At 40.0% G+C, this 113,038-nt stretch carries 132 protein-coding genes, 1 other RNA gene and 2 pseudogenes (2 of these 135 only partly in view); 37 read left to right on the top strand and 98 right to left on the bottom strand.

Features of this window, described 5'->3' with window-relative positions; translation table 11 throughout:
* The 6 genes from glnB to purL form a co-directional block, all read right to left on the bottom strand.
* On the bottom strand, positions 1-167 hold the 5' end (the start) of the coding sequence (glnB, locus tag AACQ49_RS09365) for a nitrogen regulatory protein P-II (protein WP_004243865.1). Its footprint begins 172 nt before the window's first position; 167 of the gene's 339 nt are visible here — the first part of the coding sequence; the start codon lies at positions 165-167; the stop codon falls past the left edge of the window.
* A 15-nt stretch (positions 168-182) separates the two neighbouring features.
* Positions 183-1,799: an NAD+ synthase gene (locus AACQ49_RS09370; protein ID WP_161779016.1), complete on the bottom strand. Its 1,617-nt coding sequence runs from the start codon at positions 1,797-1,799 to the stop codon at positions 183-185.
* A 74-nt stretch (positions 1,800-1,873) separates the two neighbouring features.
* Positions 1,874-3,211, bottom strand: a complete 1,338-nt coding sequence (gene glrR, locus AACQ49_RS09375) for a two-component system response regulator GlrR (protein ID WP_004243867.1) — start codon at positions 3,209-3,211, stop codon at positions 1,874-1,876.
* An 11-nt stretch (positions 3,212-3,222) separates the two neighbouring features.
* Positions 3,223-4,209, bottom strand: a complete 987-nt coding sequence (gene qseG, locus AACQ49_RS09380) for a two-component system QseEF-associated lipoprotein QseG (RefSeq protein ID WP_230629680.1) — start codon at positions 4,207-4,209, stop codon at positions 3,223-3,225.
* A 23-nt stretch (positions 4,210-4,232) separates the two neighbouring features.
* Entirely contained in the window at positions 4,233-5,681 is a 1,449-nt protein-coding gene (locus tag AACQ49_RS09385) for a sensor histidine kinase (RefSeq protein WP_004248446.1), read from the bottom strand.
* 687 nt (positions 5,682-6,368) lie between these two features.
* Positions 6,369-10,259 carry a phosphoribosylformylglycinamidine synthase gene (gene purL, locus AACQ49_RS09390; RefSeq protein ID WP_161779017.1) on the bottom strand — a complete coding sequence of 1,297 codons (3,891 nt, stop codon included), beginning with the start codon at positions 10,257-10,259 and terminating at the stop codon, positions 6,369-6,371.
* 264 nt (positions 10,260-10,523) lie between these two features.
* On the opposite strand from purL, the gene mltF reads away from it, so the two are divergent.
* The 6 genes and pseudogenes from mltF to AACQ49_RS09420 all read left to right on the top strand — a co-directional run bounded on the left by mltF (position 10,524) and on the right by AACQ49_RS09420 (position 18,480).
* Positions 10,524-11,993, top strand: coding sequence for a membrane-bound lytic murein transglycosylase MltF (gene mltF / locus AACQ49_RS09395; protein WP_161779018.1), 1,470 nt, complete (start codon positions 10,524-10,526; stop codon positions 11,991-11,993).
* Positions 11,994-12,825: 832 nt separating this feature from the next.
* Positions 12,826-13,380, top strand: a complete 555-nt coding sequence (locus AACQ49_RS09400) for a fimbrial protein (protein ID WP_004248449.1) — start codon at positions 12,826-12,828, stop codon at positions 13,378-13,380.
* Positions 13,381-13,554: 174 nt separating this feature from the next.
* Positions 13,555-16,036: pseudogene (locus AACQ49_RS09405) on the top strand (fimbria/pilus outer membrane usher protein).
* Positions 16,037-16,067: 31 nt separating this feature from the next.
* Entirely contained in the window at positions 16,068-16,832 is a 765-nt protein-coding gene (locus tag AACQ49_RS09410; protein WP_004243877.1) for a fimbrial biogenesis chaperone, read from the top strand.
* Positions 16,833-16,858: 26 nt separating this feature from the next.
* Positions 16,859-17,932, top strand: a complete 1,074-nt coding sequence (locus AACQ49_RS09415) for a fimbrial protein (protein ID WP_004248451.1) — start codon at positions 16,859-16,861, stop codon at positions 17,930-17,932.
* A complete protein-coding gene (locus AACQ49_RS09420; RefSeq protein ID WP_004243880.1) occupies positions 17,932-18,480 on the top strand; it encodes a fimbrial protein in 549 nt (182 codons plus the stop codon). Before AACQ49_RS09415 ends, AACQ49_RS09420 begins: the two co-directional genes overlap by 1 nt.
* A gap of 19 nt (positions 18,481-18,499) precedes the next feature.
* Here AACQ49_RS09420 and tadA read toward each other — a convergent pair whose 3' ends face one another.
* Positions 18,500-19,030, bottom strand: a complete 531-nt coding sequence (gene tadA / locus AACQ49_RS09425) for a tRNA adenosine(34) deaminase TadA (RefSeq protein ID WP_161735627.1) — start codon at positions 19,028-19,030, stop codon at positions 18,500-18,502.
* Between the two features lie 550 nt (positions 19,031-19,580).
* Between tadA and AACQ49_RS09430 the strand changes: the two genes are divergently transcribed.
* Genes AACQ49_RS09430 through AACQ49_RS09440 form a run of 3 tightly spaced genes read left to right on the top strand, consistent with a single transcriptional unit; the run spans position 19,581 to position 20,908 of the window.
* Positions 19,581-19,826, top strand: coding sequence for a DinI-like family protein (locus AACQ49_RS09430; protein WP_109828975.1), 246 nt, complete (start codon positions 19,581-19,583; stop codon positions 19,824-19,826).
* Positions 19,827-19,850: 24 nt separating this feature from the next.
* A complete protein-coding gene (locus tag AACQ49_RS09435; protein ID WP_161745433.1) occupies positions 19,851-20,099 on the top strand; it encodes a hypothetical protein in 249 nt (82 codons plus the stop codon).
* Between the two features lie 23 nt (positions 20,100-20,122).
* On the top strand, positions 20,123-20,908 hold the full coding sequence (locus AACQ49_RS09440; protein ID WP_237612814.1) for a glycosyltransferase family 32 protein: 786 nt from the start codon (positions 20,123-20,125) through the stop codon (positions 20,906-20,908).
* Positions 20,909-20,965: 57 nt separating this feature from the next.
* On the opposite strand, the gene AACQ49_RS09445 is transcribed toward AACQ49_RS09440, so the two are convergent.
* The 23 genes from AACQ49_RS09445 to AACQ49_RS09555 form a co-directional block, all read right to left on the bottom strand.
* Positions 20,966-22,342: a hypothetical protein gene (locus AACQ49_RS09445; protein WP_230506998.1), complete on the bottom strand. Its 1,377-nt coding sequence runs from the start codon at positions 22,340-22,342 to the stop codon at positions 20,966-20,968.
* Between the two features lie 5 nt (positions 22,343-22,347).
* Positions 22,348-23,004: a DUF2612 domain-containing protein gene (locus AACQ49_RS09450; protein ID WP_049213669.1), complete on the bottom strand. Its 657-nt coding sequence runs from the start codon at positions 23,002-23,004 to the stop codon at positions 22,348-22,350.
* The gene (locus tag AACQ49_RS09455; RefSeq protein WP_004250602.1) at positions 23,001-24,188 is read right to left on the bottom strand and encodes a baseplate J/gp47 family protein; all 1,188 of its coding nucleotides are present in this window, start codon (positions 24,186-24,188) and stop codon (positions 23,001-23,003) included. The genes AACQ49_RS09450 and AACQ49_RS09455 overlap by 4 nt, the downstream gene beginning before the upstream one ends.
* Positions 24,181-24,525, bottom strand: a complete 345-nt coding sequence (locus tag AACQ49_RS09460) for a hypothetical protein (RefSeq protein WP_004250600.1) — start codon at positions 24,523-24,525, stop codon at positions 24,181-24,183. The genes AACQ49_RS09455 and AACQ49_RS09460 overlap by 8 nt, the downstream gene beginning before the upstream one ends.
* Positions 24,522-25,214, bottom strand: a complete 693-nt coding sequence (locus tag AACQ49_RS09465; RefSeq protein WP_036895343.1) for a Gp138 family membrane-puncturing spike protein — start codon at positions 25,212-25,214, stop codon at positions 24,522-24,524. Before AACQ49_RS09465 ends, AACQ49_RS09460 begins: the two co-directional genes overlap by 4 nt.
* 2 nt (positions 25,215-25,216) lie before the next feature.
* On the bottom strand, positions 25,217-26,032 hold the full coding sequence (locus tag AACQ49_RS09470; protein WP_161745683.1) for a baseplate hub protein: 816 nt from the start codon (positions 26,030-26,032) through the stop codon (positions 25,217-25,219).
* A complete protein-coding gene (locus AACQ49_RS09475) occupies positions 25,998-26,315 on the bottom strand; it encodes a phage baseplate plug family protein (RefSeq protein WP_049197348.1) in 318 nt (105 codons plus the stop codon). Before AACQ49_RS09475 ends, AACQ49_RS09470 begins: the two co-directional genes overlap by 35 nt.
* Positions 26,315-26,842 carry a phage baseplate protein gene (locus tag AACQ49_RS09480; RefSeq protein WP_049197373.1) on the bottom strand — a complete coding sequence of 176 codons (528 nt, stop codon included), beginning with the start codon at positions 26,840-26,842 and terminating at the stop codon, positions 26,315-26,317. Before AACQ49_RS09480 ends, AACQ49_RS09475 begins: the two co-directional genes overlap by 1 nt.
* Before the next feature lies 1 nt (position 26,843).
* Positions 26,844-29,195 carry a hypothetical protein gene (locus tag AACQ49_RS09485; RefSeq protein ID WP_161745685.1) on the bottom strand — a complete coding sequence of 784 codons (2,352 nt, stop codon included), beginning with the start codon at positions 29,193-29,195 and terminating at the stop codon, positions 26,844-26,846.
* An 83-nt stretch (positions 29,196-29,278) separates the two neighbouring features.
* Positions 29,279-29,737 (bottom strand): hypothetical protein, encoded by a 459-nt coding sequence (locus AACQ49_RS09490; protein WP_004250588.1) that lies wholly within the window; start codon positions 29,735-29,737, stop codon positions 29,279-29,281.
* A 39-nt stretch (positions 29,738-29,776) separates the two neighbouring features.
* On the bottom strand, positions 29,777-30,229 hold the full coding sequence (locus tag AACQ49_RS09495) for a phage tail fiber protein (protein ID WP_161745687.1): 453 nt from the start codon (positions 30,227-30,229) through the stop codon (positions 29,777-29,779).
* A gap of 10 nt (positions 30,230-30,239) precedes the next feature.
* Entirely contained in the window at positions 30,240-31,727 is a 1,488-nt protein-coding gene (locus AACQ49_RS09500; RefSeq protein WP_161779019.1) for a DUF3383 domain-containing protein, read from the bottom strand.
* Positions 31,728-31,735: 8 nt separating this feature from the next.
* Positions 31,736-32,251 (bottom strand): phage gateway protein, encoded by a 516-nt coding sequence (locus AACQ49_RS09505; protein WP_161745691.1) that lies wholly within the window; start codon positions 32,249-32,251, stop codon positions 31,736-31,738.
* A complete protein-coding gene (locus AACQ49_RS09510) occupies positions 32,238-32,609 on the bottom strand; it encodes a phage collar protein (protein WP_020945484.1) in 372 nt (123 codons plus the stop codon). The genes AACQ49_RS09505 and AACQ49_RS09510 overlap by 14 nt, the downstream gene beginning before the upstream one ends.
* Positions 32,609-33,067 (bottom strand): hypothetical protein, encoded by a 459-nt coding sequence (locus AACQ49_RS09515; protein WP_046335218.1) that lies wholly within the window; start codon positions 33,065-33,067, stop codon positions 32,609-32,611. The genes AACQ49_RS09510 and AACQ49_RS09515 overlap by 1 nt, the downstream gene beginning before the upstream one ends.
* Complete coding sequence (locus AACQ49_RS09520) at positions 33,067-33,498, bottom strand: DUF4054 domain-containing protein (protein ID WP_004250580.1); 432 nt, start codon at positions 33,496-33,498, stop codon at positions 33,067-33,069. The genes AACQ49_RS09515 and AACQ49_RS09520 overlap by 1 nt, the downstream gene beginning before the upstream one ends.
* 2 nt (positions 33,499-33,500) lie before the next feature.
* Entirely contained in the window at positions 33,501-33,842 is a 342-nt protein-coding gene (locus AACQ49_RS09525) for a hypothetical protein (protein ID WP_004250579.1), read from the bottom strand.
* Between the two features lie 71 nt (positions 33,843-33,913).
* On the bottom strand, positions 33,914-34,981 hold the full coding sequence (locus AACQ49_RS09530) for a major capsid family protein (RefSeq protein ID WP_087740818.1): 1,068 nt from the start codon (positions 34,979-34,981) through the stop codon (positions 33,914-33,916).
* Positions 34,981-35,478: a structural cement protein Gp24 gene (locus tag AACQ49_RS09535; protein WP_049209851.1), complete on the bottom strand. Its 498-nt coding sequence runs from the start codon at positions 35,476-35,478 to the stop codon at positions 34,981-34,983. The genes AACQ49_RS09530 and AACQ49_RS09535 overlap by 1 nt, the downstream gene beginning before the upstream one ends.
* Complete coding sequence (locus AACQ49_RS09540; protein ID WP_161745693.1) at positions 35,478-36,737, bottom strand: DUF2213 domain-containing protein; 1,260 nt, start codon at positions 36,735-36,737, stop codon at positions 35,478-35,480. The genes AACQ49_RS09535 and AACQ49_RS09540 overlap by 1 nt, the downstream gene beginning before the upstream one ends.
* A complete protein-coding gene (locus tag AACQ49_RS09545; protein ID WP_161745701.1) occupies positions 36,734-37,447 on the bottom strand; it encodes a phage minor head protein in 714 nt (237 codons plus the stop codon). The genes AACQ49_RS09540 and AACQ49_RS09545 overlap by 4 nt, the downstream gene beginning before the upstream one ends.
* Before the next feature lie 37 nt (positions 37,448-37,484).
* Positions 37,485-38,987, bottom strand: a complete 1,503-nt coding sequence (locus AACQ49_RS09550; protein WP_161745695.1) for a phage portal protein — start codon at positions 38,985-38,987, stop codon at positions 37,485-37,487.
* 4 nt (positions 38,988-38,991) lie between these two features.
* Positions 38,992-40,596, bottom strand: a complete 1,605-nt coding sequence (locus AACQ49_RS09555; protein WP_074924317.1) for a TerL protein — start codon at positions 40,594-40,596, stop codon at positions 38,992-38,994.
* Positions 40,597-40,666: 70 nt separating this feature from the next.
* On the opposite strand from AACQ49_RS09555, the gene AACQ49_RS09560 reads away from it, so the two are divergent.
* Entirely contained in the window at positions 40,667-40,885 is a 219-nt protein-coding gene (locus AACQ49_RS09560; protein WP_049211469.1) for a HEAT repeat domain-containing protein, read from the top strand.
* 209 nt (positions 40,886-41,094) lie between these two features.
* Here the strand turns inward: AACQ49_RS09560 and AACQ49_RS09565 are convergent, their stop codons facing one another.
* On the bottom strand, positions 41,095-42,105 hold the full coding sequence (locus AACQ49_RS09565) for a terminase small subunit (RefSeq protein ID WP_161745697.1): 1,011 nt from the start codon (positions 42,103-42,105) through the stop codon (positions 41,095-41,097).
* A 123-nt stretch (positions 42,106-42,228) separates the two neighbouring features.
* Between AACQ49_RS09565 and AACQ49_RS09570 the strand changes: the two genes are divergently transcribed.
* A complete protein-coding gene (locus AACQ49_RS09570) occupies positions 42,229-42,669 on the top strand; it encodes a hypothetical protein (protein WP_161710368.1) in 441 nt (146 codons plus the stop codon).
* Positions 42,670-42,680: 11 nt separating this feature from the next.
* Here AACQ49_RS09570 and AACQ49_RS09575 read toward each other — a convergent pair whose 3' ends face one another.
* The 18 genes from AACQ49_RS09575 to AACQ49_RS09660 all read right to left on the bottom strand — a co-directional run bounded on the left by AACQ49_RS09575 (position 42,681) and on the right by AACQ49_RS09660 (position 52,495).
* Positions 42,681-43,133, bottom strand: coding sequence for a lysis system i-spanin subunit Rz (locus tag AACQ49_RS09575; protein ID WP_161745699.1), 453 nt, complete (start codon positions 43,131-43,133; stop codon positions 42,681-42,683).
* Positions 43,130-43,534: a structural protein gene (locus AACQ49_RS09580; protein WP_088206650.1), complete on the bottom strand. Its 405-nt coding sequence runs from the start codon at positions 43,532-43,534 to the stop codon at positions 43,130-43,132. The genes AACQ49_RS09575 and AACQ49_RS09580 overlap by 4 nt, the downstream gene beginning before the upstream one ends.
* Entirely contained in the window at positions 43,527-43,883 is a 357-nt protein-coding gene (locus tag AACQ49_RS09585) for a phage holin family protein (RefSeq protein WP_223878670.1), read from the bottom strand. Before AACQ49_RS09585 ends, AACQ49_RS09580 begins: the two co-directional genes overlap by 8 nt.
* A 196-nt stretch (positions 43,884-44,079) precedes the next feature.
* On the bottom strand, positions 44,080-45,129 hold the full coding sequence (locus AACQ49_RS09590; protein WP_202609146.1) for a DNA-methyltransferase: 1,050 nt from the start codon (positions 45,127-45,129) through the stop codon (positions 44,080-44,082).
* Between the two features lie 142 nt (positions 45,130-45,271).
* Positions 45,272-45,469: a hypothetical protein gene (locus AACQ49_RS09595; RefSeq protein ID WP_004250554.1), complete on the bottom strand. Its 198-nt coding sequence runs from the start codon at positions 45,467-45,469 to the stop codon at positions 45,272-45,274.
* Positions 45,470-45,631: 162 nt separating this feature from the next.
* Positions 45,632-46,165, bottom strand: a complete 534-nt coding sequence (locus tag AACQ49_RS09600; protein ID WP_049211165.1) for an antiterminator Q family protein — start codon at positions 46,163-46,165, stop codon at positions 45,632-45,634.
* Positions 46,153-46,464: a Ref family recombination enhancement nuclease gene (locus AACQ49_RS09605; RefSeq protein WP_123822001.1), complete on the bottom strand. Its 312-nt coding sequence runs from the start codon at positions 46,462-46,464 to the stop codon at positions 46,153-46,155. The genes AACQ49_RS09600 and AACQ49_RS09605 overlap by 13 nt, the downstream gene beginning before the upstream one ends.
* An 11-nt stretch (positions 46,465-46,475) precedes the next feature.
* Entirely contained in the window at positions 46,476-47,069 is a 594-nt protein-coding gene (locus AACQ49_RS09610; RefSeq protein ID WP_036895384.1) for a DUF1367 family protein, read from the bottom strand.
* 77 nt (positions 47,070-47,146) lie between these two features.
* Complete coding sequence (locus AACQ49_RS09615) at positions 47,147-47,485, bottom strand: hypothetical protein (RefSeq protein ID WP_046335186.1); 339 nt, start codon at positions 47,483-47,485, stop codon at positions 47,147-47,149.
* A gap of 10 nt (positions 47,486-47,495) precedes the next feature.
* Positions 47,496-48,299, bottom strand: coding sequence for a DNA adenine methylase (locus AACQ49_RS09620; RefSeq protein WP_049219165.1), 804 nt, complete (start codon positions 48,297-48,299; stop codon positions 47,496-47,498).
* Complete coding sequence (locus tag AACQ49_RS09625) at positions 48,296-48,529, bottom strand: hypothetical protein (RefSeq protein ID WP_036895390.1); 234 nt, start codon at positions 48,527-48,529, stop codon at positions 48,296-48,298. The genes AACQ49_RS09620 and AACQ49_RS09625 overlap by 4 nt, the downstream gene beginning before the upstream one ends.
* A 2-nt stretch (positions 48,530-48,531) precedes the next feature.
* Positions 48,532-48,708, bottom strand: a complete 177-nt coding sequence (locus AACQ49_RS09630; RefSeq protein WP_004250541.1) for a hypothetical protein — start codon at positions 48,706-48,708, stop codon at positions 48,532-48,534.
* 19 nt (positions 48,709-48,727) lie between these two features.
* Complete coding sequence (locus AACQ49_RS09635) at positions 48,728-50,101, bottom strand: replicative DNA helicase (RefSeq protein ID WP_004250539.1); 1,374 nt, start codon at positions 50,099-50,101, stop codon at positions 48,728-48,730.
* Positions 50,094-50,687: an ATP-binding protein gene (locus tag AACQ49_RS09640; protein WP_099659441.1), complete on the bottom strand. Its 594-nt coding sequence runs from the start codon at positions 50,685-50,687 to the stop codon at positions 50,094-50,096. The genes AACQ49_RS09635 and AACQ49_RS09640 overlap by 8 nt, the downstream gene beginning before the upstream one ends.
* Positions 50,680-51,531 (bottom strand): helix-turn-helix domain-containing protein, encoded by an 852-nt coding sequence (locus AACQ49_RS09645; RefSeq protein ID WP_109828990.1) that lies wholly within the window; start codon positions 51,529-51,531, stop codon positions 50,680-50,682. Before AACQ49_RS09645 ends, AACQ49_RS09640 begins: the two co-directional genes overlap by 8 nt.
* A 1-nt stretch (position 51,532) precedes the next feature.
* Positions 51,533-51,757: a hypothetical protein gene (locus tag AACQ49_RS09650; protein WP_099659439.1), complete on the bottom strand. Its 225-nt coding sequence runs from the start codon at positions 51,755-51,757 to the stop codon at positions 51,533-51,535.
* A gap of 17 nt (positions 51,758-51,774) precedes the next feature.
* Positions 51,775-52,230, bottom strand: coding sequence for a toxin YdaT family protein (locus AACQ49_RS09655; RefSeq protein ID WP_020945464.1), 456 nt, complete (start codon positions 52,228-52,230; stop codon positions 51,775-51,777).
* A gap of 79 nt (positions 52,231-52,309) precedes the next feature.
* Positions 52,310-52,495: a Cro/CI family transcriptional regulator gene (locus AACQ49_RS09660; protein ID WP_074924457.1), complete on the bottom strand. Its 186-nt coding sequence runs from the start codon at positions 52,493-52,495 to the stop codon at positions 52,310-52,312.
* 81 nt (positions 52,496-52,576) lie between these two features.
* Between AACQ49_RS09660 and AACQ49_RS09665 the strand changes: the two genes are divergently transcribed.
* The 11 genes from AACQ49_RS09665 (at position 52,577) to AACQ49_RS09715 (ending at position 59,619) form a co-directional block, all read left to right on the top strand.
* On the top strand, positions 52,577-53,230 hold the full coding sequence (locus tag AACQ49_RS09665) for a LexA family protein (protein WP_080047788.1): 654 nt from the start codon (positions 52,577-52,579) through the stop codon (positions 53,228-53,230).
* Between the two features lie 58 nt (positions 53,231-53,288).
* The gene (locus tag AACQ49_RS09670; RefSeq protein WP_080047787.1) at positions 53,289-54,071 is read left to right on the top strand and encodes a DUF4236 domain-containing protein; all 783 of its coding nucleotides are present in this window, start codon (positions 53,289-53,291) and stop codon (positions 54,069-54,071) included.
* A 426-nt stretch (positions 54,072-54,497) separates the two neighbouring features.
* The gene (locus AACQ49_RS09675) at positions 54,498-54,914 is read left to right on the top strand and encodes a hypothetical protein (protein WP_109828991.1); all 417 of its coding nucleotides are present in this window, start codon (positions 54,498-54,500) and stop codon (positions 54,912-54,914) included.
* The gene (locus tag AACQ49_RS09680; protein ID WP_109828992.1) at positions 54,901-55,188 is read left to right on the top strand and encodes a hypothetical protein; all 288 of its coding nucleotides are present in this window, start codon (positions 54,901-54,903) and stop codon (positions 55,186-55,188) included. The genes AACQ49_RS09675 and AACQ49_RS09680 overlap by 14 nt, the downstream gene beginning before the upstream one ends.
* 242 nt (positions 55,189-55,430) lie before the next feature.
* The gene (locus AACQ49_RS09685; protein WP_004250525.1) at positions 55,431-55,763 is read left to right on the top strand and encodes a hypothetical protein; all 333 of its coding nucleotides are present in this window, start codon (positions 55,431-55,433) and stop codon (positions 55,761-55,763) included.
* A gap of 11 nt (positions 55,764-55,774) precedes the next feature.
* Entirely contained in the window at positions 55,775-56,023 is a 249-nt protein-coding gene (locus AACQ49_RS09690) for a hypothetical protein (RefSeq protein WP_023843544.1), read from the top strand.
* A gap of 12 nt (positions 56,024-56,035) precedes the next feature.
* A complete protein-coding gene (locus AACQ49_RS09695; RefSeq protein ID WP_109828993.1) occupies positions 56,036-58,003 on the top strand; it encodes a hypothetical protein in 1,968 nt (655 codons plus the stop codon).
* The gene (locus AACQ49_RS09700; RefSeq protein WP_036908175.1) at positions 58,003-58,503 is read left to right on the top strand and encodes a siphovirus Gp157 family protein; all 501 of its coding nucleotides are present in this window, start codon (positions 58,003-58,005) and stop codon (positions 58,501-58,503) included. Before AACQ49_RS09695 ends, AACQ49_RS09700 begins: the two co-directional genes overlap by 1 nt.
* Before the next feature lie 47 nt (positions 58,504-58,550).
* Positions 58,551-58,730, top strand: coding sequence for a hypothetical protein (locus tag AACQ49_RS09705; protein ID WP_036895412.1), 180 nt, complete (start codon positions 58,551-58,553; stop codon positions 58,728-58,730).
* 28 nt (positions 58,731-58,758) lie between these two features.
* Positions 58,759-58,929 (top strand): hypothetical protein, encoded by a 171-nt coding sequence (locus AACQ49_RS09710; RefSeq protein WP_167767281.1) that lies wholly within the window; start codon positions 58,759-58,761, stop codon positions 58,927-58,929.
* A 414-nt stretch (positions 58,930-59,343) separates the two neighbouring features.
* The gene (locus AACQ49_RS09715; RefSeq protein WP_006533557.1) at positions 59,344-59,619 is read left to right on the top strand and encodes a hypothetical protein; all 276 of its coding nucleotides are present in this window, start codon (positions 59,344-59,346) and stop codon (positions 59,617-59,619) included.
* On the opposite strand, the gene AACQ49_RS09720 is transcribed toward AACQ49_RS09715, so the two are convergent.
* Positions 59,616-61,016, bottom strand: a complete 1,401-nt coding sequence (locus AACQ49_RS09720; protein ID WP_004250508.1) for a tyrosine-type recombinase/integrase — start codon at positions 61,014-61,016, stop codon at positions 59,616-59,618. The two genes, AACQ49_RS09715 and AACQ49_RS09720, sit on opposite strands and share 4 nt — an antisense overlap.
* 216 nt (positions 61,017-61,232) lie before the next feature.
* Between AACQ49_RS09720 and AACQ49_RS09725 the strand changes: the two genes are divergently transcribed.
* Positions 61,233-61,493 carry a YfhL family 4Fe-4S dicluster ferredoxin gene (locus AACQ49_RS09725; protein ID WP_004250506.1) on the top strand — a complete coding sequence of 87 codons (261 nt, stop codon included), beginning with the start codon at positions 61,233-61,235 and terminating at the stop codon, positions 61,491-61,493.
* A gap of 29 nt (positions 61,494-61,522) precedes the next feature.
* On the opposite strand, the gene acpS is transcribed toward AACQ49_RS09725, so the two are convergent.
* From acpS to trmN, 12 genes are all read right to left on the bottom strand, one after another.
* Complete coding sequence (acpS, locus tag AACQ49_RS09730) at positions 61,523-61,903, bottom strand: holo-ACP synthase (RefSeq protein WP_004243887.1); 381 nt, start codon at positions 61,901-61,903, stop codon at positions 61,523-61,525.
* The gene (pdxJ, locus tag AACQ49_RS09735) at positions 61,903-62,634 is read right to left on the bottom strand and encodes a pyridoxine 5'-phosphate synthase (RefSeq protein WP_004243888.1); all 732 of its coding nucleotides are present in this window, start codon (positions 62,632-62,634) and stop codon (positions 61,903-61,905) included. The genes acpS and pdxJ overlap by 1 nt, the downstream gene beginning before the upstream one ends.
* A 69-nt stretch (positions 62,635-62,703) precedes the next feature.
* Positions 62,704-63,444 (bottom strand): DNA repair protein RecO, encoded by a 741-nt coding sequence (gene recO / locus AACQ49_RS09740; protein WP_004248456.1) that lies wholly within the window; start codon positions 63,442-63,444, stop codon positions 62,704-62,706.
* A 12-nt stretch (positions 63,445-63,456) separates the two neighbouring features.
* Positions 63,457-64,365 carry a GTPase Era gene (gene era, locus AACQ49_RS09745; RefSeq protein ID WP_004243892.1) on the bottom strand — a complete coding sequence of 303 codons (909 nt, stop codon included), beginning with the start codon at positions 64,363-64,365 and terminating at the stop codon, positions 63,457-63,459.
* Positions 64,362-65,042: a ribonuclease III gene (gene rnc / locus AACQ49_RS09750; RefSeq protein ID WP_161779020.1), complete on the bottom strand. Its 681-nt coding sequence runs from the start codon at positions 65,040-65,042 to the stop codon at positions 64,362-64,364. The genes era and rnc overlap by 4 nt, the downstream gene beginning before the upstream one ends.
* Positions 65,043-65,237: 195 nt before the next feature.
* A complete protein-coding gene (gene lepB, locus AACQ49_RS09755; protein ID WP_004248458.1) occupies positions 65,238-66,209 on the bottom strand; it encodes a signal peptidase I in 972 nt (323 codons plus the stop codon).
* Positions 66,210-66,223: 14 nt separating this feature from the next.
* On the bottom strand, positions 66,224-68,020 hold the full coding sequence (lepA, locus tag AACQ49_RS09760) for a translation elongation factor 4 (protein WP_004243894.1): 1,797 nt from the start codon (positions 68,018-68,020) through the stop codon (positions 66,224-66,226).
* A 320-nt stretch (positions 68,021-68,340) separates the two neighbouring features.
* Entirely contained in the window at positions 68,341-68,805 is a 465-nt protein-coding gene (gene rseC, locus AACQ49_RS09765) for a SoxR-reducing system protein RseC (protein WP_004243895.1), read from the bottom strand.
* A gap of 12 nt (positions 68,806-68,817) precedes the next feature.
* A complete protein-coding gene (rseB, locus tag AACQ49_RS09770) occupies positions 68,818-69,789 on the bottom strand; it encodes a sigma-E factor regulatory protein RseB (RefSeq protein ID WP_004243896.1) in 972 nt (323 codons plus the stop codon).
* Between the two features lie 48 nt (positions 69,790-69,837).
* The gene (rseA, locus tag AACQ49_RS09775; protein ID WP_012368140.1) at positions 69,838-70,461 is read right to left on the bottom strand and encodes an anti-sigma-E factor RseA; all 624 of its coding nucleotides are present in this window, start codon (positions 70,459-70,461) and stop codon (positions 69,838-69,840) included.
* A gap of 37 nt (positions 70,462-70,498) precedes the next feature.
* Positions 70,499-71,077 (bottom strand): RNA polymerase sigma factor RpoE, encoded by a 579-nt coding sequence (gene rpoE, locus AACQ49_RS09780; RefSeq protein ID WP_004243899.1) that lies wholly within the window; start codon positions 71,075-71,077, stop codon positions 70,499-70,501.
* A 300-nt stretch (positions 71,078-71,377) separates the two neighbouring features.
* Positions 71,378-72,136: a tRNA(1)(Val) (adenine(37)-N(6))-methyltransferase TrmN gene (trmN, locus tag AACQ49_RS09785; protein ID WP_004243900.1), complete on the bottom strand. Its 759-nt coding sequence runs from the start codon at positions 72,134-72,136 to the stop codon at positions 71,378-71,380.
* A gap of 269 nt (positions 72,137-72,405) precedes the next feature.
* On the opposite strand from trmN, the gene srmB reads away from it, so the two are divergent.
* Positions 72,406-73,761: an ATP-dependent RNA helicase SrmB gene (gene srmB, locus AACQ49_RS09790; protein ID WP_004243902.1), complete on the top strand. Its 1,356-nt coding sequence runs from the start codon at positions 72,406-72,408 to the stop codon at positions 73,759-73,761.
* A gap of 150 nt (positions 73,762-73,911) precedes the next feature.
* On the opposite strand, the gene grcA is transcribed toward srmB, so the two are convergent.
* Complete coding sequence (grcA, locus tag AACQ49_RS09795) at positions 73,912-74,295, bottom strand: autonomous glycyl radical cofactor GrcA (RefSeq protein WP_004248459.1); 384 nt, start codon at positions 74,293-74,295, stop codon at positions 73,912-73,914.
* A gap of 334 nt (positions 74,296-74,629) precedes the next feature.
* On the opposite strand from grcA, the gene ung reads away from it, so the two are divergent.
* Positions 74,630-75,310 carry a uracil-DNA glycosylase gene (ung, locus tag AACQ49_RS09800; protein WP_004248460.1) on the top strand — a complete coding sequence of 227 codons (681 nt, stop codon included), beginning with the start codon at positions 74,630-74,632 and terminating at the stop codon, positions 75,308-75,310.
* A 91-nt stretch (positions 75,311-75,401) separates the two neighbouring features.
* Here the strand turns inward: ung and grpE are convergent, their stop codons facing one another.
* Positions 75,402-76,013, bottom strand: coding sequence for a nucleotide exchange factor GrpE (grpE, locus tag AACQ49_RS09805; protein ID WP_004243909.1), 612 nt, complete (start codon positions 76,011-76,013; stop codon positions 75,402-75,404).
* A 101-nt stretch (positions 76,014-76,114) separates the two neighbouring features.
* Here grpE and nadK point away from each other — a divergent pair, with 101 nt between their 5' ends.
* The 3 genes from nadK (at position 76,115) to bamE (ending at position 79,237) form a co-directional block, all read left to right on the top strand.
* The gene (nadK, locus tag AACQ49_RS09810) at positions 76,115-77,014 is read left to right on the top strand and encodes an NAD(+) kinase (protein WP_004243910.1); all 900 of its coding nucleotides are present in this window, start codon (positions 76,115-76,117) and stop codon (positions 77,012-77,014) included.
* 85 nt (positions 77,015-77,099) lie between these two features.
* Entirely contained in the window at positions 77,100-78,761 is a 1,662-nt protein-coding gene (gene recN, locus AACQ49_RS09815) for a DNA repair protein RecN (RefSeq protein ID WP_004248462.1), read from the top strand.
* Positions 78,762-78,874: 113 nt separating this feature from the next.
* On the top strand, positions 78,875-79,237 hold the full coding sequence (bamE, locus tag AACQ49_RS09820; RefSeq protein ID WP_004243912.1) for an outer membrane protein assembly factor BamE: 363 nt from the start codon (positions 78,875-78,877) through the stop codon (positions 79,235-79,237).
* Positions 79,238-79,369: 132 nt separating this feature from the next.
* Here bamE and AACQ49_RS09825 read toward each other — a convergent pair whose 3' ends face one another.
* Together AACQ49_RS09825 and AACQ49_RS09830 are read right to left on the bottom strand one after the other, a co-directional pair.
* The gene (locus AACQ49_RS09825) at positions 79,370-79,663 is read right to left on the bottom strand and encodes an RnfH family protein (RefSeq protein WP_004243913.1); all 294 of its coding nucleotides are present in this window, start codon (positions 79,661-79,663) and stop codon (positions 79,370-79,372) included.
* Positions 79,656-80,090, bottom strand: a complete 435-nt coding sequence (locus tag AACQ49_RS09830) for a type II toxin-antitoxin system RatA family toxin (RefSeq protein ID WP_004243914.1) — start codon at positions 80,088-80,090, stop codon at positions 79,656-79,658. Before AACQ49_RS09830 ends, AACQ49_RS09825 begins: the two co-directional genes overlap by 8 nt.
* A 156-nt stretch (positions 80,091-80,246) precedes the next feature.
* Here AACQ49_RS09830 and smpB point away from each other — a divergent pair, with 156 nt between their 5' ends.
* Entirely contained in the window at positions 80,247-80,729 is a 483-nt protein-coding gene (gene smpB, locus AACQ49_RS09835; protein WP_004243915.1) for an SsrA-binding protein SmpB, read from the top strand.
* A gap of 59 nt (positions 80,730-80,788) precedes the next feature.
* Positions 80,789-81,155: a transfer-messenger RNA gene (gene ssrA / locus AACQ49_RS09840) on the top strand.
* Positions 81,156-81,832: 677 nt separating this feature from the next.
* Here the strand turns inward: ssrA and AACQ49_RS09845 are convergent.
* The 23 genes from AACQ49_RS09845 to AACQ49_RS09955 form a co-directional block, all read right to left on the bottom strand.
* Positions 81,833-82,441: a BRO-N domain-containing protein gene (locus AACQ49_RS09845; protein ID WP_161779021.1), complete on the bottom strand. Its 609-nt coding sequence runs from the start codon at positions 82,439-82,441 to the stop codon at positions 81,833-81,835.
* 320 nt (positions 82,442-82,761) lie between these two features.
* Complete coding sequence (locus AACQ49_RS09850; protein WP_161779022.1) at positions 82,762-84,408, bottom strand: hypothetical protein; 1,647 nt, start codon at positions 84,406-84,408, stop codon at positions 82,762-82,764.
* Positions 84,395-84,955, bottom strand: a complete 561-nt coding sequence (locus AACQ49_RS09855; protein WP_161779045.1) for a baseplate complex protein — start codon at positions 84,953-84,955, stop codon at positions 84,395-84,397. The genes AACQ49_RS09850 and AACQ49_RS09855 overlap by 14 nt, the downstream gene beginning before the upstream one ends.
* A 10-nt stretch (positions 84,956-84,965) precedes the next feature.
* Entirely contained in the window at positions 84,966-85,688 is a 723-nt protein-coding gene (locus AACQ49_RS09860) for a hypothetical protein (RefSeq protein ID WP_161779023.1), read from the bottom strand.
* Between the two features lie 21 nt (positions 85,689-85,709).
* Positions 85,710-87,806 (bottom strand): phage tail-collar fiber domain-containing protein, encoded by a 2,097-nt coding sequence (locus tag AACQ49_RS09865; protein WP_161779024.1) that lies wholly within the window; start codon positions 87,804-87,806, stop codon positions 85,710-85,712.
* A gap of 3 nt (positions 87,807-87,809) precedes the next feature.
* Complete coding sequence (locus AACQ49_RS09870) at positions 87,810-88,367, bottom strand: phage tail protein (protein ID WP_049212312.1); 558 nt, start codon at positions 88,365-88,367, stop codon at positions 87,810-87,812.
* A complete protein-coding gene (locus AACQ49_RS09875; RefSeq protein WP_110229138.1) occupies positions 88,360-89,544 on the bottom strand; it encodes a baseplate J/gp47 family protein in 1,185 nt (394 codons plus the stop codon). The genes AACQ49_RS09870 and AACQ49_RS09875 overlap by 8 nt, the downstream gene beginning before the upstream one ends.
* Positions 89,534-89,869 (bottom strand): DUF2590 family protein, encoded by a 336-nt coding sequence (locus AACQ49_RS09880; protein WP_049219617.1) that lies wholly within the window; start codon positions 89,867-89,869, stop codon positions 89,534-89,536. The genes AACQ49_RS09875 and AACQ49_RS09880 overlap by 11 nt, the downstream gene beginning before the upstream one ends.
* Before the next feature lie 10 nt (positions 89,870-89,879).
* On the bottom strand, positions 89,880-92,267 hold the full coding sequence (locus tag AACQ49_RS09885; RefSeq protein WP_152118370.1) for a phage tail tape measure protein: 2,388 nt from the start codon (positions 92,265-92,267) through the stop codon (positions 89,880-89,882).
* On the bottom strand, positions 92,267-92,410 hold the full coding sequence (locus tag AACQ49_RS09890; protein ID WP_165544879.1) for a DUF6890 family protein: 144 nt from the start codon (positions 92,408-92,410) through the stop codon (positions 92,267-92,269). The genes AACQ49_RS09885 and AACQ49_RS09890 overlap by 1 nt, the downstream gene beginning before the upstream one ends.
* A 44-nt stretch (positions 92,411-92,454) precedes the next feature.
* Positions 92,455-92,724, bottom strand: coding sequence for a putative phage tail assembly chaperone (locus tag AACQ49_RS09895; protein WP_049220759.1), 270 nt, complete (start codon positions 92,722-92,724; stop codon positions 92,455-92,457).
* Positions 92,721-92,939: an Rz1-like lysis system protein LysC gene (gene lysC / locus AACQ49_RS09900; protein WP_075205690.1), complete on the bottom strand. Its 219-nt coding sequence runs from the start codon at positions 92,937-92,939 to the stop codon at positions 92,721-92,723. Before lysC ends, AACQ49_RS09895 begins: the two co-directional genes overlap by 4 nt.
* Entirely contained in the window at positions 92,833-93,207 is a 375-nt protein-coding gene (locus AACQ49_RS09905) for a hypothetical protein (protein WP_071233398.1), read from the bottom strand. The genes lysC and AACQ49_RS09905 overlap by 107 nt, the downstream gene beginning before the upstream one ends.
* Positions 93,204-93,629, bottom strand: a complete 426-nt coding sequence (locus tag AACQ49_RS09910) for a structural protein (protein ID WP_049212305.1) — start codon at positions 93,627-93,629, stop codon at positions 93,204-93,206. Before AACQ49_RS09910 ends, AACQ49_RS09905 begins: the two co-directional genes overlap by 4 nt.
* On the bottom strand, positions 93,626-93,919 hold the full coding sequence (locus tag AACQ49_RS09915; protein WP_036907276.1) for a phage holin family protein: 294 nt from the start codon (positions 93,917-93,919) through the stop codon (positions 93,626-93,628). Before AACQ49_RS09915 ends, AACQ49_RS09910 begins: the two co-directional genes overlap by 4 nt.
* 14 nt (positions 93,920-93,933) lie before the next feature.
* Positions 93,934-94,386: a phage protein gene (locus AACQ49_RS09920; protein ID WP_110229134.1), complete on the bottom strand. Its 453-nt coding sequence runs from the start codon at positions 94,384-94,386 to the stop codon at positions 93,934-93,936.
* A complete protein-coding gene (locus AACQ49_RS09925; RefSeq protein ID WP_109407769.1) occupies positions 94,386-95,504 on the bottom strand; it encodes a DUF2586 domain-containing protein in 1,119 nt (372 codons plus the stop codon). The genes AACQ49_RS09920 and AACQ49_RS09925 overlap by 1 nt, the downstream gene beginning before the upstream one ends.
* Positions 95,505-95,518: 14 nt before the next feature.
* A complete protein-coding gene (locus tag AACQ49_RS09930; RefSeq protein WP_071233401.1) occupies positions 95,519-96,217 on the bottom strand; it encodes a hypothetical protein in 699 nt (232 codons plus the stop codon).
* Positions 96,214-96,690 (bottom strand): phage tail protein, encoded by a 477-nt coding sequence (locus tag AACQ49_RS09935; RefSeq protein WP_071233402.1) that lies wholly within the window; start codon positions 96,688-96,690, stop codon positions 96,214-96,216. Before AACQ49_RS09935 ends, AACQ49_RS09930 begins: the two co-directional genes overlap by 4 nt.
* Positions 96,687-97,139 (bottom strand): head completion/stabilization protein, encoded by a 453-nt coding sequence (locus AACQ49_RS09940; protein WP_049220751.1) that lies wholly within the window; start codon positions 97,137-97,139, stop codon positions 96,687-96,689. The genes AACQ49_RS09935 and AACQ49_RS09940 overlap by 4 nt, the downstream gene beginning before the upstream one ends.
* A gap of 334 nt (positions 97,140-97,473) precedes the next feature.
* Positions 97,474-98,178 (bottom strand): phage terminase small subunit, encoded by a 705-nt coding sequence (gpM, locus tag AACQ49_RS09945; protein WP_152118368.1) that lies wholly within the window; start codon positions 98,176-98,178, stop codon positions 97,474-97,476.
* Between the two features lie 5 nt (positions 98,179-98,183).
* Positions 98,184-99,215: a phage major capsid protein, P2 family gene (locus AACQ49_RS09950; protein WP_036907256.1), complete on the bottom strand. Its 1,032-nt coding sequence runs from the start codon at positions 99,213-99,215 to the stop codon at positions 98,184-98,186.
* 10 nt (positions 99,216-99,225) lie between these two features.
* A complete protein-coding gene (locus AACQ49_RS09955) occupies positions 99,226-100,062 on the bottom strand; it encodes a GPO family capsid scaffolding protein (RefSeq protein ID WP_049212290.1) in 837 nt (278 codons plus the stop codon).
* 161 nt (positions 100,063-100,223) lie between these two features.
* Here AACQ49_RS09955 and AACQ49_RS09960 point away from each other — a divergent pair, with 161 nt between their 5' ends.
* The 3 genes from AACQ49_RS09960 to AACQ49_RS09970 are packed head-to-tail and all read left to right on the top strand — an operon-like array spanning position 100,224 to position 103,350.
* A complete protein-coding gene (locus AACQ49_RS09960) occupies positions 100,224-102,011 on the top strand; it encodes a terminase large subunit domain-containing protein (protein WP_152118367.1) in 1,788 nt (595 codons plus the stop codon).
* Positions 102,011-103,045, top strand: coding sequence for a phage portal protein (locus tag AACQ49_RS09965; RefSeq protein ID WP_049218872.1), 1,035 nt, complete (start codon positions 102,011-102,013; stop codon positions 103,043-103,045). The genes AACQ49_RS09960 and AACQ49_RS09965 overlap by 1 nt, the downstream gene beginning before the upstream one ends.
* Positions 103,042-103,350 (top strand): ogr/Delta-like zinc finger family protein, encoded by a 309-nt coding sequence (locus tag AACQ49_RS09970; protein ID WP_036907246.1) that lies wholly within the window; start codon positions 103,042-103,044, stop codon positions 103,348-103,350. Before AACQ49_RS09965 ends, AACQ49_RS09970 begins: the two co-directional genes overlap by 4 nt.
* 1 nt (position 103,351) lies before the next feature.
* Here AACQ49_RS09970 and AACQ49_RS09975 read toward each other — a convergent pair whose 3' ends face one another.
* The 6 genes from AACQ49_RS09975 to AACQ49_RS10000 all read right to left on the bottom strand — a co-directional run bounded on the left by AACQ49_RS09975 (position 103,352) and on the right by AACQ49_RS10000 (position 107,660).
* Positions 103,352-103,534: a hypothetical protein gene (locus AACQ49_RS09975; RefSeq protein WP_049220744.1), complete on the bottom strand. Its 183-nt coding sequence runs from the start codon at positions 103,532-103,534 to the stop codon at positions 103,352-103,354.
* Between the two features lie 318 nt (positions 103,535-103,852).
* Positions 103,853-105,970, bottom strand: coding sequence for a replication endonuclease (locus AACQ49_RS09980; RefSeq protein WP_152118366.1), 2,118 nt, complete (start codon positions 105,968-105,970; stop codon positions 103,853-103,855).
* A 1-nt stretch (position 105,971) separates the two neighbouring features.
* Positions 105,972-106,223 (bottom strand): DUF2732 family protein, encoded by a 252-nt coding sequence (locus AACQ49_RS09985; protein ID WP_071233406.1) that lies wholly within the window; start codon positions 106,221-106,223, stop codon positions 105,972-105,974.
* A gap of 76 nt (positions 106,224-106,299) precedes the next feature.
* Complete coding sequence (locus tag AACQ49_RS09990) at positions 106,300-106,647, bottom strand: DUF5347 domain-containing protein (RefSeq protein ID WP_049219058.1); 348 nt, start codon at positions 106,645-106,647, stop codon at positions 106,300-106,302.
* A gap of 11 nt (positions 106,648-106,658) precedes the next feature.
* Complete coding sequence (locus AACQ49_RS09995) at positions 106,659-106,991, bottom strand: hypothetical protein (RefSeq protein ID WP_161779025.1); 333 nt, start codon at positions 106,989-106,991, stop codon at positions 106,659-106,661.
* A 159-nt stretch (positions 106,992-107,150) separates the two neighbouring features.
* The gene (locus AACQ49_RS10000) at positions 107,151-107,660 is read right to left on the bottom strand and encodes a phage regulatory CII family protein (RefSeq protein ID WP_049212274.1); all 510 of its coding nucleotides are present in this window, start codon (positions 107,658-107,660) and stop codon (positions 107,151-107,153) included.
* A gap of 375 nt (positions 107,661-108,035) precedes the next feature.
* Here AACQ49_RS10000 and AACQ49_RS10005 point away from each other — a divergent pair, with 375 nt between their 5' ends.
* The 3 genes from AACQ49_RS10005 to AACQ49_RS10015 all read left to right on the top strand — a co-directional run bounded on the left by AACQ49_RS10005 (position 108,036) and on the right by AACQ49_RS10015 (position 110,380).
* Positions 108,036-108,620 carry a phage repressor protein CI gene (locus AACQ49_RS10005; protein WP_071233409.1) on the top strand — a complete coding sequence of 195 codons (585 nt, stop codon included), beginning with the start codon at positions 108,036-108,038 and terminating at the stop codon, positions 108,618-108,620.
* A 1-nt stretch (position 108,621) separates the two neighbouring features.
* Positions 108,622-109,638, top strand: coding sequence for a site-specific integrase (locus AACQ49_RS10010; protein ID WP_071233410.1), 1,017 nt, complete (start codon positions 108,622-108,624; stop codon positions 109,636-109,638).
* Between the two features lie 382 nt (positions 109,639-110,020).
* Entirely contained in the window at positions 110,021-110,380 is a 360-nt protein-coding gene (locus AACQ49_RS10015) for a hypothetical protein (protein WP_017627954.1), read from the top strand.
* Between the two features lie 83 nt (positions 110,381-110,463).
* Here AACQ49_RS10015 and AACQ49_RS10020 read toward each other — a convergent pair whose 3' ends face one another.
* Positions 110,464-110,877: a hypothetical protein gene (locus AACQ49_RS10020; protein ID WP_017627953.1), complete on the bottom strand. Its 414-nt coding sequence runs from the start codon at positions 110,875-110,877 to the stop codon at positions 110,464-110,466.
* Between the two features lie 101 nt (positions 110,878-110,978).
* Here AACQ49_RS10020 and AACQ49_RS10025 point away from each other — a divergent pair.
* Positions 110,979-111,173: pseudogene (locus tag AACQ49_RS10025) on the top strand (IS3 family transposase); the annotation flags it as partial.
* Positions 111,174-111,182: 9 nt separating this feature from the next.
* Here the strand turns inward: AACQ49_RS10025 and AACQ49_RS10030 are convergent.
* Together AACQ49_RS10030 and AACQ49_RS10035 are read right to left on the bottom strand one after the other, a co-directional pair.
* Positions 111,183-112,619, bottom strand: a complete 1,437-nt coding sequence (locus AACQ49_RS10030; RefSeq protein WP_161779026.1) for a DNA translocase FtsK — start codon at positions 112,617-112,619, stop codon at positions 111,183-111,185.
* A 68-nt stretch (positions 112,620-112,687) separates the two neighbouring features.
* Positions 112,688-113,038 carry the final stretch of a type I restriction endonuclease subunit R gene (locus tag AACQ49_RS10035; protein WP_129623469.1) on the bottom strand. The gene runs 2,928 nt beyond the window's last position, so the window shows 351 of its 3,279 coding nt (coding positions 2,929-3,279); the start codon falls outside the window, past its right edge; the stop codon is at positions 112,688-112,690.

Consider the following 113,038-nt stretch of genomic DNA (forward strand, 5'->3'; position numbering starts at 1 on the left):
AAAAAATCGACCATATACTCTGCACCACGATAAAGTTCGGTATGCCCTTTCTGACGACCAAAGCCTTTTACCTCTGTTACCGTCATACCCGTGATACCAACTTCGGCTAGTGCTTCTCTTACATCATCTAATTTAAACGGCTTAATTATCGCTTCAATTTTTTTCATCGGATTATCCTGCTATTACCAGTTATGGCGACCAAAACCGCTTGTGATCGGATAGCGACGATCTTTACCAAAATTACGACTGGTAATACGCGGTCCTACCGGTGCTTGACGACGCTTATATTCATTAATATCGACTAATTTTACCACTTTACGAACAATGGCTTCATCAAATCCAGCCGCAACCAAGTCAGAAACAGATTTATCTTGCTCAACATAGCCTTCAAGAAGGGCATCTAAAATATCATAAGGTGGCAGATTATCTTGATCTGTTTGTCCTGGTGCTAATTCTGCTGAAGGAGGCCTATCAATCACACGTTGTGGAATAGCGGGTGAAAGAGTATTACGATATTTAGCCAGTTCAAACACCAGTGTTTTAGGAACATCTTTTAAAACATCAAAGCCCCCCGCCATATCACCATATAAGGTCGAGTAGCCTACGGCAGATTCACTTTTATTACTCGTGGTGAGCACTAACCGACGACGTTTATTGGACATCGCCATTAAAATAATCGCACGACAACGCGCTTGTAGATTTTCTTCTGTGGTATCGACAGCGCTACCTTTAAACATAGGCGAAAGTTGATCCATAAAAGCATCAAACATCGGCTCAATAGAGACAGTATCAAACTCAACACCTAATAAATCAGCTTGCTCTTTCGCATCGTGAATACTCATTTCTGAGGTATAGCGAAATGGCATCATTACCGCTTGAACGCTCTCTTTACCTAACGCATCAACGGCAATTGCAACTGTTAAGCCTGAGTCGATGCCCCCTGATAATCCTAATATAGCGCCTTTAAAACCATTTTTTGTCACATAATCACGCGTTGCCAGCACTAGTGCTTGATAAACTTGCGCTAAAGGAGAAAGCTCTGGTGCCGCATCTTGCATCGGTACGATAGTTAACTCATCAAACTCCACCACAGCCACTTGCTCATCAAAAGCCGCTAAACGATGGGTGATTGTTCCTCGTTCATCAAAGACTTTAGAACATCCATCAAAAACCAATTCATCCTGACCACCAATTTGGTTGAGATATACCACAGGCAGATGCGTTCTTTGGCAATGTTCTTTAATTAATTGGGTACGAATATGCGGCTTTTCACGACTATAAGGTGAAGCATTAATAGAAAGAACCAGATCAGCACCCGCTTGTTTTAGTGCATCAATAGGCTCGTTGATCCAAATATCTTCACAAATTAATAATCCTAAATGATAGCCTTTAAAAGGCACAACACAACGTTCATTTCCTTGTTGGAAATAACGTTTTTCATCAAATACACCATAATTAGGTAGCTGTTGTTTGAAGTAACGCGCCTGTAACTCACCTTGATAGAAAAATGACAGTGCATTATAAATAGTGCCGTTTTGCCACCAAGGATGCCCAACCACAATGGCCGTTTTCTTACTTGCTTGTTCTAAACGAACCAGTTGCTCTTCACAACGTTGTTGGAAATCAGGGCGAAATAGTAGATCTTCAGGAGAGTAACCGCATAACGCAAGCTCAGAAAACAAAACCAGATCGGCATCTTCTTGCGCTTTTACAGTGGCTAACATGCGTTCACAGTTGCCTTCAATATCGCCAACAACCCAGTTTAACTGAGCAAGTGCGAGTTTTAATTTACGACTCATAAAAATTAGTCTCTCCAGCTATCTTTGCTATCTAAAGAAAGCAAGTTTAAAAAAATTTTTGTTATCTACAAAGATCATTCTTTGAAATCATTGGCATCAAGTCCATGACGTGACAACAATTTATAAAATTCTGTTCGATTTCGCCCTGCCATCCTTGCAGCCTGAGTGACATTGCCCTTTGTCATCTGCAATAACTTCCTTAAATAGGTCATCTCAAAATGGCCCCGTGCTTCAGCAAAAGTAGGTAATGCGGTATTTTCCCCTTGCAATGCTTGTGTGACAAGGGCTTCGCTAATCACAGGTGCGGTCGTTAAAGCGACACATTGCTCGATGACGTTAACTAACTGACGCACATTTCCCGGCCAACTTGCTGTCATTAGACATTTCATCGCATCCGTTGAGAAGCTACGCACAAAAGGTTTATGCCGTTTTGCTGATTCGCGCAATAAATGGTTAGCAAGAACAGGGATATCCTCGGCTCTTTCGCTCAACGTGGGGATACGTAAATTCACCACATTTAAACGATAGTATAAATCTTCTCGAAATTCATTACGCTCCATCGCTTTTGGCAAGTCACGATGGGTTGCAGAAAGAATACGCACATCAATATCAATATCACGATTACTGCCTAATGGCCGCACTTTACGCTCTTGTAATACACGCAGTAATTTCACTTGCAATGCCATTGGCATATCACCAATTTCATCCAGAAATAGAGTGCCCCCTTCTGCCGCTTGGAAAAGTCCTTCACGACTACTTACCGCGCCAGTAAAAGCACCTTTAGCATGTCCAAATAGTTCAGATTCTAATAATTGTTCAGGTAAAGCACCGCAGTTAATAGCAATAAAGGGTTTTTTAGCTCGTGGGCTGGCGCGGTGGATTGCTTGAGCAAGGACTTCTTTACCTGTACCGCTTTGCCCATTAATCAGTACGCTAACATCGGATTGTGCAACTAACTTGGCTTGCTCTAATAAGCGTAACATTTGGGGGCTACGGGTCACGATATCTTTTGACCACTCTTCATCAGATACCGTCGTCACTAATTCTAATGCTTCATCGATAGCTTTATAAAGCGCATCTCTATCAACAGGTTTAGTCAAGAAACTAAACACCCCCTGTTGAGTTGCCGCGACAGCATCAGGAATGGAGCCATGTGCAGTTAAAATAATCACAGGCATACCGGGTTGTTGGCGCTGTATTTCTGCAAATAGCGCCATACCATCCATTTCATCCATACGTAAATCGCTGATCACCAGATCGATTTTTTCTTTTAATAATAGTTTAAGTGCTTCTTGCCCACTTTCAGCGGTAACGATATGAAACCCTTCACTTGTTAATCGCATACCCAGTAGCTTTAATAATCCCGGATCATCATCGACAAGTAAAAGATTCGCTGATTTATGGCCAGCCATGCACATTCTCCTTATTTAGATCCTGTTTCAGTAGGTTTAACCGTTGCGCTATTCTCTTTTTCTGTCGAGGTATTTTTCGCATCAGGTTTTACTTGTTCTGCTTTTGGTGGTTCAGGTTTAACTGCTGATACCGAAGGTTGTGAAACCTCATTATTTTCTTTGGTTATCGATTGCTCACTTGCCGTTGACGTATTAGATTGCTCCGCTGTCGGTTTATCAGCTGGTTTTTCTGTATTACTCGCATCTGAAGATTGAACATCAGACAGCGCTTCTTCTTGAGAAATAGCATCCACAGAAGCCCCTTGTTTTCGGCTCGATAATTGACGTTCAATTTGTGTGAGGCTTTCGAGTTTTTTACGTGTGGTATTTAACTCATGCTCTAATGCATTATTTTGTTTTTTCAGTAAATCCATTTTATTTTCCGTTTCTGTAACAAAACGGCGATTACGATTTTTCTCATCAGCGAGAGCAAGCGTAAGCGTTTGATTCTCAATCCAAGTAGATAATAGAACACGCATAGAGCTTGGAAATTGCAATTGATAGCTTTCTAATAAAACCAGCTGAGCACGACGTTCAGCAACCGTCATTCCCGCTCGCTCTAATAAAATACTTTTATAAAAGGCGCCATCCCATCCGGCAACGATAACACTACTGGCTTGACGTTGTGCTTCTGTAGACATAATACGCTGTGTGCACTCAATGGTACGTAACCAAAATAGCGGATTATTGAGCCCTTCATGATAAAAAGCAGCTAAAGTTTTACATTCTGCCCAACGATAATCGATAGTTTTTTGTTTAACAACGGGGGTTTCAGGCTCAATATTAGCAGTTTCGGTCAGCGATTTTTGTGCACATCCAGCAAGAAACATAGGCAACATTATCCAACACAGATACTGTTTCCAGTGTGAAGCGATCCTCTTAATTGATGCAGGGGCCATAGATAATTGCTCATTAGCCAGTGTCTTTCGCTTTAATTTTTTATACTGATGAAAAGACACCTGTTTTTGTGACCTGATATGCATTATTTATTCTCAGAAAGTAGCGGTAGTTCAATACGAAAACAGACATCAGCATAGTCAGAATGAACAATATTTAACTCGCCATCCATTCTTTTGATACAGTCATGAGCAATACTTAACCCCAAACCACTCCCTTTGACAGCCCCTTTACGTAATAGAGAACCTTGAAAAAAGGGCTCAAAAATCATTTTTTGTTCTGATTCAGGGATCGGAGTGCCTTTATTGGCTATATCAATAACTATTTTCTGTTCAATTTGATAACTAGAGATCCAGATATTACCCGATTCAGCGCCATAGTGCACCGCATTCGAGTAGAGATTATCAATAACTCTTGATAATAACGTCGTTTCTGCTCGACATTTTTTCAGATCAAGTGAAATTATCGTCTTAATGCCTTTCGCTCGGGCGGGTAAACTATGCGCTAACACCACATCATTCACTAATGTGGTTAAATCAACTTCCTCAATTTGCTGAGGTACTTCGGAAAGTTTACGATTATAATCAAGTAATTGCTCAATTAATAATTGAAGTTGTTTACTACTATTATCAAGAATAGCTACGACTTCTTTTTGATCTAAGGTTAAAGGCCCTGCTACTTCATCCGCTAATAATTCTGTTCCTTCGCGCATACTGGCTAACGGTGTTTTTAACTCATGAGAAATATGACGTAAAAACTCATGGCGTTGCGATTCTAGCCATGCAAGACGTTCACTTAACCAAATAATACGTTGAGCTAAAGAGCGTAATTCACGTGGCCCCTGAAACGAATTCAAGTTATTATTTAATGTACGCCCTTCCCCCAATCGGTTAATCATTTTTTCTATACCTTTAACCGGACCGATGATCATACGGGTAAATAAGGCAATTAAAATCAGGCTAAAAACAAAAACAATTAAACTTTGCCAACCAAAATAACGCCCTTTTTCAGCAATAGCCATTTGTAGTTGCTCGCCACGACTAAAAATAATCTCTTTAGTTAACACGACAATGCGGTTATTGGCATAAGAAAATTGCTCTAATGCCTGTTGCATTTGAGAAGTGGGTTCACTATTTTTGCATTGAATTGATTTGAGCGTTTTCAAAGAAGTATTCAAGGCCTGTGCTTCTTTAGACTCAGAAAGAGGGATGATGGTCTGCTGCAAGGTAGAGAACATTTTGCTGTATTGTTGATAACGCTGTTGATACATTTCTTCATCAGTTTTATCACGCAATACACAATATCGTCGATAATTTCCTTCCATTTCAATAGCTAAATTACGCATCACCTCGCTACGCTCGGTATCCGCTAACGCATTTTTATTGGTAATAGCGGCTTGGTTACTAAGCTGATCCAAACTTTGATAAGCCTGATAGGCAAGGACGAGAAGCGGTAACAGCACCATCCAAAATGCCATGATAACCAATTGTCTTAAAGATCGGGGGAAAATACGCCACTTTTTCAATGAAATCATCTCAACACCTATTAGAGTAATGCGATGCTACATGACTTAATAACAAGAAAAAAGTCCGACATTGAAATTCAGATAGGAAAACGAACACAAGCGAGAACACGCAACAGGCTCTAGAAATGGGAGAGCGGAATATCTTACTGAGATATTCCGCTCGTCAATATTCATCTCTTTTCTCTCTAAAAGAGAATGAAGGTGGTGCCTCACTCCACGTGTCGCCCTGTGTTTGATAAGGCCCGAAGGCGAGTATCATGATGTTGGACGGTAGGCACCTTACTCTGGCGTCATTCTTGGCTTATGTGGTATGTTCCCACCCATATTGTGGACCGACATAAAAAGTTGAATGAGCAACTGATTAATATAATGCACAAGGCGTGCCAACTTTTCAATTAAAATCATAAATCATTAATTTTAAACGAAAAAGTATTTTTATCTTACTAAAATAAAAAACAGCCCCAATTTTTGATAGCGAAAAAATCAACAAGCTGTCTCCATTTCCAGACACCGTTAATTAAAAAATATTAAATTATTAAAATTCAACAAGTTAAATGTCACCTTTTGGCGACAATGAAAAAATGATGTGTCGTCGATTTTATACATTGATAATTTTTTCCTTTTATATCAACAAAATAAAGCCCCTCTAACTTGAGGGGCTTTGGGTTATAACACTGACTCTTTTTTATTACATCATTAGTCAAATTGCTTTCTGGCATTACGGAATAAGCGCATCCAAGGGCTATCTTCTCCCCAATTTTCTGGATGCCAAGAATGGCTCACTGTTCTAAAAACGCGCTCAGGGTGAGGCATCATGATTGTTGAGCGGCCATCTGTTGTGGTAACAGCGGTGATCCCTTTTACTGATCCATTAGGGTTTAATGGGTATTGCTCTGTTGGTTGACCATAGTGATCAACAAAACGCAATCCTACTAAATTTTGTGCTTCTAACTGCGCTAATTGTGCAGCGTCACGAAATTCAGCAAAACCTTCACCATGGGATACCGCAATTGGCATCTGTGAACCCGCCATACCTTGTAATAATAGCGACGGGCTATCAGTTACTTTTACTAAGCTAAAGCGGGCTTCAAAACGCTCTGAGCGATTGCGTACAAAGCGCGGCCATAAATCTGCCCCCGGAATAAGCTCGGCCAACGTTGACATCATTTGGCAACCATTACAAACCCCAAGTGATAACGTATCTTGACGTGCAAAGAATTGGGCAAACTCATCACGTAAACGATGATTAAATAAAATAGATTTAGCCCATCCCTCACCCGCACCGAGTACATCACCATAAGAGAAACCACCACAAGCAACCAATACATCAAAATCACTTAATGAGCGTTGTGCCGTATGTAAATCGCTCATATGAACATCAATAGCATCAAATCCAGCGCGATCAAAAGCTGCTGCCATTTCCACATGAGAGTTAACACCTTGCTCTCTTAATACCGCAATACGAGGACGACTGCCTGTAGCAATATAAGGCGCCGCAATATCCTCTGCGGGATCAAAGGTTAAGTGAACATTTAATCCCGGATCGTGACTATCTTGTTTGGCACGATGTTCTTCATCTGCACATTCAGGATTATCACGTAAACGTTGCATTTGCCATGTCGTTTCAGCCCACCAGACACGTAATGTACTACGTTTTTCGTGGTAAACTTCCGTTTCACGGCTTTGAATAATAATGTCATCACTTGGTGTTGCTTGCCCTAAGTAATGTAAACAATCCGCTAAACCATGTTCAGTAAACAGTGTTTCAACGCTTTCTTGATGCTCCCCTTTAATTTGGAACACCGCACCTAGCTCTTCATTAAATAGACCGGCTAAAATATCTTCGTCATAAGCACTGATATCAACATTAAGGCCACAATGTCCCGCAAACGCCATTTCGGCCAAAGTCACAAATAAGCCACCATCAGAGCGGTCATGATAAGCCAGTAATTTACCGTCGCTCACCAATTGTTGAATGACATTAAAAAACTGTTTTAACTGCTCTACATCACGTAAATCAGCCGCTTTTTGTCCTAGCTGACGATAAACCTGAGCTAATGCTGTTGCCCCTAATGCATTATGACCATTACCTAAATCGATTAGATATAAACGGTTTCCTTCTTGGGTAGAAAGCTCAGGGGTGACAGTTTTACGTACATCTTCAACACGGGAAAATGCGGTGATAACTAAAGAGAGAGGGGAAATAACTTCTTTCGTTTTTCCTTGTTCATCTTGCCAACGCGTTTTCATGGACATTGAGTCCTTACCCACCGGAATAGTAATACCTAATTGTGGGCATAGCTCTTCACCAATGGCTTTTACTGCATCATATAATCCCGCATCTTCACCAGGGTGACCCGCCGCAGCCATCCAGTTTGCGGAAAGTTTTATACGATTAAGTGACTGTACATCGCAACCCGCCATATTGGTTAAGGCTTCACCTACCGCCATTCGCGCTGATGCGGCAAAATCTAATAGTGCAATAGGGGCTCTTTCCCCTATTGACATCGCCTCACCGTAATAACTATCTAATGTGGCCGTTGTTACCGCACAGTTAGCCACCGGAATTTGCCAAGGTCCAACCATTTGGTCACGCGCAACCATTCCCGTAACACTACGATCACCAATAGTAATTAAGAACGTCTTCTCAGCAACGGCGGGTAAATGAAGTACGCGATAAACCGCTTCTTTTAAATCGATATCTTTACGATCGAGATATTCACCTGCTGTTTGATGTGATGTGACATCACGCAACATTTTCGGCGCTTTACCTAACAAGATATCTAAAGGCATATCTATTGGTTTATTATCAAAGTGTGTATCATTTAACACTAATTCACGCTCTTGTGTTGCCTCGCCAATGACCGCATAAGGGGCTCTTTCTCGTTGGCATAGCGCATCAAATAGTGGCATTTTTTCTGGGGATACAGCTAATACATAACGCTCTTGCGACTCATTACACCAGATCTCTAGAGGACTCATACCCGGTTCATCATTTAAAACGTTACGTAACTCAAAATGACCTCCACGCCCGCCATCATTGACAAGCTCAGGCATGGCATTAGAAAGCCCCCCCGCTCCGACATCATGAATAAATAAAATCGGGTTATCATCACCTAATTGCCAACAGCGATCGATAACCTCTTGGCAACGACGCTCCATTTCTGGGTTATCTCGTTGCACAGAGGCAAAATCTAAATCAGCATCTGACTGGCCGGAAGTCATAGAAGAAGCCGCACCACCTCCTAGGCCGATATTCATCGATGGACCACCAAGTACAATTAACTTAGCCCCCACGGAGATCTCACCTTTTTGCACGTGATCTTCGCGAATATTACCAATACCACCAGCCAACATAATAGGTTTATGGTAGCCTCGAATTTCAACACCATTATGACTATTAACCTGCTCTTCATAGGTTCTGAAATAACCTAATAAGGCGGGGCGACCAAATTCATTATTAAATGCGGCTCCACCTAAAGGGCCTTCTGTCATAATGTCCAGTGCACTGACAATACGTTCTGGTCTGCCAAAATCTTCTTCCCAAGGTTGTTCAAACCCCGGAATACGTAAGTTAGAAACGGAAAAACCGACTAAACCCGCTTTAGGTTTTGCCCCACGGCCTGTCGCCCCTTCATCACGAATTTCGCCGCCAGAGCCAGTTGCTGCACCAGGCCACGGGGAAATTGCCGTTGGGTGATTGTGCGTTTCCACTTTCATTAAGATATGGACAGGCTCTTGATGATAACGGTAATGCCCTTTTTCCGTATCGGGATAAAAACGCCCAGCAACGGAGCCTTCCATTACTGCGGCATTATCTTTATAAGCCGACAAGACATAATCAGGAGTTTGCTCAAAAGTATTTTTAATCATTTTAAATAATGATTTGTCTTGCGCTTTACCGTCGATTATCCAATCTGCATTAAAAATTTTATGACGGCAATGCTCTGAGTTTGCTTGAGCGAACATATAAAGTTCTACATCAGTTGGATTACGTTGCAAACGTTTAAAAGCATCTACTAGATAATCAACTTCATCATCAGCTAGCGCTAACCCCATTTCAATATTGGCAGCAACTAGCGCATCTTTACCGTGAGCAAGAACATCAATTGTTTTTAATGGGGTGGGTGTCTGTTCAGCAAATAGCGCATTAACTTGTTGATAATCGGTAAAAATTGTTTCCATCATACGATCATAAATAAAACCGTATAACAACTGCCACTGTGCTTCGGCCATCGTATCGCTATCTATATAATAAGCAATACCACGTTCAATTCTAACCACTTGTGCTAAACCACAATTATGGGCAATATCTGTCGCTTTAGTCGACCATGGCGAAATGGTTCCCGGTCGTGGTACAACAATACGCATCTCTCCAACAAGCTCATGCTCTGTTAATGAAGGGCCATAGTGCAGTAACTTGCTTAATTTAGCTTGTTCATCTTCAGATAGCTGTCCATCCACTTTTACAAAATGGATAAACTCCGCATAAATACCACGGACAGGAAGTTGGTTTTCCTGACATAAAGTTAATAGTTTATTAATACGAAAAGCGGATAAAGCGGGGGAGCCACGCAGGATTTCCATAATATTGAGTTCTCTCTTTTAGCAGCTAGCCTGATCAATCATTCAGGGGAAACGCGCCTAGTATAATAGAATAACTGCTCAGACGAAACCGTTTGCGTGAACAAAATAACAGCATTTAACTTAGCGTGTTTTCATCATTAATTGGTGTAATCAAGTTGCGTCTTAGCAAAATGTTGAGCAAAATGGTCGATTACTGGAAATTTATCCATGTTTAAATGACTACTTTACACACAATAAAAAACAACGTTAACGAGAACCAACCTATTGAACAATATAAGGATTAACTATTTCGTTATCGTTATCATAGCGCTATTTTCAGCCGCGATTATTGCACTGAATATTACTTGGCCTGACAGGCAAAAAGCGCAGATAAATAAGATTTTATCTCGTGGTGAGCTTAGAGTGAGTACTATCCCTTCACCACTGATAACGATAAATGATAAAAAGGACCCCGTAGGTTTCGATTATGAATTAGTGAAACGCTTTGCTGATTATCTTGGCGTGAAACTTGTCGTTAATATGCGGACGAATATCAACCAACTCTTTGATGATCTGGAGAATAATAAAGCAGACTTTATTGCCGCTGGATTAATTTATAATAAAGAAAGGCTAGATACGACACGAAGTGGGCCAGCCTATTTCTCAGTTTCTCAACAACTGATCTATCGTAAAGGCACATTGAGGCCTCGTCGTTTTGATGAGCTTAATGGGCGCCTTGTCGTCGCAGCCGGTTCAGCTCATGCCAGCTTATTAAAAACATTAAAAGAAATGCAATATCCTGAACTCGAATGGGAAGAGTCAGAAACTAAAACGACTTCACAGCTACTTGAAGAGTTATCTGAAGGTAAAATAACTTATGTACTGGCCGATTCAATCAGTGTCGCGGTACAACAACGCATTCACCCTAATGTTGCTGTCGCTTTTGAGGTGACGGAAAGTCGTCCATTAACGTGGTATTTACCAAATCAAGATGATAATAGTCTGTATGCAGCCATGTTGGATTACTTCAATCAACTTTCCCAAGACGATGTGCTCGCAAGACTAGAAGAGAAGTATTTTGGTCATGTTGGTTCATTTGACTACGTTGATACACTCTCTTTTATTACCGCCATTGACTCAATATTACCTAATTATCAACCTCTGTTTGAAAAATATGCCGAGACTTTTGATTGGCGTTTATTAGCAGCAATGGCTTGGCAAGAATCACATTGGGATCCCCATGCCACGTCACCGACAGGTGTAAGAGGCTTAATGATGCTAACACGTCCAACTGCATCAAGTATGGGTATAACAGATAGGTTAGATCCCGAAGAAAGTATCAAAGGAGGTGCACAATATTTAAAACATCTTCTTTCTCGCCTACCAGATACTATCCCTGATGATGAAAAAATCTGGTTTGCACTTGCCGCTTATAACATGGGATATGGTCATATGTTAGATGCAAGAAAGCTAACCGAACAGCAAGGCGCCAATCCTAATAGCTGGTTAGATGTAAAAGCGCGGTTACCTTTGCTCAGCCAAAAGAAATACTATTTAGATCTTCCCTATGGTTATGCGAGAGGACATGAAGCTTATCGTTATGTTGAAAATATTCGTCGCTATCAACTCAGTTTAGAGGGATACCTACAAGCAAAAGAGAGTAAAAATAAGATCCTATCGAAAGACGAAAAAGACGATTCAGCCAATACTGCTTTATTACCGCCTCGCTCCGTAGGAACCCCCTCTTCATCTTAGTTGTCAATTATATAGCCTCTTTTTAGGGGCTTACTACCCTCGTTTTTTATTCATCTAACCACAATTTTAGCAGCATAATCCTCTCTATACCGTGCCATAACTTGGTATCCTCCCCCTCTTGAAGGACGGGTTTTACTGCGAACTTGATAAAAAATGTTACTATTTTAATACTTTTTTTATTAAAAATAGTTAAATTACTCATGTTAAAAAAAATAACAAATTAATCTAAAACCACTCACAGAATGAGTAATTTGACTTAAAAACAACCAATAAGGCTATTTTTAGTACATTGGAATAGGTTATATATAAGAAAATATTAATATAAATACTTAATCATTATCTCACTATTTACTATTCATTTTGTTATTAATTTCTTACAAAAATCTTATTTATCTATGAAAATTAACTTTATAGTTACAAATAAAGCTTATAAATAACTGAAAAATATACTTTATTATATTTTATTATTAGTTTTATTAATTTTTTTAAAGTTATGTTAATAACAGCATAGTTTATAACGTTAATATAATGTTAATCATCATATCTATTAAATTTCTCTGCCATATAAACTTTTTTACCCGTATTAGGAGTAATAAAGAGAATATTTCTATATAAAAAACTATTAAAAAGGAATTTATAGATTAAAATATGAAAATTGCACAAACTAACAAAATCTTATATCACTGATAGTATTTTTACTGATATCATATAAACCAGTCATTATCCGACTTGATGAAAAATGTAATGTACATCAATTTTTACATTTGGACATCAATACTATTTTTATTTTTAGTCAATAATAATACGTACTACCTTCAAGGGATCATCTATAATGAAACTGAGTAAAATTGCTTTGGCTGCGGCTTTAGTATTTGGTATTAATTCTGTTGCTACAGCTGAAAATGAAACGCCTGCACCAAAAGTAAGTTCAACTAAAGGCGAAATTCAATTAAAAGGTGAAATTGTTAATTCAGCATGTGGATTAGCAGCATCTTCAAGCCCTGTAATTGTTGATTTCAGTGAAATTCCAACTTCTGCATTAGCAAATCAGCAAAAAGCAGGAAATATCAAAAAAGATATTGAATTACAAGACTGTGATACAACTGTAGCGAAAACTGCCACAGTTAGCTATACACCAAGTGTTGTTAACGCTGTAAATAAAGATTTAGCCTCTTTTGTTTCTGGTAACGCATCTGGCGCAGGTATTGGCTTAATGGATGCGGGTAGTAAAGCAGTTAAATGGAATACTGCAACTACACCAGTACAATTAATTAACGGTGTATCTAAAATCCCATTCGTTGCTTATGTTCAAGCTGAATCAGCTGACGCTAAAGTAACGCCAGGTGAATTCCAAGCCGTTATCAACTTCCAAGTTGATTATCAGTAATCATATTGATTTAAATATCTAAATTAATAAATAAGTAATTACTGCGAAAACGCAGAGGATTTCCTCTGCGTTAAATTCAATAAAACACTTCAATTTAATAAAAATGAAAAGTAATTAAATAAATATTTATTATTTAATTACTTTTTATTTAATATAATAATTAGGCGTTTATTCATGTTAATTCCTTATTCACCCCACACAATATGGAAGACCATTTGTGCGACTTTGCTATTAAGCTTGGCGTTTTTCTCACAAGCAGAGCAGGACGATTCTGTGGAATTTAACATTCATATGCTAGACGCGGAAGATCGCGATAATGTCGACCTTTCACGTTTTTCTACCTCAAATTATATCATTCCGGGTATGTACTATTTAGATATTCGTCTAAATGGTCGCGACTTTCCTCGCCAAAATATTAATTATATTGAAGTAGCAGATAATCATTCCGTAGCTTGTATCGACCCTACTCTTTTAAAAAAGTTAACAATCAACCAAGAAAACCAAAAATATATCAAACAAATATCACCAGATTGTTTTGATATTAGCCAATTACCCGGTATCTCGATTAAAAATGATGGTGGTGTACTTGATATCACGTTACCGCGCTCATTAATGAAATATGAAGAATCTGATTGGACTCCTCCGGAGCTTTGGGATAGCGGAGTCTCTGGGCTTATTTTTGATTATACATTAACAGGAACGTCAACTCGCCCTAATAAAGGCAATAATAACAATACGTTAACTGGTTATGGTCAAGCGGGATTAAACTTGGGTGAATGGCGTTTAAGAGCTGAATATCAAGGCAATTATTCTTCTGAATATTCATCTAACAATCGTTTTGATTGGAACCAAATTTATGCCTATAAGCCATTACCAGATCTCGCCGCCAAACTAACGGTTGGGGAAACTTATTTAAACTCTCAAATTTTTGATAGTTTCCGTTTTACAGGAGCCAATTTACAAAGCGATGAGAGAATGTTACCCCCTTCTCTCCAAGGCTATGCACCTGAAATTCATGGCATCGCCAATACCAATGCAAAAGTGACGGTAACCCAAAATGGACGTTTAATTTATGAGACAACCGTACCTGCTGGCCCTTTCGTGATTAACCATCTACAAAATACCGTACAGGGTCAACTCGATGTTAGAGTTGAAGAGCAAAATGGTAAGATTAACGAATTTCAAGTGCAAACCGCTAATTTGCCTTATATGACTCGCCCAGGATCTGTGCGTTTTAATACCTCACTGGGACAGTCATCCGTGAACAACCATAAAATGCAAGGCCCTCTTTTCTATCAAGGGGATTTTTCATGGGGGATGAATAATACATGGTCTCTCTATGGTGGTGCTTTACTTACCGCTAAAGATTATAACGCATGGTCTTTAGGTATCGGCCATGATATGGGGCGTTTTGGTACCCTTTCTGGTGATATTACACAGTCTTATAGCAAAACCTATGATAATGAAAAAATCAATGGGATGTCTTTTAAACTAAACTATGCAAAAACTTTTGATGAGTACCACAGTACCATTACTTTTGCAGGTTATCGTTTCTCAGAAAAAACATTTCGCTCTTTTTCTCAGTATATTGATGAGCGTTATAACGGCATCAATAATAATGGCTATGAAAAAGAAATGTACACCATTACCGGTAATAAAACTTTTTGGGCAGATGATGCAGAGAAATCGACCACCCTCTATCTCTCTTATCGCCACCAAAATTATTGGGATAAAAATACTCAAGAGCAGTATGGTGTCACAGTAAGTCGCAATTTTTCCATTATGGGGATTGAGCAAATCAATACCAACTTGTCAGCATTTCGTACCCAATATAAAGGGAATACTGACGATACGCTCTCTTTTAATATTTCACTACCATTAGGAAGTGGTCGCAATATTGGTTATAACTTGCAAGATAATAATGGCAAAGTGACACAAATGGCCTCTTATGCTGATAATCGCGATTATAATAATTTATGGCGCATAAGAGCAGGCTTAAGTTCAGATAAGAAAGCCAATACCGATGGTTATTATCAACATCCAGTATGCAGAAATCAATGCCAATGCAAGCTATCAACAAGATAATTACTTAGCCGTGGGCGCAACGATAAAAGGCGGTTTTACTGCTACTCGTTATGGCGCTGCATTACACAGTAGCAGTATGACCTCTAGCACCTCAAGAATAATGGTGGATACTGATGGTGTTGCAGGGGTGCCCTTTAATGGTCAAAGCACGACTACGAACCGCTTCGGCATTGGTGTACTAACCGACTTAACAAGTTATAACAATGTTGATGCACGTATTGACGTCGATAAGATGGATCAAGATATTGAAACACGTAAAGCCATTGCTTCAACAACCTTAACAGAAGGTGCCATTGGTTATTACCAATTTCCGGTTCGTCAAGGTGAACGCTTAATGGCTGTCTTACAGACAACTGATAATAAATACCCTCCTTTTGGTGCAGAAGTCACCAATCAAAAAGGGGAAAGTATTGGTATGGTGATGGAAGAAGGCCTTGTTTATATTGCGGGTGTTAACCTTAATGAATCATTAAATGTAATTTGGAACGGTAAAACACAATGTTCAATTACCATTCCCGCGGAAATAACAGATCCCTTAAAACATCAATCGCTCGTTTGTCAGGATCGTTAACAAATAAAATTAATAATGAGAGATAATTAACATGAACTCATTCAGCACACTAAAAACACTATTTTGTGGCTCTTTGCTGGCACTGAGTCTAGTGAATACAACACAAGCGGGTGTTTCACTGGATAGAACTCGTATTGTATTAACGGGTAATGAAAACTCAGCCAGTGTTAATTTAAAAAATACCAGCCCTGATATTCCTTTTTTAGCGCAATCTTGGGTTGAAAATGAAAATGGGCAGAAGATCTCTTCACCCTTAGTGGCACTTCCACCGTTACAACGCCTTGATGGTGCTCAAAAAGGCGTAGTTCGCATTACAAAAACAGCTGAAGTTGGGCTATTACCTCAAGATAGAGAATCACTGTTTTATTTAAATGTGCGTGAAATTCCACCCGCACCAAAACAAGCCAACGTATTACAGATGGCGATGCAGTCACGCATTAAATTATTCTATCGCCCTAGTGCCATAGTACCTGAAAAACCGGGAATGGTTTGGCAAGATCAACTGGTGTTTAAAAAACAAGGTAATAAATTTATTGTTAATAATCCAACCCCTTATTACATCACCATTATCTCACTTTCTAATAAATTAAATGGTGAGGATAGCGATAAATTAACCACCTTCCCCGGATTAATGGTTGCGCCAAAAGCTTCACTGGATATACCAGTAAAAACCAGTAACGTTAATCAGTTTTATATGATGTATGTAAATGATTACGGTGGACACCCAGAGCTCAAATTTGTATGTCAGCAAGATAGCTGCAAAGTAGCCCCTAAAGATCAACAACCTAAATATTAATGAACTCGGATGCCGGTAGGAATAAAATGATCCTCAATAAAAAAAACATTCATTCCAAATCAGTAATGCTATTTTGTGCCGGCATTGTTTCTTTAATGCCGTTGCACGCAATTGCTTATTTACAAGGTGAAGTGAGAACCAATGGTGGCCCTAATATTTTCTATGCAGTATTAGATCACACCACCTTTCCTAATAACAAAGCGGGAGAATTAGCAACAGTAAACTTTTCGTTGCCTGATCGCTATGATGGGACAGTATATTGTCCTAACTCACGTATCTATGATCGTGCATTAACCTATTTTAAAGCAACGACTGATTTACCCCCTGTTGGTAATAACTTTTATCAATTAAATGAGTATGTTGATATCAAAATTAATTTTGAAATTTGGGGGCCTAATCCTTTACCCACAGTGCCCTTTTCTGACATACCTAATAATAGAAATAACCAACAAGGTTGCAGAGTACCCTCTTCACCTAAACCGCATATTTCCTCAGGAAGTAGCGGTCAACTCACTTTCCGTTTAAGAAAACCCATTATTAATGGTGTCAGTCTTAATGGGCAATCTCTTGCACAAATGTATGCCATGGTAAGTCACAGCGGTGCGCCAAAAACCTATGGCTCAGAGCCCATTTCTAAATTAGTGATCACCTCGGGGATCATTACCACTAAAGATAAATGTATCTTTAATAATGGTTCACCAATTACCTTTGACTTTGGTAATGTGGGAAATACCTCTGATTATCTCAATGGGCAAAACTACAAAATTACTCGCAACATCCCCATCAAATGCGAAGGGGGAAGTTTTACCGATCCTAATAGCAGAATAATGTTTAAAGTTCAGACTGGTAGCTCAGGTATTGCGAGTTTTGATTCTAATTACCTTGGTACAACAGGCTCTGTAGATAGAAGTAACTTAGGTATCGTATTAAGAGATAAGTCAGGTACGATTATCCCACCTAACCAATATTTTTCAGTTGGCAAACTCAATAATTTCAACGGAAATTGGGAAGTAAGTGCAGCCCCCATCGCCAAAGCGGGCAGTAAAATTACTGAAGGTGAGTTTTCAGCTCATGCGACACTCATTGCGGAGTTTATGTAATGAAAAACAGCATAATAAAGTCAGCTATAACTTGCTTGTTATTGCTCTCTCCGAACACTTTTGCTGCCACTGATATTATTGGTGGAGAGATGGAATTTAAAGGTGTTGTTGTTGCACATGGCTGTACGATTGTTGCGGGAGATGAAAATAAAGTTATTGATTTCAAACAAATATCTGCAAAAGATCTCTATTCACTACAAAAAAGCAACCCCGTTGCTTTTAGTATCAGTTTAGAAAATTGTAGCCAAGATATTTATAAAAGTGTCACTATCACATTAGATGGTCAAGCGCATTCAACAATGCCCAATCATATAGCCGTTACTGGGAGTGGCTCAGAAGATCCGAAAAGTATTGGTATCGCTTTTACCGACAAGGCACATAATATTATTGAATTAAAAAAACCAAGTGCTCCTCAACAGCTTAATAATAAACGGGTACAATTTGATTTTATGGCCTATGTTGAAGCAACATCATCAGCTATTCAAAATCAAACGATACTCACAGGACCATTTCAAGCACAAGCAACCTATACACTCAATTACCAATAACAATTAAGCCAAATAGATGCTATTTGGCTTTCTCTTGTATGATTAAGCCTTGAGTAATTAAACGTTGCTGTTGTTTCAGTTGTTTTTTCTCTGCCCTTCTCATCTTAAAAAACTGGCTCAAGAGTTGTGCGCACTCCTCACCTAAAACACCCGATGTTATTTCAACTTTATGGTTCATTCCGGGATGTTGCAAAATATCAATAAATGAGCCTGCGGCACCTGTTTTTAGATCAGATGCACCATAGACCACTCTTTTTACACGGCTATGCACAATTGCTCCAGCGCACATAACGCAAGGCTCTAACGTGATATATAATGTGGCGTCAAGTAGGCGATAATTCTGTAGATGTTTCCCACCTTTACGCAATGCCATAATTTCCGCATGTGCAGTAGGATCATTATCAATAATGGAGTGATTCCAACCTTTAGCAATGATTTTATTATCAGCGACTAACACGGCTCCTACAGGAATTTCACCGAGTTGTTGTGCTTTATATGCCTGCTCAATCGCTTTATGCATCCAATAAATATCATCTTTAATTTTATTCACAAGAACATCTCTTCATTATTATACAGCGCGGTATTGTAGCCTGTTTTAGATTGATAACTAAAGATATTAGCGTGTGAAATGTTGTAAAAGATATTCCCCTCTGCAACATCAATATATTTAGAATCTTTCACGTATATGATAATCTCACACTCTTTTGTATATAATTGTGTATTTATTTTGTGTGGCAGTGCTCTATTATTTGTAGTAACACTGTCAATTTGCAGTAAAAATACAACCAATAAACTAAAAGTAACATATAAGTGCAAGATATAAGTTACTGTAATTTAATAATTTATATATTAAGTGACTGATATGGCTTTACTAATTACGAAGAAATGCATCAACTGCGATATGTGTATCAATCATATTAAATGCATTGTAAATCAATAAATTAATATCTTGTGTTGCGATTTGCTTTTCTGTTGTTTTTACGTGTAACACAAAAATCCCCCTTCCAGTAACACAAAAATTTTCCATCTGTGCTTGATAAAAAATCATTTTACTGGTTATATATACAGTAAAGGTAAACAGCACACATGGAGATTACATTATGCCTCGTATTGAAATTCTCTTTGATAAAGAATCTAGCAACAAACCCTCTGAAAAAGTACGCGATGCCCTTCGTGAGAGAATCATTCAAAAAGTCGGAAACAAATACGGGTTTTTAAACGTCAGAGTGGCCTTAAGTTCATCAACATCACTAATAGTAAGCGGTACCAAAAATGATGATGATGCTAAAGAAATAAACCAAATCATTGAAGAAATTTGGCTCGATGATTCATGGGTTCCTGCATAAAAACACAGTTAAATAGGTGATACCATGATTAATCTTGAAATCAATAATGCGGAATATATTGCTCAGTTAGAAGAAGCTCGTTTATCTGCAGATAACCCTCGTGGCTATCTGTTTATGGACATTATCTTTTCTGATCCAAGGTTTGATAAGAATACGTTTGAAATGAAGAATGTTCGTAGGGAACCGATGAGGACGTATATGACGGAAGCTGTGGCAAGGGATTTGTTTGAGAAGTTGGAAAAGTATTTTTATGATAATATGATTACAAATTAATTTTATATATCGAAAATAAAAAAATGATACCTAAAAAAATACACTATGTTTGGATTGGTGATAAGCCTAAACCTAAATTTGTTCTAGAGTGCATTGATACTTGGAAGAAATATCTTCCTGACTATCAGCTCATAGAATGGAATAACGAAAGTATAAAAAAGATTAAAAACAATTATATGGAAGAAGCGATAAAAAATAAAAAATGGGCTTTTGCTTCTGATTACATAAGACTTTATGCGCTTTATCATGAAGGTGGGTTATACTTGGATACAGATGTTGAGGTTACCCAAAATTTAGATCAATTCTTAGTTTTAGACTTTTTTAGCTGTTATGAAAAAGGAGATAGCTTTTATCCTATAACATCAGCCGTTATGGGCTCCATACAACAATCTGCTTTAATTAAGGAATTACTAGATAAATATAATATTCACTTCGAAACTGCAGAAGGTTTAAACCTAGAAACCAATATAATCAAGATAACAAATTATTTCCAAGAAAAATTCGATTTAAATCCACCTTATGATGGTTCCCAAAAGACAACATTAATGGAAAATGTTGTAATCTTTCCATCCAATTATTTTTGTACTCCTGAGTTAGGAGCTGAAAATTTTGCAATACACCACTTTAATGGTTCTTGGTTACCGTCTTACTCAAGAAAAGATAAAATAAATATTTTAAATAAATTTATTTTTTCAAGATTCATTAAAGTAAGAGACGATGAGGATTTACCAATAGCCAAGAATGAAAAAATACTATTATCAATACCACTATCAAACAATAAAAAATATTTATTAATCTTAAAAAAATAAAAATCTGGCGTGATTAGAATTTATTTGAAATAAACATCACGCCAATAATATTACTAATTAATCTAATAGCATAATTTTATATAACCCACAATCCATGGATGTTACTGTGATTCGCTTACCTCCATTAGTGATTTTTAATCGACAAAAAGCCGTAGAACCACGATGGACTTCAACCTCTACATTATCCATAGTGGGGAAATACGTTAATGCATAAATTTCAACATTAATATTTGTTGCAATAAGCGCAAACTTTCCACGAATATTTTCAGGTAAGTCAATAACGCCTCCACTGCCAACAAATTTACTCCATATTAATCGTAACTTAGAATTACTACCTTTAGCTTGATAGCGTCCGTCACTTTCTGCTTTTGTATAGCTACTTCCAGCTGTTGCATAATTTCCCTTAGGCTGATATTTACCATCTGACTCTGATTTTGAATAACTGTAACCAGAAGCTTGATAACTGCCTTTGGGTTGGTATTTACCGTCAGACTCTGCCTTAGTATACGATGCGCCTACTAGCGCATAATTGCCAGCTGGTTGGTAATTTCCCTTACCTTGATAACGTCCGTCACTTTCCGCTTTTGTGTAGCTACTTCCAGCTGTTGCATAACTTCCTTTAGCTTGATATCGGCCATCCGACTCAGTCTTCGTATATGAAGCACCCACTAACGCATAATTACCTTTAGGCTGATAATTTCCCTTAGGTTGAAAAGCATCTGTAGAAGCTTTCTGGCTCATCACATGAACCGTTGACGTTCCCGTACTTTGAGTTACATTACCTTTATCAAATTTATTATTCAGTCCACTATTGAGCGCTGAGTTAGTCGCATAATCACCTGATGGCTGGTAACTCCCTTTCGCTTGATAACGTCCGTCACTTTCCGTTTTAGTGTAACTATCCCCTTTATTGGCATAGTTCCCTGCTGGCGCATAATTACCCTTTGGCTGATATTTGGTGTCGGTTTCTGCCTTTGAGTAACTATAACCAGATGGTGTGTAATTACCTAATGGTTGAAAACGTTTATCAGCCTCGGCTTTGTTATAAGCACCCACTTCATTCGCGGTGATATCAGCTTTTAACTCTGCCCAAGCATTACCGGCAACCGGCTCAATATTGTTATTCTCAACTTTAGACTGCCAGACTTTATTTTTATGATACACAATAGTGCGTATCGCATACGGCTTACCGGCTTCATCCCATTTTGGAAAACCAAATCGCTGAATTTCGCCAATCGCTTCCGTGATATCGTGAAATATCCCGTTCATTTTTTCACGTTCAATATCTTTCGCAGCAGGATCTGTGACTTGGTCACGCTCATAGTCGTAACCATAACCTTGTGTATAAGACACTGAGCCGTCTGGTTGGATTTCTACGGGTATAGAAGCCTTATCCCCTTGTGTTGCAAAGGGGGTTTTAAAAATAGTTGTCATAGGAATTATGCTCCGAAGTTACTGCCTAAGAAGTTTTTACGATGTTGACCAACACCAAAGGCTTTTTTGGTCACAATGCGATATTTGACGCCAACACCCGAAGGGCGTGGCATTAAGTCAAAGTTTTCGAGAAGAACCCGTAGACGTTCGTCAGGGTTAAAGTTAAAGACGTAATACATATAAGTCATATCTAGCGGATCAAGGACAAAAACTTTGCTGTCATCACGCCAAAAGAAACGTTTTAAAAATTCATTAATATTGGTGACCGTAGGACTTTGTGTCAGATTAAAATAGCGCATTCGTACTAACATGCGTTTTTGATCAACAGTCAGTGACAAGGTGTAATCCGCATTACGTCGGAAGTTAGATTTAAAATTGGCTTTCTTTTTGCCAAAACCAAACCCAACTTTATTTTTATCGCTCGGTGGAATATCAATACCTAAGGGTACATCCAGAATGCGTGACCAAATCGACAACCCAAAGTCATTCGCCGTATCGATATTAAACACATCTCGGTACCAGTTTTGCCAAAATGACACCATCGATTTTTCAAAATGAGAGGCTTTAAAACTGGCTAATTTCTTTAAATTCTCTGCATCTTCATACTGCCAGAGGATCGCTTTTAATAGGTCTGAATGAAACTCAAATTGTTGAACGTTCATACAATCACCACTTGCACAGCACCCCGTTGCAAGCGTGCGATTTGATTAATGGCAATCGGAATTAATGCAACATTCCACACTTTCCCATCCAGTGACAATTCAACTTTAGTCACGAACAGACGAGGCTCAACAGTATTCACTGCAGAGGCTATCTCAAAAGGTGATACTTCACGCCCAACAATCAAACCGTTATCGCCATCCAACTCTCCGCGCGTCCATTGTTCTATGGCACTGGGGATAATAGTTTGCGCATCAACGGCTGATTTTTTAACTGTCACTCGACAAAAAACGGTGATCTCTTTAGGGCGTGAAAATTTCACTTTATATTCTTGTCCACTCACTGGCTCTACAACACCGATTTCAATCTCGCCATTAAACGCCGAACCAATGGTTTTGGTTCTCAGCAATGATTTAGCAATTTCGTTACTATCGCCCCCTTCAACACAAACGTAAATGCTGTGAGGCAATAGAGAAATTCCATCAATAGTGAGCACCGCATCGGTGTAGTTCTCTCGAAAAGACAGTGAATTAACGCCCTCTAATTCATACAGTGAAGAGGTGATCGCTTCCGCGACACTGACGGTATTTTTAGCCAAAGTTTGTTTACGTCGTCGCCTTGCTTTGATATCAGATTCAGCATAACGGCCAACAACCGCATGAGTGGGATTATTGACTTTCTCCCAACCTAATACTGAGCTAGCCACAGAATTAAGTTGGCCGGCCCCGCATTCAACAGGACCATATTCAACCGCCCTCATATCCCCTGTTGCTTTGCCGGTATTATCAATAATCAAGGGTGAAACTGTTTCGAACATGGCACCGGCAACACTAGACGCTAATGAGCCTTTAGGAATAATGGTGCCAGGTACGCCACTAAATTCAACGCTGGAAAGATAAGAGTGAGTGGCATTAATGCGTTGGCCACCCATTAGCGCCCATATTGCATCAAGAAAAACACCACCCGCAATATCGGGATTGATTTGATTTGCTAACTCGGCATTGTTTCTCACCATTGCATCACGGTTTTCAACTTCCATCGTCGCTAATGCCCCTTGCGGTGTTTCAGGGGCAAGGTTAATCGATTGACCAAACACCGCACGAAACTCGCTTTCGACTTCATCACGTATTGTGGCCGTGTCGGGAAGAATAACGCCTTTATTATTGATATAACGATAATCAGCCATTCAGTGTAAACCCTCCGTATATCGTGCGAATTGTTGCTTGATACTTCAATTCACCGTTTTCCACTGTGGCGCTAAAATGCGTCACTTCAACCACCTCTTCAATTTCGCTCATACGTTGTCTAAATGCTGTTTCAAACATCGGGATATCAGCTTGGCGACCAAAGGTTGTTGGCCAGAACGGAATACCTTTATCTTTTTTATGTAACATTTCACCACGCACAGCCTTGGCAAAATGCTGACAAAGGTTTTTAACCGCATCGTCTTTTTCGCTGAATTGGAGGTTTCCATCAGGGCCGATAAAGAGATCATTATTTTTATCGATTGAAAATGTTCTCATAGAGGCGCTCCTGTATTTCCATGACCGGTTTCAACACCACTGTGTTGATGCGTAGAACCGATATCTTTTCCATTGTGTTTCATCGTGCCACCGTTAGAGTCACTATTACCATTTACAGCGTAATTACCATTTACCGTGACATTGCCAGTAAATATGGTTTCAGGGGCGTTGATTTCATACTTAGGGGTTTCTAGCACCACTTTATCGCTATGTAGCGAGAAACAGACTGAGCCATCCATTGATTGGATCACCAAAGCATCAATGTTTTTTCCATCAATGACCCAACCTTTGATGGTGTCAGGAAAAAACATCGCATCACTGAATGAATGGAGGCGTGCGGTATTAGGTTGATCCTCCAATCCTCCACGCTGGAATATCAGGCTAATGTCTCTGTCATTGGCTTTTATCCAACCGAAATCACCCGGTTTAATCGGTGCGCGAATAAAGAAACCGCCTCCCCCAAATCTAAAAACGGGAATATTGGCCAACGGTGCTCTCCCGACAGTTCCCCCTTCCGTTGTTACCATCATCACCAGTGGTTTGATAACAGCGCGATTGGTTTTATCGTCATAACTCACCACTGTTGCTGGGAGCATGTCCTCTGTATTCATCATCAAGTTACGAAATGCAGACGATAGCGCACCTGCCAGCGAACCATCACTGGCAATATCTGTATTGGGTTTATTCATGATTATGCTCGTTTACAGGTAGCCTGATAAAAGAAAGGATCATCATGTGAAGCAACATCGAATTTCAGTTGTTCAATGATGTAGTCACCATTAAGTGCGGAATTAAATTTACTCTCGAGTCGTAGCATCCCACCTAGTTCTGAGGCACCATTAATTAAGTAGGTGACAGATAATCCTTTTTCGGTGGCTTTAGGTATGCCCACCATGCCTGATTTCATGCTAAGAATACGCAAGCGCCCTTTTAAGGCTTGGTTATCATCTTTTACAAACAACGTATCGTCATCAATAAAGGCTTTGACGTTTCCCGCTTCCTGCAGTCGTTGTACTTGCTGTAACGCTGAACCGCAAAAATACCAATTGGCAATATTTTTATCGGTGGCTTGAAAGTCCAATCTAACCTTGCAATCCTTCGCCACCGATGATGCGATCTCGCTCATTTTCTGCATGGCACCACCACTGGAAGAAACAATATCACCTGAACTGGCATTATTAGTTTTGGCTTTAATGGTTAACGTAACATCAGGAGGCGAGGCAATTTCTGCACTGACAATATCACCGGTAAAGATACGAAATAATCCGGTATTGACGCGTCCTACTTCAAGGTAAAGACGGCGAGTTTGTTTGCTTTTATGATAAGGGCTAGTTTCAGTGAGAAGATAATCTCGAGTGTGGGCGTTCAATCCATCAATGCTAACTGTGCATTCATTTTGTAAAGGGTTTGCGTACTTGGTGCCGTTAGCTTTAATCCGCAATCCTTCATACCACTGCAGTCGTCCTGCAACTTCAATCCCCACCCGTATTCGTCGTAAGTCCATCATCACTCCAAATAATTAATGATTGGGTTCTATCAAATGATTCATACCAGGGCAGATCATCATTTTCTGTTATAAACGCTAAATTTGTACCATCAGTCAGGTAGCGATAAGGAATAATAGGGCCGTTTGCCACCGCACGCATGCCTACGGCGATAACCTCACTTTCTCGTTCAATATCGAGATACATCGCATGGCGACCGGCTTTTATTGTCAACGTCCAATTAACACCTTCCAAATTGACGGATAAGCGTTGGTTTGGAATAGCTTTTAAGGGTATGACTTTCATTAGAAGCTCCAATCCCCATCTGCGATACGTGTTGCGACCGAACCTTTTTTCTTAGTCTCAGTATCCGCGTCTTTTGTTTGCACATTTCCCCGATTTACCGTTGATGACTGCGTTGGCTTTTGAGTGGCTCGAGGCGGTAGTTCTCCGTATTCAGGCTCAACAGTGCGCCACTCAACAAACCGTAGCGACAGTTTTATCGCATCTATCATGTCGGGTATTTCATCATGATTAAAACCCGTTAATAACATCGGTTGATAGGTTTTTACTCGGGTTTGAATACCCACCAGTTTATGCTCGTCAAAAGCTTGTTGCATCGATGAGAAGATGTTTTTCATCTCCCCTGTTAATAGCAAATCTATACCAATTTCAACGGGGTTAATAATCACATGGTCACTGCGAGTTTCACCGCTTTCAACTTGAAATTGAGTGGCCTTATGCTCATCTCTAATATTGACTTGAATAGGACTCACACTATCAAATAGTGTAGAAAACGATTCTAAATCAAAGATTTTGACTTCTGTAAGCAATTTAACCTCCCAATCCACTAGAATGTTGTTGATTGACATTAGCTATTTCATCTTGTAGCGCATTGCTAAGTCCACTTGCGACACCTTGTGCATCGGTTGCTTGAGTTTCAACCTTAATTTCTCCAATACTTACGTTACTTTCATTCTTCACATTGGATTGATTGCTAATAGCTTGGCTGGTAATAGGATTCATTGCATCATGGCTTGCCATCATTAAACGTTTATTCGCCTCCTCAACATCCGCTATAATTTTTGATGCGTCTAGTCCATTGTCTAATTGCTTCTTGAGTTCAATAATTTCCTTATCAATTTCTGATGTATCTATTCCTGCACTTGCTACCTGATTACGTTTTGCCGATAAGGCGCTTAAATAATTACTCGCATCATCAGAGGTAATTTTAATTTCAGCTTCATCACCTCCAAAACCAAAAAACTCTTTGGCAGATTTCCAACCATTTTTAACCGCATTAAGTCCTGTATTTACCCAACCAATAATTTTTTCGACTTGCTCCCACATCCATTCAAACGCGCTCACAACGGCATCACTGACTGTATTAAATACACCTGCAAAGGATTTACCCCAACCTGCAATGACTGAAATACAACTCAGCAAATACTTAACATAAGCTTTTAAGCCTGATGCCATTAGATCCCAACCGGCAACAACAATATCTGCCACAACACCAACGATAGCTTTTAGATATTCAAAGAGCTTTTTGAATGTTTCCCACAATGCAAGAATAACGACTTTTAATCGCGGGTATTTTTCAAGAATACGACCTATCATTGAATCGTTGCCGTCGATAAAGTTCATGATATCGTCATAAACAATTGCAAAAGCTGCCGCTAATAGGGCAATAACAGCGATAATGGCAATAATAGGAAAAAGCGTAGTCCATGTGCTAATACTGGCCAACTTCATAGCATAGATATATTTCCCCAGCAAAATAGTTGCAACAGCAGTAAAGAAACCGACTACAAGGTGCTTGTTTTCCTTACAAAAAGTGACTAATTTTGTTAACCACTCTAATCCTTTAGATAAAGCGGGGATCACCATTTCTAAAAAACTATTCTTCAACAACCCTGATGATTGTTGAAATTTTGCCATAGCACTATTAAATTTAATTGAGCTTTCAATACTCTCCTTGCTAATGCCTGAATACTCTTTTTGAATACCCATTGTGCGCTCTAATTCTTTGCGCCCTTTCATCATTAATTCAATGGTTTTTTCGTCCGATACCCCCATGCCTTCCAGTGTTTTCTTTGCTTTATCAAAGCTCATGCCTTGAACTTTATCCGCGGTTTGAAGTACCTTTTCCATTGAGTCTTTCGTATTACCGAACGATTTCGCCATTGCGGATAAATCGGCTTGTGCAGACTCTCTAGAACCACCTAACTCAGCGATCGCACCAGAAAACGCATCAACGTCTGCAGTCGCAACGCCGATTTGTTTACCCAGCTTGTCCAGCGTTTCAATTTCTTGAGAACGAGAAACAGATTCAGCAAAAATAGTGCCAATACTCATCACAATACCGACAGCGCCAAGTGCTTTTTTCGCAAATCCTGCAACAGAACTTCCGGCCTCTTGATATTTAGAGCCGGTTTCTGAAAGTTCTTTTTGTAGATGCTCTTGGGCCTTAGCTTCGTCAATCGCTGTCTTTATACCTTTTGTCCGCATCGTTTCAATAAATTGCGTATAATCGGCATTTAATGCGGTAACAATGGCATCAATGACCTCTTTACCTTCACGGTTCTTTTTCTCTGCATCAGTGAGCGACACCAATTCATTATTGAGAAGGGATAACTCATCTTGCATCTGTTGATATTGGGCATTGAGCGTTTCAGATGAAACACGGCTTTCATTTACGCCTTGTGACAGTTCATCACGTTGGATATCAAGCAAGTTTATTGATGACTTTAGTTCATCAATTTTAGCGGTGACTGAGGCTATTTTTTCTTGTGTATCACCTGCCTCAACCTCGATATTTATCGCCTTCCCTGCTGATAACTGTTCAATACTGGCAATCACACTTTGAATAAAGTCATTCACCGATTGCGAATTGTCCGTCGCACTTTCTTTAATGCGATCTATCTCCGCAATCAGGTTATCGGCAACTCCGGATGTGTCACTATTAACATGAATATCGACTGAGTTTGATGATAACTCTGTCAATTGTGCGGATAGATTTTGAATAAATTGCGTAAACCCATCAGCTCCCATCGTTGCCGATTGTTGCGCCTTTTTCATCTCAGCGATAATGTCATCGGTCGATTTACTCACCCGATTAAACGCATCATCGGCTTGGCGGGTATCAAATTCGAATACTTGAACAAAGGTATCTAGCAAAGCCATAAGCTATCCTTTCGATGAAGCCAGCGCTTCGTTATAACGATTGGTAATGGCGATTTCCCATAAATCAAACGCCTCTTCTAAATCTATTGACGTTTTGAGTTCGGTGAGCGTGGCGAAACCGGCTGAGATGATGACGGCAAAGAAGCCATCAGCGTTTTTATAATCGACGGGAGTGAACCGGTGATTTTGTTGAGCAGGAATTGGAGGAAACCTTGGCTCCCGTCTTTGCCGAAAAAACTGGTGTTATACTTCAACATTTCCAGTTCTAGACGAATAAGGGCTTCACCATCGGGCACATGGTTATCAATTAATGTGCTGGTCTTCAGATAAATCTCTTGCCCCTCTTTTTCGACAGCAACATACGCCATCATCTTTAACATAGCTTCTTTGCTGACTTCATAGTCGCCAATTTTAGGCGCATTCGATAAAGGGTATTTTGCCAGAATTTCACGCCCAATCGTTGCCGGTAATCGGCTAATAATAAAAGTGTGCTCTTCACGATCAGCATCGGTGATCGTGATTTCTTTCGGTTTAATTAACATGATTAATATCCATAAAAAAGGCGGAATAACCGCCTAGAATTAACGTGCGCGAGTGCGATCGAAGTCTTGAAATACGAAGGTATACGCTTTGGATTTGTGTCGCCCTGCACTGGCAACAGAGCTACCACGACTACCATTGGTAATTTTCCCGTTACGTGCCGTGGTTGTTGAACCATCACCATACGAAGCGACCATGGTGATAATATCCCCTGCATGCCGTTGTCCACGTCGTGCGGTGTTCGATTCCAGTAAGATAGCGAGGTTTTCATCTTCTTCACTACCGGCTAACACGTTAATGGTGACCGTTTGAGGTGTTGGCGTTGACCATGTCACCAAATTACCGTTGATATCCATTCCTGTTTGCGCAATGTCCACGGCAGGCAAATCTAACGGATCGGCATCATCTGCGAAGGAGGTAATTTGAATACCGGCGGGAAAGGTTTTATGAGCTTGAATAACAATACTCAAGCCGGTTGCTGATACATCATGCATATTGTGTTCCTTACACTAAGTTGTGAGAGCCTTCGACTTTACGAACCCAATCGCCCTTACCGTAAATCAATACATATTTCATCACGTACTCGGGTAAATCAGAGGGCCCTGTGTTTTCGACAATTTGAGCGTTGTACCAATAACCTTTGTTTTGTACATCGTGCCACGCTAAATCATCACCAGAAGCGTCAGTCACTGCGATTTTTTGCACATCGGTTAAGTTTTTTCCCGCTAGGATCGTGCCGTTATTAATCGCCTTGGTCACCGCCCCCGCAATCACCATCATCGCCCGTGCTTCACCGTCTTTATTGGCGGGTACTCCGCGTGTGGCCATAAGTAAACTAAACCACTGTTGCGCGATGTAGGCTTTTAACCATTGCTCATTAGCATGGACACTCATATCTAATGGGTTAGCAACCCCACCACATAAAAAGCCACGTTGATAAAAACTGATATGCGAACCCGATACCGCCGTTTCTCCGTAATAGTTCACCCGTAGTTTATCTAAGCGATCCGCATCGATATCGATCGTGATTTGCGATGGGAACGTGACACCAAATTGACGATACATATAGTTTGTTGTCGCATTGGTTCGGTCATAATCCGTGGCGGACATAATGGCCATAGGTAACGCTTGAACAAAGAAGTTATCTGCTGTTTTTAGGTTTAAGCCCGTTGAAGCCGTACCCACCAGCGCCCCGCTAAAATCTTCTGCATTTTGATTGGTCACAGACAAGTGCAATTGATACTTCACGTTTTCACCTGCCACGTACTGCGCCAACTCTACGGCATGCTCTAATGAGAGTTCCGTTAAAAACGTTGCGCTACCAAAAGAGTCAGAAACAGCCTCAGAAGCAATAAAGGCTTGTAACGGAGTTTGCGCTGGATTACCGGCTGATGATGTGCCGTGGCTAATATTCATTGCATCAGCAAGTACCGATTGACGCACACTAATATCTGCACGCTCTTGTACGCCACCGCTAATGACAAAGGCACTATCCAGTGAATTAAATGTGACATAAGCGCTAGCAAATTGAGGCTCGCTTTCTGCATTTAATTTCGCTTGCACAGCTGTTGCAACATCCGCGTATGACGTACTTTCAGAGAGATCAATTCCAGTGATTGTTTTGGTCACCTTGCCGATAGTGATATTGAGTTCACCCTCATTAATCAGTTTTAAATCAGCTAAATCGCCTGTCTTTTCGCCAAACAAGGTAGGCGCTCGACCAACAGGCTCATAAGAAGCAATTTGCAGTTCTTTCGGCTTACTTGCTGGTGCTGGACTGACATAGCTGAAATACTGACGCGCAAAATGTGCCTCGGGGGAGTCAGTACCCAATAAGTCATCCACTTGGCCATTGGCAAATTCAAGCACTTTACCTGCAGGGATTTTAGGGTTAGTTGAAAAAACACGAGCCGTGAGCTTACGCATCGGTACAGCAGACGCGCCAATCACCGCACTCGCGATATCAACATAGCGAGTTTGTTTGATAGACATAACGTTCCTTAAATACGATAAATATCAGGATACAACGCACTCACGGCGTCTGTATCAGGATGAAGTGTGCGATTAAATGTCACATTGAAATCAAATGAGGGGTTTTGTTCGTAGTTGCCCTGGTCATTCAGAAAATAAGGTGTTCGAATACCGCTTGCCCGCTGAACGCCAATGCCTTGTTTGCGGAGAGCTTCAACAAAGGGCAATGAATTGGCGATCATTCTGACAATAGCGGTAATATCACTCGCTGAATAATGGCCTAACTGGGTAACGAAAGCCTGAACTTGGTACGTTTTTTCAGATAACTGGTCTTCTTGGTGATTGGCTTTATTGCCTTGAACGTTATATTTACGCCCTTGCCAGCCATAGCCGTTTTCATTAATGGGAAAGAACATCACCATATTATCTTCACGGCCTTGCTTAGTAGATTGAAAACCAGCTTTAACGGAGATATCAATACCGACCACTTTTAACTGCAACAAGAGCTGTTTTCGAATGGCGACATCAACTTCATAATCCGTCATAAGTACCCGCCTCGATACAGATCACCGATTTCCAACCGTCTTGTTCGTACCAGTCTGCATCACCCACCACATCATATTTTCGACCATTGAATACAAGGAAATCAGGAGATGTTCCTCGTTGCACAGCTTTAATATCATGAGAGGTATATAAGCGTCGGTACACTTGGCTCGTATCTAATCCCATGGATTGAACATCTTGGGTATCGACCGCTTGCCAACTGCCACGAACTTCTATCGGATCATAATAATAATTTTGGTCATTCCCTCGTTCATCGGGTGCCCGTTCTTTAAATCGAAACCAAAGCACCTTTTGCTGGGGAATATAACGTGAAGCAATACGATTTAAGTTACCAAACATTATTTATCCTCCACGACAAATGACACGGCTTGAAGCATTTGGCCGGTATCAACTAACGGCTTATCCGTGGCTTTACCTTTGCTATGGCGACGTGCTCTTGCTTTGACCGTTGACTCTTCCAGCGCTGGGGTGGTGACTGCTTTAATTGCCATTTTCACATCTCCCGCTACCGTCGCACCAATTTGTGTCAGCCCATTATCCAGCGTGATGTTTCCCTTAATAGAGGCTTTCACAGCACGAAAAATTAACTGACTATAATCCTGCTTTTTGTCATTCATGGTCGGACGGAAAAATGGGCGAGGAGGAATGCCACCAGCCGGATAGCCCAACTCTTGAATAGCTGCAACATAAGCAATAGGTGTTCCATCGGGATATTTTGCGTGTTCAAAAAAACCAACACTTAATCGCTTTTTAGCCAATTCATCGTAAACCGCTTTTAATTGCGCTAATTTAGTCATTAACGTAATCGCCCTCCTCGCGTAAATCGCCCACCTACACCACGAAATGCTGAACGTTCGCCACCACCACCCAAATATTGAGGGACGCTACAACGTTTGATCAGTGCAAGAAACTGCTGGCCAAAGGTGGTCATTTTAAACCAGTGCGACCAATCCGAACCGGCAGGCGGTGCCGTAAATGACACGCTCACTTTATCGATAGTCACACTCGTCACCACACCGGTAGGCGACTCATCATCAGCAATCATTTTTCTAAGTGTTAGCATGTGTGCAACAACGAGCATCCACAGCTCGTTAGTGCAAACACCCTTACAGGCAGAGAAATAGTTCAACGCAGATTGAGCAATGATATCTATTTCATCATCACCCACACCGTTAAACTGCGGATAGAGCACACGGAATGACGTTAAAGGAAATGTGCTCGTCTCCATGATCACTTACCTTTTTTGTTGGTTTTAGGAACGTCTAACTTTTCAGCTTCTAATGATTCTGGTGTGTCAGGAGCTGATTGGTCGCTCGCTTCCATATTGGTAGCAACTTTTTCGGGATCTTCTTTGCGTTCTTCAACGGTAATATACCCATTGTCACAATGAAGATTGAAAACGTGATTTTCTTTGAGCTGTTTGTATTGCTCGTCAGAAATTTCCGTCACACGACCACGTGGTGTGTACATGTGTTTGGTCATCACGTTCGCTTGACCGGCAATAAACACTTTCCCGTCTTTCACGGTATAGTTCTGGTCATTTGATAAGGTGCAATATGCGTAAAGAGGCATGGAGTGCTCTCCTATTGTTTAGATATAAAAAAAAGCCCTCAAATGAGGGCGCAAAAAGAGAAGTGGTTAGGTTAGATGCCTGTTAAACGCGTCACCGCCCACGGACGAGTCACAAACACACCCGCTGTTGCATTGGTTGCATCTTCCAGATAGCCCTTAACTCGATTCTCTGAGCCTAATAACTGGTATTTCACAGGCACCACCTGAAGGATCACCGCACTGGTTGCCGTTGAACCATCATCAATACTATCTGCGAACATATAGGCCACATCAGCCCCACCATTTGCGCCGACAAATTCAGGAGAGAAAACCAGACGCATATTTGGATAGTTTTCATTTATCCATTGTTTGACTGTTTCACCACGTGCCACCGGATTAGCCACATTCAGTGCAGAACGAAAGCCCAACGGCAATGTTAAGGTGATTGGCGTATCATCTTTGATAATACCGCCAGAACTCGTTTCAATGCGCGAGAACATATCGGTAATATCAGCAGTAATATCCGCAAATGTTCCACCTTTCCATTTACCCTTTGCTGTTTCATAGGCAGGCAAGTTAGGCTCATTCATCAAACCAAAGACGCGCGTTTCAGGGCTATTAAATCCGTAGTACCCCACGCGTTCACGACCTTGCTCTAATGATTCAGTCACTGAATTGCGCTTTTCCTCCATCGCAACAAAGCCTGCAGACGATTGGCGCGCTTCTTCTAATTTCCCCACTTGGAAACCTAATTCGAAACGGACAAGACCACGGCGCTCTTGGTCTTGCGCATAAGACGCTAATGGCACATTGGTATGATCACCATAAAGTTCGGCTTTACCGGTTGGTGTCGCCACATTCAGAATGATCTCTTCATCATGCCATTCGCCCGCATTGACGATACCCGTGATTTCATCTAACACACGCACACGCGTTGCGGTACGAATGACACCCGGTAAAACGTGTTGCAACATTTCGCGTTGAATTAAGCCCCCCTGCATTGCACCACCGCTGATCGCGGAGTCCATCGCAGAAAAACCACCAAAGCCGATTTGCGCTAATTCCCCGTATGTCCATTTCTGATCAGGGTTAATATTTAGTTGGCCATGTTTTTTGACATCACGACCAGACATGTGAAACTTAATTTTACTGACTGGCATTATTCACCTTCCTTTGGAGATGCTGGATATGGGATTTCTGTTAAACGAATAATGCCCAAGTGAGCACTTTCTGTTGACTCAAGGTGTCGGCTGATAAAACCAATGACACGATCACCGGCACTAATGGTGGCTTTCGAAGATAGCGAACCGTCTGCTTCATCAAAAACAACCGGTGCGTTGATTTTTCCTGCCACTTCTTTTAGTTCAACGAAAACCTCCCCCATTGTCAGGAATTCACCTTGCGTACCGTTACGAGCGAATGCTTCTTCGATACGATAGGCTTTAGGGTTAATCATGATCCCCGCAAATGCCCCTTTTCCCCCGACTTGAACAGACTCCACGGAATCATCTTTGTAGGTATAGGCGCGACCGAAAATATTCAGCTTTTCATCTGCTGAACTGAGAATGGCGGAAACAGCGCGAATAGGACCTGCATGACTAATTTCACCGACAACGCCAGAAATTAAGCCGTTTGCAACTGATTTAGGAATTGCCATTATTTAGCTCCCCATTTATCCATAATTGATTTATTGCTCACTGCAGAGTCCATTGTTGAGCTGAGCTTTTGGGAGTCAGGCACACGCCCTTGCATCCAAGCATCAAGAGCAATGGCTTCTGTGCCTTTACTGCATTGAATACCCAGTTTTTCAACACCGTACTCTGCAACTTGTTGTTGAGTCATGGCTGAGTGGTCAAACACACCAATAAATGGCGTTAATTTATGCGCTAACGAATCACGAGCACCGATTTGTTTGAGTAACTCCCCCGTATCCATTGCGGGTTTGGCTTTTTCTAATCGCTTAATTTTACGTTTTAGCGATGCCATTTCGTCCATGGCGGTTATGCTACGATTTAAGCGTTTTAAACGACGATGAAGTCCATCGGTAGTGGCTTGGTCAAGATGCTCTTTGGCTTCTTCAATCGCTTCGACAGCTTCTTCAATGGCGACTTCGGCTTTCTCGACTGCTTCAGGTTCGCCAGATTCAGCCTCTTCTGTGGCAATTTCGGCTTTTTCCACTGCTTCTTCTGCTTTCTGCTCTTCGTCAGGATCAGAATCAGTTGAAGGTTTTTTCTCTTCTTCTGGATCATTATCTGTTGCAGGTTGAGTACTGGTGATGACTTCCTTGATAATGGCTTTTAACGCTTCCAATTGCTCGGGCGTAAAGGCACCCTCATCAGTGGTTTGCTTCTCTTTGTTTTCTTCTTCGTTCATGCGAATAAGTTCCTTTGTGTCTATGGTAATAACGGAATGGTCTTGCACAGCAACATCAGCGCCAGTGCGCCCTTCATCAACTAACGCAAGATGGTTGGCTCTAATATGCCGTTGTATGGCGTCATAACGTTCACCGTTAAATTCGCCTGGTGTGAAATCGTAAACACAGCGATAACCCGGAGATAATTCAATTTTTCCTCCTTCAATTTGGTTAAGCGCTGAATTAGACAGGATTTTGATATTGCCTCTGAGGTAGGGATATTCAAAATAGACTCGCTCCCCGATGACCCCTTGTATCCCCTTTGTCTCCGCGGGTGTACCGTCTTTCCCTAACATTTCATGCTCATCAACAAAGGGCATTAATTTGAAAGAATTAATTGTCTCTGTGCTGGCCAGTTCTTCTTGTGGGCGATACACCTTGTAAATTTTTTCGGGTATCGGTGCGCCAATTTCAAACCCTAAATAATCAAAAACCCCAACTTTAGAGATGGGGTTATCTTTCACTTCTAGCCAGCCATTTAAATCATATTGTCGCTTTGTCATGTCTCCTCACCGAAATCTATTACTGGTGTCCAGAAGCACTTACAACCCGGCTCCTCACCCGGCAAACCTCTCCTTCCTGTTTTTTTGTTAATTATAGGAAGATTGTCTAAATCAAACTCCTTACCATCTAACTCAAGATGTAGCTCCCTAGGTTCTGCACTACCGTTTGAATGATGCCAAACTGCTTTACGAATACCCGCAGATTTCATACGTGCGTAATTACATGCAGTTGTAATCTTTCGTGTTTGGTCAACAGCAATAAAGTTTGCTCTACTTTCTGTAACGCTACCCGTATCCCTAATTTCCTCTAATAGCGTCTTTGCGCCCTCACCACCTTGGCTAATAGAACGTAATGCAACACTTTCAATACGTTGATGAAATTGCAGTGGAATAGATTTAATTAACGATACGTTTTCAGCTGTAGAGGCAATAATTTTATCTTTCAGGGCTTCGGGCATGGCTGTGGTTTTGATGGTGATCCCCCCTGACAACTGTTTGAGAGAATCATCTAAATTACGCTTTGCGCCTATATCGACTTGGGAAACAAATTTATCCGCAATCTCTGTGGATTTTTGTTTAAAAATCTTATCCCATTTGCGTTTTAGCCGGTTAAGCCAGATGCGTGTTTGACTGGCAAAACTGGCATCCATCGTAAAACCGTCAAAGTCGTCATTTAATTCGCTAAACACTTTTTCATAGTCTTTAATCATTGCATTAATGAGTCGTGACATGTCACCTTGATAACGACTAGCTGGGGCGACTGAATACTGCAGAGGTTTCCCCTTCATGACCGCTTGACGCGAAATTGCCCATTGCGCTCGCTTCGTTCGTACTCGTATTCGCCTCGACATAATCTGCCTCGTTCACTTCAATGCCGTAATAGCTGGACTCTTTATTGCTGGCCAGTTTTTTACGGATATCTAACCCATCTATCGCACCAGTCGAAGCCAGTGCCACATCGGTCTGCGCTTCTTTCAGTTCAATATCCGCACTCTCAACAGCCGTCGGGCTATCAAGTGGCGCCCATGTGATAGAGATTTCTGTCACAGGTAAACCATCACTACGCATTAACATGTCGTAATGGCGCTGCAATAGCTCTTCAAGGTCGTTTGATTGGATACTTTCAAGCTCTTCGCGGTAATTGGCTTCTTCGTATTCCCCCGTTGAGTTAAAGCCTTTCGGTGTAGTGCCTAATAGCTTTGTTGCCGGTACATTGGACGCCGATGCCACCAGCTGATATTGCGTCATAATCGTGGCATCTAAATCCGCTAATGAGGTGTCGAACTGTTGAACTGTGTCACCACTGCCCGTCATTTGCACACCGTAGTTATCGCGCATCTCCATAAAATAGAGCATGTTTTCATTGATAATGCTCTTATCTGCCGATTCAAGGTCTGCGATCCCCATCGTAAGTAAACGCTTAGTCATCGCCAGTTGTGGCGCTTCATTAGCGGTACGCTCTGAAGCATAGACACGCTCATAAATGCGCTCAGGAACAGAAACACCAAAGTAGTTGTACATTGGCTTAAGCACGTTAGGCACAGGAAACGGTACAAACTTAATAAAGTGAGACTTGTGATATTTACGCCCACCAATCACATAATAGGTCGGCTCGTAGAAATCCATGCTAGCAGGATCTTGAACATTGGCGTCCGTTAAATCAGGTGTTACCCATTGTGGATCAATCTGTTTAATCCCCTTGTACATGCCTTTGGTCACACCATCGATATTAAACGGGTTTTCATACCACTCTTTCGGGTTTGATGTCTCCACAACGAATAATGCTAAACGACCACCGTATACACGCCCAAAGTGAACCAGCTCTTTAAGCTGATGTGTAATGCGGTATTTTTTATCTCGTTTGCGGAGCTTTTTACTGATAGCGCGATCATCATCGTTATCACAATCAATATCGTAGCCTTGGCGAATTGCATCACGCGCGGGCATATTGCAGGCTTTATCCACCAGCCAGTGTTTAGCGATAACCGCACACATATTGTTGCCGATAAACATTTGTGAGGCATACCATGAGGCCTGTGACTCTGGCACACCATAAACCTGCTCACCTTTAAACGAGGGCACGTAGCTATCAATGCTATCCATCGCAACACCTGCAATTGTGGGTTGGGGTAAATTAATCCCATCAAAGCCCTGTTCTCGCGCCAGCGCAGGATATAAGTCAGTTGTGAATGCTGACCGTTTAACCGGTGCGAGTGGTTCTGTTTTTCGCCTCTTAAACGGCCACCACATAGAATTACCTCTTAGTTGTGAAGAAACTACCGCTTCTTTTCTCAGGAGATTTAAGAATGACTAAGCCATCAGCACAGTTTGGAGACTTAGCACCGTTAGGTTTTTTATCAACGACGATTTTACCTGCTGAGTTTTTTGTGTACGTTGGCTGGCAGAGTTCGGAAGTTAATCTCGATAAAGATGACATCTTTGAAGATAACGAAATAATCTCATCAGGATCATATTTCATACCATTAACCGCTCTATGGGTATTTAAAAACAATGTCCGCAAATGCCACCAAGATTGAGATTTAAAGTTTTGGAAAAAGTCCTTATTCGTAATATTTCTACCGCTGGCATCTTTCATTAAAACCTTATCCGGATTTAGTACACCAGAACTTCCTTTGTAAGCAGAAAAGGTAACAGGATTTAAACCAGCTAACTTCCGTTCTTCATTGACTTGTCTTGAATCACCACGACAACCGGCACCAATACCATCAGCATCATATAGAACCTCACTACAACCATAATCACTGGCTAAATTGATTGCCTTAACCACGGTTTGGTAGATATCAGCACCTTTCCCACTCCACTCTTCACAAGCATCTACCAATATTCCTTTACCTGATACAAAGGCATTTTTATCTATACCTTCGTCAGCTACGTCAAGAGCACCAAGGCGCTTACCTGTTGGTTCAATTCCCAACTTGATATGTGCGTCTATTGCAGACTGTATCCATGCAGAAGGAATAATCACCCCTTCAACGGATGCGTTGTAATCTATATCTATTTCTTGAGCGACTGTAACGGGATCTAAAACTTCAACCTGCTTGTCGTACCATGCTTGGTCTTTCCTTGGGTCTTCTCTCCAGTGGAATGTAAATACTGGTATTTTTCCGCTATGCCTACGGATAGCGAAGCTATTAGCATTTCCATTTGGCGTTGAAATATCTTGTCTGCAGTTAGTTGTGGCTGATAAAGAAGCGTCAATAAGAGATGGCCGTTCGAGGAAAGCGGACTCATCAACAATATAAAAACTTACGCGATCCCCTCGCCCAATACCATCACCACACTCACCCGATATGATTGAGTCAGTATGAGGAAATTTTATTCTCATGTGTGGTGCGTCTTTGTTTCTATTCCAACCAAAACGAAATTCAGCCGGCAGATAAGACATGAAGATACGGGCTTTCTCTAACAGTGATTTAGGTACCCCGATTTTATCGACATACTCTTCTTTACGACTACCTATGCCGACACTAATACCACGATTGAAATTACATACAGTGCAAGATAAGCCGACCGTTAGCCAACTCATACCCATATCACGCGTCTTTTCTGTAATACCAGGCTCTTGCCCTTTCCATCGTTCGATAAACCATTCAATCCATTCCTCTTGTCGAGGAAATAATAAAAATGGGATATATGACGGTAATCCTCTCTCAGGGTTTCGTGGGTCATACGTCATTCCCCAATCAATAATAAATTGAGCTGGATTATCTTTGTAATAAGCGTTGAGGGCTGGTATAGCTTCTGGATTTTGGCGAATTCGTGTTAATCGTTCCATTCGCCATTCAAACACCTGCGGGTAGTCAGGATTTTTAAAATCAAACGGGAATGGGATTGGCATAATGTGACGTTACCACCTTGAATATAAATTAAATTTAAAGCAAATTAGAAAGTTCAATTAAGGAGGAAATATGTCTACAACTGCAATATCTAGATTGGTTGATCTTACTAGAGACACAAATAATGATGTAAAAACTGCTGCTATTTATGCTCTAGGAGAATCTGGTTATAAAACCACTGCTACCATATCCAGATTGACCGATTTAACTAGAGACATCAACAATGATGTGAAAATTGCCGCAATAAAAGCTCTTGGTAGGATTCTAAGACCTGACACGGCTACCCACTAGCCACAAATATTTATAAAAATAGCTTTCATTTAACATAATAGTGCTTACACGCCCTACCGAAAATCAACTGAGTGTATTTTCTATGTGTAAGCGCTATTTATCTAAGTTATCTATTGAAATGGGTACAATTTAGAATGAATAAAACGTGCATAAAATAGGTGTGATTTTGCATAGCCTAATTTTTCAATGAAACCGCTATTTTTATCAATTTACCCCATAATTTGCTTATATGCGTCAGATGCTTCTTGAGGTGACAAGTTAGCTATCTCTGTTTTGATAGGTCCACCATCGGCACCCGTTAATTCCGTCTTGTTCTTCAGCATGCCTAAATGCTGTGCAACCATCTTAAGCGCTTCATCTTGATTACGAGTAATAACCTCAACACCAAACTTCCCTTCTTTCACGCCAGCAAATACTCGACGAGCTGGCCCTGTTAAATCACGCGTATCATGAAAGTACGCACGGCCAATACCGGCACCGTTACAACGAGGGCAATCAGGATTTGGATCTAATGTTTCATCGTAACCGTAGCCACCCACATCTTGTGGAGGCGGTTTATTGGCTGTAAGCGCTTTTTTAGTAGCATCTTCAAACTCTATTGAATCACGCCACTGGTAATTGAAACCAAAGCCCCAGCAATGACGGCAACATAATCGACGGTATTCAGTCAGTTCGTTAACGTCTGCCGTTGCAATATCCCACCATATTTTTAATACAGCATCTTGGGTTATCTCTGTTCTGCGTTCCCGTTCTGCTAATGCGTCAGTGATTGCTCGTGAAACCTTAGCATTTCTTAGCATACGAGTAGCATTGACATAAGCTGTATTTCCTTCGCCTTTATAACCGGCTCGCTTATATGCTCCTGTTCGATTTAAGTCGATAAGGTATTCACTAACAAATTTAATCTGTTGTTCAGTTAGCCCGTAATTGCGCAGACTAAACGTGTTTTCATCATCATGCGCATTACTGGATTCATTACTCTGCGCAGTGGGTATATCACTATTGCGCATTGGCTCTTTTGTGCTTTCTTTTTTCTGCGCAGTGCGCAATTTCTTGTGCGCAGTTTTTTGCGCATTCTGCGCACTGGATATTTTGATATATCGTCGTGCTGTTGCGTAGTTTAGTTCCTTTAGTTCGCACCACTCTTTAGGGGATATTCCTGTTATAGCATGTTCGGCGAGGAACTGTTGTTGTAGCATCCCCCAATCCGGTTTTGCCATTGTGTTTATCTCCTTAGCCTATTAGAAAACTCACCATAGTGGACTTTGTGATTCACAATCCTGAAAAAATTTAAAATATATGTAGAATTAGTTAATGTGAAAAATTAACAAATAGGGTATCTAATGATTAGCTTTTTAAAGAAAAGAGCGTTAAAAAAAAGAATAGAGAAACTTGATGCCACCATACTTAATAATATTGTTTCCATTGAGTCTATCTTCAAAGAGAAAATATTTTTCAATCGAGATATTGATGATATAAAGCTAAGAGCTATTGCCGTAGCTGGTGTATTACATGCATGCACCGAAATGCGTCAACTATATGCTAATGATGAATTGATTGGGAAAAGTTTATTTTATTCTTGTATGCGATTCGCTCCAGTTGAATATACTGATTTGATTATTGATTTGGCTGAAGAACTAAATCACCCTAAAAAAAATATAAATGAAAATTTTTGGCCTTGCTACTCTAGCAAAACAGACGACCAAGGAGACCTAGCTATTGTATATATGGCTCTAATAGATATAGCACCAGTCGTAGGCTCAAATATTATCAATAATTACTAATGTCACTAGTATTATCTTAGACATTCTGTATTTGTATAATCCCTTAAACCAAGGTATTGACTTTCGAGTGTTTCAATTTGTTCCACGAGATTGAGTATATTTTCTTCAGTGTCTCTCTCCACGGGGGTGGGTCTGCTAACATCCAAGCTGGAGGAGGTACTACTGTCGGACTTTGGACACTCGGCCTTGATGTACACCCGCTTAGTGCCATTGCGAATATCATCACGCAACCCATCAATTTCATTCTTTGCACTGGCTAATTCCTGAGTATATTTAATATCGAGTTGATTTAGTCGAGTGATACGAGCTTGGTAGTCTTTGTTGATTTCGACTTGTTGAGATAGTTGACTAGTTAATTCAGCATTTGAAGCTTTTAGCTTACCAATCCTGTTACCCTGCCACGTCATACCGACGCTCATCATCAAAATAACGCCCACGGACACTATCGTTTCGCCTAGATTCATAACAACAACCATGCATCTTCAAATACTTTTGGGCTGTAAGGCTGATAACCCAGCTCAACACCAACAATCGCTGTGCCCAATGCAATCATAACTTCTTTTTTGTTGACTGATACACAATCTTCCGTACTTACATTCAATTCTTTAGCGACTCGATGAATGTATCCCTCAGTATTATTTTCTTTGGGCGGAGCATAGCGATTGATGATTTCACGGATAGAACATAACCCGTATTTCTTTTCGTAGGTTCGCATCAATACATAGATTGCTCGTATACCATATTCAGGTGATACGAATTGGCAAAAGTCTTTATCGGTTTGCTGTGCAGATAGTCCTTGCCATTTTGAACCGTGTCGAATATTACCAGGGTTGTTGTTTCTTTCCCCGCGTGCTGGTCTAGTCATCTTTAACTCCAAACTTAGCCTTTACTATTTTGACCGCACCCTCAAAAAGTGCGTATAGTTTCTTTGTCCCTAAGAATCCAATTACAACACCACAGAATTCCGCCAATAATGCCCACGAACTAGCATCACCACTACGTGATAGCCACCAATCAATAAACCGAATAGTTCCAACACTAAGCAAGCCACACATAACAGCCTCACCTAAAGAACGCTTCCATTGAGAACCAGCCTGTCTTTCTCTGATGTATGCAATTGTTGTAGCAATAGTAAATCCACCTAAGAGTGGGAGGACCGATTGTAACCAGCGTAAAATCTGCTCCCATTCGAATTTTTCTGGCATACGTTTCATACCCACCTCCCCATAGGAGGAATTTAGTTAATAGAACGCCGACTCACAGCTCTTGTGTGAACGTGATAACGAGAGTAATTGTTCTGTGGTCGGCATATACGAAAAAAGACCGCCGAAGCGATCTTCAAAATGAGTTGTTCGGAATAACCGAACATGTTAACTATCCGAAAATTCCGGAGAGTTGAACTTGTAAGGATTACTTACAAGTTAGCGCTTTTATTTCTTGTTCTGTTTGCTCAAACCGCTCTTTCTCAAGCTCCACACCTAATACCTTTCGATTAAGTTTTAGTGCTGCTTTCAGTGTTGCACCCGACCCCATAAAAAAATCAGCAACCAGATCACCTTCGCGACTGCTTGAGCGAATAATGTGTTCCATCATTTCAGCTGGTTTTTCACAAGGATGTTTACCTGCGTAATATTGCACAGGTGGATACGTCCATACATCGGTGTAAGGAACATCAACTGTGACAGAAAAAGGACGACGTAATAATTGATATTGTTCAGCAAGCTCCTGGTACTCTCGACTAAGAGAAACCTGAACCTCTATCAAATCAGCATGATCACGATTTAAAGGATTACTACTAAACTTTTCACTTGCTACGCGATGAAACAGCTCCTGCAGTTTTTTGTAGTCAGACTCACTCGGTAGTTGCCATTGGCTGTAACTAAACCAGTGTGAAGCCATTTGTTTACCTGTGGCCTGTTTTATTTCTTTTGCTGTTATTCCTAACGATTCACGTGCAGATTTAAAATACTCAATTAAAGGCTTAAATACATTTTCTTTAAGCGCTTTGCATTGCTGAAGATAAGCACTACTTTTGCCCTTGTATGGACTTTGATAATGTTCAGCAAATAAAATTCTTTCAGTGCTTGGAAAGAAACTACGTAAATCAGCTTTACATGCCCTGCGCCAAGGTCCTGACGGTTTAGCCCATACAATGTGACTTAGAATATTAAATCTTTCACGAACGAGTAATTCTGTATCTGACGCTAGTTTCGAACCGCAAAAAATATAAAGGCTACCGTTAGGCTTTAATACTCGCCAAAATTCCGCAAGCATTTCATCAAGCCAAGATAAATATGATGTTACGTTTTCCCACTGATTATCCCAATTACAAGACTTCACCTGAAAGTAAGGCGGGTCAGTTGCGATTAAGTCAATACAATTATCGGGAAGTGTTTTTATATAGCTGAGTGAGTCATCATTGACTAAATTTACACTGTTTAAATTCACAGTATTTTTCATAGATCAGGAGAACCTTTTTTGATAAGCTCACTATGCTTTGTGCACATAAGCAGTGGGCTTTAGTTTGTCCGTGATCTACCAGAACGGGTGAATGACTGTAAAGGTGCTACCAACACTTTTACAGTCGCCCATTTTCACAGTATTAGATATTTTGAAATGTGTTTTCTTTGATGTTTTCTTTGATTAGCCCCGCCATCGCCAACTGAGTTAATATCAATTGACAACGTGGCTCAGTTAAATAAGTAAACTGTGCAACTTCGCCAACAGTTACCTCTTTCGTATGCGGAACAACTTCAAAAACAAGTCTTGCCTCTTCTGTCATATCACTATGTTTTAACATGATATTTTAATACCTTTGGTCAGTTATTGGTCGCGAACACACATGTAACTCTGAACAAAGTAAACAGCAAGTCTTATCTGTTTTAGATACAAAAAAACCCAGCGCTTAGGCTGGGTTAGTTGGTCACTGTATAAAAACGGCAACTTATACTTAAATAGTGGATCATTGGCTCAAAGAAGTCAACACGTTCTTGCTATTATTTTTACTTTTCCACTCTTTTTCTCGTTTTTTAAATGCATCTTTTAAATGTGGGTAAATTAAATATTCGGCTGAATTAATAATGTCCTCAATTTCTCTTCGGCATGTAGACATCGAGGGTTTTCTATATTCTACCGTTCTATTGCGCCTAATCATTTGTCGCGGTTTTGCTATATTGTGGTAATAACGAGCAATAGCGCGATCTGAACTACCGAAGGCATAACGCAGTAACAAGAGCGTAAACGCTATTCTGTCTATGTGATAAATTTTATCGACCACTTTAGCAATCAACATTCCGTCATCGTCATTACACATTTCTCGCTCAGGATAATCACGCCTTTCTACTGTCGCCATAAATTCAGCAATAATACTGCTTTGCCTTTTTTCTATCCTCCCTGAATATACCCATGCTCCAAATTTTGATAACCAAGGCTGGATCCATGCAACCTGATCATCATCAAGTTTTAACCCATCTGATATGCTCTTTATACTCGACATGCTCGTAACTCCATTACTTCTTGCTTAGTCTGTTCTAATAACTCAATCTCGCTACCATGAATTTCTTGCCATGATTTAGGTGATGCATGAAAGCCGGTTTCATAACACGCCCTATGATGTGGCGGACACAGTGGTAAAACATCTGTATGACTTGCTCGTTGTGCCATTCCCTGCCCTGTTCTAACATGATGTATTTCCGCTCTACTTGCCCCAAACCCCATATTGCGACAACAAATACAACCCAGTTCCGCTACATCTGATAGCCACTGTCTTTCTTCTTTGGTCTTTGATTTGATCATTGGTCTTGCCTCTACGTAAAACTTAATAATTGAGATACTGCATTTTCTACAGCTTTTTGAGTGGGGAATTGCTTACGAAGGATAAAATTCCAAAGCACATCGAGTGTGGCTTTGTAGAGTTCGCTAAATGCTAAGTCGTCCATATTTGCAAAACTGATTGATTTAGCGACACGACGTAAACTACCGTCAGGCATTTCAAACGTATCGTAATAACCAGCTTGCTCTACAACCCAATAGCGAAAAGCATCAAATGATTTTGTTGCTGAGATATTTTGCGCACGTTTTTGTGCGACTTCTTCTAGATAGATATCGGATGCTGATAAGAGCGCGTCAGCATTATCCGTGTAATACGAAAGGAATGTGATGTAACCACGCACAAGCTCCCTCTCCTCAGGTGAAATGGTACCGCCAACTGGTTCCCAATATTCATAGCCTAAGTTGAGTAATGCGAAGTATTTACGATGAAATCGAGGGTTACGAGCTTTCTTAAAATTAGCTGAAAGCACATCACCACACTTGATTTTTGAATGCAGAAAATCTCTCGTAACAGGGTTAGCCGGTACAAGAGTATCGTTAGACATTTTGATAAAGCTATGCTGTGCCATACTTAACTCTCAGTTGACACAGCAAATATTTAGGATTGGGTGTTCAGACCAATACTGTAATAATACAATAGGTTGAGTTAGATAACCAGTTTCAACTCTTTGTATCCACTAGTGACCCAACATTCGGAATCACCTGACATACAACATTGCTGAACAGGTAATATATCACCACAACGCTTACATTTACGTTTAGATAATTTCTCTACTTGCTTTTTATACTCAGCATCATCTTTCCGAATAAGCATCTGTAAATATTCAACAATGCCATACGGTTCTCGACCAGGCATGCGCAATACACAATTACGCTTTATCATTTCCAATTCTTGATTATCTACAAGTAATTCAATTTTAGTTACACCTAATTCTTTCTGCCGTTTACGTTGTTCCGCTTTACGTTCTGCTACTGTTTTTGCCATTGAGCTTACCTCAATAATTCATCCACAAACATTCAGTACGAATTTTGGTACCACGACCGGCAGAAATACGAGCCTCTTTGGTTACTTTTCTCCAGCCTGATAATTCATCATCATATAAATTCGAGTGATAGCCACTGATAATTACTTTTCCAGAAACAGACTTAATAATTTGCAGTAACTCATGATGTTGCCCATTAGTCATTTCAAAGTTGTAATAACGATTACCACTCACTCGTGTTTCAGGCATATATGGAGGATCTAAATAAAATAGAGTATCAGTGGCGTCATGTTTTTTAATCAGATCTAATGCCGGCTTATTTTCAATAATGACTCCCTGCAAACGCTGACAAACTGCAGATAAGTTTTCAGGATATTTAGCCCACAAATGTGAGTAGATTGAATATTCACGTTTACTATCAGACTGAAATCCCGAGTTACCGTTTAAACCAGAAGCAGAACCAAACCCCATGCAAGCGCGAACAACCATACGTCTAGCTCTCTCTAATGGATTATCAATAAACTCTTTAGCTAACATAAACTCGTCACGGGAATAAGCAGTAAGTAAGCAAGCCTCTTGTAACTTAATGTTTAATTCAGGATCTCTTAATACCTTGAATAGATTTACAACTTCACTATCTAGATCATTATATATTTCTGCATAGCTACGTTCTTTCTGCATTAAGACGCTAGCAACTCCACCAAAGGGCTCTACATAGCAACGATGCTCTGGAAAATAACTTAATATCCATTTTGCTAAACGAAATTTACCTCCGTGATAACGGATCACGGGGTGTTTAATTTGATGCTTACTCATGCTTTCATTACCTCACGCCAATAATTCAACCTATCTCTAAAAAACTCCCGATGTACCTCAGTCAACTTTTCAATTTCCACCAACACTCGCGTTCTATGTATTTTTTGATTTTTAAGCTGTCTAATTAATCGACTAGCTAATAAATCAAGTTGTTCTAACTCGCGATATTCTTCTGGCCACAAAGCTCGATTGTGAGGTAAATCATCAGGCAAATAAGAACGCCTAGACATAATTACCTCGTCGATTTTTGTGGTTTAACCTTAGGTTGATAAGGTGCTTTTGTTCTCGCTCTTGCTGATGCATGGAGGCGATCAATATGACACTGTGTATGGTCTAACCCATCGTCGGGTAATATAGGGTGATTATCACGAACGAGAGATTCGTGAGTAAGAGAGTCTTTAATTGTCATGGTCTTGCCTCTGTTTTAACTAAAATGCTTTTTCTGCGTAACGACGTCTTTTATCGTTTTGCTGTGATTGTTGTTGCATTTTGGACACTTCTGACGCTGTAATTTGGTCGGTAGGCAGATAGTGGCCATTCTTAAATTCTTGATAGACTGTGCCGGTTTCTCCGTGTCTAAATTTATCAATAATGATCTCGGCATAATTTTTCGCAGGGCTATTGGGGTTATATACGGCCTCCCTATAGGTAAATAAAATTAAGTCAGCGTCTTGCTCTAAGCTACCAGAATCGCGTAAATCAGCAGAAACAGGACGGCGTTGATTAATAGGTCTTTTATCAACATCACGAGATAGCTGGCTTAACGCAATAGTTGGCGTGTGTAACCTCTTTGCTAATCCTTTTAAAGATGCAGATATTTTCGCAATTGCTAAATCATTACGTTCTGCTTTAGGTTTTTTAATTAACCCTAAATAATCAACAAAAATTCCTTTCAAATTTGGATATTTACGTTTGTGGTTTTCACTGATTGCACATATTTGTTCAATAGTTAGATTACTCGCATCGATGATATGAATATCTCTATCCATTAAATGGCCTAGTGCTGAACTTAAACGCCCCCATCCTTCATCATCCAATCGCCCACGATGTCTCAATGTTGATATTGGTAGTTGAGCAGAACCTGCAACTAGACGCTCAGTAATTTGCTGATTGGACATTTCCATCGAGAAGAATAATGCACCGCCTCCATCTCTGGTCATTCCCTCAGTCATCGTTAGTGCAAGCTCTGTTTTTCCCATCCCAGGACGACCGCCAATAAAAACTAAGTCTGTTGGATTAAAGCCTCCAATTTTGTCATCTAAAGCTTCAATACCACTTTTTATCATCCCAACAGCATCTTCCCCTTTGTTTCTGCGTTCTAAAACATCTACATATCCTTCAAGTAGTGTATTTAAATGCACAGGAAGTAGGTTCTGATTACCAATTGTCAGCTGGCCAATTTGGGTTGCAAATTGATGAATAAATTCTTCAGCTTGTTCATGATTATTTGCAGTAGTAATATCATTTTGATACTTGGAAATTAATTGAATGACTTCTCTAACACGATAATAACTATAAACTTTTGAGGCATAGCCTTTTAAATTTGCTGTCCAAATAGGTGTTTTAGATAGCTCAAGTAAATTTGCTAAATCGCCTTTTTCACCTAGCGCATCAGCAATAAAAAAGGGATCTATTAAAGAACTTGCTAGCGCTTGTTTTTTAATTTCTTTGTAGACATTACGAAAATATCTAGAACTAAAGGCTTCTTCAGGTAATGTGGCTAATACCTCATATGCATCTTGACTAGCACCACCAGCTAACAAACCACTAATCACCGCATGTTCTAATTCTTTCTCATGCATGATGATTACCTCTACGATATGTTGGCCAGTTAAACGTTAATACTGTTCCCCCCTGTAATAATCTGTCCACGGCTCGTTCACCAAGCATTTCTTGTAGATCAACAACGGGCAAGTTGCTTATCAAAATTGTAGGTAGCAAATCTTCGTAGCGATCATTAATCACCTCAAACAAGATATTACGTTCAGAATCAGTGCCATACTGAACACCAATTTCATCAATAATTAACAAATCAGGTGTGCAATATTTTTCAAGTACATCAAGTTCACTGAATTCTGAATTTCCAGCCCATGTTCTTCGAAAAGCGCGAATGATACGTGAGGCTGTGGTAATGAATACCGTTTCTTGCAATTCTCCGGCAATCTGACGGGCGATTGATACTGCAAGGTGTGTTTTACCAGTTCCGGGTGTTCCACACAGTACAAGCCCCTCTCCTGCGTTTTTTCGGTCACCCCAAGTTTCAACGTACTGCTGACAAATTTTTAAATTATGTTTTGCTGTTGGCGTTGAGGCTACAAATGATTCAAATGTCGCATTAGCAAAGCGAGGTGGAATATTCACCGCAGTTAGTAAATTTTGTTCAGACATTTCCACCTCCCACAAACCAATGCGGATCTTGAGACTGGTAATCTTTTTCGCTAAACCCAGTGTGAGAATTTACTTTTTGAGTTTGTACTACGGATCTTTCAGGAAATAGCCCCTGCCAACCATTGGCAATTGAATTACAAATCACAGCGTTGGCATCGGTGCAAAGCGATAATTTTTTTGCTTGTTGCTTGCACATGGTTTCTGTCAGCGGTTTTTTAATTTCTTTCCTGAAGTTAATCCAATCCTGCCAAACCTCATCACTCACATTTGACGGTTTAGCCAATTTCGGATCGAATTTATTTTTCGATTTTTTCCCCTCGAGTAATTCTTGTGGATCATGTTTTGAATTTACTTGTGGATCATGTTTTGAATTTACTTGTGGATCGCCTCCAGATTCTGGAGGGTGAAAACCCCCTTGAACGCCAGATTCTGGAGGGTCAAACCGTATATTTTTATCGTTTTCTGTACGGTCAGAATCTGAACGGTCAGAATCTGGACGGTGAGAATTTGATAGTTTTTCACGCTGTTTTCTTAATTTTGCATTTTCTTCTAATGCAATTTTTTCTAATTTATCGACATTTAAAAAATATAAATTTGAAGCGTTTCGATTACCATTTCTACGCTGTTTTTTAACCAACCAACCATCATTTTCAAGTTCATTACATGCATTGCGAATTGTGCTAATTCCCGCACCAATTTGACGACTGATGGTTTCAACACTGGGATAAGCGATCCCTTCATCGCTCGAATAATCTGCTAGGCGTACCATGATCATTAACTTAGTACCCTTAACACCTGAAACAGCACATGCATCCCATACATAGCCAGTTAATTTATTGCTCACATTACACCCCCAGTGATTTAGCTATGGAGCGACATGCGCTTTGATACTGTGCAGGCGTTAAATTCTTCGACAGTAATTTTTGTTTTTGCTTCTCATACTGCTCCCAAACTAACAACGCAATAACACGTCTACTCTCAAAAATATCTTCAATTTCTGAAATATGTGCAGGTTTATCATTCAGCATAAACCCATTACGATATGTAATTTTTTCAGTTGATCTAATCATTGGTCTTGCCTCTTGAATTAATGCACGCTGGTCGGGCGTGATATCTCATTTAATGCACGTACTACATTGTTTATTTGGTGTGACATGTCACGACCCTCTAATAAGATTTCAGTCATAGCATCAGCAAAACGCTGAATGGCTACAGTTGCTAAATAGTTTTTGGTATCTCCGCGTACTCGAGCTAACCTCGAAGCCGGTAGAGCCATTTCAATCGCTGGCATTAACTCAGCAATTTTTCTTTGAGATGCGCGAGAATCACCACGTAACCAACGGAATATCTGTTGCCGGTTATTATTGATTGCTTTCCAGTCTGCCTTACCCGTTTGATCCTCAATGGCATGTAATCGACCATGTTCTTGATTAATCACTAATCGTAAGTAAGCTCGGCTAATCTCAATAGCAACATGTTCTTGCCCTTGTTCTACAGCCCAGTCCTCAATTTCAGCTCTGATAATGTTGATATCAAAATTCATCTATGCGTCTCCTGTCGCAAAATTGATTATTTAGAATCAGTTTTTTTAACGATGAACATATATAGTTAATGGAAATTAATTACTCCACCTTACTATATAGTTCAGGTCGATATTTCAACTTTCCATCAGTGATTCGAGAAAGCTTTAATGCGGCCTTTTCTGGAATAATATTTTTCCAATAATGTACCGCAGCATCAGAAATGTTAAGTTTTTCTGCTACAGATCTTTGTGAACCGAAGTATTTAATAACATCCTCTTTGACCATTTTGGGGACTCCTTTTTTTAAGTTTATTTAAGTATTCAATTAAAGGAAACTTAAGTCAAGAAGATTTAAGATAACTTAATTATGATAAAAACATCGATTGGTGAGCGCATTAGATTGCGCAGAAAAGAATTGGGACTAACTCAAAAAGCACTTTCAGCGAAGGTGGGAGTTTCCCATGTTGCGATTTCTCAATGGGAAAAGGAAGAAACTGAACCCACAGGTAATAATTTATTCTCTCTTGCTGATGCCTTAGGATGTACACCTGAATTTATACTCAAAGGAAAAGAAGAAAATTCAAGCAATATTGAGTCCCCGAGAATTCATCATTCAAAAGGTAAATACCCTCTTATCAGTAGAGTCATGGCTGGAGCTTGGACTGAAGCATTGGAACCATACGATAGATGTAATATTGATGAAATGTATGAAACAACCGTATCTTGCTCAAATGATTCCTTTTGGCTAGATGTTGTGGGGGACTCAATGACCTCATCATCTGGATTAAGCATCCCAGAAGGAATGATTATTCTCGTAGATCCAAATGTAGAACCAACAAATGGTAAACTTGTAGTCGCTAAATTAGAAAGTGAAAACGAAACCACATTTAAACAGTATATTATTGATGCTGGTCATCATTATTTAAAGCCATTAAACCCTCAATATAGAATGATATCAATCAATGGTAACTGTCGAATAGTTGGTGTTGTCGTAGATGCTAAAATAAAAAAACTACCATAAAACAATACGGTTAACTATTACATTGTATTGACTAAATGTTATCATACGGAGTACTAAAATGGCATTTCGATTTAAAAAAACAATAAAAATTGCAGGGGTAAAAGTTAATATAGGAAAAAATGGAATTAGTAGTATTTCTATAGGGAAAAAAGGGGCTAGCCTTAATATAGGAAAAAATGGAATTCATTCTAATTTAGGTATTCCTGGAACAGGTCTTTCATACAGAAGTAAATTAGCTGGCTCAACTAAAAAACAAAAGACTAGTAATAAACTAACAAAATCTGAACAACAACAGATTGATTTTGAATGTTTTATTAAAGACTCTAAAGATGATGTTCAATTAATGAAATTATGTTTTTTGAGTATCAATGGTGTTGATATTTACAGTGATGACGTTGCCATTGAAAATATATCCATTGATAATGAATTAATTAACAAGTTCAACACTCTTGAACTATCTTTTAATCGTGCTATTTCAGAGGTTGAATTTTCAGGCGATACAGGGCAAAGAGCAAAAAATAAAATTTCAAAATTTGTTTTCGAAATAAAAAGATGGCTTGATTCTAATCATCCCAATTGGGAGTCAGAAAAACATCAAATAGAGAAGATGATTGAGAAACGTATAACTGAGCAACAAGAAAAAGAAAAAGCAGAGAATCAAGCTATTAAAGAAAAACAATTTTTTACGATAAAATTTATATTTCTATTCATATTTACATTTTTCTTCCCTATGATTTTCTGCTGGTTTTCTCTACAAAAAAAATACCCCTTATGGTTTAAAGTAATTAGCTTTTCATGGGCTTTAATTATAACTTTTATGGTATTAAATAAAGAAAAATAACCACGCATGGCATAGGCCCTTAATATAAAGGGCTTTGATATCTCCCCCCCCCAAAAAATTCCCTTATATTACATTGTATTAACATGACTTATTAATACCATAATATATGTAGTATAAAAATCATGCATTCATAAACAGAAACCTAGTATTTTAAGATAACTTTAAATTTTATTGACAAAGTATTTAAGTTATCTTAAATTACAAGCAAGACAAACAACACAGCAAGTGTTTAGGTAAGTGTTCAGATTTAGTTTTGCTGTTATGTCGGAGGAGAACCACAGCTCTCATCGCGACCTGTCATGATTACCACGGCATAACAGCAGATTTTTTAGCAATACCAGGGAATTAAATTAGTTACCGACCAAAGCTACAAGGCAGACCTGACAGCTCGGAAAGACGGGCAACTTAATTTAAATGGGGGGTTATATGAAATTTGAAGAATTACCAGAAAGTGTACAACTTATTGCAACGACTGCATTGGCTGATATTTTAAAAAATAGTCATCCAACAAAAGAGTCTGCGATTGAATTTGCTAACTCAGTTAAGTCTGCTTTTATTGAATTGTATAACAAAAATGATATTAGCATTCAAGTTGGCGGTATTACCGAAAATTCAACAGAAACTATCGAAGATGTTCTGGCAAGCTTCCCATCTGATGAGTTAAGCGTATTTCACATTGTGAAAATGGTTAATGCTGTCAACTTGACAATTCGCAATGAGCTAGCCCCCTATGACAACGACCATACCGACACGAATGAAGCAGCAAGAACAATATTAAAAACAGCTCTTGCTGCATTAGATCGCCAACAATATTTAACAGGGCGGAAATATGGGCTCCGATAACAAGTTGGCATTCATCACCATTAATACCAGCAAAATGGAAGAGAAAATTAAAAAAATTATCTCGCTACTTCCGCCGGAATCGGTTGATAAGTTCCTGACTAAGCTTCTTAGCCTGACTGATGATGTCATGTTCAGTAATTACTCTGGAACAGTGCAGACAGGAGTGACCGACGAGATCGTCTATTTTATCGATTTTGACAATGGTTTCTACAGCAAAATCCTGTCCACAGCCCGGGCACTTAATGCGGATATTACTCATAATTCAGTTCCTTAAAAGCGTTGCGGTGACTGAATTATACACAGAATCCTTGCGTTGCGGAATGCAGGAGCCTCAACCGCCTGATGAGGATAAATAATCAGGCAACAAATTTTAGACGTAAAAAAACCCACCGAAGTGGGTTCCTTTACCCCGAATTGCCGACCAAAGCTATCGGGAGTTCTACTAGCGCGACCAAACGCTAGAAGAGGCAAGACCAATGATAAATCACTGATCACCGTTATTTTAAAGGAGTTGCTATGAAAGCACAACCTGAAAGCCTAACAGTCACACTCTATATTCATGCTCAAAAACAGTTCGATGGTTCTTACCAATATAACGCCTACGCATTTAAAGCCGATCCCAATGCTGGGCTAGGTTTTGTTATTGCTGAACACACTGTTGATGTTCCTTTTAAAGAGCCTACTCAAACTGATCTCATTCACGCTGAAATTGATTTTCTACGTAATGAGCAAGAAAAAATCCTAGCTGATGCCCAAGTAAAAACAAGTTTGTTAGAAGACCAGATCCAAATGCTTCTCTGTTTGGAAGGCAAACCAATAGCTAAAGAAGATGAAGAAATTCCTTACTGATGGTGAACATTATGGATGCAATTAATCTAGCAATTGATGCTGTATTAGATGCTGAACTATCTGTTATTGAACATGAAAATAACAGTGAGATAGTTTCTGGCACTCAACATATTTCTATCATTGGAGGTAAGAGACGAGTTGAATATTACCCTTCAACAGGTACGGCTTACTCTAATCCCATTGATGGGAAATATAAGCGTGTAATTATCAAAAAAGCGGGCATTAAGCGAGCTATTAAACTAGCAAAATCAGGAAATTAAGAGGCAAGACCAATGAAAACTTTTATCTGTGTATTTGAGCCTACGACCGAGGCTCGTACAAACAACGGTGCTGTACCGCTGGCCATAGCGTTAAACACCGCTAATGCAAAACTGGCAACAGCGACTGCAGTAGTAAAATTATCTGAAGCATATCCAGAAGCTATGGATAACTTTAACACCGATGATCCGTTAATTAGCGAACACCTTGACGGCTCTGTTTGCCCTACTTTAGATATATTTGATGAGAAATTTGCTGTTGAAAATGAGTTTGATGGAACTCAATGGAAACCTATTGAATATAAGAATTTCAAAAAACTAGGAACGAAGCCCAGAATTGCGTGTTTACTTTTATTTGGAAAGACTCAAATAACTAACAATGAGTTTTCAACTGCTCTGGAATATTTGGCAGGAAAAGAAGATCCCAAAATTCGTAATATCGCTACAGGCCTAGCTGAAATAACAAAACTTTCTTTGATGGATGCTGAGCAAACAATGGAAATAGCACAGGCTATCTATGAGTTTGCTAATGAAGATGTCACCGTTGAAGAAGCTAAATCATTAGGTGAAAGCTGGCTAACCGAAGAACCAGAACAACAACAAGAAGAAACATCTTCTATCAAACGTAACTATTCAACCATAGATACCGAAATTGCCTTAGCACTGTTAGATGACTTTGATCCTAATAATGTCCTCGCATCTCAAGTAAAAAAAGCCAAAGAACTGATAGATGACGACGACAAAGCATGGAAACGCTGGTCAATGGATTTACGCACAACAGCTGGCATCTTGGATATACCACGTGAAAAAATTTTCTCGTTAATAGCTGAAAGTAAAAAACAGCCTGAGTTATTAGATAATCCCAATGCGCGAAAAGAATTTATTGACCGTCATTTAGGTATTAACAAGCCTACTGGCAATGCTGAAAAAGAAGAAAGTATCACTTCTAACCAATTGGAGAATACCCCTTCGGTATCTAGCAAAAGTACCGTTGAAAAGGAAACTAAGCCTAAACGTTCACGTAAAAAGCAAGAAGTAGCCCCTAAAACAGAAAGTTCTCCGGTGGTTGAACAAACTGTAGAGCCTAAAGAACCCGAAACACCATCAGCACAACAAGATAATTTTGAGCAACGTGCCAGTGTTATTGATGAAGTTCTTAACGCGAGTGACGCTAATAACCTAAGTATTTGGAAACAAGTACAACGTACAGACCCGCGCTTTACTAAGCCATTAGAAGGCGTGGGATTTACAGGGACCAGTATAAACAGCACTTACATGTTTATGCGTGCAACTGAAATATTCGGTCCTATTGGGGAAGGTTGGGGATATGAAGTCCTTGAAGAAAAATTTATTGATGGAAAGCCTCTTTTAGAACCTGTCCTTGATGAGCGTAATAAACAAGTTGCAACCCGTTTTTTACGTGATGCTGATGGCTCGTTATTCTGCGAACAAAACCACTCAATTAAGATCCGTTTTTGGTACATCATCGAATGTGAAACCCGCGGTGAGTTTGAAAGTTATGGTGCGACACCATACCGCTATCAAACTAACTATGGCATTAAGGTTGACGGTGAAGCTATTAAAAAATCGCTGACTGATGCCATCAAAAAAGCCCTATCAATGCTTGGCTTTAGCTCTGATGTCTTTATGGGTATGCATGATAACCCTGAATATATAGTAAGCAATAAGCTTGAGTTTGAAATCAAAAATGCCAGTGAAAAAGCGGAAGATATCACACGTATTCGCAAAGAATTAGACGAGAAATTTACTAAACATACAGAAGTGATGCGTAGTGCTGTTACAGCAAATGAATTACGAGGTATTGCATCGACATTAACACGCGAAATTTCTGCACATATTAAATCAGCCAAAGAACGTCGTGACGAAGATTACGAGAAGTATTTGTCTGGCCGTTTACGTCGATTAAACCAAATCGAAAAAGAGTGTTTAGACAAACTGAAACAGAAAGAAGAGGCAATCTAATGACCAATACTACCGCTATCGCACTGGCGACCAATTATGAAAAATTACAGCAACTCGTTGAAACAGGAGAATTCACTGCTGAAGATATCGCAGATACATTGGCAGGTATCGAGGGCGAGTTAGGTGACAAATTGGATGCAATTATGCACCACGTTCGCAATATCGAAGGTCAAGCTAAAACACTTGATGAAGAATCTAAACGTTTATCTGATCGTAAAAAATCATTCGAAAACCAAGCTAAAAACCTAAAGGAATATGCTCTTAACTGCTTATTGGCTTCAGGATTAGATAAATTAAAAACAACAAAGAATACATTTACAGCACGAAAAGGTAGTGTTTCAGTAATTATTGATAATGAAGCACTACTACCAGATGAGTTGGTTGATGTTAAAACCATCACAGCGCCCGATAAAAAAGGAATCAAAGAAGCGCTTGAAAATGGTATTGAAATTCCCGGAGCACATCTTGAAGTTGGTGAACGTTCCTTAATGGTTCGTTAATTCATAATAGCGCCCTTTCTTGGGCGCATTATCAGGAGATAAACGTTATGGCCATGAAGTTAGAAGTTGTTATTACCCATGATGAAACAACAAATAAATGTAGTATCGAATGGTCTACGGCATCAACAAAAAATGTCACAGAGCAAGAACAGCAAGCACTTTCATCGATGCAAAAAGCGTTATTGCTACAACTGGGGCGCCCTATAAATACAGCTATTATTCATTAGTGTGACATGTCACAAAGAGGCAAGACCAATGCTAAGACACTCCCAACAAAAAGACCAAGCAGTAAAAATCACATTACCAGATGGATCATACGGTTTTGTTTCAACAGATAGACGTTGCCATGTTTCATACGATTTTCCTGCACACGTCAAAATTGAACTTCAGCCTACTCCCGCGGAGCAACAAAGGAGTGAACAATAATGTATGGTTTATTCCTTTTGGTATGTAGTTCGATGATTTGTCAGTTCGAACCCTATGGCTACATTTATCCTGATGAACAAAATTGTTTAATTGATAAGGAATTACTCGCGACCAAAGGGAAAATTGCAGAATGCTATCCAGTGGAGGGAATTATTCGGGTAAAAAGTTGATTAAGCATAATCAGTTTTTACTTTTCGTTGTTATTAGCATGGTGGTTTATTCAAGACCAATGGGTAACCACCATGAAATTATTAACACCTTGGGAACCAGGTTCTCAATTATTAACAGATTTTGATATTAAATTAGGCCGGCTTGCATCGAGTATAAAAAATAAATCTTGCACCGATATAGAAATAAAAAATGCTTGTCAGACTGCCGACTTGTTAATATCTAATATGATGAGGCAAGACCGAAATGAAAACAGACGTATGCGTAGAACGCAAAACAAAAAAAGAAACGACAAATATCCCAGATAACGTTAAAAACAAAGAGTATGAAGATGATGATATGTTAACTCCTGAAGAGGCTTGTATTGAACTAGGAGGAATTAGCACTAAAACATTATGCGATTGGAATAATAGACATCGTCACAGAAAAATACTCGCACCAATCAAATTTACCAATAAAGTTGTTCGATACGAGTACAAAAATATAAAAGCATTTATTGAAAAATGTAGAAGCACTTATTAACTAAGTTTACGACGTAATAGCGCTACTTGAGTCAAGATACTATTTTCATGTGCCTCAAATGCTTGACGCTTTAGCGCTATCTCTTCCTGCAGTATCTCATCAGAAAAGTCATAATGTTCAGCCATTGGATCTTCACTTTTATCAGAGTGATGTAAACATAGCATGCTAATTTCTTTAGTATCAGAACGTGAAAAGCCTTTTTGACGCATTTGTGCAATTATATTACTTTTAAAAAACTTACGGCACATAGTATTAAATGCTCCGGACTTTCCCTTCACCGTTCCCTCATGCACTACACCCTTCACCGCCCCTTCAGGGCTATATGTTTTAACTAGTTTATCCAATGAACGTTTAGAAAATGCTAATTGTGGATCTCTAGGTTGTAGGAAAACATATTCTTTATTGCAATTAACAGTGGAATTTTTCCAAGCTAATTGTTCCTCGAGTAAGCTTTTCATTGCCTTTGTAATTGGCACTCTAAACTCTTTTTGAGTTTTCATTGCACCACGCATACCAATTAAACCAGCTGGATAAGTTATTTCTAAGTTATCTAAATCAACATATTCCCACTTCAAATTGACAACATTGATTGGTCTAACTCCAGTGAGGATCATATATCTAACTGCATTTTTTTGATGCACAGAGGTGCTTGAAGCAACGTTCATCCATAAGGTGGCAATGGACTCAATATCAGTATATCGTTTCGTTGGCATGGGTTTCTGCACCCGTGACGACACATAATCATCAGGAATGCTCGACGCAATATTTCTTCCATTAGAATAAATGGGGGATGCATATTTCCAAAATCGGCGCATCTCAGCAAATAACTCTAATGCATGATTATTTGATTTTGTTTGTATCCAATTATCCAATATTTCTATTAATCGTGAGTATTTCACATCACTAAAAACTTCACGCGATCCGAACGTCAGCTTCAGTTGTTTTACTCTGCAACGATAAGTATAAAAACTATTTTCACTTAACTTTGAGCGTTCGACTTTCCCTGCTAAATCTTTTTCATAAAGATCTAATAGTTGATGAACAGATTCAGCTCTTAGCCCTTCTTCAGCTAATGCTTTCGCTTTCTCTCTTGCTATCGGTAATGATAGTTCTGGCCATTCCCCTAATTTCTGGCCTTTTATATCCATGTGTTTAGGATATTCCGCGTATATGGTAACCTTACCCGCCTTACTAAAATCAATACGCAAGTAGTGCTCTTTTTCATATTTAGAGCGACGTGGTTTATTGATATGCTTTAAAATGGTTTTGACAGCAGTAACACAGATTCTTATGTGTGTACTTGTGTAAGGTGGCTTACATGACTCCCAACGACTAAGAGCGTCTGTATATTCATCATTATCTGGTGTTTTTTGCTTTTGTGTTGCTATATTTGACATTGAAATACTCCGGTATTTCAACACATTAAATTTAAAGCTCACACATTAGGTATTTTAAGAGCAGTAAAAACAGTATGTGTTGCGGTTTTGTGTTACGAATTAGAGTTATTCAATGTAAATCATACTGTATAAAAACACAAGTAACAGACGATAGTAACTAATAGGTGCAAGATATAAGTTACTGATTATTAACTTAATTAAATGTAAATTATTGATATGTCTTTATTAATTACAAAACGCTGTATTAACTGCGATATGTGCGAACCCGAATGTCCTAACGATGCCATTTCAATGGGGAATGATATTTATGAAATCAATCCTGATCTTTGCACTGAATGTGTAGGACATTATGATAAACCGACTTGTCAGTCGGTATGCCCTATCACGAATACAATTATCATCGATCCTGCTCATACTGAATCGCAAGATGAATTATGGGAAAAGTTTGTACTGATCCACCACGCTGACAAAATCTAAGCAAACGCAATCGGGAATAAATTTAAGCGTTATTTTTCTAAAATAACGGTTGCACAGGCGTAACGTTGCTCATCAGCCAGTGTCACGTGAATAGCATTTATTCCCGCTTTTTGCGCCATCTCTTTTGCCACAGCTAAAAAGTGCAATGTTGGTTTACCTAATTCATCATTAGCGACTTCAAAATGGTTAAATGCCAATCCTAAACGAATGCCTGTACCTAATGCTTTGGCTGCGGCTTCTTTTACCGCAAATCGTTTAGCTAAAAAACGAACGGGTTGTTTATGTGATTGATATATAATCCATTCATTATCAGTAAGAATACGTCGCGCGAGGCGTTCTCCTGAACGCCCTATTATCTCTTCAATACGTGATATCTCAACGATATCCATACCTATACCAACAATAGCCATTAGCGACGCGCTTCTCTCATTAGGCGTTTCATTTCTTCAACGGCTGGTGCAAGCCCACTAAATACCGCTCGACCAATAATCGCATGACCAATATTGAGTTCATAAAGTTCAGGTAATGCAGCAATACGTTGTACATTATGATAATGCAAACCATGACCTGCATTGACTTTTAAACCTTTAGACGCTGCATAGGTTACCGCATCACGAATGCGAACAAACTCCTTCTCTTGAGCCTGTTCATCTTCAGCGTCAGCATAAGCACCTGTATGAATTTCAATAAAAGGTGCGCCGACACGATCTGCTGCATTAATTTGCTCATGGTCAGGATCAATAAATAAAGAGACTTTAATCCCCGCTAATGATAAACGTTTAATCGCATCAGCCACTTTCTCTTCATTACCCACCACGTCTAAACCACCTTCTGTGGTCACTTCTTGGCGTTTTTCAGGCACTAAACAACAAAAGTCAGGTTGAGTTTGGCAAGCAATCTCAATCATCTCTTCTGTTACCGCCATTTCTAAATTTAATCTTGTTTGAACCGTTTGGCTGATCAGCATTAAATCACGATCGGTAATATGACGTCTGTCTTCACGTAAATGAATAGTGATCCCATCAGCACCCGCTTGTTCCGCAATAAATGCCGCTTGAACCGGATCGGGATAAGTTGTGCCACGGGCATTACGTAGGGTTGCAATATGGTCAATATTAACGCCAAGTAGAATATCAGACATGCTCTTCTCCTGAAAAATAACGTTGTATTACCTTAGTTTACACATTCCATAGAGAAGAAAAAGACAATATTATTTATCCTCTATCAATACGCTTTTTTTCGCACACTTTTTAATAGCAAATTGCCGAAACAGCTCTCTACTTTTTAATGGTTTTCCACCTAAATAAGGTTTCAAGGCCATTCGTGTAAACCTTTTTGCTGCTTTCAATGTGCCAGCCGTAGGAAATTCTCGTTTTGCCAGCGATTTTAATTCCAATCCAGTAAAACTATAGTGATCAACCACCAAACTGGCAATAAAGCCTTTTTCTTCTCGGTATCGATAAGTCATGGTATCAGAAACAGGTTCACCACTTCCTGCACAATGCAAAAAGTCTAGGCCATAACCCAATTGCGTTAATAACGCTAATTCAAAGCGCCTTAGAGCAGCTTCTGGCGTGGTTTCACTGGCAGCAAGGATTTGCAAACAAGATAAGTATTCGAAAAAAAGCGTGCTATATGATGTGCCATTTTCCAAAACACGAGAAAGTAATTCATTAAGATACAGACCACTGTAAAGTACTGTGCCTGTTAATGGTAATGCTAAAGAGATAGGCTCAGCATCACGGAGGGTTTTTATCTCACCTCGCCCACTCCAACGAATGAGCAAGGGAGTAAAAGGTTGAAGAGCTCCTTTTAAAGGAGAGCGACGGCCGCGCGCACCTTTTGACAATATGCGCACTCGCCCTTCATTCTCAGTGAAAAAATCGAGCAATAAACTCGTTTCACTGTAAGGCCGAGCATGGATAACAAATGCACGTTGCCAGCCTTCCACTTCAGTAACCTACTATTTTAAATCGTCCACATAGCCAAGGCTACGTAAAGCACGTTCATCATCCGCCCAACCCGCTTTTACTTTCACCCAAAGTTCAAGATGAACCTTGTTTTCAAATAAATCTTCCATATCCATGCGGGCTTCCGTACCGATTTTTTTGATTTTAGCGCCTTTATTACCAATCACCATTTTCTTCTGGCCTTCACGTTCAACCAGAATCAAACCGTGAATATCATATCCACCGCGATCGTTAGTAACAAATTGTTCAATTTCAACCGTCACAGAATAAGGTAATTCTTCACCTAAAAAGCGCATCAATTTTTCACGAATAATTTCTGACGCCATAAAACGTTGAGAGCGATCAGTAATATAATCTTCTGGGAAATGATGAATGGCTTCAGGTAAACAGTTACGCACTATTTTAGCAATAGTATCGACATTCATGCCTTTTTCAGCACTAATCGGCACTACATCTAGAAAATCCATTTGTTGACTTAAAAAACCAATATGTGGCAGTAACTTGGTTTTATCTGTAACGTTATCAACTTTATTAATCGCTAATAGCACAGGACAACGTAGTGATTTTAATTTGTTTAATACCATTTCGTCATCAGGCGTCCAATTGGTTCCTTCGACAACGAAAATAACCAGTTCAACATCACCAATAGAGCTACTTGCTGCACGGTTCATTAAACGGTTAATGGCTCGCTTTTCTTCAATATGCAAGCCTGGGGTATCCACGTAAATAGCCTGATATGCACCATCAGTATCAATACCCATGATACGGTGACGGGTGGTTTGTGGCTTACGTGAAGTAATAGAAACTTTCTGCCCCAATAATTGGTTCAGTAATGTTGATTTCCCTACATTAGGGCGACCGACTATCGCAATAAATCCGCAATAGGTTTGTTCTTCGCTCATTCAAGCTCCAATTGTATTAATGCCTGTTCAGCAGCGGCTTGTTCGGCTTTACGACGGCTTGTACCCATCCCTTTAACAGGTTGGTCGATACCGCTTATCTGACAATGGATCGTAAACTCTTGGTCATGAGCTTCACCACGTACTTGTACAACAACATAAGAAGGTAGTGGTAAATGACGTCCTTGCAAATATTCTTGCAAGCGAGTTTTAGGATCTTTTTGCTTATCACCCGGACTGATTTCAGCCAAGCGATTCTCATACCATTTTAAGATGATATTTTCGATATTTTGAATATCACTATCAAGAAAAATAGCACCAATTAACGCTTCTACTGTGTCGGCCAAAATAGATTCGCGACGAAAACCACCGCTTTTTAATTCTCCCGGCCCTAACCGTAAACATTCACCGAGTTCAAATTCACGTGCTAGTTCAGCGAGGGTATTACCACGCACTAAGGTTGCACGCATCCGGCTCATATCCCCTTCATCGACACGAGGGAAACGATGGTAAAGCGCATTAGCAATGACATAACTTAGAATTGAATCACCTAAAAATTCTAAGCGTTCATTATGTTTACTATTTGCACTACGGTGAGTAAGTGCCTGTAAAAGTAATTCATTTTGTTTAAAAGTATAACCCAGTTTTTTTTGTAACTGGTTAACTAATAGAGTATTCATGTGCGATCAATTTCCATTACTTAATTTGAAGCACACGCAACAAACCTGTTTAAAAACAACGAGATATTATCGGGTTGAATAACAGAACTGTTGCGTTTGCACTGGCTCCTGTTTATACAGGAGCCAATCATGTTTAAAGAAGTGGCATATTCTACACTGAGATAGAAAGGAATGCTGTAGCTATTTTGTTAAAAATTACTTAATGCCACCAATACGGCTGAAACGAACACCTGTAGGCCATTCATTTTCTTGTTTCTCGAAGCTCATCCAAATCGTTGTGGCTTTACCGACTAAGTTTTGCTCAGGCACAAAGCCCCAGAAACGACTATCTGAACTACCATCACGGTTATCACCCATCATAAAATACTGACCTTCAGGGACAATCCACGTACCTTGAGGTAATCCCGGTTGAATAAATTCAGGTACAGTAACATCTCCCGGAATAGTCATAATACGATGAGAGACATCACCAATCGTTTCAATTCTCTCTTCTTGGCGAAATTGCGTAGCTGTAGAAATTGGCTCTTCAATCGGAATCGATTTCATACCGCTAATACGTTGACCACCAGGTACACTTTGTAACAGTAATGTCCATTCACTAGGATACGCTGTACCATAGGTTACCGCTATTTCATCATCACATATTGCTTTATTACAATTTGGGTAAATGTGTAATTTCTTCGACGTCATGTCATACACTATTTTATCCCCCGGTAAACCAATCACCCGTTTAATAAAGTCAGTTGATGGATCACGTGGGTATTTAAATACCGCAATATCACCACGTTTAGGTTTACCCGTACTAATCAAGGTTGTTTGTGTAATAGGATCTTTTAATCCATAAGCAAATTTTTCAACCAAGATGAAATCACCGACTAATAAAGTCGGCATCATCGAACGAGATGGGATCTGAAACGGCTCATACACAAAGGAACGCAAAATCAATACAATCGCCAATACAGGAAACAGAGAGCCTAATGTCTCTGCCCAGCTTGGTTTATTAATCGATTTTGCTAACTCTTGCTGATCCTCACTTCCCTGCGTTAACTCTTGTAAACGTTTTAACTTCGCTTTGCGGGCTGGCTTTAATTTAAAACGATCTATACACCAAAAAATACCCGTAATTAGCGTTGCCAACGTTAGGATCAAGGCAAACGTGCTAGCCATATTTTCTCCTTAAATTATTTATCTTTACCAACATGCAGTATGGCTAAAAACGCTTCTTGTGGTAACTCGACATTACCAATTTGCTTCATACGTTTTTTACCTTCTTTCTGTTTCTGCAACAGTTTTTTCTTACGGCTAACGTCACCACCATAACATTTAGCTAATACGTTTTTACGTAACTGTTTAACAGTTGAACGAGCAATAATATGATTGCCAATTGCAGCTTGGATCGCAATATCAAACTGTTGACGTGGAATGAATTCTTTCATTTTTTCCACCAACTCACGTCCACGATACGGTGCGTTATCATTATGGGTGATTAATGCAAGTGCATCGACTCTCTCACCATTAATTAAGACATCAACACGTACCATGTTGGAGCCTTGGAAACGCAGGAAGTTATAATCTAACGAAGCATAACCGCGAGAGGTTGATTTTAAACGGTCAAAGAAATCTAATACCACCTCAGCCATCGGAATTTCATAAGTTAATGAAACCTGATTACCATGATAGACCATATTAGTTTGAACGCCGCGTTTTTCGACACATAAAGTAATCACATTACCTAAGTATTCTTGCGGTAGTAACATATGACATTCCGCAATAGGCTCTCTGATCTCTTCAATATTGTTCAGTGCCGGCAGTTTTGATGGGCTATCAACCATGATGATATCACCATTGGTCATTTCCACTTCATAAACTACTGTTGGTGCTGTGGTGATCAGGTCAAGATCATATTCACGCTCTAAACGCTCTTGGATAATCTCCATATGGAGAAGGCCTAAGAAACCACAACGGAAACCAAATCCTAATGCGGATGAACTTTCCGGCTCATAAAAGAGTGACGCATCATTTAAGCTTAATTTTCCTAATGCATCACGGAATGATTCATAATCGTCAGAACTGACCGGGAATAACCCCGCATAAACCTGTGGTTTGACTTTTTTAAAGCCCGGTAATGGTTTGTCTGCAGGCTTCTGTGCGGCTGTTAATGTATCCCCAACAGGGGCACCAAGAATATCTTTAATACCGCAAACTACCCAGCCTACTTCACCACAACTTAGCGATGTTGTATCAACTTGCTTAGGCGTAAAAATACCAATACGGTCGATATTATAAACTTGCCCTGTACTCATCACTTTGATTTTATCGCCTTTGTTGACTTTACCGTTTTTGATCCGGATAAGTGAGACAACACCAAGGTAATTATCAAACCAAGAGTCAATAATAAGTGCTTGTAGGGGCGCGTCAGGATCGCCTTCTGGCGCAGGTATTTCTTTCACCAGACGTTCAATCACTTCTTTTACACCCACGCCTGTTTTAGCTGAACAACGCACTGCATCGGTCGCATCAATACCGACAATATCTTCAATCTCTTCAGCGACACGCTCAGGCTCTGCGGCAGGTAAGTCAATTTTATTCAATACCGGAACGACAGTAAGATCCATATCTATCGCCGTATAACAGTTTGCTAATGTTTGGGCTTCAACCCCTTGCCCTGCATCAACAACCAGTAAAGCACCTTCACAAGCGGCAAGAGAGCGAGAAACTTCATAAGAGAAGTCAACGTGTCCTGGCGTATCGATAAAGTTAAGCTGATAAACTTCACCGTCATCAGCGGTATAATTGAGTGTTACGCTTTGTGCTTTGATGGTGATACCACGCTCACGCTCAAGATCCATAGAATCAAGAACCTGCGCAGCCATTTCACGATCTGTTAAGCCACCACAAATTTGAATAATTCGATCTGATAGCGTCGATTTACCGTGGTCAATATGTGCGATAATGGAAAAGTTACGTATGTTTTTCATTCTGAAATTATTTTTCTCTATTGCTTTGCTCTATAAATCTGGCTTTAGCGTCGTTCATGGACACAAAGCGAAAACTCTATATTGCAGGAGTTATGATTGATGACGCATTCTACACACTAGAGACATTATACTCAAAGAAACGTTCATCAAACACAAACATTTATGATAAAGCTTACCTTTATTTATGCAGCGTAACTGCACTTTCACTAGATAGAAATTTGATTTTTATCTATCAATAAAAAAGATCAGAACCATAAAATAAGTTTAATAACAAAAAATGGAGCCTATGCCCCATTTTTTATCATATTCATTCTTTATTATTATTCTTGATATTGTACTTGCAATTCATTAGGTGGAAGTCCTATTTGTAAAATAATAGGTTCAAATCCTTCATCTTTACTCCACCAGCGGGCAATATTTTTAGCTAATAAGAAGCCTAACACTCCCCCCACTAAACCACTACAAAAAATAGCCAACTCACTAGAAAGCCACAGACTGGCTATCCCTGCAACGATAAATAATCCCAGCAAAGGAGTAAGATAAACCAACATAGCGGAACGAAGTAAACTATTTTCTGGTATACCAACTTCCACTTTTTGCCCCACCACTAAAGGTTGTTCAACAGGAAGTTCTAACTGATGAACAGTTTCAGGGCCTATTTTATTTAATAAATAAGAGCCACAAGCTGCTCGAGCTTGGCAACTCCCGCAACCGGACGATGAGCCATAACGTAGTAAAGCCCTCCCTTGTTGCCAATGTACGACTGTTGCCCACTCTTTAACCATAACTTATACCTTTTACTTTTTGGTAAACACCACACTGTTGACGATTTTCTGTGCTGTTATAAATGGCAATTGTCCAATAAAGGTAATTTCATTGCCATCTTTATCATAGGTATAAATTGTATTACGGCCATATCTCAATGCTTTATCACGTTCGGGGGAATTTAATTGCTGACCACTTTTGTTAACATAAATAGAGAAATCGAATAAGCCGTCACTATATAAAATAGATTGGCTAAATTCATTTTCAGCAATTTGATGATTGCTACGTTTTACCTCTTTAAATCCTTCAGGTAACGTTGTCACACGCCAATTGTAATTCAGTGCTTGAGTGGCTTTGGGGATCAACAATAGCGGGGGCATATTCACTTTATTGAGTGAATCTAACTCACTGATGATTTCTTTATTTTGATTAGCGGTGATCACCCGAAATTGTTCAATAACGTCATTATTTTTATCAAGCAGATCAACCCTTAATGGCAAATATCTCTCTTCATCAATAAATAAGACATATTCATAACGGTCATTATTTTTTGATAGCACACGAACAACACGACTTGGAATGTCGCCGATATGCGTTCTTCCCGCATCAATAAAATTGTAATACTCAGCGAGTTCAGCAAAATTTTGATAAATGATAGCAGGGAGATAATCAACGATATGTTCATTACGCAAACTAAACGCATCTAAACCTGGTTCAAAATAACTGATTTCATTCCCTCGTTGCACGATTTCTCGACGAGTGCTATCCATCTGCATCAATTGTGCCACAGGTTTACCATCGACAAGTGCATGACGATAACGAATAGGAACAATACCTTGAGAATTGATATTAATAAAAGATAATTCGTAAGTAGCGGTTTGCGTTGTATTACCCATCTTTTGCAACAAAGCCTCGGCATTTCCTATTTGAGGTTGTGCCAAGGCTTGTGTTGGTATTGATAGGTAACCCGCTAAAAGTAAAGCGGATAACCATGATTTTTTCATTACGACTCTATTGTTCCTACACGTAATTATAAATTGATACCACAATGATTACTGAGCCTGTTGCTGAGTTGTGTTTTGCGATGCTACAGGCACTTCATCTTGTGGTGCATTGTAGATACGGCGATCTAACTCATATTGTTGCAACATAAGTCCAAGGCGTTGATTACGCTCTTGTAGACGTGTTTGTTGGTTTTGGCCTAAATTATCACTTTGTAAATTTAAGCTGACTGGTGCCCCATTCCCCATAATAGGTTGAGTATTAAACACCGGCGTATCAACTTGGAAATCCTCAGCGCTATTGTTGCCATTATATTGCTGAACACCCACAATGACAGCTAATGACACACAGGCAGCAACACCAATTTGTGTTAACTGGCTAGCCCAAGGACGTAATTTTTGTAAGAAAGAGTGCTGACGCCATTGAGAAGGCGCAGGTTGCTGCTCTTGCTGTTGTTCAGGACTTATGCGGACTGGCTCATTTTCTAAAGCGAGTGCTACGCGACTTGCGATATCAAAGTGGATAACCTCTCCTACATCACCACGCATTGCATCACGAACTAAGTGGTAACGTTGCCATGTTTCTTTCATAGATTCATCACGGGCAATCGATCCCATTAATTCTTTATCAAGAACTTCGCCATCCATAAATGCAGAAAGTTTCTCTTTTTGCATGTAAAAGTACCCTTCAGTGAATGAGGGTTCAGCCATCTTATAACTCTTGTATTAATGGTTGAACCTTATTATCAATAGCTTCTCGCGCCCTAAAAATACGTGAACGAACTGTACCTACAGGGCAATCCATAATAACGGCTATCTCTTCATAGCTTAAGCCGTCAAGTTCCCGAAGTGTAATAGCAACCCTTAAATCTTCGGGTAACGACTCTATGGTTTGAAAAACTACTCTCCGTAACTCTTCAGACAACATTAAATTCTCAGGGTTCGAAATTTCTTTTAATGCGTTTGATGTTTCAAAATTTTCAACATCACTCGCATCTAAGTCATTTGAAGGCGGACGCCGCCCTTGTGCTACCAGATAATTTTTAGCTGTATTCACAGCGATGCGATAAAGCCATGTATAAAATGCGCTATCACCACGGAATGATCCAATAGCTCGATAGGCTTTTATAAAGGCTTCTTGTGCAACATCTGGCACATCACCCTGAGGTACATAACGGGAAATCAGACTTGCTACCTTGTGCTGATAGCGGATAACTAGCAAGTTAAACGCTTTCTGGTCACCCAGTTGTACCTTCTCGACCAACATTTGGTCCGTTAACTGCTCGCTCATTAGAGATGGACTCTCCCGAAGTCAAGCCTCAAACTATTTTTCAATGACTCCGTCATATTACTCTCGTTATTCCTTCTCGTTTTTATGAGCTACTTACGTTAGAGCATTAAAATAGAATGAAGTTCAATTCAATTATAATAATAAGAGATGAATCACAAAAAACTGTCGTTGTAATCACCAACCAATCTGCAATTTGCCAAGAAAAAAGCGATAACACAATGTGATAATTTAAATATATACCTTTATTTACAACAATATATACAATCTTAAACAATGTAATATTAACGGCAACATTAGTCTTTAATAATATAAATAAAAATCAGTGACCCAAGATTGGAACTGGGTTGTGTAATGACCGTCATTATTGCGGATAATCAGCTCTTCAATATTACATGGTTTAGTTTCGCCTTGATACTGTCTTTGAAAGGCTAGCAATATGCGATGGTAAGGCTTATCTGCACTATCTTTAATATTAACTCGCTGTACGACATTCCACCCTTTTCTTTGTGAGATTTCAATAAACTGTTCACCGATTAAATAGGGTAACACCACACAAAATAGGCCTTCATCTGTAATAAGCTGTTGTGCATTATCAAGCAAACCTTCATGGGTCAATGTTTTCGTATAACGGGCTTGCTCGCGCTCTTGGTTACGGCATGCAACCGCTGGCTCAAAATAGGGTGGATTACTCACAATAAGATCATAGCGAGTTGGCGCTTGTTGCGCATATTGATAAATATCATGATGATAAATATGGATTAACGAACTCCACTGTGATTGTTGCGCATTTTCACGCGCCTGTAATGCGGCATCTTCATCAAGTTCAATACCATCAATACGCTCAACCTGCGGGGCACGTTGCGCTAACATCAAGGCAATTAATCCACTTCCTGTACCAATATCGAGCACCGTTTTTGCTTTAGTGATAGGCGCCCAAGCACCTAATAAAACGCCATCAGTACCCACTTTCATTTCACACTTATCATGAGCGACAAAAAATTGTTTAAATGTAAACCCGCCTTTGCGTAAACCTGCTTTCTTTACTTTCTTTTGCTTCATTGAATCGCTCTAATGATTTGTATAACTCTTTCTATTTCTTAGAATGAATGCAATCCATATAATAGAAAAAGCGATATATGGTAAGATAACTTTTTTGCTACCTCTATCTTAACATTAAACGCTTTATATTCGATGCTTGCTTATTGACTTTAAGCCTAAAAAACAACACATAGCTGAAACAATCGATGATATATAATGTGATAGCGGTAAATCCTCTGGCTTTTAACAGAGGATAATGTCAAAATCCGCGCCCTAAATAGAGGTATACAATGACAGCCACGACATTTTCCAGTCTTGAACTTGATGAAAGTTTATTGACCGCATTAGAAGAAAAAGGATATCAACGTCCTACTGCTATCCAAGCAGAAGCTATCCCTGCCGCAATGGAAGGACGTGATATATTAGGCTCTGCACCAACGGGTACAGGGAAAACAGCGGCATTCTTACTTCCTGCTATTCAACATTTACTTGATTATCCACGAAAAAAATCAGGGCCACCTCGTGTTCTGATCTTAACTCCAACCCGTGAACTTGCTATGCAAGTCGCTGATCAAGCAAAAGAATTATGTGCTCATACCCATCTAGACATCGCAACTATCACCGGCGGTGTTGCTTATATGAATCACGCAGAAGTTTTTAGTGAGAACCAAGATATTGTTGTTGCTACAACAGGTCGCTTATTGCAGTACATCAAAGAAGAGAACTTTGACTGTCGTGCTGTTGAAATGCTGATCCTCGATGAAGCAGATCGTATGTTAGATATGGGTTTTGCTAACGATATTGAAACTATTGCTGGGGAAACTCGTTGGCGTAAACAAACATTACTCTTTTCAGCCACATTAGAAGGCAATGCTGTGATTGATTTTGCACAGCGAATTCTTAATGAACCGGTTGAACTGAACGCTGACCCTTCTCGTCGTGAGCGTAAAAAAATTCAACAATTTTACTATCATGCAGATAATCTTGACCATAAAACTGCCTTACTTGCACATTTACTCAAACAAGAAGAAGTTAAAAAATCGATTGTTTTTGTACGTAAAAGAGAGCGAGTCAGAGAGTTAGCCGCAGCATTAGAAAAACAAGGTATCAAAGCCAGCTACCTTGAAGGCGAAATGGCTCAAACACAACGTAACGAAGCGATTAAACGTGTAGAGTCTGGCAAAATGCATGTGCTGATTGCGACAGATGTGGCGTCTCGAGGTCTTGATTTAGAAGATATCACCCACGTCTTTAACTTTGACTTACCGCGCACAGCTGATGTTTATTTGCACCGTATTGGCCGTACAGGTCGAGCGGGTCGTAAAGGGACTGCTATTTCATTAGTTGAAGCACACGATTATCCGCTACTTGGTAAAATTAGCCGTTATATCCAAGAGCCGATTAAATATCGTGTTGTAGCCCAATTACGTCCAGTGACTAAAGCCCCTAGTCAAAAAGCATCATTTAAGCCTTCTAAAAAAGTATTAGCAAAACGCAAAGCGAAAAAAGTAGAAGAGAAAAAAAACGTTAAAGAGAAAGTACGCGCACGCGATCGTAAAAATATTGGTAAACGCCGTAAAACCGCTACTGATAAAACCACCATCACTGCGGAAAAAACTAATCATATAAAAACAGAGCAACAATAATCTGTCTTCTTTACGTTACTTTGAACCATAATAAAAAACCGTCGTTATTTAATAACGGCGGTTTTTTATATTATCTTCTTTATTTATAAACAAAAAAACCTGATATAAACATACCAGGTTCTATCATTACGCAATGATTTTTAGTGAAAATTACAGGCTTTCAGTGAAAGTACGAGTAATTACATCACGTTGTTGTTCTGGTGTCAGTGAGTTAAAACGCACTGCATAGCCGGATACACGAATAGTCAATTGAGGATATTTCTCAGGATTGTTAACGGCATCTTCTAATGTTTCACGGCTTAATACGTTAACGTTTAGATGTTGACCACCTTCTACACGTACTACCGGTTTAGATTCTACCGGTACTTCACGGTATTCGATGTTGCCTAATGCATCACGGCTAACAACTTGGCCTTCTTCAAAGCCTTTTTTCGCACAAATACAACGTGCTTCGCCGTTTTCATCATCTAACAACCAAAAAGAATGTAATAAATCGTCGTTATCAGCTTTAGTAATTTGGATACCAGTAATCATTTCGACCTCCAATGTGGGCACAAAATCAAATTCTAATGGCATATCAGAATTTGGGTATTTGGTCTAACCAATGTTTCTGTTTACTTATATACCAGTATAAATGGCGTCATTCTTTGATAAATATCAATAAAATTGATAAGGACATAACGGGTAATGGTGCAAAGTCTTGTTTTAAATCAATAATTACAACCCATATAATTGCAATTTTTTTTGTAAATTTTCAAAAATTTTTTTAAATAACAATTAATTCGATTTTTTCGAGACGGAACATTTTCTTTCCATGGGTGAAATCGGTAAGCTTAGCCCCATAAGATATCAACAAGGATTTTATGTTATGACTACACCATTAACTTGGCATGATGTAATAGGTGCTGAAAAAGAAAAACCCTATTTTCAGCAAATTTTGTCTCAAGTCGCACAACAAAGACAAGCAGGCAAAATAATTTATCCTCCACAAGAAGATGTATTTAACGCTTTTCGCTTCACTCCCTTTGAAAATGTTAATGTTGTGATTTTAGGTCAAGATCCTTACCACGGCCCCAATCAAGCCCATGGGCTTTCCTTTTCTGTACGTCCCGGCGTTCCGGCTCCCCCTTCATTAGTTAATATGTATAAAGAGCTTGAACAAGAATACCCTGACTTCAAACGACCTAATCATGGTTATCTTGAGAGTTGGGCTCAACAAGGGGTATTACTACTTAATACTGTTCTTACGGTAGAGAAAGGCCAAGCTCACTCTCATGCTAACTATGGTTGGGAAGTTTTTACTGACGCGGTTATCGAACAAATTAATCAACGTCGTGAAGGCGTTATTTTCCTACTTTGGGGCGCTCATGCTCAGAAAAAAGGTCGTTTTATTGATACTAATAAACACTTTATCTTAAAAGCCCCTCACCCTTCACCACTCTCTGCACATCGTGGTTTTTTAGGCTGTGGTCATTTTAAACAAACCAATAATCTATTAGCGCAACAAGGACGCACGCCCATTAATTGGCAGCTTGATCCTATTAAATAAGCTAGTGATAAAAACACAAAACCGCACAAAAGTGCGGTTTACTTATCCCACGCCCTGACTTATTGGCGCATTGATATAAGAATTATGGCTCTTATTTCGATACCACTACCATTGCTGGACGTAATAGACGACCATTTAAGGTATAGCCTTTTTGCATCACATCAACGACATGGTTTGCTTCATGCTCAGGGCTATCAATTAATGTCATCGCTTGGTGTACTTCAGGATTGAAGGCGACATTTTTTTCTTCAACGACTTCAATACCAAACTTACGCACCGCATCTAAGAATGATTTCAGGGTTAACTCTAAACCTTCAATCATCGGTTTCATTTGTTCATTTTCATGATCAGCGGCAGATAAAGCACGCTCTAAATTATCCAATACAGGTAGTAGCTCATTAGAAAATTTCTCAAGCGCAAATTTATGTGCTTTTTCAACATCCTGTTGAGTACGACGGCGAATATTCTCAATTTCGGCTTGAGCACGGATCATCGCTTCACGTTCCGTTTTTTGTGATTGCTGCAACTGTTTTTCCAGCTCATCAACGCGTGCAAGCGCTTGAACTAACTCAGCTTGTGCATCAAACTCCGCCTGAGCGTCTTCGCTTTTCACTTGCTCTTGAGATTCATTCATTACCGATTCCATTCCTTCTTTTTCTTTTGAGACTTGCTCTTCATGTACGTTTTGTTCTTTACTACTCATGAATATCTCCGCGTAGTTTTAGTATTCATCTTCATATTTAGTTTATTATGGGGATCAATAAACGGGTTTCAAGGAATAGGCGCTAAACGAGGGTAAAAAAAATGCCAGATAATACCGTAACGGAAGAAAAACAATTTAAATGCATTGGCATCGTCGGTCATCCCCGCCATCCTGAAGCACTTTCGACACATGAAATGCTCTATTATTGGCTCCTTGATAAAGGATATGACGTCATTATCGATACCCAAGTTGCTGAAGAATTAAAACTCACCGATGCACAAACGGGCGATTTAACACAAGTCGGCAAACTCGCTGATCTAGTTATTGTTGTCGGGGGTGATGGCAATATGTTAGGCGCCGCCCGTGTTTTATCGCGCTATAATATCAAAGTGATTGGTGTAAACCGCGGTAACTTAGGTTTTCTGACCGATCTTGATCCTGATAACGCATTACAACAATTAACTAATGTATTAGCAGGCCATTATCGTGAAGAAAAACGCTTCTTACTTGAAGCTCGTGTCTGTGCTGAAGGACAAAGAACACGGATTGGCACCGCCATTAATGAAGTCGTACTTCACCCCGGCAAAGTGGCGCATATGATTGAGTTTGAAGTCTATATTGATGATCGTTTTGCATTTTCACAACGTTCTGATGGTCTAATTATTACCACACCAACCGGATCGACGGCGTATTCACTCTCTGCAGGTGGCCCTATTCTTACACCTAATCTTGATGCGATTGCGCTGGTTCCGATGTTTCCCCATACGCTCTCTTCACGCCCTTTAGTCATTAGTAGCGACAGTCAAATTCGCTTAAAATTCTCACAAACCAATATTGATTATGAAGTCAGTTGTGATAGTCAGCTTGTATTACCTATCAAAGAAGGGGATGAGGTAATTATTAAGCGGAGTCGACAAAAACTTAACTTAGTCCACCCAACTGACTACAACTATTTTAATACACTCAGCTCAAAATTAGGTTGGTCAAAAAAAATGTTCTGATTTTTGTGCCTCGCTACTTTACTGTATAAAAAACCAGTTTATACTGTATGTAATTACAGATATGTTTTTATACAGGAGAGGCACTATGCTGACTCAATTAACTATTAGTCATTTTGCCATAGTCCGTGAACTTGAAATCGACTTTTCTGGTGGCATGACCACAATTACCGGTGAAACGGGCGCAGGTAAATCTATTGCGATTGACGCATTAGGCTTGTGTTTAGGAAACCGTGGTGATGCTAATATGGTTCGCCCTGGTGCCACTAGAGCGGATTTATGCGCACGATTTTCACTCTCTGATACCCCTTCCGCCCAGCGTTGGTTAGAAGAACATCATCTTGACGATCATAACGAATGCCTATTAAGAAGAACCATTGCAGCAGATGGCCGCTCTCGTGGTTTTATTAATGGTACTTCTGTCCCTTTGTCTCAACTAAGAGAGCTTGGCTCATTGCTGATCCAAATTCATGGGCAACATGCTCATCAACAACTGTTAGAGCCTCGCTACCAAAAACATTTACTTGATATCTATGCTAATGAACCTGCTTTATTAAAAAAGATGAAAGCGGCTTATCAAACCTGGCATCAGAGTTGCCAAACCTTAGCGACTTTTCAACAACAATCTTTAGAAAGAGAAGCAAGGCAACAACTGATTGATTATCACTTAAAAGAGCTTAACGAGTTCCAACCTGTTGCGGGGGAATACCCTGAATTAGATCAAGAATATAAAAGGTTATCTAATTGTGGTCAATTTCTGACCTTGAGCCAAAATAGTTTGCAGATCTTAAGTGATAACGAAGAACAAAATATTTTAAGTATGCTGAATGTGGCCAAACATGAAATCAGCGAACTTTCCACAATGGAGAGCCAATTTAATTCACTGTTAGATATGCTGGAAGAAGCAAGTATTCAAATTAGCGAAGTGAGTGATGAACTACGCCACTACAGTGATCGTTTAGAAATGGATCCTAACCGTTTATTCGAATTAGAAAAACGTATTTCCAAATATATTAGTCTATCTCGTAAACATCGTGTCACCCCTGAAGAGCTATATGAATTGCATCAACAATTAATTGAAGAAAAAGAGGCACTATTACGCCAAAATGATGACTGTGATGCATTAATGGAACAAGTTAAAATTGATCATGCAGCTGCATTGGACGTGGCAAAACAACTTCATCAAATTCGCCAACAGTATGCACACGAATTAAGTCAGCTTATTACCAATAGCATGCATCAATTATCAATGCCTCATGGCTATTTAACTGTAGATACATTGTTTGATGAAAATGTCTTACAAATTGATGGTGCGACAAAAGTTGAGTTCAATGTCACCACCAACCCAGGGCAACCACATCAAGCACTCTCTAAAGTTGCGTCTGGCGGTGAGCTATCACGTATCGCTCTTGCTATCCAAGTGATCACTGCAAAAAAAATGGATACACCCGCACTGATTTTTGATGAAGTGGATGTTGGTATTAGTGGACCAACAGCAGCTATTGTCGGTAAGTTATTACGTGAATTAGGCGAATCGACACAAGTTATGTGTGTTACTCACCTACCGCAAGTAGCAGGTTGTGGCCATCAACACTATTTTGTTAATAAAGAGACTAATGGTGAAGAGACAGAAACCACCATGAAGCTGTTAACTAAAAAAGAGCGTTTACAAGAGTTAGCCCGCTTATTAGCGGGAAGTGAAGTGACTAAAAACACCCTTGCTAACGCAAAAGATCTGCTGGCAGCTTAACGATTAACAAACTTTTATCGATATTTAGGGTCTTAGGCAGAGCGTGAAAGGTTTTCAATTGCTGCATTGTCGATTATCATCGTCACTATGACCCTAAAAGGAATGTAATAGCCATGCGTTTTAAACTGTTAAAAGTTGCCGCCTTATCTTTAGTCGTAATGACTTCAGGTTGCTCGATGTTCGAAAGACTGGTTTATCACCCAGATATCAATCAGGGTAATTATTTAACACCAGCCGAAGTCGCCAAAGTTCAACAAGGAATGACACAGCAGCAAGTTCAATTTGCCCTCGGAACACCTATGCTGAAAGATCCTTTCGGAACTCAAACTTGGTATTATGTTTTCCGTGAACAGCCAGGCCATCAAAAAGTGCGTCAAGAAACTCTGACACTGACATTTGATAATAATGGCATACTGACTAAGATTGATAAACAAGGTGATATGCCGAGTTTTTCTAATCAAACCAGTAAAGACTAATCTCACTATACGATTGGCAAAAACGAAATTGCACCCCATTTGTAATTCAACAATGGGGTGTGTTTTATGACCAACATATCGGCGCAATCAATGAGATACAATGATTTGATTATGACGTGGTGAAAATGTTAACTATTCAGTTTTTTGGCGTGCTTTTTCAGCGCGTTTACGGCGCATCTCTTTAGGATCAGCGATTAACGGTCGATAGATTTCAACGCGATCGCCATCACGCACATTATCACTCAATTTTGCTGGCCGACTATAGATACCCACTTTATTTTTAGTTAAATCGATATCATTACAAATCGTTAAAATATTTGAGGCAATAATTGCTTGTTCAACAGTATCCCCCAGTGTTAACTCCACAGGGATAACATATTGTTTATCTGGTAACGCGTAGGCTACCTCAACCCATATTTTAGTCACGATAAATCTCTTTCGCTCTTTGAGTAAACGCCTGCACCATATTATTTGTTAAGTCTTTAAAAATACGGCCAAAAGCTAACTCAATTAATTTATTGGTGAACTCAAAGTCTAGCTGAAACTCAACCTTACATGCATTATCATCTAATGCGGTAAATACCCAGCCTCCGGTTAGTTTACGAAAAGGGCCATCCACAAGACGCATATCAACACGTTCATTGGTTTTTAAAAAATTATGGGTAGTAAATGTTTTACTGATCCCTGCTTTAGAAACCTGAACAGATGCAATCATTTCTTCTGGAGTGCTTTTGATCAGTTTACTTCCAACGCATCCTGGTAGAAAATCAGGATAAGTAAGAACATCATTCACTAGTTTAAACATTTGCTCTGCACTAAAAGGAACTAGAGCAGATCGACTAATCTGAGGCATAGTTATTCCTGTACGACAACACTGTGTGCGATCATATCATTGAACAGTGATTAAATAAAAATCTAATGGAATATAGCTTAAGTTTTACGCAATTGAAAAGAAAACAGACGCTTAAATGATTTCTTTCTATTGCTCATACAGTATAATGTGGAAATTATGACAAAGAAAAAATCACACAAACCCGGCTCTGCCACTATTGCACTCAATAAACGTGCTCGCCATGAATATTTCATTGAAGATGAAATCGAAGCGGGACTGTCGTTACAGGGCTGGGAAGTTAAATCACTGCGTGCGGGTAAAGCCAATATCAGTGATAGCTATGTAATCATGCGTGATGGTGAGGCGTACCTGTTTGGTGCCACCATTACACCGTTAAACGTTGCCTCTACTCATGTTGTTTGTGATCCGACACGTACGCGTAAACTGTTATTAAAACAACGTGAATTAGCTAATCTCTATGGCCAAATAAACCGTGATGGTTACACCGTGGTTGCCCTTTCCTTATATTGGAAAAATGCATGGTGTAAAATCAAAATTGGCGTAGCTAAAGGTAAAAAAGATCACGATAAGCGTGACACCATAAAAGATCGTGAGTGGAAATTAGACAAAGCACGGATCATGAAAAATGCTAACCGCTAAATTGCGTTAACTACTAGCAATAGCAGGTATTTTTCTGATATACTCACTTTCAACAACTTGGGGCTGATTCTGGATTCGACGGGATTTGCGAAACCCAAGGTGCATGCCGAGGGGCGGTTGGCCTCGTAAAAAGCCGCAAAAAGATAGTCGCAAACGACAATCAATATAAAGCACTAGCAGCTTAATAACCTGCCTAGAGCCTTCTCTCCCTAGCTTCCGCTCTTAAGACGGGGATAAAGAGGAGTCAAACCCAAAAGAGATCGCGTGGATGCCTAGCTTGGGGTTGAAGCGTTAAATTTAATCAAGCTAGCTTATTTGTGGCGTGTCTGTCCGCAGCAAGTAAGTGAATTTAAAGACTAGACTAAGCATGTAGTGCCGCGGATGTAGAAATTTCGGACGGGGGTTCAAATCCCCCCAGCTCCACCAAATAAAACAAGGGGTTACGTGAAAACGTAGCCCCTTAATTTTTAGAATGTCCACATTACGTCCACACAGAAAATTTTCACATTGGTATCGGGTACTGTTTCATTTTCGTTTCAAAAGATATTGTTTAATTCTTCTTAACATAAATTTATTCCCTTCTATTTCAGTTTCAAAAATCTATAACCCACTGAAAAATAAATATTCTCTAAAATGCTCTCGCGTAAAATGTGGATCATCAACCCCACGTAAAGTATGAAATTACTTTTACTATCAATGCGTTAATTTTTTATCGAGATCCTTTTTCTATCCCTCAAACTGAAATAACCTGAAATCTTTTACAATCATTTCAGTTTGACGCTTACGCAAAGAACCCAATTCCCGCGCGCCCTCGCGATATGTTTTGTAAAAAATTCAAACTGAAATATTTTTTTGATCCAAATTGTGCAGGCGGGTGCGGATTAGTGCGTTTTACGTGGCGAATGATTTTATTTCGTGGGTATTGCGCGCACTGAGCCACGCGTTATCGATGCGATCCATTTTGAGCTAACGCAGATGTATTGTGAGGATTGAACGCCTTAGAATGGCGTAGAGATGGGAATTTAAAGGCACAAAAAAGCCAACTGGTAAGGTTGGCCTTTTACAATTTAACATTCTCATTCAACTAACATTAGTAATATAGACTAATCAGATAATAACTCAATTAAAGCTAATCGCTTTTTATATGATAGTTTATCTAAAACATCCTTGTTATCGCTTTCTATTTTGCCTTTTAATTCTATGTAATATGAGAAATTTAAATCATATTTTAAAGCATCTTGCTGGCAAGCGTGGCTATTACATATAGCGATAATTTCAGTGTGATGTCTATGGCGCTGATGGGTTTTTATAATTTCTAAGGGTTTATGGCAACAGGGGCAATAGAGGGGAATATCAGTAGGTATATTTCGTTTTGATAATTGATATCCACCTGTTTTACGAATAGACGGTAATACCTCGTTTGTAACCCACTTTCTAAACCTGTGAGCAATAGAACCACTTTTAATGGCATCACGGCAACGTAGTATCAATGTATACATTCCAGACTCATTGATAATATTGACCTTCCCTTGACGCCCTAAGTTTAACTTAGACCGTTCGTCATCATCTAAAGATTTCAATGACATTGTAGGATTACTTAGATTTAGAGCACTACAAACATCTTCTGCTACAAACCACGGCATGTTTTTTATTGTTAGTGTTCTTATTGAAAATGATTCAAAAGCGAATGGTACAACAGAATATTTAGCCATTACTGACCCCTTGTATTTTTTTGAGATTTTGATGTCACCATAAAATGGTGTCAGGAGGCTCAAAACGGCTACAAGAGACCGCGGACTTATTTCCCTTTCGGGTGTTGTATTCGTCGCCCTCCCGACATTATTCGGGGTGTGGTCGCGCAATGCGCCCACTAAATGATAGGCATAAAAAATCCAACACTGACGGGGTTGGCCTGACCGCTTGTATGAGGTTTTGAGTCCTCGTGAGTAAGACAATAATTAATAATGATTTAAAGGTCAACAAGATAATACAAAAAAGCCCGCTAATACGGGCAAGGATGGTAACGGTTTTATCAGCCGATAACGGGTGAATACTTCTGTTTAAGTCCTGTTGATTTAGTGCCTGTGTTGCTAATGGCTGAGGCATTTAACGGACTGCCCGTGTTGTTATGAGTATGGCTTGCAGTGAGTGCAGCTAACTCATTCACCACATCTAAGGTGTCTAACATGCATTGCATCACATTCAATTGTTCATTACCTAAATAAACAACCGGTGCCGTGATTTTTTGCATCGCGCCAGCGATACTGGAACGGATCCCCCCTATTTTTTCCTCTAACTGCTGGCCGACATCAACCGTCATATTTTTACCAACTGCCACAACCTTATTGGCTTGCGTTGCTTGGCTAAAGTCACCCTCTGCAATTTGCATAATGGCACCTGCCATTAACTTGCTTGTGCCTATCACGGTCGTTTTATCGGTGGCTTGTACGGTGGTTTCTCTGGCGATAACCGTGCGATTTTCTGTGTCGGTTTTAACTTCACGGTGCATCGATTCTTCAATAATTTTCTGGTCAGTTTGACGATGCCATGTGCCGTCTTGTGTCACCCGTTGTGATACCTCTTGGCGTTGCTGTTGCAGTTGTTCGCCTGGCTTGATGTCGGGCAAGGTATTGCCATGACTTAACACTTGGCGAATAAAGGGCTTATCTGCACGGCCATTTTCAAATGCAATTTCAACCATTGAACCTACAGGCGGATATTGAAACATTCCCGACTCGTTCCCCGCCATGGGTAATGGTAACGGCACCGCATGATAAACGGGTGCCACATCATTGCCATCGGCATCAACCATTTGCACGTCAACGGCGTATTTTGGTCTAAAGGGGTCTGAAATATCCCCCGCCGTGGTATTTTCTGTCGGGGCTTCAACACGGGCAAATTTCGGCAAGTGTAACCCTGCAGACAATTCAGGGTAGGCATTATCTATTTGTTGTTGAGCTATGGTGCGGTTTTCGGCTCGTCCTGTAATCGCATCGGGGCTAATCCATGTTAGCGTCATATTGTCGTTATCCAGCGCCACACGTTTTAAGCGTTTATCATTCACTTTCACACCAGGGCGTAAACTTTGCACCATCGGAATGGTCATTTGATTACCGGCACGTTGTTCAGAAGAGAATTGATTGTCTATTTCAACCTCTTTATCTTTCCAGAATGAATCCGCCCAACTCCCCACGAACACATCACCGTCTGGCGTTTGATACCACACATAATCGCGAATATTGAATACTTTTCCCAGGCTATTTAATAATTGATAGCCCGTGCCATTATGGGTGTAGTGTGGGATTGGGGTATTCACATATTCGGCATCCGGTAACACAAAATGTAATCCGCTGTGCTCTTTTAGATAATCGGTGATCTGTTTTAAGGTGGGATGCTGAAAAGAGCACGGCCACATTCTGTCGAATACACCAACTAACTCCCGCACAAACAATTTTTGAAAACCATTTTGTGACGGTTGCGAACGTTCTACGTAACCCGTGAAATAGCGTAATAATAAATCCGTGTAGCCAATATCAAGGCGCACCAATTTACCCGTGTAATCGGTATCGGTTTTAGCGGTAATAAAGCCACGGCCACATTGCGATAATTCCAGCACCATTTTAACGTCGACAAGGTGCGTTTCATCACCGGATAAATAAAGTCGATTAATGGGTTTCATCACTTCCCCCTAATGCCTCGTTTAACGGTTTTAATACCTTGCGTTCAAACCAATTTAATTTTTGTTCTTGCTCTGCCGTTCCCTCACCCTTGGCGTTCGGTTTATTACTCATACTTTGTGTTTTGGCTTTAACTTGCCCTGCTGAACGACTTTCGCGTTTTTCGGGTACGGATAAATGCTCACGTAAAGTAAAGGTGACTTGCCAGGCTTGTTTACCGTCCATCTTTGACGCATCAATGCCGTTAGTGAATGTGCCAAGACGAAAATTAATCGCACTAGCCATGCGGTTGGCCACACGGTAGCGTTTTAGTAGTCCGTTCTCTTTGGCTTCTGCTAAGGCAAATAAACGGGTTAATGTTTTTTCTTCGGTGAAAGGAATAGTGCCCGTAATGCGGAGTTCTTTGGGCTTAATGCCCTGCTCACTGTTGACGGTACTTGAGGACTGCCCTGATTGGTCTTTGTCCTGATACATCATCGAGGGTGTGACGGTCAGGTTTTTTAATAAAATCGCTTCACCGTCCAGCGCCAACGTAATGATTTGGCTGATTTTCGGTGTGTTATTTTCGTAAAGTGGTGTCTGTGTCATGCATCATTCCTTTGATTGCATCAATATCGCCTGCAAAAAGCGTAGCCAAGGTGTAAACCGCATCTTGTTCAGGGATTTCTTTTTTCATTTTATCGGCTAATTCCGCGCCGTTACCTTTTCCCTGGAACACCCAAACCGTGGTTGATTTTCCCAGTAATCCCGTCAATGAATCAGCCATGCCTTGCAAGATATTTTTTCGACTTTCAGCAAATCCTTTTACGCTAGAAAGTAACCCTGCCACACTAGCCCCGCTTGAGGCTTCACTTTTTGCTTTTTCAATTAATCCCGCATTGATTACCGCACGGCTGTTATTAGTTGATAATGTTTGCGGATCTGGAATACCGGCTATCGTTTTAGCCGGTATCTGCATTTTGGTAATATTTAGGCTTTCGGCGGTTTTGGCCATACGTTCAACTTGGCTAAATACAGGCAAAGGCAATACGCCCGAAAAGCCTTGAATTGCATTGATAAACTCGTCATGAGTACGGGCACAAATCATCGTCACCACAATATCAACCTCACCCGCTCCCTGAATTTTATTCGCAATATAATTAATTGCATTAGTGGGGCTTAAATAACTGCCTGTGGCAGTGTTTTGTCCGACACCATAAATAAACGGGTGAACGGGTAATAATGAACAGGTAATGCCCGTTAAATCGCCCGAAAGCGCGAATCGCTTACGTTGCCATTTCATCTTAATTTCCTTTTCCTTGATTCAAAATCCTATTGCAAACCAATTAAACGTAAGATTTAAGTTAGAAGCTGTCGGAGATCTACCAACAGGTTTAAAACCACTAGTGGTCTCATTTAAGATAAAAACAGCATCGGAGTTCCCCGCATGATTTTTTATGGTCGCTGTAACAATAAATACCTTGTTGGGAAATTTTATGGGATATTTTACATCGTTACCGTTTGAATTTGCTTGTCCCCACTGATATATAATTCCTGTATCACCACATTTCCACCAACCACTTTGCGCTTTATTTGCTGTATTCTTCAGACCATAATTCCCTGCGGGAGCATAGTTTCCTTTAGGTTGATACTTACCATCTGATGCTGATTTAGAGTAAACATTGTTATTTAATGCGTATTTACCATCAGATTCGCCTTTTGAATATGCTCCGACATCACTTGCTGAGGGTTTATTTTGCGTGTTGTACTCTCTTGCCCAAGGCGTAAATCCACCGTTACCAAATTGACTACGAGAATAAATGCGACTTGAGTTATAAACATAATAAAGCTGAGTGATACCCGCATTTTTCAAAACAAGTAAAGTTCCTGCTGAAGCTTCAGGGTAATTTAAAGCAATCGATGCATTAGCATTAGCCGGCTGATAATAAACACCAGGCGTATTGTAATTGTTTAAATTTTGATTGACATCAATGTAAATAGCTTGTCCATTAAAAATATCTTGTGAAGTAATATTAATATCCGTATTTAACATTTTACCATTGACTTTACGGGTGTTAGGCACACGGCCATTGGCATTGTTATTAGCATTATTGGCTGTGGTTTGTGCAGTATTGGCTTTGCTCACACCATCATTGGCGGTCTTTTGGGCATTGTCGGCTTTCGTAACCGCACTGTTTGCCGTGTTTTGCGCATTGGAGGCCATGGTTTTGGCTTCATTGACTTGTGCAGGGGTAGCTGCCCCCACATTTTCCGCATTTAAAGTAATATCTTGCGTACCATCAAACGGCACTCCCGAAATTTTGCGCGGAGTCGCTAGCTTTTGTGAGGCAACGGCCGTTCCTGTTGAGGGTAATCGCGTATTGGCATTGTCGTTAGCCGACTTTGCTGATGCCATTGCGTTATTATGTAAATCGGTCACTAATTTTTGTGTTGGGGCTAATGCCTGACTAGTCCCCGTTTTATCCGTCAGTTGAGTAAATCCTTTGGCCGTTAATGTTGCATCAGGATGATTACGAGACTGAGCATGTTTCTTTAACGCATCATCTAATTGCTGAAAATCCAGTGTTCCTTTAGGGCGTAAATCGGTAACTTTTCCGTCCGCTGAAATCGACGCTATCGCAAACACAAAATGCGCAAAACCTGCATTATCAATATAGTTTTTTAAATCAGGTTTGACGGTCAGCTTAATGTGGGTTTGCCAACGACTGGTAATATTGCCCTGGTAACTCACATCAGCATAAACTTTGGTATTTTCCGCAGGCACGGTGATATTTTGGTTTGTGGTTAATTCCGCCCGTAAACCACCGATGTATCCAATACCTTTTGTGACAAAATATTGATTCCCTGTCTTAGCTACTAAAAACGCATCATCAAAAAAAGAGGCCTCACCGTAACTGTCGGTATTAACTAGGCGTTGCATTTCATCAATGCCAGAAAGTCTTGCGGTAAAATCAATCTGCCACATTTCTGCAGGTGTGGTAATGGCGGTTTCTTTACTTGCCCCTAAATACTCCAGCAAGAAAGAGCGGGTTAACACGTTGCCCTGTTGCCCTGCTTGGGTTTTAATTTTTCGTTGAGTAGGCGCATACACAATCATCGCTACCGTGCCGGATTTTTTATTTAATATCCCAATCCAGTTAAAATCAAAATCTCCAATTTCAGCACCGATAGTCACCGAATAGGCCACGGCATTTTGATTGACGACGCCCGTTTTATTGACGGCTTGGCGATGCACGATATATTTTGCATCGGGCAGGCCTTCATTGCGGTCAATCGGTTTTTCAATCTCTAAATTCGGGATATGTGCAAAGACGAACTCGTCTAACACAATCAAGTTTCCATCAATCGACTCTTGGGCTTTCCAGCGCTCAAATGCCGTTGTAATAATAGATTGTGACATTTGTTACTCTCCTTGTAACAGTGATGCGCCAAAGGTCTGATATTCACAATCAGCCCAACCAAACCGCATCACTAATTGATTATTGGTGATCACTTCAAAACGATAACGGCGACACGTGCGTCCATACTGGCGAATAATACCCATCAACAAATCGGGGTTGCCTGCGATTTGTCCGTCACTGACCCGTAAAATAATGACATCCCAGTCAATATCAGGCTGACGCTCTAACAGCTCGACATAGCCCACGCCTAAGCGCTCAAAAATAGCAATAAAACCACTGACCGACCCCGCATCACGGGCATTAATAAAGGCAAATTTTACCCGCTTGCGAAATAAATCTAATGGCTCCCCTTTAAAACGGTGAATATCGCGCTGATAGGCCAGCACTGATAACAATTCTTCTGAACAGGTTTCTGCGTCCAATTGTTTGAGTGGCCATAACATCCAGTCATAAACACCCGACCAAAATTTACGCACCGCATTTAACAGTTTTGCGGGTTCGCCTTTGTTCATCCATGACGGCAAATTTAAGCCTTTTAATCGTTCCTTGAAATCAGGCATCTTGTAGCTCCACAGACAGCGATTTTAAACGGGGCACACTCAATTCACTGATGATATCCGTTTGATTAAATTGCAGGGAATCAACCAAGGAAAAATGGCGGTGAATTTCACGCCCTAGATTAGAAAATGAAAAACGCGAGTAAGGCCATGTTTTTTTCACATCATAACTGGTGTTTTCACGAAACGCACAACGCACTAAATTTTCAATGTCTTGCCGTAATTTGACTTGCTCGTTATCGGTTAAATTAGCGAGATTTTGCACAAATACCGTTAACTTAATGGCATGGTGTGTTTCAGGCATTGGCATGCACTGCATATCATCACCGTGCCCATGATGGCCTTGTGTGTTGACATAATCGTTAACTTTGTCGATAAACGGCTGACTAATGACGCCACTATCTAACAATAAATAAGCATTGGCGGTACCCGCTCCTCGAGGCGCATCATGCAAAAAGAAAATGCGGTCAATACTCAAACCGACGACACTGGCAATCATGCCTTGATATACCGCGTCAGTGTGGTAATTCCCCACTAGATTATATTGATTACGGCAACGGTCACGTAAATCATTGTCACTCTCTTTATCCGCACCAGGCACTAACAACCAATTTTCCTCGTTTTGCGCCCGTTCAATGCCTGGCACAGCAACGGGAAGAATACGAAAATAACCTGGTGCAAGATTAAAAGCTCCGCCTGCGTCACTGGCATCAACCGCAATCAGGGCAGACTCTTTTTCAATCGTCACGGTTTCCGTGGTCACCACACTGTAAATCTGCCCATTAATGCGCTCTGTCTGTACGATAGTACCCGCTGGCACCGTGACACTATTTTGCCCCGCAATGCGGTAAAAACGCACTTGTCCTTTGGCTTTGGTGGCGGGCTTACGTTGCAGGTTAACGCCCCAGGCGAACATTTCCAGCCATGAGCCCGATGCAGTAGCCAGATACATATTGGTGAACACCAAATTAATCAAGACATCTTTGAGCCACTGAACGGGCGTAGTGACAAGAGTATTAATTAAGCGCCAAAATGGTGACATATTGGACGTATTGGTAATTAAGCCTTCTTCTTTCACAATGTCGTTAAATTGCTGATTAATTTCATCGGCAGTAATCGGCATGCCGTTATCTTTTAATGCCGACTCGTAGTCAATTTGTGGACGTTGTTTATTCGCCATAATTCACCCCGACACTAATACGGCCAAAATCATAAGTGTCTGCGGTCACCCATAATTTTTTTACGTTTTCTTCATCAACAATAATGGTGCCTGGAATAAGTCGCTCATCATCTTCAACCAGTAACACAATCTGCATACGAATATCAGCGCGCAAGGTTGGGCTACGTTCGGCCACTAATTGGGTGGCTAAACCGCTCTCAACAATCGCATGCGCAATATCTTGCGTAATACTTTGACGGTTATTACACAATATCGGCTCAAAGCCCGCATTGAGCGTGAAATCACGCTCTGTTATCAGTAAATCAATATATTTCGCCTGTTCCATGGCATTATCCTTAATTCAACGCGCCCCACTCTTCCAAATCCGCAGGTGTCATCACATTGCCATTATTAATCGTGATATTTCCGTATTGCCTGCGGTTATCAACGCTCGTTTGATTGTTATTGATCTCTTTACTCAAACCACCTTTGTTAATGCCTTTTAACTCACGCCCTGTTAATAATGACGGCTGATAATCAAAACGGCGGTTTTGATGGTTCACTCCCATATCCGTTGGAATAATAGGTGATGGGGTGTTAGTGACCGATGTTTGCGTTTCTTTTAAATCAATATTCACACCAGGAAGATAATTTAACTTACTGGCCACCGCATTAAATACACTATTAAAAGATTTACTGAGCCAGTCCCATAATCCATCAAATACCCCTTTTATAGATTGAGTTATACCGTTAAAACTGTCAGCGATAGAAAAGTTTTTAAACCAATTGCAAAGCGCGTCCCAACCATCGGCAATCACACCCCACACTGCAGAAAAAAGTTGTGATGCGTTATTGCAGATATCAATAAAATATTGCACAGGCGACAGTGAGAAAAACCACTGACACACGGCGCTCCATCCGTTCATGATGTCCGTGCCGAGTGTGTCCCATTTTTTACCAATCCATTTTGCACTACGGATAAAAATATTGGCCATCATCATGACTAATTCAATCGTCATCCTAAACGGGAACGTCAGCACCTCAATGGCTTTAGCAACGGTTTTACCAAATGCCTGCCCCGCAACTTTAGTTTTATTGAGCGACTTTTCTGAAAACTGGATGGGGGTCAGTAAATCCGTAAACCATTTAAAAACGCTTTTTACCGCATTCCATACCCCACCCAATGCATCACCAATTTTTTTAAACATCGGAGACATGGGGGTCATCGAACCAAACGCCTCCGTAAAGCCTTGCACAAACCCTTTAAAAAATGCCTTGATGGGTTGCCAAAATTTCACAACGGCGATCGCAATTAGGGCAAACAAGCCGATTAATAATAAAACGGGCCATGTGATAGAGGTAAATCCTAATGCTGTGGCAAACGAGGCCATTTTGGTGATGTTTAAAAATCTCGTTAATTTGGCGAGGGAACCACTAAAAAAGCCTGTGGCTTTCGTCACTAAATCGTATTTGCCTTTCATCAAGGACAGTAATACTCCGCCCGTTTTCCACAACGGCAAGATACCGACCCACAGTAACCGACCAATCCCCAATACGATATTGGCCATTGCCCCCATGGCCGTAAATGCAATAAACCCTGTCACCACATAACCAATGGCACGGGCAATATTGGGGAATAACTTCAACCAACGCACGAGCATTTGCCCCATATCAGCTATTTTATTCATCAGGGGCACAATCACGGGTAACAGTGTCATGCCCACGGCAATGCGGATAGACTCCCAAATCGACAATAACCGCTCCCACGGATTAGCCAACATACTGGCCATTTCTGTGGCACGTTTCATGCCATCATTACCGCCTAATGCGGTAATATTTTTACGTAATACCTCGACGTTATTAAACAGTGATTTCACAACAATCGCGGAATCGCCAAAGGCGTCCTCAATTTCTTTTTGAGCCTTTAAATTGCCCGCAATGGACTTGCCGTATTTGCCTTGTAACTTTTCCAGCATTTCGGGCATAGTCAGCATTTGCCCTGACGCATTAACAAACGATAGACCGAGTTTTTTCGCCCCGTCCGTTGCCCCTGACAGAAACGACTCATACGCGCTACTGGATTCTGTGCCTAATGAACGTTGCAACTCGCCTAATACGGCTAACTGTTCATCAATACCAACACCGAATTGCGTACCTGCAGAACGCGCCCCTTCCATCAAATCAGTAATTTCAGCCATCGACGTGCCGAAGGTTTGCGACATAATAACGGCTTTGCCTGCCAGCTCTTCCGCGAACGTCACTTTGCCCACGCTGTCGGCATAGCCTTGAAACTGAGAAAACATTTTGCCCATATAGGCATTGGATTCTTCAGCCGTAGTTTTTAGTGCTGATGCCGTAATGTTGCTGATTTTGGTTAGCTGCGGGAGTTCATTATCAGAAATGCCACTAATGGCCTTTCTGATAGAGAGAGAGGACTCAACGAATTGCACTGCCGATTTACCGTATTGCGCACTGAAAGTGAGTGCTTCATCGGTGATTTTTTTCATTGCACCATCATCAACACCCGTGACTTTCGCCATATCAAGGGCATCTTGAATCGCTAACGCGGGATCTAAGACATTTTTTAACGCAAAGACGGAGCCAGCCAAGCCCGCCCCGCCGACCGCGATATTTTTAAACGCCTGTTGTGAGGTTTCAGCAAATTGAGTCACACCTGCTTGCACGGCCTTCAAGGGCTGAGTGACTTTATCAATCATGCTGAGTGTAAAATCTAATGTACTCATCATTCACCCTTGAAAGCTAATGCAATGCCATTTGCGACCGCGATGCGGTGATTTTCTGTGAAGTGATTATCTAGCCAAATTGCGCGGGCGAAGCTGTCGATATCATCCTGTTCATGAGGGAGATAGTGCCGTCGTAACGTCATGTATTGTTCGAGGGCACTGCGTTCCACAGCATCGACTCGCGCCGTTAGTTTTTTAGTTCAATATCCAGTTTTGGCGCATATTCTGAGTTTACTTTTTCCAGTAACTGCATTGCCGAACCAGGGATATTTAAAATATCGGTTAATGCTTCTTTGCTTTCAGGGGCAATAATTCGGCGCAAATAGGTAACAGTAGGCGCCACTTTATCGTCGGCAGAAATCGCATTTAACCAGCCATTGTAGGCGGTCATATTGGGTTCAAAAACCAGCTCTTTGCCCATCACGACTAAAGTAATTGTGTTTTTCTTGGTACTCATTTTTCCATCCTTTGACGAATTTCGTCCGTTAATTGGTTGTGCCTCACAGCACATTTTCCGTAAATTTCAACATATTCTAATAATACAGTGGCTAAATCCGCCCCAGTATTACCGTTTAACTTTGGTAATGTTGTCGGGCATTTTGTCAGTAGATTTTCCTGATAGGGTACGTTCGGCACTGTCGATTGCTTCGTTGTACATCCTGACAAAATCATCACTAACACAAAGGTTAGTGAACACAGGCTTAATAATTTCGGTGCGTATTTCAGGCGGTTGCACATTGGCGAGTTCCTCTAATTTATTTTCTAACGTCCTTGCTGATTGACTCGCTAAATCTTGTTGAGCCTTTAAACTGGCGTTATTGACTTCATTCGCCGTTTTTAATGCGACCAGTTCTAGACTGTCTTGATGCCAACCTTTAACCAGCCAGCCCGCCGAAAAAGCCAGAATAAACGCAAAGAAGATCGCCGTTGCTTGTTTCATATCCGATTAAACGCCGTTTCAAAAACCTTGTCTGAATAAGGCTGTTCACCGTTTTCAACCTGCACAATCGCTTTTGCTAAAGAAATAACGGTCTCTTTGTCGTATAGATTCAAGCACGCTTGGCGATTAAATCCGGTTTCTTTGCACACACGTTGGATATAGTTTTCAGTGTGATTATTATCCGATGCAGGTGCCCAACGTTCGATAATTTCTTCAATAGTATCTATTTTCCCACAACCCACATTTTGCTTACCGTTGTATTTTGAGTAAGTCTGCAATAGTTTCATCAGTGCTCTAATACCGAATTCGGGCGAGATAAATTGCACAAATTGAGTATCATTTTGCTCTGCTGACATTCCCTGCCATTTAGAAGCACCATGACGGATATTGCCTGGATTATTATTACGAATTCCGCGTATCATTTTTTTAACTTCCCTGTTAATAAATCACTGCCTCGTTTTTTCAGCCACAATTCCACTAACTGAAAGCCTGCAATGCCTAATGCTGAGCCTAACCCCGTAATCGCTAAAGGAGAAATACCAGGGATCCAAATCAGTAATGCTCCCGCCATTAATGACACCGCTGAACCTAAAATAACGCGCCCAATAAAAAGACGTAGCGTAATAGGTTCACTCCCTGACATCATTTTACCAATAGCTATCAATGCCCCTAAGATAATCAGTGAAATCAGTGTTTTATTATGTTCTTCCATGAACATGTCCTTTATTACAGTTTGTCTGTTAATTCAGACTCTAAATATGGAATACCGTTAATACGCACAAAGTCCGGTGAGGTGACAATAAATTTAATTTTATGCGTCATCACAGCACCGCCTTTCGGGTCAACATCTAAAATATCGGTGACGTTTAATTTACAGCCGAAAGACTCAACCTTAAGCTCTTCTGTGCCCGCTTTCGCGTACCACATCAAATCGACTAACGGAATGGCACGCCAAGAGCCAGCGTTACGGGCTTTAGCGGTAATGACGTTGAGATATTTAGTGGATAATTCCAGCTCCCCCTCTGCCGACACATCCCCATTCACATAACCATCCGGCACGCCATTCGTTTGAGCAACGCCCGTATTATCTGTAATCGATAGACTGACTTTTTCAACATGAACTAAATCACCGTCGATATTAAAATCAATCGACTGCCCCGAAATCCGTTTTCCGCTCATTATTCATTCTCCAATGACGTGTCTAACAGGATGCCAATGGTGATCCCTTTCGGGCATTCATAGGTTCGCACCGTGATATACACTTCAACGTTATTTTTGTTTTTCCATGTAATAACCACATCGCCCTCTTTTGGCGGTTTCACTTCACCAGGGAAACTCACCCCGTTAATTTGCGTACTACGTGACATTTCACGTAATACTTTGGCAAAGTAGGCTTGATGGGCTTCAATACTGGATGGGGTGCTGTTTAAACTGCGGTCGGCAATTTTAGCAATAGCACGAATACGCACTGTGCGCGCGACTTTATCAACAACACGCAAGTTTTCGATTGACTGATAATCACCGCCTTCAACGTCTAATGTGCGACCGTCAGACCAATAAATGCCGTCATAGTCTGGATACCACATCGGTACACTAAAACGCTGTTTTTCCAATGCTTGCAGTGTTGCTAAATCAAGGCTTTTACCCGTACCGTCGAGCGGTAAATACGCACTACCTAAATCGGTTAATGCGCCTGTTTTGACACGTGCGGGGCTATCAGCAATGGTCACTGCACGGTTACATAATCGCCCTGCTAATGCCCCCGCTTCATTGCCCCATAACATTGGTACTAATTGTATAGAGGGTTCCGCTTCCCCTTTTGATAAAGCAGACAAGCGTTCAACATAGCCTGACCACGTTTCATCGTCTTGCGTTGCACCGACACCCAAAATGGCAAACAGCCAGCGCCCATGTTTAGCCATTAAATCCGAGCGTAAGGATTTAGCCGATTGAATAACGGCTTTCGTCGCATCACCCACTAATACGTAGCCTTCACAACTGGCGACCGCTTGTGCATCCATCACCGCGTCAACAAATGCCAATTCTTCGGCATCTTCTGCTAATACATGCACATAACCTGACCAGTTTTGACCTGCGTTACGCATAGCCGATAACACGTTGCTTTTTAACGGGCTATCTGGCGTTCCTAACACCTCATCGAAATCGCTTTGCGTATTGACCGCAATAGTTTTACCAATATTGGTTTTCCCTTTACCAATAAACAGTAAAATGCGCTCAATTTCTTTTGTTTCGCCTTGCAGTTGGTTATGTTGATTAACCTGAACAGTTGGCCACATAGTAAATTCCTTTTTTATGCACCGTAGCCGATGCCTTGAAGTTGTCTCTCTAACGCTTTGATAAAATCTTCATCACTGATGCCTAAAAACTCACGACTGGGGATATCTACCTCCCAACTGGTTTTTTTAGGTTTATTTTGTAAAAGACGAATTAATAACCCCGCCTGAAAAAAACGCATTTTTCCCGCAATCTCTTTTAAAGGAGGCTTTACCCAACGCTTCCCTTTTTTGACTTTATAGCCCAACGCCCGTAATTTTTTGGCTTGTTTCGGTGTTGCGGTAGGTTCTGGCTTCTTCTCACTCGTTGCTTTTCGGATATTATTATCGTTGGCATTTTTACGATTAATTTTTGCTGTCATACCATATTGCTGGCTATATCCCACGACACCAGCACCCACAGGTTTACTACCATTGCGATAATTTCCGCCCCCGAGATAAATGCGGACTACGCCTTTTTCGGGAATTTCACGAATTTTTAATAGCTTAGGCATTTTACGGAGCATCTTTTTTTTGTAGTTACCGTGTCGCCCTTGCCATGCCTCACCATCAGGTGTCTGCTGATTTTTTACCGCGCGTTTTGAAGCAACAATCACACCATATTTCGCAATTCGCCAAAGTAACCGCTGGCGTTTTTTCGGTGGTAATTCCAACTTTTTAAGCTGTTCTCGTAGCTTTTTTAATTGTTTTTCGTTTAATTGCCCTTGAATGCTCATTTCACACCACGGGGGATCACATCAATATTTTCAGCAAATAACACTTCAGGATTGGCTAATGACCAACGTTTACCGTCAAATGGCACGAGGCCTTTTTCATCTTCTTTTAACACAATGGCATCACTTAATTTCAGGGTCACTACAACCATCGCGATATCATCGTCAATCACATCAACATCAATCGTCGGTGGTTCATCATCGAAATCAGGTTCGGTAAAATCCGTTTCTAAATCTTGATACCATGCCTCAATTAATACGGGGATATAACGTGTATCAATTTCACGATAAGGCCAACGCCCCCACGCAATTACCGCATCATATTCTTGCGTTAAAATTTGATATTGTTTTTCGCCTAAATCATTGTGAGCGCGTTTAAATGTAATATCATCCATCTCACTACTAAATTCGGTTGCAAATACGGGTTCAGGCAAATTTGCACGTAAGAACGCCGTCAATTTTTGTAGTCGGGTCATATCATTTTTACCGTAATGCGAGGTAACTGTTTCATATTGCGAATAACAAAAGTTGATTCTGCTAATAACCGTGACCGTAATTCGTCGCTTTCTTGCTGTGGATTGGGCGCTCGACTGACAATCGACAAATATTCACCCAATAAATCCGCTTTTGCCCTGGCATACACCGCTTTTTTATATTGCGCACAAAGGGCATTCACCCCTTTTATTTTTGCGCCTGGAGCGTCTTTTGCCTGATTAACACCTTTTGATAGCCAATAACTTTTTACGTCTTTTAATTCACAATTAATTTCTGTGACCGTGGTTAATAATGCATCAGCAATAAAATCAGCATCGATATTGGCGGGAATAGCGCGACTTTTTTGAAAATCACCTAAATTTAAATCAGGCCAAAATTCATCATTTGTCAGTTCTTCATTTTTATAGGTAATGCCATCGCCATTTAACATATTATTCGTCCTGTGTTACTTACTGGCTAAAAATTAATTTCAATAACAAAATAATAATTTTTAGTGAAATAACCGTTCCCCAATTAATTGGTACTGATAAATTAATATCTGCTGATCCACAAAACCAATTCCAAATTAATAACAAAAACCATGCATCTATTAGCACTAAGCAGATAATTATCGGAATTATTACAATGAGTAGGATAATATTTACAATTAATTCCATTTAATAATCTCTGCATATTTAAATAAAAAACGGGCGAACAGGTTTCCACGACCAATAACAATCAAATTGTTTTGTCTCCACCCTGCCCGTTTTGGCTTGCGGTAGTCTTTACTCTTGCTCTAATGCCCGTAATCGTGAAGCGATACGTAAACGATGCGTTTTAACCCCACTTTTCGGGTTTAATTGATGCGCCCTGGCAAGATAAGCATCGGCTTGATTCAGTGTATCGACACAATCAATCGCGCTAGCTCTTACATCGCCCACATCGCCTTTTAATAACTCTAAGGCGTGGAATTTAAACCACTTCGCCTGTATTTTTTCGTGAACTCGCCAAATTTCCGTGACATTCTTAAATGTCCTTGAAAAATAAGGCTCAATGGGGTTTCCTGCTGCCGCTTCTAACTGTGCCCATGCGAGTATTGTGTCAGCCACAAAAGCAGGGAAACCGCTTTTAAAATTGTCGGGGGTGCGCTGTCCTTGCGCTATGGCAATATCTGCCCAGTCCAATCCTTTATCGAACTCCCCCACATCAAATAGCCAAATGACGCAATACACAAAAATCGGGTTTTGATACACCTCGCCTTCATCTAAATAGCGTTGTGCCGTCGGTAGATACATAGGCAATAATTCGTCTCGTTTCATTGCCACACGTTCATACGTTTGATTCAGTGCTCGCAGTCGTTTGACATCCCGCTCAATGGCACGCGCTTGAAGATGCATACTTTCACCGTCAGCAATAGCAATAGCCTGTCGCTGTTCGAGCTTTTGTTGCATTTCAATTTTTTGCCTGTGTCTTTGAGCAGGTGATAGCATGACGCTTAACCTTCTACTTTTTCAGTTGGTTCAGTTACTTTACCGATGGTGACAGCAGACTCATCAATAGCTGCATAAAGTTCTGGCTGTTCAAGGGCGTAACCTTCATTACGTAGATATTTATTTTCGTACTGCTTGCGGTCTTCAACAAATTCTGCTTTACGCTGGCGTGTATTACGTTGCGTATAAATATGTAGATTTGTTGGAATAGTGACCACCATACGCTTGCCTGGCATAAATGGCGGAACCATAGCTGGACGTCCTGCAATTGTAGAGCCTAGCATTTGAGCAGCAATTTTCTCCGTTGGCTTATCAGCACCTTGATATAAGCGATATTGTTCTGCTGAAACTAAATCGGGTCCTACCATGACCACAAGTCGTGGATCATTTCTGAACTGTGGCGGAATGCAGGTGTTAATCAAATCTGACGCCATAGCATCTAATGAACGATAATCGCCATTATCATCTAATGAAATAGCATCCGTCAGAACCTGAGAGCCTCCCTTCCACTCTTTAGCAATTTGATGCCAGCCTTTATTAACATCTTCACCATTAGGGTATTTTTCTGCATTGGTATCTTCAGCAATATGATTACCATTCCAACCAATACGGATCATATCAAGGGCAAATGATTCTTGAATAAAGGCTTGCATACGATTAATAAATTCATTTTCACCGCCCGCATTAGCCCAAACTGATAACATCTCCCACGGCATAAACGCCCCAGAATCTGTTTCAACCAATTTGTACTCATTGCCTTCAACACCGACTTTACGACCAAAACGCCCTGTCTTTGAACGTCCAGTAAAAAGACCTGGGTTACCGACTGGAACAACCTGCCCAACTAATTGATCAACGTCAGCCACCGTAATCAATTTCAAAAATTCGGCAGACTCCAATAACGCATCTCGTAGCTGTGTATCTTTAGGGTCTGTCAGCCCGAAATATCGATTAACATTGGCGACGCCACAAGATGCCGAAAAAGCCCTTTCATAAGCATCTAAAAGCTCACGAATTCGTTGATTATTTAATGACATCACTTACCCCTTACACTAGGTTAGCAAAGCGTTTTTCTTTACCGCCACGTGGATTTTTCCCAGGGATACGCGATGCCACTGTATCCAACTTGCTAAATTTACCTAAAATGGAAGATAAGTTATCTTTCAATTGTTTAAATTCAGGTGTATCAACAGCATCTTTGATAACTTCCACATCATCTTCAACATCATCTACTTTTTCTGCTGTTGAAATTAGTTGTGTTTCAATTGCGGTAACACGAACTTCAAGTGCAGATAATGCCTCAGCCAGTGCTTGCATTGCATCACTAGCGCCTGTTTCTTCGGGTATATCATCAACACTTGGCTCTTCAATATTGAAGATACTACGCCAGCCCTTTCCCTTAGCCATCTTTTCTTCCTTAAACTGTTTTACTTCATCAAACACTAATGGTTTTAGTGCACCATAACGAAACTTCTTACCGTTTTTATTAAACTGTAATCGGTCAGTGCCAACGCTGGCAGGTGAACACGTTACCCCTAACCCTTCGAGATAGGTTTTCCCTGTCCCCCGAAAATTACCTGTTGGGGTAAATTCCGCTGAGGTAAAGAGCAATTGACCATCGCGATTGGCTTGTAATAAATGCTGATTAGGACGCAATTGCGCATAAAGCTTTAATGTTCCTTCTTCGTCGCGTTCCGCTTTTAGCGCTAACACTTCCCCCATTGAACCAAACCAGCGCTCATGCTCAGGCCAAATACATGCAGTATATAAATGACGGTCATAGAGTTCTGCAGACTCTAAAATCCAACTTTCCTCAATAATTCGACCATCAACGGTATCGCCCGCAGTCGCAATACAGAGCCAATTTGTCATTAATTGTGACATTACATAGCATCCCCCATCCGTGGGTATTTTTATCAATTCCGTTTGAGGTAACAGTATTGCGAAATTCCATAAAATGGGCGAATGGTTAAATTTGGATATGGCGTATAACCAAATTCCTCCCAACGCCAGATAGAATCTGACTAGGCATAATGTTTTACATTATGGCGAACTCACGATATTCAGATGAATTAATAGGAGTAGCGAAATCGCTGTACCTGCGACGCTATACTCCTGCAGAAATTGCAACCGAACTTAATTTGCCGAATCGGCGGATCGTTTACTATTGGGCTGAAAAAGGGAATTGGCAGGATTTACTCAGTCATGAATCGGTTTTAGATGCGATTAATCGACGCATTATTTTGCTCAGTGAGCGAAATAATAAGACCGTTTTTGAACAAGAGGAATTAGACCGTTTAATTAACCATCATATCAAATTGATGGCACAACAAAACAAACACGCCGAGAAGCTGGCACAGGCAAAAGCACAAAATCAATCTGGCTACTCAAATGACAATGAGTCTGACGATGGCGAACCAAGGAAGAAAAAACGCTATCGTAAAAATGATATTTCCGAATTAACAGGAGAACAATTTCAGCAATTTGCTGACAATATGCTGTTTGGCTATCAAAAACATTTACGCAATAACATTAAAAAATCTATTCGTAATATTTTGAAATCACGCCAAATCGGAGCGACTTGGTATTTTGCATTTGAAGCGCTGGAAAATGCGGTACTCACAGGTGACCCGCAAATTTTCTTATCCGCATCAAAACCGCAAGCTGAGGTTTTCCGCTCCTATATTGTCAATATTGCAGAGCAATTTTTCGGCATCACATTAACAGGTAACCCAATTCGTTTAAGTAACGGGGCAGAACTCCGTTTTCTTTCTACCAATAAAAACACCGCACAAAGTTATTCCGGTCATTTGTACTGTGACGAATATTTTTGGGTACCGAACTTTAAACATTTAAATGAAGTTGCTAGTGCGATGGCGACCCATGATAAATGGCGCACCACCTATTTTTCTACGCCTAGCTCAAAAACCCATCCCGCATACCCGTTCTGGACAGGTGACGAATGGCGCGGAAATGAAAAAGAACGCAAAAATGTTAAATTTCCGACATTTAAAGAGATGCAGGACGGCGGACGAGATTGTCCTGATGGTCAATGGCGTTATGTCATTACGCTGGAAGATGCGATTAAAGGTGGTTTTAACTTAGCATCCATTGATAAGTTGCGTAATCGCTATAACAAAGACACGTTTAATATGTTGTATATGTGTGTCTTTGTCGATAGTGGCGCATCTGTCTTTAAATATAACGATTTAGAAAAATGTTGGGTTGATGTGGGGCTATGGGAGGATCACTTTCCTGATGAACCGCGTCCATTTGGTAATCGTGAAGTTTGGGGCGGTTATGACCCTGCCCGTTCGGGTGATACCTCCGCCTTTGCTATTTTAGCACCTCCTTCTGTGCCTGGTGAACGGTTCCGTGTTCTGGCCGTTTATTACTGGCAAGGTATGGCATGGAAACATCAAGCAAAAAAAATCCAAGAACTTTATAGTCGTTATCGCTTCACCCATATCGGCATTGATACGACAGGTATCGGTCATGGTGTCTATGAGATGGTGCAAGATTTCGCACCACGCGAAACAATGGAAATTCGTTATAGCCTCAGCATGAAAACCCAACTGGTTTTAAAAATGGTCGATTTAGTCGATGAAGAGCGCATCGAATGGGATAGAGAACAAAAAGAAATCACCGCCAGTTTCTTGGCTATTCGTCGAGACACAACCAGCAAGGGCGGTGCTATGACATTTGTCGCTGACCGCAGTATGGAAACAGGTCATGCTGATAGTTTTTGGGCTATCGCTCATGGCGCAATCAATGAACCGTTGAATACTGATAATCAACGTAAATCAAAATGGATATTTCAAAAGGCATCGTAATGGCTAAGAAAAAATCACGGAAGAAATTATCGGTTCCGGTTACCGATACCCCTAAAAAAAATATGAGTATTATTACACTGGGCAAACCCGAGCCGATATTAACAACGCATACGGACTATCAAAATATCTGGTATGACAATGAACATGACCATTATTCACTCCCGATTGATAGAACTGCCCTCGCTCAATTAGTTAACTTAAATGCCCAACATGGCGGGGTAATTTATGCGCGTCAAAATATGATTTTGTCTGATTTTTTAGGTGGAGGACTGAGCCACGAACAGCTAAAAGCATCGGTAATGAGTTATCTCATTTTTGGTGATACAGCTATTCTAAAAGTACGAGATTATTGGGGGAACGTCATTCAACTGTTTGTGTTGCCCTCACTTTATCTTCGTTGTCGAAAAGACAATGATTTTGTTATTTTGATGGAAGGTGAACCATTAGTTTATCCGCCTGAAGATGTCATTTTTATCAAGCAATATGACCCACAACAGCAAGTATATGGTATTCCTGATTATATCGGTGGTATACATGCAGCTCTCTTAAATAGTGAGGCGACTATTTTTCGTCGTCGGTATTACCACAACGGAGCACATACAGGGGGTGTTTTTTATTGTAACGACCCTTCACTGACTGATGAAGTGGAAGCCAAAATCATTAAAAATCTGGAAAATAGTAAAGGAATTGGTAATTTTTCTACCATGTTTGTGCATATTCCCAAAGGCGATCCCGAAGGGATTAAATTTATGCCGATTGGGGATATTTCAGCCAAAGATGAATTTAATAATGTTAAAAATATCAGTGCTCAAGATATTTTAACCGCCCACCGTTTCCCTGCGGGACTGGCGGGGATTATTCCTGGTAATGTTGGCGGACTGGGTGACCCAATAAAAGCCCGCGAAGCCTATCGACAAGATGAAGTTATCCCTGTGCAACGTATGTTTGAGAATGCCGTCAATAGTGACCCTGAAATACCGTTACATTTGCATATTAATTTTAAGAAAGATAACGACCGTTTGGGTGCAGAATGAGACAAAAAAAGGTAAAATTACGTCAGTTCGATTATTTTGGAGTTCGGAATATGAAAGTGATGAAAGTCCTCTGTCCCGCATGCGGTGAAAAGGCAATCATAAGAACAACAAATAGAAAACATCGCCAATTTGCAGATCTTTATTGTCAATGCACGGACTTAGAATGCGGGATGACTTTCGTTTTAAACGTCACTTTTAGTCACACGCTAAGCCCTAGTGCGAAAGACGTGAATAAAATGATTGATAAACTGCTACCGGATAATAAACAAATGGCGCTTGATTTACTCAAAGCGCCCATTGCTTAAATTATTGAGCCACATTATGTGGCTTATTTTCTTCCAATAAGTCCACTCTGGCATTGTCGGCTAACTCAAATATTAATGATAAAACGATATCTTTTTCCTGCGATGTGAAAGAATCAAAACTGCCTACTTTTGCGATAAGTGCAATTCTTTCAAATGCTTCCATGCTTTTTATATTATCTGTCATTATCATACCCTTAAAGAATACTGTATGAATAAACAGTATAATAACTTTATGATTTTTGTGAACCCCTAAGTGATAATAATGTGAGATATATTTACTTATTGCACATTCATAGATTACCTATCCTCGCTCATACCAATAAATTTACGATATTTATCTGCAAGGAAAAAATAGAATGCTATCAAAATATAAAATGGCCATAGCATGGAATAATCTATCGCTGAACCTAAGCTATATTTTTCATGATAGCTTTTTTTAGACTTTATAGTTCTGTATATAAAAAGAACTATTGATATCAATAAATAAAATAAAACCCAATATCTATACATTTATTCCCCTTAATTTATTGACTTTGTTAAAAATTCGCGCCTTCCTTTCATGGAATTGACGATATTTCAGTTGTGTCGTGCCCGTTCTTATCAAAGAACCATCGTCAAAACTTCTAAATGCAATATCATCAATGACTATCCCCGACCCATTTCTCATTTTTTTGGCATCTTCTAGGGTTATTTCATGTCCGATTGACCTGAAATTATCTAAAATTTCCGTTACCCCCTTTTCTTCATCGTTAATCGTTCGGGTTTTCCCCGTACAGTTATTGACAGAACTCCAAGGGGCGCTAATCGCGCCATCAAAAGCCAAACCACTCCCTTTAACAGACGTGGATACTTTAGCAACGAGTTCCCATTTAGCGGTGCGGGTAAGATAGAAAGAGTCCTCACTCGCAAGCGGTGAGTAAACCCCTTTAATTTTTTTTACATCTTCGCCGTATTCGTTCCCCATTTCGGTGACTTCATAAGAAAGCCTCACGGTTAAATCTCGGCGTTTTACCGTCGCACCACCTTGTAACTCGGTGTAGGCATACCAATCGCCTACATCTGACGCAAAACGCACGTTGTCCATATCTTCCGTTGCTAGAATTTGCTCATCACCTGGCAAGCGACGCAACTCTCGCCAAACAGACACCGGAGCACCCCCTATTTGCTGAAACTGACGAATGCGGTGTAAGCTCGCCCATGCTGAAACCGCTTTAGCCATGTCTTTGCATTTCTGCCCCGTTTCATCATCTATCTCGTCATCCATTGCGTAACCATCAATATTTTTAGAAATATATTTAGCGATATAACCCGTTGCGGATCCTTTTTCTTTATCAATAGGCTCAACATAAAAGCGGGCTTCTTTTGCCTCTTTGGTTTTTAACTCAAAGGCATCCTCTTCACGGGCATATTCCGCAAAAATCTTTCTCAACTTTTCAACGTGATCAGGATGAACAAATAACAATAAATGCCAGTGGGGAGTTGAATCATGGTGAGGTTCTACGACACGAAAACCGAAAGGGCGAATACCTTCACGGGCATATTCAGCGCGAACTTTTGACCAAACTTTGCATAGGTATTTCTGAACATCACGAGGGGAGGCACCGTTCCATTGTTCAATGAAACCGCCCTTACTGTATACATTGTGATACTTTGATGGGGCTGTGAGGGTGTAAAACTCACCAACATAACCCATTTCATTAGCCATGTTTTCAAACCCACGCATACGCACCATCAATTCGCAACGGCGAACCGCAGGATTAGAAACACTGGCTAATACCATTTCTTCAAGAGAAACACGCTCACCATTCTCATTAGTTAAATCGAAACTTTTAATATAATCCCAGTTACGTTTTTTTTGTTCTATCCACTCATGTAAAGCACGACGGGAAATATAAGGGGAAGCACTTTTTTGCACCTGCCCGACTGCAATAGCCAAATGTTCAGCACGCAAATCGCGCATGCGCTTTAAACGTCCATACCACCACTTATCAGACATCATGCGTAATAAGCCTGATAACATTTGCCCTTCTGTTATTCCACGCCCTTGCGTGAACTGCTTCCAGTACGGTGGCACAGTGCCGATTTGTGAAGTGATCTTACTTATTTTCTTGTAGCCGAACTTAGCCCCGTCTGATTCATTCTCATAATCAGCACGTTGGCAAAATTCAGTAAATGTAGATGTAAGATAGCGAGCGATACCGTTCGCCAGCTCTTTGATGGTTCCACGGTCTAACGTGTGTAGGTTAGAAATTTGTTCGACGTATTTTTCAGGGAAAAAATCATAACCTGATGTAACACCATCAAATTGATACTTTGATAAAACAAGGTTGTATCTTGGTAATACATTCTGTGCAAATTTGCGTAAAAATGTATTAGCAAGACGCCTACTATTTTTTTTCCCACTTTTAAATATTTTTGAATATCGGGTAGCAAAATAAATCGCCAATGAATCGGGCACATTACCTAAGATGCTATTACGGAATTCAATATCAAACGGGTTTGCATCATACATAATGCGTTCAGCCAAGGACGCTTTTGGCGATAGCCCTGGCTGAAATTCTTCTTTTTGGCGACGCATTGAGATAAATACGTCGCTGTTATTCTCCACCGCACTAGTCATATCAAACCAGTTCTTGCGCTTGACGTTCTAGCTCTGATGCTTCACTTTCCAACAGTTCAGCAACGTCGGCGTAATCCATTTTATTTTGAATAATTAAACTAGACAGTTTACGAATACGGGAAGCATATCTATCCGCACAGACTTGCTTTTGTTCGTTACGCGCCAACGCTAATGTGGAATCTAAAACAATAGCGTGTTCGTTATTAGCAATTTTCGCAGGCATAAAAACGGGGGTTGGTATTGATGTTCTCATAATATATTTCCTTTATTTAGGTTGTAAAAAACCCTGACCTAGTAAGGCCATTTATTTTTATTTTGGGTTTAATTAATTATTGCGGTAATGCTAATTGTTTAGGTAATAATGCCGTAACGGCCTTGATATGATTAATAGCTTTAATAATGTCGAATATTTCTGATGTTTTAAAATCTTCAAATTTTAAATCGTGTCTTTCTTTTGGAATACCTGCCATATATAAAATGACGCCTAAGAATTTTTTATTTTCTTGATAGCAATCATCAAATCTATCGCGCATATCAAAAAAGAAGCGTTTTAATTCTTCATTTTGTAAACCAAAATGGCGAGAACGTAATTTAGCGGTATGATTTAATCCATCAACACGTTGAGCAACTGGAATATGAAAAGCTCTTTGTTCGTTTTCAACTTGATTCTGATACATAATAACCTCGCTTAAAACGGTATATCTTCGAATTCTGTTGATTCTGCATAAGCATCAACTAGCTCATTTCTAAAACTAGTCAATTGCTCAGCGATATCATCCACACTCAACACACCATTATTTAATTTATTTTTTACCAACTCAAAAATTCTATTTTTAAAATAGATTTTCTCTGATTGTTTATTTGTCATGAAATTTAAAATCTCATTAATTTTTTGGTTTTCACTATAATCGACATCTATTTTCACTTCGGCATTATTATTTTCAGTTAATTTTTTTAAGCGCTCTATTTGATGTTCTTTCGCACCTGGTAAAATCTCATCAAACATATTTTCTTTAGACATAAACACCTCTTAACTTAAAGCTGATATTAATAAATAACCCATAAATAAAATGAGGCTAACAATATAAATAGAATTGTTATTTTCATTTTTAAATGAATCACTAGATAATTTATATTTGTGTTGTTGAAGCTGTAATGAATTTAATTTCATTTTAAAACCTCACATCATTGATGGGCTAAGATTAGCGACTGCATCCACTGCACAGGCAAACGCCGGATTAGTATGTAATCTTGCCGATAGTGTTATGCCTGCCAACGTTAAACAACGAATTGCTGTATTAACAGAACGTTTAAAGTCAGCGACACGTGCATTATTTAAATTACCGCCTGAAACTGTATTTGTTGCTAACTTCCCCACTTCACCGACCGCCGTTAGTAAATAAGCAGGTACATTAGAATCACACACTTCATTAACTGGCACTGACGGCTGACATTGCATTTGTTCTAAGACACCATCAAGGATAGAGGCGTCCTCAGTTGCATCAGTCAGTTTCATTAAATCAATGCACGTTAACTGGTGCGGTTGTTCAGGGTTTAACTTGTTACGCAACATTTGGGCGTTCATGCCGATGCTTTCAGCTATTTGCACTAAATCCCCTTTATGGGTATTTGCGAAAGCACGGCATGCATTATCAAAGTGCGCTTGTTTGGAAACCTGATAATCAAACATGGTGTTTATTCTTCTTTAAGTTCACTATTTGTGTAACTGATATCAACTTAAAACTAAAAAGCCTAGACATACCATTCTTTATGGTAATGTTCTAAATCTATATAAACTCGCTCGTGTGATTTTTTCTTGGGTTTTATTTTCAATTTACCCTCTCGCACTTGCCATCTTGCAGAATCAAGCGTCATACCGTATCGCTTACAAAATTCCGCGATAGGGATATACCGCTTCTGCTTATCTATATTGATTGAACATTGATCTTTCATAAGGCAAAATCTCCTTTAATTCTCACTAGTCCGCACTAGTTAGCATCACTCAACACTAGCTATAAGCGAATAATACACTCGCTTATACCTACAAATCAAGAGGAATATTCACTTGAGTCTACAAATAGATTTTACCAAGGGTGGATCAGAGGTGTTAGATAGAGTTATTGAAGCTTACGGTTTTGATACAAAAATAGCTCTAGCACTACATTTGGGTATAGCAAGTAGTAGTTTGGCGATGAGGTATAAAAGAGATTTATTTCCATCTGATATCGTTGTTCGATGTGCATTAGAAACTGGAGCCAGTCTGGAGTGGTTAGCTTTTGGTATAGGTAAAACCTTCACAAATGAAAAAGTAGACATTCTAAAAATCCCTTGTTCGCGTTTAGTGAATGGACGTCTATTAATGTTTGATGATGTTTTATTTGATAAAGCAATGCTCAAAAGCACAGCTCCACTACCTCAAAAGGCAAAATGTATAAAAGATGGCGATAGTTACTATATTTTAGAAGAAAACTTTGACGATATATTTGATGGTCAGTGGTTGGTAGATATTGAAGGAAAAATTAGCATACGGGAATTAACTCTTATCCCTATTAAAAAAGTTCGTGTTTCTGGTTCTGGAGTTCCCTTTGATTGCAATTTAGACGATTTGACCGTTTTAGGCCGTGTAATAACTGTTATTGAAAATTTATAGAATGACAATTAGAAAACTTGATTCTGGAGAGTGGCTTTGTGACCTGCGCCCCAACGGTGTCAGTGGTAAGCGCATACGCAAAAAGTTTGCTACTAAAGGTGAAGCCCTTTCTTATGAAAAATTTATTCTTGCAGAAATAGAAGATAAACCGTGGCTTGGAGAGAAACAAGATAATAGAAGATTATCTGATTTAATAATTTTATGGCATGACCTCTACGGGAGAACATTAACTGATTCAAAACGCATGATGTCGAAACTAAATGGTATTTGTGCAGGATTAGGTGATCCAATAGCATCTCAATTAACAGCATCTGATTTTAGTCTTTATCGAGAAGGTCGATTAAAAGGTAGAATACCTGATATTAACGGGAGATTAATGGAAGTAAAACCCGTCACAGTAAATCATGAACAAAGAAACTTATCAGCTGTTTTCGGTACTTTAAAAAAGTTAGGGCATTGGGATTTACCCAATCCTCTTGCGGGGCTTCCTACATTTAAAGTCGATGAAACAATGGTTACCTTTTTATATCAAAATGAAATTAAGCGTTTACTAGAAGCACTGGCAGAATCTAGAAATAAAAGCGTCTTAATAATCACAAAAATTTGTCTATCAACAGGAGCTAGATGGAGTGAGGCAGAAAATCTAGAAGGTAGCCAAGTAACACCGTATCGCATCACATTTAGTAAAACAAAAAGCAAAAAGGTGCGCACCGTTCCCATATCGAAAGAACTCTATGAGGAAATACCCAAAAAGAGGGGTAAGTTATTTACACCGTGCCGAAAAAATTTTGAACGTATAATAAATAAATCAGGTATTGAACTACCCGAAGGTCAATGCACTCATGTGTTACGCCACACTTTCGCTAGTCACTTCATGATGAAAGGAGGGAATATTCTAGTGCTAAAAGATATTCTTGGTCATTCTGATATCAAAATGACAATGGTCTATGCACACTTTGCTCCTACCCATTTAGAAGATGCAATTACAAAGAATCCATTAGCTTCCTTAAACGAATAATTGTATTTTCAATTTTTGTTTTAATGACATTATAATGTCCACAATATGTCCACATAAACCACAAATGAGCACAAACCCGCACTAAATAGCACCAGTTATCACTAATTATCTTATTGATATTTATAACAAGTCATTGTTTTACCTAGACACCACAAGAGAATGTAGAAATTTCGGACGCGGGTTCAACTCCCGCCAGCTCCACCAAATTTGGTGGGTCAGTGATAGGACAACGGTTTCAAAAACAAGAAGTTAGCGAAATCATCAAGACTACACACTGACACAGATAGGACTCTAAATCATACGCAAATCGTACGCGGATTATTTAGAGTTCAAAAAGGCTCACTTCGGTGGGCCTTTTTATTAAGATCGTCAAGGGTGAAAAATGAAAACATCAGAATTAATTAAGAAGCTACAAGAAATAGATAAAACTGTACCTTTTGATGCTGACATTGTTACTGGTGATGACTGGCTCCCTTGTGGTGTTGAAAATGTTTACCACGCCCCACCCAATACATATATTCAATTCAACTCCTATGATGCCGACGAGATGTGGGGAGATCTACAAGAAAATAATAGGCGTACATCTATTGTCGAACTATCAGCGCGAGTTAGCGAAATAAATGATGTAGTAAAAATGATAGAGTCCAACCCTTCAATTACAGCCTTGGATATAATAAAAGAATTAAATTCCAGATCTAAACGGATGTCAGAAATGGTTAATTTATTGAAAAAAACAGAGTAGCACCGATGCTCGACGGAGACGACCGAGTTATATAATCAATCAGTTATCCATTTCTGGTGTCTTATTCGTGTCCTGATTTTATATCACTTAAAAATACCAGAGCTCAAATCAATAAAATGCTCTAATGATAACTTACCTTCAAACTTGTCTCCATATTCCCGATTCATTGTCTGCATGTCTAATTTGAATGATATATTCTTAAATTTACCTGATTTATTTATGGGAATTAATTTATTATCTAAAAAAAACTTAATAACTTTTTTATGCCCTTCAATATCATCAATATTTAAGTAAAAACACGCAACTCCAGATTCAGCATTATTCGTATATTTACAATGCTCGACTACACTATTTAAAATTGCTTTTTGACATATTTTTTCTGTGAATTCCGCATCATTAAAAAAATACATCCACTTACCAATTTTGTCGTTATTTGTGCTATTGCTTTCATTTTTAGATGAAAAATAAACCCAAAAATCATTTTCTCTAATCTTCATAAAACACCTAACTTATACATGATAATATTTTAGTGTAACACTCTACTTATTATATTAAACTTCCTCTTCTTTTTGTCTGCGTTCTTCTTCCTAATCAACGGATACAATATTGTTCGTCGGAATATCAGGAGATTCATAAAAAACATAATATTCAATGTTCTATGAGAGATAGTTATGACTGTTATCAAAATACATTAGCAGAGTGAGTCAATGGGATATTAAAAATAGAATACTAGTTAATAAAGCCGAGAAATTTAGAACAAGCTCGGAGATTGGTTGACGAATCAATACAGATATAGCCATTACTAGCTATCAAACCGTGGAGCTAATACTTCTCGATTGCCATTACAATTTTGTTCACTAACGATACCCTGTAATTCTAACTGCTCTATAATCCTTGCTGCTCTGTTATAACCGATTCGAAATTGTCTATGAATACCTGAAATAGAAACCCACTGTTTTTCTACCGTAAATTCAACTACTTGAGCAAATAATGGGTCAAGCTCTTCAGCTGACATATTTGTATTCTGGACATCATCATAAAGATTAAGATAACTCACGCTTCCCCATCGTTTACAATAATCGACTGCATCCCTAATATCTGAATCACTCACATAGGCACCTTGAATTCTTATAGGTTCAGAGAAACTCGGTGATACAAATAACATGTCACCCAAACCAAATAGTGACTCAGCGCCATACTGTCCAAGAATTAAATTAGAATCAGCCCTAGACGATACAGAAAGAGCAATACGTGTAGCGATATTAATTCGAAGCTGTGAACCGATACTGGTGGATAAAGGGCTACGAGTCGTTAGTATTAGATGAATGCCAACCGCATAACCTTGCTGACTCAATAGAACTAACATCTCTCCTATTTGTTTATACTCGCCAATGAGTTGAACATAATCATCAACACAAACAACAATTTCAGGCTCACTGTCTAAATAAGGATGCTCACTATAATTTTCATTAGGGCACCAGAAAGGATCAGGTATAGGCTTACCTAACTCTTTTGCATTTGATATTATCTTATTGTAACCACTCAAATTGCGCTGATTTAACGCACTAAATAATTTTTGACGGCGTTGCAATTCAGAGACTAAAAACGATAATGGCTTTATTGATTCAATAGAATCAGAGGCAACAGGAAACAATAAGTGGGGTATATCGTTGTATAAACTGAGTTCAAGCTGGCTTGTATCAAACATCACAAAGCGAACTTTATCCGGCGAGTTTCTGTATAAAATGCTCATTACCAAGGAATGCATTAACATGGACTTGCCTGAGCGCGTTACACCTGCAATAAGTAAATGTGGCATTTGAGCCAAATCCCAGCCTATTGGTTCTCCTATAATATCTTCACCTAACATGACAGAAAGGGTAGATAACCCATTGATTCCGCTCCATAGATTAAAGCATTCAACAAAAGACACCGCTCGACGATAGGTATTAGTCACTCTTAATCCGATATAAGGTGTACCCGCAATAAAATCAATAACTTTTATATCAACGACGCTCAGGGAACGACACAATTCTGGCACTAACGCTATCACTTGAGAGACTTTTATCCCTCTACCCAATTCGATTCTAAAGAGGGTAAATGTTGCGCCTTCATCATAACCGACAACCTCACCTTTTATTTGGTATTGCAAAAAGCAAGACTCAATCTCTTGGGCCATTAAGCCTAGTTCTTGAGGTGACCAGCAAAGCTCAGAGGTATGAATAAACGGTTGTGCCATCAATTCCTCCCATCTAGGGGGTTAATTCAGTAAATTAGAGTCACCTTCGATATTTCAGCGATTACTAATCATCCCAACTGATATTTCTTAAAGTTCTCGGCTTGCTCCAGTACGCTTTTATATACTTCGTCATTCGCCACTGGAGGGAAACCATAACGATGTAATAACAAAATCAAGTCAACTTTCAGCTTCGCTTTAATATCTTCCCTGTTGCTCCAATCAGGGTATTGTGTGCTGTCATCGACAATAAGTTTCATATCCTTAGCAAGTGCCAGCATTTTGTCGTCATCGTAGGTGAAATCGTATTTCTGGCACATATGCTGCAAAATATCGAGGAAGGCTTTCTCCTCCATATCGATGCCGATATCCTCAAATGACATCATTTCTGCCTTGATGTCATAAATCATATCCGCCATTTG

The sequence above is a fragment of the Proteus sp. G2675 genome (assembly GCF_963886535.1).
Classification (GTDB): Bacteria; Pseudomonadota; Gammaproteobacteria; order Enterobacterales; family Enterobacteriaceae; genus Proteus; species Proteus mirabilis.

What these genes read in the sequence shown, in the direction of transcription:
- AACQ49_RS09915 (WP_036907276.1), bottom strand. Translation starts at nt 93,919, where the DNA reads ATGGAAGAACATAATAAAACACTGATTTCACTGATTATCTTAGGGGCA.
- ung (WP_004248460.1), top strand. Translation starts at nt 74,630, where the DNA reads ATGACTACACCATTAACTTGGCATGATGTAATAGGTGCTGAAAAAGAA.
- AACQ49_RS09975 (WP_049220744.1), bottom strand. Translation starts at nt 103,534, where the DNA reads ATGACAGATAATATAAAAAGCATGGAAGCATTTGAAAGAATTGCACTT.
- AACQ49_RS09470 (WP_161745683.1), bottom strand. Translation starts at nt 26,032, where the DNA reads ATGATGGACTTACGACGAATACGGGTGGGGATTGAAGTTGCAGGACGA.
- AACQ49_RS09720 (WP_004250508.1), bottom strand. Translation starts at nt 61,016, where the DNA reads ATGTCAAATATAGCAACACAAAAGCAAAAAACACCAGATAATGATGAA.
- AACQ49_RS09440 (WP_237612814.1), top strand. Translation starts at nt 20,123, where the DNA reads ATGATACCTAAAAAAATACACTATGTTTGGATTGGTGATAAGCCTAAA.
- AACQ49_RS09865 (WP_161779024.1), bottom strand. Translation starts at nt 87,806, where the DNA reads ATGTCACAATCTATTATTACAACGGCATTTGAGCGCTGGAAAGCCCAA.
- rpoE (WP_004243899.1), bottom strand. Translation starts at nt 71,077, where the DNA reads ATGAGCGAGCAGTTAACGGACCAAATGTTGGTCGAGAAGGTACAACTG.
- AACQ49_RS09850 (WP_161779022.1), bottom strand. Translation starts at nt 84,408, where the DNA reads ATGAAACCCATTAATCGACTTTATTTATCCGGTGATGAAACGCACCTT.
- AACQ49_RS09515 (WP_046335218.1), bottom strand. Translation starts at nt 33,067, where the DNA reads ATGACTAAATTAGCGCAATTAAAAGCGGTTTACGATGAATTGGCTAAA.
- AACQ49_RS09985 (WP_071233406.1), bottom strand. Translation starts at nt 106,223, where the DNA reads ATGAGAACATCAATACCAACCCCCGTTTTTATGCCTGCGAAAATTGCT.
- AACQ49_RS09595 (WP_004250554.1), bottom strand. Translation starts at nt 45,469, where the DNA reads ATGTTAAAACATAGTGATATGACAGAAGAGGCAAGACTTGTTTTTGAA.
- AACQ49_RS09995 (WP_161779025.1), bottom strand. Translation starts at nt 106,991, where the DNA reads ATGTCTAAAGAAAATATGTTTGATGAGATTTTACCAGGTGCGAAAGAA.
- AACQ49_RS09980 (WP_152118366.1), bottom strand. Translation starts at nt 105,970, where the DNA reads ATGACTAGTGCGGTGGAGAATAACAGCGACGTATTTATCTCAATGCGT.
- nadK (WP_004243910.1), top strand. Translation starts at nt 76,115, where the DNA reads ATGCCAGATAATACCGTAACGGAAGAAAAACAATTTAAATGCATTGGC.
- AACQ49_RS09450 (WP_049213669.1), bottom strand. Translation starts at nt 23,004, where the DNA reads ATGAACGTTCAACAATTTGAGTTTCATTCAGACCTATTAAAAGCGATC.
- AACQ49_RS10020 (WP_017627953.1), bottom strand. Translation starts at nt 110,877, where the DNA reads ATGAAGATTAGAGAAAATGATTTTTGGGTTTATTTTTCATCTAAAAAT.
- AACQ49_RS09725 (WP_004250506.1), top strand. Translation starts at nt 61,233, where the DNA reads ATGTCTTTATTAATTACAAAACGCTGTATTAACTGCGATATGTGCGAA.
- AACQ49_RS09895 (WP_049220759.1), bottom strand. Translation starts at nt 92,724, where the DNA reads ATGAGTACCAAGAAAAACACAATTACTTTAGTCGTGATGGGCAAAGAG.
- AACQ49_RS09605 (WP_123822001.1), bottom strand. Translation starts at nt 46,464, where the DNA reads ATGATCAAATCAAAGACCAAAGAAGAAAGACAGTGGCTATCAGATGTA.
- rseC (WP_004243895.1), bottom strand. Translation starts at nt 68,805, where the DNA reads ATGGTTAAAGAGTGGGCAACAGTCGTACATTGGCAACAAGGGAGGGCT.
- AACQ49_RS10000 (WP_049212274.1), bottom strand. Translation starts at nt 107,660, where the DNA reads ATGTTTGATTATCAGGTTTCCAAACAAGCGCACTTTGATAATGCATGC.
- AACQ49_RS09490 (WP_004250588.1), bottom strand. Translation starts at nt 29,737, where the DNA reads ATGTTAATTAAACCGAAAGAAATCACGATCACCGATGCTGATCGTGAA.
- AACQ49_RS09665 (WP_080047788.1), top strand. Translation starts at nt 52,577, where the DNA reads ATGATAAAAACATCGATTGGTGAGCGCATTAGATTGCGCAGAAAAGAA.
- AACQ49_RS09705 (WP_036895412.1), top strand. Translation starts at nt 58,551, where the DNA reads ATGGCCATGAAGTTAGAAGTTGTTATTACCCATGATGAAACAACAAAT.
- AACQ49_RS09640 (WP_099659441.1), bottom strand. Translation starts at nt 50,687, where the DNA reads ATGTCTGAACAAAATTTACTAACTGCGGTGAATATTCCACCTCGCTTT.
- AACQ49_RS09910 (WP_049212305.1), bottom strand. Translation starts at nt 93,629, where the DNA reads ATGATACGCGGAATTCGTAATAATAATCCAGGCAATATCCGTCATGGT.
- AACQ49_RS10015 (WP_017627954.1), top strand. Translation starts at nt 110,021, where the DNA reads ATGAAAACATCAGAATTAATTAAGAAGCTACAAGAAATAGATAAAACT.
- AACQ49_RS09920 (WP_110229134.1), bottom strand. Translation starts at nt 94,386, where the DNA reads ATGAGCGGAAAACGGATTTCGGGGCAGTCGATTGATTTTAATATCGAC.
- AACQ49_RS09565 (WP_161745697.1), bottom strand. Translation starts at nt 42,105, where the DNA reads ATGGCAAAACCGGATTGGGGGATGCTACAACAACAGTTCCTCGCCGAA.
- AACQ49_RS09465 (WP_036895343.1), bottom strand. Translation starts at nt 25,214, where the DNA reads ATGAATAAACCCAATACAGATATTGCCAGTGATGGTTCGCTGGCAGGT.
- AACQ49_RS09530 (WP_087740818.1), bottom strand. Translation starts at nt 34,981, where the DNA reads ATGCCAGTCAGTAAAATTAAGTTTCACATGTCTGGTCGTGATGTCAAA.
- AACQ49_RS09555 (WP_074924317.1), bottom strand. Translation starts at nt 40,596, where the DNA reads ATGCCAATCCCATTCCCGTTTGATTTTAAAAATCCTGACTACCCGCAG.
- AACQ49_RS09990 (WP_049219058.1), bottom strand. Translation starts at nt 106,647, where the DNA reads ATGTATCAGAATCAAGTTGAAAACGAACAAAGAGCTTTTCATATTCCA.
- AACQ49_RS09680 (WP_109828992.1), top strand. Translation starts at nt 54,901, where the DNA reads ATGGGCTCCGATAACAAGTTGGCATTCATCACCATTAATACCAGCAAA.
- AACQ49_RS09845 (WP_161779021.1), bottom strand. Translation starts at nt 82,441, where the DNA reads ATGGCTAAATATTCTGTTGTACCATTCGCTTTTGAATCATTTTCAATA.
- acpS (WP_004243887.1), bottom strand. Translation starts at nt 61,903, where the DNA reads ATGGCTATTGTTGGTATAGGTATGGATATCGTTGAGATATCACGTATT.
- AACQ49_RS09410 (WP_004243877.1), top strand. Translation starts at nt 16,068, where the DNA reads ATGAACTCATTCAGCACACTAAAAACACTATTTTGTGGCTCTTTGCTG.
- srmB (WP_004243902.1), top strand. Translation starts at nt 72,406, where the DNA reads ATGACAGCCACGACATTTTCCAGTCTTGAACTTGATGAAAGTTTATTG.
- AACQ49_RS09435 (WP_161745433.1), top strand. Translation starts at nt 19,851, where the DNA reads ATGATTAATCTTGAAATCAATAATGCGGAATATATTGCTCAGTTAGAA.
- lysC (WP_075205690.1), bottom strand. Translation starts at nt 92,939, where the DNA reads ATGATTTTGTCAGGATGTACAACGAAGCAATCGACAGTGCCGAACGTA.
- era (WP_004243892.1), bottom strand. Translation starts at nt 64,365, where the DNA reads ATGAGCGAAGAACAAACCTATTGCGGATTTATTGCGATAGTCGGTCGC.
- AACQ49_RS09690 (WP_023843544.1), top strand. Translation starts at nt 55,775, where the DNA reads ATGGATGCAATTAATCTAGCAATTGATGCTGTATTAGATGCTGAACTA.
- rseA (WP_012368140.1), bottom strand. Translation starts at nt 70,461, where the DNA reads ATGCAAAAAGAGAAACTTTCTGCATTTATGGATGGCGAAGTTCTTGAT.
- gpM (WP_152118368.1), bottom strand. Translation starts at nt 98,178, where the DNA reads ATGCTATCACCTGCTCAAAGACACAGGCAAAAAATTGAAATGCAACAA.
- AACQ49_RS09560 (WP_049211469.1), top strand. Translation starts at nt 40,667, where the DNA reads ATGTCTACAACTGCAATATCTAGATTGGTTGATCTTACTAGAGACACA.
- AACQ49_RS09615 (WP_046335186.1), bottom strand. Translation starts at nt 47,485, where the DNA reads ATGGCAAAAACAGTAGCAGAACGTAAAGCGGAACAACGTAAACGGCAG.
- AACQ49_RS09625 (WP_036895390.1), bottom strand. Translation starts at nt 48,529, where the DNA reads ATGTCTAGGCGTTCTTATTTGCCTGATGATTTACCTCACAATCGAGCT.
- AACQ49_RS09430 (WP_109828975.1), top strand. Translation starts at nt 19,581, where the DNA reads ATGCCTCGTATTGAAATTCTCTTTGATAAAGAATCTAGCAACAAACCC.
- AACQ49_RS09905 (WP_071233398.1), bottom strand. Translation starts at nt 93,207, where the DNA reads ATGAAACAAGCAACGGCGATCTTCTTTGCGTTTATTCTGGCTTTTTCG.
- AACQ49_RS09505 (WP_161745691.1), bottom strand. Translation starts at nt 32,251, where the DNA reads ATGACGGATTATGAAGTTGATGTCGCCATTCGAAAACAGCTCTTGTTG.
- AACQ49_RS09860 (WP_161779023.1), bottom strand. Translation starts at nt 85,688, where the DNA reads ATGAAATGGCAACGTAAGCGATTCGCGCTTTCGGGCGATTTAACGGGC.
- smpB (WP_004243915.1), top strand. Translation starts at nt 80,247, where the DNA reads ATGACAAAGAAAAAATCACACAAACCCGGCTCTGCCACTATTGCACTC.
- AACQ49_RS09400 (WP_004248449.1), top strand. Translation starts at nt 12,826, where the DNA reads ATGAAACTGAGTAAAATTGCTTTGGCTGCGGCTTTAGTATTTGGTATT.
- AACQ49_RS09700 (WP_036908175.1), top strand. Translation starts at nt 58,003, where the DNA reads ATGACCAATACTACCGCTATCGCACTGGCGACCAATTATGAAAAATTA.
- AACQ49_RS09455 (WP_004250602.1), bottom strand. Translation starts at nt 24,188, where the DNA reads ATGGCTGATTATCGTTATATCAATAATAAAGGCGTTATTCTTCCCGAC.
- grcA (WP_004248459.1), bottom strand. Translation starts at nt 74,295, where the DNA reads ATGATTACTGGTATCCAAATTACTAAAGCTGATAACGACGATTTATTA.
- AACQ49_RS09695 (WP_109828993.1), top strand. Translation starts at nt 56,036, where the DNA reads ATGAAAACTTTTATCTGTGTATTTGAGCCTACGACCGAGGCTCGTACA.
- AACQ49_RS09650 (WP_099659439.1), bottom strand. Translation starts at nt 51,757, where the DNA reads ATGATTAGATCAACTGAAAAAATTACATATCGTAATGGGTTTATGCTG.
- trmN (WP_004243900.1), bottom strand. Translation starts at nt 72,136, where the DNA reads ATGAAGCAAAAGAAAGTAAAGAAAGCAGGTTTACGCAAAGGCGGGTTT.
- AACQ49_RS09510 (WP_020945484.1), bottom strand. Translation starts at nt 32,609, where the DNA reads ATGTTTGGTAACTTAAATCGTATTGCTTCACGTTATATTCCCCAGCAA.
- AACQ49_RS09620 (WP_049219165.1), bottom strand. Translation starts at nt 48,299, where the DNA reads ATGAGTAAGCATCAAATTAAACACCCCGTGATCCGTTATCACGGAGGT.
- rnc (WP_161779020.1), bottom strand. Translation starts at nt 65,042, where the DNA reads ATGAATACTCTATTAGTTAACCAGTTACAAAAAAAACTGGGTTATACT.
- AACQ49_RS09610 (WP_036895384.1), bottom strand. Translation starts at nt 47,069, where the DNA reads ATGGCACAGCATAGCTTTATCAAAATGTCTAACGATACTCTTGTACCG.
- AACQ49_RS09870 (WP_049212312.1), bottom strand. Translation starts at nt 88,367, where the DNA reads ATGCCTGATTTCAAGGAACGATTAAAAGGCTTAAATTTGCCGTCATGG.
- rseB (WP_004243896.1), bottom strand. Translation starts at nt 69,789, where the DNA reads ATGAAAAAATCATGGTTATCCGCTTTACTTTTAGCGGGTTACCTATCA.
- AACQ49_RS09540 (WP_161745693.1), bottom strand. Translation starts at nt 36,737, where the DNA reads ATGACAAAGCGACAATATGATTTAAATGGCTGGCTAGAAGTGAAAGAT.
- glrR (WP_004243867.1), bottom strand. Translation starts at nt 3,211, where the DNA reads ATGGCTGGCCATAAATCAGCGAATCTTTTACTTGTCGATGATGATCCG.
- AACQ49_RS09635 (WP_004250539.1), bottom strand. Translation starts at nt 50,101, where the DNA reads ATGCATGAGAAAGAATTAGAACATGCGGTGATTAGTGGTTTGTTAGCT.
- AACQ49_RS10010 (WP_071233410.1), top strand. Translation starts at nt 108,622, where the DNA reads ATGACAATTAGAAAACTTGATTCTGGAGAGTGGCTTTGTGACCTGCGC.
- AACQ49_RS09370 (WP_161779016.1), bottom strand. Translation starts at nt 1,799, where the DNA reads ATGAGTCGTAAATTAAAACTCGCACTTGCTCAGTTAAACTGGGTTGTT.
- AACQ49_RS09500 (WP_161779019.1), bottom strand. Translation starts at nt 31,727, where the DNA reads ATGTCTATCAAACAAACTCGCTATGTTGATATCGCGAGTGCGGTGATT.
- AACQ49_RS09520 (WP_004250580.1), bottom strand. Translation starts at nt 33,498, where the DNA reads ATGGAGACGAGCACATTTCCTTTAACGTCATTCCGTGTGCTCTATCCG.
- AACQ49_RS09570 (WP_161710368.1), top strand. Translation starts at nt 42,229, where the DNA reads ATGATTAGCTTTTTAAAGAAAAGAGCGTTAAAAAAAAGAATAGAGAAA.
- purL (WP_161779017.1), bottom strand. Translation starts at nt 10,259, where the DNA reads ATGGAAATCCTGCGTGGCTCCCCCGCTTTATCCGCTTTTCGTATTAAT.
- lepA (WP_004243894.1), bottom strand. Translation starts at nt 68,020, where the DNA reads ATGAAAAACATACGTAACTTTTCCATTATCGCACATATTGACCACGGT.
- AACQ49_RS09930 (WP_071233401.1), bottom strand. Translation starts at nt 96,217, where the DNA reads ATGAGCATTCAAGGGCAATTAAACGAAAAACAATTAAAAAAGCTACGA.
- bamE (WP_004243912.1), top strand. Translation starts at nt 78,875, where the DNA reads ATGCGTTTTAAACTGTTAAAAGTTGCCGCCTTATCTTTAGTCGTAATG.
- AACQ49_RS09550 (WP_161745695.1), bottom strand. Translation starts at nt 38,987, where the DNA reads ATGTGGTGGCCGTTTAAGAGGCGAAAAACAGAACCACTCGCACCGGTT.
- AACQ49_RS09875 (WP_110229138.1), bottom strand. Translation starts at nt 89,544, where the DNA reads ATGGCGAATAAACAACGTCCACAAATTGACTACGAGTCGGCATTAAAA.
- AACQ49_RS09385 (WP_004248446.1), bottom strand. Translation starts at nt 5,681, where the DNA reads ATGATTTCATTGAAAAAGTGGCGTATTTTCCCCCGATCTTTAAGACAA.
- AACQ49_RS09960 (WP_152118367.1), top strand. Translation starts at nt 100,224, where the DNA reads ATGGCGAACTCACGATATTCAGATGAATTAATAGGAGTAGCGAAATCG.
- AACQ49_RS09880 (WP_049219617.1), bottom strand. Translation starts at nt 89,869, where the DNA reads ATGGAACAGGCGAAATATATTGATTTACTGATAACAGAGCGTGATTTC.
- AACQ49_RS09685 (WP_004250525.1), top strand. Translation starts at nt 55,431, where the DNA reads ATGAAAGCACAACCTGAAAGCCTAACAGTCACACTCTATATTCATGCT.
- AACQ49_RS09630 (WP_004250541.1), bottom strand. Translation starts at nt 48,708, where the DNA reads ATGACAATTAAAGACTCTCTTACTCACGAATCTCTCGTTCGTGATAAT.
- AACQ49_RS09600 (WP_049211165.1), bottom strand. Translation starts at nt 46,165, where the DNA reads ATGTCGAGTATAAAGAGCATATCAGATGGGTTAAAACTTGATGATGAT.
- AACQ49_RS09445 (WP_230506998.1), bottom strand. Translation starts at nt 22,342, where the DNA reads ATGACAACTATTTTTAAAACCCCCTTTGCAACACAAGGGGATAAGGCT.
- AACQ49_RS09460 (WP_004250600.1), bottom strand. Translation starts at nt 24,525, where the DNA reads ATGAGAACATTTTCAATCGATAAAAATAATGATCTCTTTATCGGCCCT.
- AACQ49_RS09830 (WP_004243914.1), bottom strand. Translation starts at nt 80,090, where the DNA reads ATGCCTCAGATTAGTCGATCTGCTCTAGTTCCTTTTAGTGCAGAGCAA.
- AACQ49_RS09965 (WP_049218872.1), top strand. Translation starts at nt 102,011, where the DNA reads ATGGCTAAGAAAAAATCACGGAAGAAATTATCGGTTCCGGTTACCGAT.
- lepB (WP_004248458.1), bottom strand. Translation starts at nt 66,209, where the DNA reads ATGGCTAGCACGTTTGCCTTGATCCTAACGTTGGCAACGCTAATTACG.
- AACQ49_RS09955 (WP_049212290.1), bottom strand. Translation starts at nt 100,062, where the DNA reads ATGTCACAATTAATGACAAATTGGCTCTGTATTGCGACTGCGGGCGAT.
- AACQ49_RS09935 (WP_071233402.1), bottom strand. Translation starts at nt 96,690, where the DNA reads ATGACCCGACTACAAAAATTGACGGCGTTCTTACGTGCAAATTTGCCT.
- AACQ49_RS09475 (WP_049197348.1), bottom strand. Translation starts at nt 26,315, where the DNA reads ATGAAAGTCATACCCTTAAAAGCTATTCCAAACCAACGCTTATCCGTC.
- AACQ49_RS09950 (WP_036907256.1), bottom strand. Translation starts at nt 99,215, where the DNA reads ATGTCATTAAATAATCAACGAATTCGTGAGCTTTTAGATGCTTATGAA.
- AACQ49_RS09535 (WP_049209851.1), bottom strand. Translation starts at nt 35,478, where the DNA reads ATGGCAATTCCTAAATCAGTTGCAAACGGCTTAATTTCTGGCGTTGTC.
- AACQ49_RS09670 (WP_080047787.1), top strand. Translation starts at nt 53,289, where the DNA reads ATGGCATTTCGATTTAAAAAAACAATAAAAATTGCAGGGGTAAAAGTT.
- recN (WP_004248462.1), top strand. Translation starts at nt 77,100, where the DNA reads ATGCTGACTCAATTAACTATTAGTCATTTTGCCATAGTCCGTGAACTT.
- AACQ49_RS09940 (WP_049220751.1), bottom strand. Translation starts at nt 97,139, where the DNA reads ATGTTAAATGGCGATGGCATTACCTATAAAAATGAAGAACTGACAAAT.
- AACQ49_RS09525 (WP_004250579.1), bottom strand. Translation starts at nt 33,842, where the DNA reads ATGCCTCTTTACGCATATTGCACCTTATCAAATGACCAGAACTATACC.
- AACQ49_RS09890 (WP_165544879.1), bottom strand. Translation starts at nt 92,410, where the DNA reads ATGACGTTACGACGGCACTATCTCCCTCATGAACAGGATGATATCGAC.
- AACQ49_RS09675 (WP_109828991.1), top strand. Translation starts at nt 54,498, where the DNA reads ATGAAATTTGAAGAATTACCAGAAAGTGTACAACTTATTGCAACGACT.
- AACQ49_RS09495 (WP_161745687.1), bottom strand. Translation starts at nt 30,229, where the DNA reads ATGCATGATGTATCAGCAACCGGCTTGAGTATTGTTATTCAAGCTCAT.
- AACQ49_RS10030 (WP_161779026.1), bottom strand. Translation starts at nt 112,619, where the DNA reads ATGGCACAACCGTTTATTCATACCTCTGAGCTTTGCTGGTCACCTCAA.
- AACQ49_RS09585 (WP_223878670.1), bottom strand. Translation starts at nt 43,883, where the DNA reads ATGAAACGTATGCCAGAAAAATTCGAATGGGAGCAGATTTTACGCTGG.
- AACQ49_RS09575 (WP_161745699.1), bottom strand. Translation starts at nt 43,133, where the DNA reads ATGAATCTAGGCGAAACGATAGTGTCCGTGGGCGTTATTTTGATGATG.
- AACQ49_RS09660 (WP_074924457.1), bottom strand. Translation starts at nt 52,495, where the DNA reads ATGGTCAAAGAGGATGTTATTAAATACTTCGGTTCACAAAGATCTGTA.
- AACQ49_RS09655 (WP_020945464.1), bottom strand. Translation starts at nt 52,230, where the DNA reads ATGAATTTTGATATCAACATTATCAGAGCTGAAATTGAGGACTGGGCT.
- AACQ49_RS09885 (WP_152118370.1), bottom strand. Translation starts at nt 92,267, where the DNA reads ATGAGTACATTAGATTTTACACTCAGCATGATTGATAAAGTCACTCAG.
- AACQ49_RS09925 (WP_109407769.1), bottom strand. Translation starts at nt 95,504, where the DNA reads ATGTGGCCAACTGTTCAGGTTAATCAACATAACCAACTGCAAGGCGAA.
- AACQ49_RS09580 (WP_088206650.1), bottom strand. Translation starts at nt 43,534, where the DNA reads ATGACTAGACCAGCACGCGGGGAAAGAAACAACAACCCTGGTAATATT.
- AACQ49_RS09420 (WP_004243880.1), top strand. Translation starts at nt 17,932, where the DNA reads ATGAAAAACAGCATAATAAAGTCAGCTATAACTTGCTTGTTATTGCTC.
- AACQ49_RS09545 (WP_161745701.1), bottom strand. Translation starts at nt 37,447, where the DNA reads ATGATTAAAGACTATGAAAAAGTGTTTAGCGAATTAAATGACGACTTT.
- AACQ49_RS09590 (WP_202609146.1), bottom strand. Translation starts at nt 45,129, where the DNA reads ATGAAAAATACTGTGAATTTAAACAGTGTAAATTTAGTCAATGATGAC.
- AACQ49_RS09715 (WP_006533557.1), top strand. Translation starts at nt 59,344, where the DNA reads ATGAAAACAGACGTATGCGTAGAACGCAAAACAAAAAAAGAAACGACA.
- grpE (WP_004243909.1), bottom strand. Translation starts at nt 76,013, where the DNA reads ATGAGTAGTAAAGAACAAAACGTACATGAAGAGCAAGTCTCAAAAGAA.
- AACQ49_RS09415 (WP_004248451.1), top strand. Translation starts at nt 16,859, where the DNA reads ATGATCCTCAATAAAAAAAACATTCATTCCAAATCAGTAATGCTATTT.
- pdxJ (WP_004243888.1), bottom strand. Translation starts at nt 62,634, where the DNA reads ATGTCTGATATTCTACTTGGCGTTAATATTGACCATATTGCAACCCTA.
- AACQ49_RS09710 (WP_167767281.1), top strand. Translation starts at nt 58,759, where the DNA reads ATGCTAAGACACTCCCAACAAAAAGACCAAGCAGTAAAAATCACATTA.
- AACQ49_RS09970 (WP_036907246.1), top strand. Translation starts at nt 103,042, where the DNA reads ATGAGACAAAAAAAGGTAAAATTACGTCAGTTCGATTATTTTGGAGTT.
- AACQ49_RS09485 (WP_161745685.1), bottom strand. Translation starts at nt 29,195, where the DNA reads ATGGCTTTGCTAGATACCTTTGTTCAAGTATTCGAATTTGATACCCGC.